We start from the raw sequence: 112,670 nt of genomic DNA, 5'->3' as shown, positions 1-112,670 counted from the left end.
ACTCGCTCTCCGCCGCGTACGAGACCCTCCCCGCGCTGACCGGCCGGCTCGCCCGCGAGTACCCGCACCTCACGGTGGACACCCGGGAGATCTTCGCGGGCGATGTGTGCCACGCCCTGCGCGACCACCGCTGCGATCTCGCCCTCGCCCCCGCGACGGACTGGCCCGAGGGCATCAGCCGGCGCACCGTCCGCCGGGAGCCGCTGATGGCTGCGGTCTGGGACCGGCATCCCCTGGCCGGCGCCGGGGCCGTGGACCTCGCCCGGCTCAGCGGGGAGACCTTCCAGCTCTGGCCGCGCGACATGGCGCCCGGCTACTACGACGCCGTCGTCGGAGCCTGCCGCGCAGCCGGCTTCGACCCTGCCCTGGACGGTTCCGCCTCCGGCACCACCGCCTGGGCGGGCATCGCCGCCGGCCGGGGCGTCAACCTCGTCGTCGCCTCGCTCGCCCGCCAACTCCCCCGCGACATCGCCCTCGTACCGCTCACCGCCCCCGGCGCCACCCTCGCCATCGACGCCGTCTGGCGTACCGACCACCCGCACCCGGCCACCGACCGGGTGCTGGACGCCTGCGCGGGGCTCTACGGGGCGGACGCATGACCCTTTGTCCGGTTTCCTCCTTGTCTTCCTGATCACAGCCGCGCAGTGTCGATCCCGACATCCGGTGATCACGCCTCAGGTGATCAGCGACTCCCCTCAGCCCCTCACCCCGCCAAGGCCCCACCATGACCCCATCCCCCGCGGCCGTCCGCGCCGAACTGGAACGCTTCATACAGACCCACGAGTTCAGCTGCCTGGGAGCCCGCGCCGCGCTCAGACGGCAGACCATCACCCATCACCACTACCGAAGACTCGGCGACGAGGAGTCCGCGCGCGACAACTACCGCGATGTGCTGGTGTACGCCCTCGCCCTGCCGTCCCAGCTCTCCGCCCAGAGCTTCCGCACGTTCGTCGCGACGTTCGACGACGCGGGGCGGCTCGACGAGAGCGCCCACGAAGAACTGCTGTGGCGGCACCTCCAGTTCATGCACGACACCGACGCGGAAACCTACGGGCTCGACCAGAGCTCCACCTCCGATCCGACCCGGCCCAACTTCGGCTTTCATGTGGGCGGGCACGCGTTCTTCCTGGTCGGTATGCATCCCGGGGCGTCCCGGGCGAGCCGGCGCTTCTCCGTTCCGGCGATCGCGTTCAACTCCCTGACGCAGTTCATGCTGCTCGGTGAGAAGTTCTACTCGATGCAGGACGCGATCCGCCGGCGCGAGGTCGCCAACAACGGTTCCGTCAACCCGAGTTTCACCGAGTACGAGTACGAGCAGCCCGCCCGGCACTTCGCGGGGCGGTTCACGGAGCAGGACTGGACATGCCCGTTCACGGCGCGGCACGAACCCCCCGCCGAGGATCCCGCCGAGGAACTCATGCAGCCCAAGCCGTGACACCGCGCACGGGAAAGGGCCCGGCGAACGTGCTTCGCCGGGCCCTGCTCCGTTCCGTTCCGCCCTCCGCGGCGCGGCAGACGTCAGTTCACCGCGTCGCGGCTCAGTGCGTCGGCCCCGTCGTGGTTCAGCTCGATGTCGCACGCCGTGTGTCCGGCGGCGTCCACCCGCAGCGGGGTGGCGACCGGCGGATAGCCGCTGGCGATCAGCGTGTAGTCGCCGGTGTCCAGGTCGGTGAAGACGTACTCGCCGTCCTGGCCGCTGGTGGCGGTGCCCACGACGTTGCCCGCGGGGTCCAGCAGCGTCACCCGGGCGTCGTCCACCGGGCCGCCGAGCAGGGTGCGGACGGTGCCGCGGACCTGGGCGCCGAGCGTCAGCCGGATCTCGTACCAGTTGCGGGTGCCGGGGGTGACCTCCACCTGGAGGGCGGCGGGGCGGTGGCGCTCCGCGCTGACCGCGAGCGTGTAGCTGCCCGGGGTCAGTTCGTCGAAGGCGAAACCGCCGTCCTGGCCGACGACGCCGGACGCCACGACCTCACCGCGGACGTCGGTGGCCACGACCAGTGCGCCGGGCACCGGGTCGTCGTTCTTCTCCTCGCGGACCTCACCGGACAGCCCGGCCGCACCGCTCAGCGTCAGGTCGAAGGACACCGGTTCGGCGCCCACCACGACCGTCAGCGCCTGCGGCTTGCGGGCGCCCGCGGAGCCGATCAGGACGTACGTCCCGGCACCGGTGGTCGGCAGCGCGTAGCCGCCGTCGGCGTCGGTCGCGGTACGGCCGAGCTGCCGCCCGCCGACGCTGATCAGGGTGACCGCGGCCTGCGGCACGGGCCGGCCGTCGCCGTCCCGTACGGTGCCGCGGATCAGCGGACCGGACGCCTCCGGTGCGGGATCCGGAGCGAGGGCGGCGGTGGCGGCCGGGACCACCTCCTCGGCCGGCTCGGCGGCCGGCGCCGACTCCGCGACCGGCGGGGCCTCGCCGTTGGCCTCGGCCTCCGCCTGGGCCCGCGCCTGGAGGCCGGAGATCTGCCGCAGCGGCACCTCCTTGATGAACCACATCAGCAGGAAGGCGACCGCGACGACGACCGCGCCCATCAGGAAGACGGTGTGCATCGAGTCGGCGAAGCCGCGCTTGAACGGCTCGGCCAGCCGCGGGTCGAGGTGCTGGATGAACGAGGAGTCGCTCAGCACACCCGAGGAGCCGCCGTTGCCGGGGTGCTTCAGCATGTCGAGCACCGGCTTGTTGGCCGGGTCGTGCAGCACCGCGGGGTCCTTGAGCGCGTCCTGGAAGCGCTGGGTGGACGCGGCGGTCCTGAACGCCGAGCCGATCTTGTCGCCGACGGTGCTGAACAGCACCGACAGGAAGATGGCGGTACCCGCGGTGGCGCCCATCTGCCGGAAGAACGTGGCCGAGGCGGTCGCCACGCCCATGTCCTTCGGCGGCACCGCGTTCTGCACGGCCAGCACCAGGGTCTGCATACAGCCGCCCAGGCCGAGGCCGAAGACGAACATGTAGGCCATGGTCTCCCACAGCGGGGTGTCCCACTGGACCCGGTAGTGGAAGAGCAGCATCGCCGCGGCCATCAGCGCGGTGCCGATGATCGGGAAGACCTTGTAGCGGCCGGTCTTGGCGGTGATCTGGCCGGAGGCGATGGAGGCGATCATCATGCCCGCCATCAGCGGCAGCATCTCCAGACCCGACTTGGTGGGGCTGGCGCCCTTCACGATCTGGAGGTACTGCGGGATCATCAGCATCCCGCCGAACATGCCCATACCGATCAGCACGGACAGGAAGCTGGTCTTGCTGAAGGTGCCGTTGCGGAACAGCCGCATCGGGATCAGCGCGTCGTCGCCGATCCACCGCTCGACGAGGATCCAGGCGATGATGCCGACGGCGCCGATGACGTAGCAGGAGACCGACCGGGTCGAGGTCCAGCCCCACTCCCGTCCCTGCTCGGCGACGAGCAGCAGCGGGACCACACCGATGGTGATGGTCAGCGCGCCCCACCAGTCGATGCGGTGGTTGCGGCGGGTGTGCGGGAGGTTGAGGACCTTGGCGACGACGAACAGCGCGATGATGCCGATCGGCACGTTGACCAGGAAGACCCAGCGCCAGCCGGTGATGCCGAGCAGGTGGGCCTGGCCGGCGAGCGCGCCGCCGATCAGCGGACCGGCGACGCTGGAGGTGGCGAACGTGCCGAGCATGTAGCCCTGGTAGCGGGCGCGCTCCCGGGGCGGGACGATGTCACCGATGATCGCCAGCGCCAGCGACATCAGACCGCCGGCACCGAGGCCCTGGATGGCGCGGAACGCGGCCAGTTCGGTCATCGAGGTGGAGAAGGTGCAGAGCACCGAGCCGATGACGAAGACGCTGATCGCCGTCAGGTAGTACGGCTTGCGACCGTGGAGGTCGGACAGCTTGCCGTACAGCGGCGTGGCGATCGTCGAGGTGATCAGGTAGGCGGTGGTCGCCCATGCCTGCTGGCTCAGGCCGTGCAGATCGTCCGCGATGGTCCGGATGGACGTGCTGACGATCGTCTGGTCGAGCGCGGCGAGGAACATCCCCAGCATCAGACCGCTGAGGATGGTGAGGATCTGGCGGTGGCTTAGCGCCCCCGCCCCCGGTATCGCCTTGGCTTGCGCCCCCGGCGGAGAGGTGGCTGTGCTCATGTACGTATCTCTCCCTGCTCCACGTCGGCGCCCTGGTCTTCCGCGGGGTCCGGCCGTGTGTGTTGTCGTTCTGCCATGTCCTCGTTGAGCCGGCCCATCAGCCGGATCAGGTCGGCCCGGTCCTGCGGCGACCAGGGTTCGAGGATCGCGGCCAGTTCCGCGTCGCGCTGACGCCGGTACTGCTCGAACCGGGCCCGCCCCGCTTCGGTGGCGGTCAGCAGCGAGCCGCGGCGGTCCTCGGGGTCGGGGCGGCGGGCGACCAGCCCGCGCTCGACCAGCGAGCGCACCTGGCGGCTGACCGTCGACAGGTCCAGGAACGCGTCGGCGGCCAGGTCGGTCGCCCGCTGGTCCCCGCCGCACGCGAGCCTGGCGAGCAGCACCCGGTCGGCTGCCCCGGCGTCGTTCTTGGCGCGCTGTTTCCAGGCCGCGATCAGCCGGGTGAAGCGAACGATCTCGGTTCCCAGCCCGGCGGCGGCCTCGTCCAGCCGCGACTCGGCGGTGATCTCCGTGATCCCCGCGCTCTCGCAGGCATGGACCGTGCCGTTACTCATCGTCGTGATCCCTCGCGGTGATGTCGCATGCGTGGAGGCATGGATGCGAGACCCAGTCGGTCACTGGATACATTGCTTGTACCTAGCAAGCATAGCGGCTGGAAAGGGCTGCTGGCGACCACCGGTGCCGAACGGGCATCCGGCCGCGATACGCGGCGCGCGGCGGCACCGGTCACGCCTGGGTGCGATAACAGACCAAGGTGGTACACATGCCAGGAAAAGCACCACCCAGTCGAGGAGAGGACAACGGCATGTCATCCAAGCGACGCCGCAAGAAGAAGTCACGTCGCAAGCACGCGGCCAACCACGGCAAGCGGCCGCAGTCCTGAGCCGAGGGTCCGTGTGCCCCGGGCGGTGGCCGGCAACACGCTGCGCGTGACCACGGCCACAGGTGTGGCCTCGCCGGAGACGCCGGACCAGCGGCTGTCCGGGTTCGTGGTGGCGGCCCTACTGCTCGCCACCGCCTGGGCAGTTGCTGGGTGCTGCAACGCACCCCGCCACCGCCGTAGGCCAGGGTCGCCCTCGAGAACCACCGGGGAGTGCAACCGCTCGACGCCGAGCCGGTCCGGCAGCAGCGCGGCCGGCCGGTCATCGGCGTCCCAGGGGTGGTGCTTCCCGCGGCGGCGAAGGCCGCTCCCCACAGCGCCTCGCGGCTCGGCCAGGCCATCAGGCACGCCTCGTACTCGGCTCACTCGGCGGGCATCCGCGGACGCACCGACCGGGCTCCTTCCTCCCGCGGTCCGCCGGCGGGGCGCCGGGTCAGTGCGCGATGGCGTCGATCAGCTCGCGCGCGCCCTGGCGCAGCAGCGCGACCGCCACGGACGTGCCCAGCGTCTCGGGTGTGAGCGGTCCGGCCCACTCATGGGCGTTGAGGACGGTCTTGCCGTCGGGGGTGAAGACGCAGGCCCGCAAGGAGAGTTCACCGCGCCGGTCGGTCCTGGCGTACCCGGCGATGGGGCTGTTGCAGTGGCCCTGGAGGACATGCAGCAGCATCCGTTCCGCCATGGTCTCCCGGTACGTCTGCGGGTCGCCGAGCCCGCTGACCGCGTCGATCGTGTCGGTGTCGCCCTCGCGGCACTGGAGCGCCAGTACGCCTGCCCCGATGGGCGGGCACATGGTGTCCACCGGCAGGATCTCGGTGATCACGTCGGTGCGGCCGATGCGCTCCAGCCCGGAGACCGCCAGCAGCAGCGCTTCCGCCTCACCGGCGGCCAGCTTCTCCATCCGGCGGTTGGCGTTGCCGCGCATGGGCACGCACTCCAAGTGCGGGTGGGAGGCGGCGAGCTGGGCGATCCGGCGTACGGACGAGGTGCCGACACGGGTGTGGTCGGGGAGTTCGTCCAGGGTGAGCCCGCCGGGGTGGATCAGCGCGTCCCGGACGTCGTCCCGCTTGAGGAAGGCGGCGAAGGTGGTCCCGGCCGGGAGCGGCCGGTCTCCCGGGATGTCCTTGACGCAGTGCACCGCGAGGTCCGCCTGACCGGCGAGCAGCGCCGCGTCGACCTCCTTGGTGAACGCCCCCTTGCCCTCCACCTGGGAGAGCGCCCCCATCCACCGGTCGTCTTGACGGGGATGACCTCGGTGGCGGTGTCGGGGTGCAGCGCGCGCAGTTCGGCGCGGACGCGCTCCACCTGGGCCAGCGCCATCGGCGAATCACGGGACACGATGCGGATCAGTTCAGGGGCGGACATGGCGCCGATGATAGACCGTCAGTTGCGGACAGTTACCGACAGCGCGTCGGGGGCGGCGGGCGCCCGCCGCCTCCCCCACCGCCCGCCGCCGCGCCCGGGGTACCGTCCCAGCCATGTCCCGATCAACAGCATCCCCCACGCCGGCCACCCCCTCGCCGTCGCCCGTCACGGCGGACGACCTCGACCTCGCCGTACGGCTCGCCGTTGCTGTGCTGCGTACGGCGCCCACAACGGCCTGGGAGGGGGCGCCGGCCGGTTCGCTGGAGTGGGACTGCTGGGAGACCGTCGAGCACCTGAGTGACGACCTCTTCGCCTACGCCGTCCAACTGGGGCCCAGGACACCGCCGTTGACCGGAAACGTACCCTACGTGTGGGAGCGCCGCCGGCCCGGCGGCCCGGCCAACGCGGTGCACGCCGATCGCGCCGCGGGCCCGGCCGGACTGCTGCAGACCCTGGAGGCGAGCGGGGCACTGCTGGTCGCGATGGTCCGCACCACGCCCCCGCAGGTGCGCGCGTACCACCCCTTCGGTGTGTCGGACCCCGAAGGCTTCGCCGCGATGGGGGCGGTGGAGACCCTGGTGCACACCCACGACCTCGCCGAAGGGCTGGGGCTCGACTGGTCGCCGCCCGCCGAGGTGTGTGCGCGGGTCCTCGCCCGCCTGTTCCCGGACTCCCCGGCGGAGACGGAGCCGTGGCCCGCCCTCCTGTGGTCCACCGGGCGCACCGCACTCCCCGGGCTCCCGCGGCGGACGTCCTGGCGCTGGGACGGAACCGTACCGTCCGCACGCTGATCCGGGCGTGACGGGTGCCGCGCCGGGCGGACGGGGGTGCGCGGCGCCGGTCGGCACCGCGGGCGGACGAGTGCGGCTCGGTGCCGCACCCAGGGACGGCGCAGCCGGATCCGGCCGTCCCGGGACCGCCGTCCCGCCTCGGCCCGGCGCGGCTGTGGGCGATCGGTCTCCGTGCCTGCTCCGTCAGCGTCACCCTCCGGCCGGAGAGACGACCGATCGCTGCCGCGTGTCGCGTGCGTAACCGCCGCACAGCGCGCGACCCGAGGCCCTGTATCGCCCGGCCGCGGCGGGAGGCCGGGCCGGCGCGGGCGGCAACCGGCCCGGGCTTCCCCGTACGACTGTCCGGCGCGCTATCTCACCGGCGCTTCCCCTCACGCCCGCTTCGACGAGACGAGGTGGGCGAACGCCACCACGTTGGCGACGTAGTCCTTGGCCTTGCGGTCGTACGAGCCGCCGCAGGTGATCAGCCGCAGCTGTGCGTCCTGGGTGTCCGCGTAGACCCGGTCGTTGGGGAAGTTCGCCTTGCTGAAGGTCTCCACGGAGTCGATCTCGAACGTCGCGACGATGCCGTCCTCTCGCGTGATCTCGACCGTGCTGCCCGGCTTGAGGGTTTCCAGTTGCAGAAACACTGCCGGTCCGGTCTTGGTGTCGACATGGCCCGCGACGATCGCCGAGCCGCGCTCACCCGGGGCCGCGCCGCCCTTGTACCAGCCGACGAGGTTCTGGTTGCCCGCCGGCGGCGGATTGAGCTGCCCGGTGGAGCTGAGCGTCAGCTCGGTGAACGGGGCGTCCACGGCGATCTCCGGGATCGTCAGTCGCTTCGGCGCCGAACGGGACAGCACGAGTTCCGGCCGCGGGGAGCCGGTCCGCTGCGCCGCGGGGCCGGCGACCTCGGGGCGGGACGGCGGCTTGGCGTCCGCCGAGGTGTCCACCGAGTTGTAAACGAGGATCGCACCCAGCAGAAACGCTCCCGCGGACCAGAGCAGACCGCGGCCGATGGGGCGGGGCGGAGGGGCGTCCGGGGTGGGGTCGGGGTTCGGATTCGGCTGGGATGTCTGCGGGGCGGTCATAAGGGTGCCTTTCGTGAGCGGGCGGCGCGAGGTGCGGAAGGGGACACGCGGCGTGGTGGCACGGCCCGGGACGCCGGGGCGACGGGACGTGCCGGAGGACGACGCCGGATGCCGGGGAGGCGGCGCAGGTCACCGCGGTGGCCCGCGGTGCCGAGGACGGCGCGGGGCCCGGGGGGCCGCAACGCAATCGCCGCGGCCACCGTCCCACGAGGACGGTGGCCGCGACTGCACATCGACCTCCGGAGGGGAGCAGCCTTGTCAGGCCGCGGCGCCCGATGAATTGCGGCGACGCAGCATGTAGGCACCGGCACCCAGACCACCGAGCATCAGGACGGAACCGGCAGCCAGGCCGCCACCGGACAGCGCCATTCCACCGCCACCGGTGTGCACGCCACCGCTCGGCCGACGGCCCCAGTGGTCGCCTTCCCGGCCGTGGTCACGGTCACCGCCCCGGCCGTGGTCACGGTCGCCCCACCGGCCGTGGTCGTGGTCGCCCCACCGGCCGTGGTCACGGTCACCGCGGTCACGGTCACCGCGGTCGCGGTCGCCCCGGTCGCGGTCGCCCCGGTCGCGGTCACCGCGGTCGCGGTCGCGGTCGCGGTCACGGTCCCGGTCGCGGCCACGCCCGTGGTCGTCGCCGAAGTCGGCGTTCTGGTCCCAATCCCCGGCTACAGGCATCGCCAGGGCGCCGCCACCGGTGTGCACGCCGCCGTGCGGCGCACGGTGGTGCCGGCCATGGCCGCCGTCACGGCCGTTGTCCCGGCCACGGCCGTTGTCCCGGCCGTTGCCCCGGCCACGGCCGTTGTCACGACCGTTGTCCCGGCCACGGCCGTTGTCACGACCGTTGTCCCGGCCACGGCCGTTGTCACGGCCCTTGTCGCGGCCGTGGCCGTTGTCGCGGCCGCCTCTCCCGTGGTCGTTGTCGTGGCTGGCGAAGGTTCCGCCGGCCGATCCAATGTTCTCAGCCAGTGCCATGGCGTTCGCGGCGGGCGCGGTGATCGCGAGCACCGCCGTCACGGCGGCTGAGGCAAACAAGGTGCGGGCAGTGCGCATGGGGACAAATCCTTTCGGCGCGACTGCGAAGGCTGACACTTCGTCGGCACATCGGAATCGCAGTAGCGACGTGATCACCGTCAGTCGGATTCCGGCTCGGCACCACCGGAGAACGCCGCATTCGAGGGACAACATCGGCTCTTCGAGTGGCGAAGGACCACGTATTCACCCGTTGGACGGCGCGTGTCGGCGGCGTGTCGTCATCAAGGTGGGCTAGAGGGGTCTCCGGGGGGGCGCAGCCAGGTCGGTCCAGGGTGCACGGGAGGGCAAATGGATCACGCTCCGTGGCGGACGGTGTCGGGGACCGTCGACGGCCCCGCTGCCCGCACGAAGGGCGGAGCACCGAACGGCCCCGGAGAGGCCGCCGGCGCCCGTCGCCAGGCGGGCGCAGCTGACACCACACAAGTGACTGTACTGACAGTGCGTCAGCTCTGCATCACCGGCATAGAGTCACCGCGGCGGTGACGGCGAAGCAGACGGAGCGGGAGGTGCGGTCGGGCGGATGACGGTCCTCGCGCGCGACACCACACCGGTGATCCTGATCGATATCGGCGGAGTGCTCTCCCCCGATCACCTGCCTGCCGCGGCCGCCCGCTGGAGCGGCCGGCTGGGGATCTCCCAACAGGACTTCCTGGGGGCGCTGTTCGGCGGGAACGACGAGTGGATCCTGATCGGCCGCACGAGCCAGGAAGACTGGTGGCGCACCATCCGGGGACGGCTGCGGATCAGTGGGGAGCTGCTCTCGGAGATCCGGCGGGACCTGGCGGCCGGACAACGCTGGGACGCCGAGCTGGTGGCGGGTCTGCGCGATCTCCGCGGTGCGGCACGGACCGTCATCGTGAGCAATGCCTGGCCGGAGATGCGCGGCGGACTGCCGGGCAGCGGGGTACTGGACGCCGTGCACGACGTGGTGCTGTCCTGCGACGCCGGCTGCGCCAAGCCCGATCCGCGGATCTACGCGATCGCCCTGGAGCGGGCCGCCGCGGCCACCCCCGCGCAGGCCCTCTTCATCGACGACACCGAGGGGCATGTTCGTGCGGCCAGGTCACTGGGCCTGGCCGGTCATGTCCATAGGGACACGGCGAGCACCCTCGCGCGCATCACCGCATTCGTCCGGGCGGCGCCCCGGGGATAGGCACGGGAACCACCGGAGGCAGGGGAATCGGACTGGCGCCGCAGGCCCGGCCCCGACCCGGACGCCGTCACCGCCGTCACCGCCGTCACCGCCGTCAGCCGCCGCTCCCCCGCAGCGCCTCCTCGACGATGGCCTCCAGGCGGGCGTGGTGCGCGCCGCGCCAGTAGACCCGTCCGCACGCGGTGCACTGTGCGAAGACGTCGTACGTGCGCTGCGTGCCGTGCTGAAGCTGCTCCTGGACCGCGTCCTTGTCGGCGGCGGCCAGCCGGCCGTTGCACGCCGTACAGCGGGTCCAGGGAGCGAGGACGGGGGCGAACCGGCCCAGTACGTCCCGGAGTTGGTCGTCCGGCCGGTCGCTGTAGACATACGCCCCGGCCCAGATCTCCCGGCGTTGCAGCAGCCCCCGGTCCCGGGAGAGCAGTACCCGGCGCTCCTTGGCGGAGAGCGCGGCCAGCGCGGCATCGCCAGGGTCCTCGTTCGTGTACGCGGCGTCGACACCGAGCAGTCGCAGCCGCCGCGCGAGGGTCCCGAGGTGGACATCGAGCAGGAACCGCAGGGGCGCGCCCGGAATGTGCTGCGGACGCTCGACGGCCTGGACCTCGACGCTCTCGCCCGCGCTCGGGATGTGGGAGACGGGAGCCTCCGCGCCGTCCACCACCAGCCGCCCGACCTCGGTGAGCGGGACGCCGAGCGACTCGACGACATGCCCGAGCGTCGACGCCCCGTCCGTCACCAGGGGCGTACGGCCGGCGCTGCGCTCCGCCCCGACGAAAATATGCAGCTCAGGGGCGAAGGTGAGATCGATTTCGGGTCCGTTCACCGGCTTCCTCCGAGGATGCCCCGGCCTTCAGGCTGGGGAGGAATCGGACTCCTGCGGAGCGGGGCAGGGATGGCCGGATCGCCGCCAGGGCGATCCGGTGTCCGCCACCCGGTAGGGCGAGCCGGCCCACAAGGATCAAGATTCCTCAACTGTCAGTCCTTCTGGGTAGGTTACTGGTCATGACGACGCCAGCGATGGCGGAGGGCTGCGGGCATGCCCGACACACCTTTCGTGTGCGCCTGTCGGCTACGGCCCGGCGGGCACGGGACACCGAGTGAGACCGCTGCCGGTGGATCTGGAATGAGTGTGTCGCCAAGTCCCAGCACCGAGTCTGCACTACACGCGGCCTGGCTTCCGCCTTGAGGATGGCCGTCTGCATCTGGCCGGGAGCGTCGTGGTGACGGTGGTGTGGTCGCGCCCCCTTCCTGCGCCCCCGTCGAGCGTGCGCGTGTACCAGGACACACTCGGACACTGGTACGCCTCCTTCGTCGCGGCCGCACAGGCCGAACCGCTCGCCCCGACCGGCCGCGTCCTCGGCGTGGACTGGGGGGTGAAGGAGGTCGCCAGCGGATTCCCGACGGCCGGAGCGGAGGAATCTGACGGCACGGCGTGTCGCACCGCCGCCGGCGCAGCCGGCCGTCCGGCACGGCGCACGGCCACCGCAGGCGCTCGCCCCGCTCGGTTCCCGAGCCCCGGGCGCTGCTGCCACCTCTGCCACACACGCCCACGCACTCCTTCAACCGCTCCGGCGTCAACAGAGCACCGCCATCAGAGGACTTCACCCGCCCAGGGTCCTCCGCTGGGACGATGATCATGCCCCGTCGCCTGCCTACAGTGAGGAGAGCAGCAGGACCAATGCTGCGTATCACCCATGACACATCGAGAGAGGCGCAACGGCCATGCCGGAGAATCCGCGGGCATCACAGGCATCCCCCGACGCAGACGACTCCCAGACTTCCCGGATACCTCAGGCATCCCCGATGTCCGAGCCGGTGTCGGCTTCTGCCGGGGCATCCGACATCGTCGATCTGGGCGCCTACGGCCAGGACTTCATCGCCGACCCGTACCCCTACTACGCCAAGTTGCGGTCCCAGGGGCCCGTCCACCGCGTACACACCCCTTTCGGCCAGGACGCCTGGTTGGTCGTCGGTCACGAAGCGGCGCGCGCGGCGCTCAGCGACCCGGGCATCAGCAAGGACTGGCGCAGCAAGCTGTCGCAGGCCGGCACCGGAGGCGAGAACGCCCTGTTCACCAACATGCTGGATGCCGATCCGCCGCAGCACACCCGCCTTCGCAAGCTGGTGGCGAAGGAGTTCACGACCCGCCGGGTCGAGGCGCTGCGCCCGCGCGTCCAGCACATCACCGACGAACTCCTCGACGCGATGCTCAGCGCTCCGGACGGCCGTGCCGACCTCGTCGAGGCGCTCGCCTTCCCGCTGCCCATGACCGTCATCTGCGAACTCCTGGGCGTCCCCTCCGCGGACCGCGCCCTGTTCCGGTTGATCGCGCCGACCAGTCCGGAGGAGGCGCAGCAGGCGACCATCGAACTGTCCGAGTATCTCGTCGGCCTCATCGAGACCCAGCGCAAGGAGCCGGCCGACGGTCTGCTCAGCGCCCTGATCCGCACCAGCGACGAGGACGGCGACCAGCTCTCCCGTGAAGAGCTGATCGGCACGGTGTTCCTGCTGATGGCCGCCGGGCACGAGACGGCCCTCAGCCTGATCTCCAACGGTGTCCGCGCCCTGCTCCAGCATCCCGCCCAACTGGCCGCCCTGCGCGCCGACTTCTCGCTCATCGACAACGCGGTGGAGGAGATGCTGCGCTACGACGGTCCCGTGCAGACCGCCACCTGGCGCTTCACCACGGCTCCGGTCGAGATCGGCGGCACGCTGATCCCCGCCGGCGAATCGGTGCTGGTCTCCCTCGCCTCCGCTTCCCGCGACACCGAACGCTTCGTCGCGCCCGACGACTTCGACATCACCCGCGATCCGCGCGGGCACGCCGCCTTCGGCCATGGCATCCACTTCTGCCTGGGCGCGCCGCTGGCCCGTCTGGAGGGCCGGATCGCGATCCGCTCCCTCCTGGAACGCTGCCCCGATCTCGCACTGGACACCGACCTGGACGCCCTTACCTGGCGCACCGGCCTGATCATCCGGGGCACGGACCATCTGCCGGTTCGCTGGGGCATCTGAGGCACGGAGGGAGGAGGGCGGGGAAGGAGGAGAGAAGGAGAGGGAAGGAAGGACCGGAAGGCAGCATCGGCCGCTCGCTCCTCCCTCTCCCGCCTTCCCGCCTTCCCGCCTTCCCGCCTTCCCGCCTTCCCGCCTCAGCAACTCAAGTGGTCGCCGGGCACGGTCCCCAGGATCTGAACGAAGCGCTGATAGTTGTCGATCCGGTTCTGCACCTGGCCCGGATTTCCGCCGTTGCACTCCAGCGAACCGTTGATGGACCTGATGGTCTCCCCGAATCCGGCGCCACCGACCATGGCCTGGTGCGGCGTCATGGTCCCCGGCCCGGTCTGCGTGTTCCAGTACCAGAGCGCGGTCTTCCAGGCGACCGCCGGGTCCTGCTCGACCAGATAGGGGTTGTTCAGCAGGTCGATGCCGAGTGCGTCCCCCGCCGCCTTGTAGTTGAAGTTCCAGCTCAGCTGGAGGGGGCCCCGCCCGTAGTAGGCGGCCTGCCCGGCCGGACAGCCGTACGGCCGGGTGGCGTCGCAGTAGTGCGGATAGTTGCCGGTGTCCTGTTCCACGACGTACACGAGCCCGCCGGTCTCATGGCCGACATTCGCCAAGAAGGCCGCGGCCTCCTGCCGTTTGACGGTGTCACTCCCGGTGTTCGCGAACTCCGGGTACGCGCTCAGGGCCGCAACCAGCCCGCTGTACGTGTAGAAGGGATTCCGGTTCGGGAACATCTGGTTGAACTGCGCTTCGCTGACGACGAATCCGTCGGCCGCCTCATCGGCCCGGCCCTGGGACACGCTCGACGCGGCCGATGCCGGCGCGCCACAGGAGCCGTTCACCGTCGAGGGCATGGCGCCCCTGGACGGACCTGCGCAGCCGACCACCGCCCCGGCCGACTTGATGGTCGTCGTGGCCACCGCCGGCGCTGCCGGTACGGCGAGGGCGATGCCCATGGCCATGGTGGCGGCACCCAGCAACACTGCTCCGCGCGATCGCATCGAGGCGTTTCCTCTCGTCAGCCAACTGCCGTGGGGGGTCAGCACGTTGGGCAGCGGTGACACACCGCCAACGGTCTGGACCAAGCGAGGCTACGGGCGCTTTGCCGAGCATGTCCATACCAATGCAGGACAACGCGACACCCCCCGGCACCGACCGCACCCCCCATGCGAAAGTGGCCCGATGAAGACCATCGGGTTGATCGGCGGCATGAGCTGGGAGTCCACCGCCGAGTACTACCGGCTGCTGAACGAGCTGACGCGCGACCGGCTGGGCGGGCTGCACTCGTCCAAGTGCGTGCTCTATTCCGTGGACTTCGCGGAGATCGAGCGCCTGCAGACCGAGGGGCGCTGGGACGAGGCCGGCGCGATTCTGGCCGAGGCCGCCAAGGCACTGGAAGCCGCGGGGGCGGACCTGCTACTGATGTGCACCAACACCATGCACAAGATCGCCGACCAGGTGTCCGCCGCGGTCGGCCGCCCGCTCCTGCATCTCGCCGACACCACGGCGGACGCCGTCCACGCGAAGGGGCTACGCCGCGTCGGACTGCTCGGGACCGCCTTCACCATGGAACAGGACTTCTACCGCGGCCGCCTGGCGAGCCGCGGCCTCGACGTCCTGGTCCCGGATGCGGCCGGACGCCGGACCGTGCACCGCGTGATCTACGAGGAGCTGTGCCTCGGCATCGTCAACGAGGCGTCCCGCGACTCCTACGCCTCGGTCATCGACGACCTCGTGACCGCCGGCGCCGAAGGCATCATCCTCGGCTGCACCGAAATCGAACTGCTCATCAGGCCGGAGGACAGTCCGGTCCCCATCTTCCCGACGACGCGGCTGCACGCCGAGGCCGCCGTGACCCTGGCGCTCACCCCGCCCCACTGACGCCCCGTACACCCCTATAACGCCTCGAAGTTACGCAACTCGCCACCGTCAACTCCCCCCATTTCACCCACATTTATCTTTACTCCAGGTTTGAAGTTGTCGCGGGTACTCTGACGTGGTGTCTCGTAACGAGTTAGAACGCCTGGCCAAGATCCGGATGCAGATCACCGGAGAGTCCCTCGAACGCGCCCTGGCCGTCCTCCGTGGAGACACCACCGAACCCGCCCCCGACACCGATCCCGGCCCCGGTCCCACCTCGGAAGCGGAACCCGAGCTCCCACCTGCCCCCGCCCCGGCGGACGCGGGCAACGCGACCGCCGCACCCGACACATCCCCCGACCGGCCCGAACCCCCCGACCCCCCGGACGGCACCCATCCCCGGCGCCCCCACCTCCGGGGCCTGTGACGTCGGACGCCCCCGCACCGCCCAACCCGATCCGGCCTACCGGACCCGCAGCACACGACCCGAGGAGCAGCACTGCTCTCCCCCTACCAAGAGCAGCTGCGCCGGCGGTTCCTCTCCGCCCCAGTCACGGCCGCCCCGGCCCCCTGGCGGCCCGTCGGGAACGGGCTGATTCCGGTCGGCGGTCTGCTCGGCATCGGTTTCGCCGTGGCCCCCGGCAGCGGCCGGGAACTGGTCATGGTGGTCTCCACCGCCGGCCACGGCCTCTTCGACGCCCTCACCGGCGACAAGATCGCCCGGGACCGCGACCCCGACCCCGAGACGAGCACCCCGGACGAGGCCCCCGATCTCTCGTGCCCCGGATTCGGACCGCTCGCCGGCATCCGCGTCCCGATCGCCGGCCTCTTCGGAGGCGGCTTGCACACCACAACCGCCGGTGGCTGGCAACTGGAAGTGGTCGCCCCGGAATGGCCCCACGACCGCGTCCTGCTCTCATCGGACGGCGGCATGCCCCACAACGGGCCGCACGGCGAACGCTGGTGGCATGTCTTCGACGCCAACTACTCTGAGCTGCGTGCCGCCGGATTCTCCCCCTCCGGCCGCACCCTCGCCGTCGCCACCAGCAGCGACCTCACCCTCTGGACCCGAGCCCCGCTCAGCGCCGGCCCCACAGGCACCACCCACACCGACGGAAGGACCGACGGCGCGAGGGCCGCCACCCGCAGCCCCGACGCCGACACCCCCTGCTCATGACACGCGCCGGCCTCGCCACCCCGCTCAGTGCCGCCTGCGCAGGGGGCAGCACGTTCGCCACACAACGAGGCATCGGCACCACGCACAGCAACCCCCGCCCCGCCCCACCCGGGGCCGGCCGATCACGGGCTCAGCGGTCGCGCCAGCAGCGGCGTACGGGGAACCTGATGCCCCCCGCTGGCCAGCATGCGAACCTCACCCCGGTCGCTGATCTCCGCCCGTACGATCCCCGACTCATCCTCGTAGACCGGATACCCGCCCGCTCCCGCCTGGTCGGTACGCCGGACGATCACCACATCGTCTTCGACGGCGGGGGCCTGAAATACCAGCTCATAGCGTTCCGGGTAATCCATCGGGGCCTCCCGATACTGCTCTGCGGGTACTCCCCGGGGCGCCGCGCCTCCTGCCGCCGCTGCCGCGCGCCACTGCGCCCCGGCCCTTCCATCGTCGCTCAGGCCCGCGTGCCGCGCCTGAGGAGAACCGGTCGCCGAGCCAGGACGGGCAGCGCAGCAGCCCCTGCGCACCGTCCCGACCGGCAGGCATGCCCAGCCCCCGCCTGGCTGTCGCGGCCGGGCTCTCCGCCGTCGCTCAGCCCCCCATCCTTGACCGCTCAACCAGACGCGCCACGGGTCAGGGTGCCCGGCGCCCGGATCCACGACCGGTTGCCTGGCGAACCCGAACGACCGGAGCGCCGAAAATCCCTTGGCCCCCTCACCCGCGATACGCGAACGTCGACCGCGACAACCTTCGACGACTCCCCGGGGAGCCCCACATGACCGATGCAGCGCACACACTCCCCGAGACAGGCGAAGCGCCTGACCCTCTGGTCCGACTGATCGCCGAGCGCGCCTGCGAACGCCTGATCATCGAGTTCGTCCACCGCCTCGACCTCGGAGAACCGAGTTCGGTGGCCGATCTGTTCACCGCCGACGGCCTCTGGGAATGGCCGTACGGCGACCGCCGCATCACGGGGCGCGAAGCACTGCGCGAGTACTTCGGCTCCCGCCCGGCGGACCGTCTGTCCCGCCGCCTGATGAGCAACATCCTGGTCACCGTCACGTCCCCCACGATGGCGACCGCGACCTCCTACCTCACGACCTACCGCGTCGACGGCCATGTCGAAGGCATGGTCCCGTCGCGGCTCCCCACCAACGTGGGCCACTACGAGGACACCTTCCGCAAGGTCGACGGCACCTGGCTCCTCGCCACCCGCAGGACGTTCCTGGCCTTCGGCTCCGGCACCGAACGCCTGACGCCGCCACCTGCCCGCTGACAGCCCGCGAACGCCCCGCACCCCACCCGGCCGCCCGCCACGCAGTGACGCGCAGAGAGCCCCACTTCCCCTCCCCCACAACGCACTTCACGCCATCGCCGTCCCCCCGCTATCGCCGCCCTCTCCCCCTGCGTCATCCGAAGTACCGGTGAAGCCCCGCTCCCGTGCGCTGTCACGGGAGCGGGGCGGGTCCGAGAAGCGCCAGCAGCTCGGATAGATACGGGGACCACCGTACGGGGGACCACTGACAACGAGCCTGCGCCATACGACGGTCCGGACCCCGAGCCCGAGGCGTACGACAATCCGCCGGGGCAGGGCGGTCGCGCAGACCCCGGCCAGGGCGGCGACGGCTCCCGGCGCGGGCGCAACGGGCCGCGCACCCTCAGCCCCGATCGGATTTCCGGCGACGCCACCCGTTCGAGGTAATGTCGCGGGCGATCAGCACCGCGCCTCCGGGAATCCGGTCAACCGCCGCTTGCACCACGGGCGTTCGGCAGGCACATCCTCCGACGACCGGTCCGACGTCGTAAGAGCGGGGCGAGGAATCGGGAGAGGGAATGCGAACGAGAGCGGGAGAGGAAGAAGGAGGGGCCATGGCAGGGAACCGTCGCTTCTCACTGGCGACCGTGGCCGTGGACTGTGCCGACGCCCACACACTGGCGGACTTCTATCGGCGGCTCCTGGGCTGGGAGGTGACACTCAGCGAAACGGACTGGGTGCTGCTCACGTCTCCGGGGGGAGGCACCGGGCTCTCGTTCCAGTCCGAAGCCGGGTATCGGCCGCCGGTGTGGCCCGAGCAGGGCGGCGAACAGCAGAAGATGCTGCATCTCGACATCCGGGTCGACGACCTCGACGAGGGCGAGGCGTTCGCGGTCGCCGCGGGAGCGAAACGGGCGGAATTCCAGCCACAGGACGATGTCCGGGTGCTCCTCGACCCGGCAGGTCATCCCTTCTGCCTGTTCCTCCGCTGACGGCTCCCGCACTGATCAGCAGCACACGGGCGGACGGGGGGCCGTGGTCGGCGCGTCGTCTGGTGCAACCGGGTCCAGGTGGGCGGCGGCCGGATCACGAGGGGGGCCGTTGACGCCTGGGGAGCGGCCGGACAGAGTGGTGACCGCGGAGCGTGTGGGACTGGACACACGCGGGCAACAGGGGGAGCGCGAGTCGCTGACGGTCGTTGCTGGTCAGCGAGTTGAGGTGGGGTCGGGGCGATCTTCGGAGAGGGCTGGGTGGGGATATGGCTGACGCGCGGGGAGATGCGTTGTCGGTGGCTGCCCCTAGCATGTCTCACATGTCCCCAACTCCTCCCGCTCCTACGGGTGTGCCCGTTCCTGCCTCCGAAGCCAACGACTCGATCCGGCGTTTTGTGCGCGCCCGGCGTGACCTGGCGTGGACGGCGCAGGACATGGCGGAGTATGCGGTGCTGTTGGAGATCTGGACGGTAGCGGTGCGCGCTGAGGTCTCGGAGGTCGTCGAGGCGGCCTGAGGGCGCTCGTTCCGACCACCGGATCGCCGGCATGGTGCGGCCTGGCCTGCGAGGTCGGCAGCGGCTCGCCGTCGCCGGGGGCGTCCGCCGGGCTCCGGCGAAACTCGGTTGCCGATCCCCGCGAGCGCGCCGAGAATCGGTGGCATGGGGGATGTGCTGACCGCAGATCAGATCGAACAGTTCGTCACGAACGGCTTTGTCCGGCTACCGGAGGCCTTCCCGCGCTCACTCGCGAACGAGTGCCGGGCGTTCCTGTGGCGCGAGACCGGGCTCGACCCGGACGACCCGGCGTCCTGGACCGAGCCCGTGGTCAGGCTCGAAGGCTACGCGAACGAGCCGTTCCAGCGGGCGGCCACCACCGAGCGCCTGCACGGCGCCTTCGACCAACTCGTCGGCCCGGGCCGCTGGGTACCACGTGTCGGGCTCGGCACGTTCCCCATCCGCTTCCCGCACCCGGCCGACCCTGGCGACGCCGGATGGCACATGGACGGCAGCTACACCCCCGAAGGGGAGTCGGGGTACTGGCTCAACCTCACCTCCCGCGGCCGTGCCCTGCTGATGCTGTTCCTCTTCTCCGACGTCGACGACGAGACCGCCCCGACCAGAATCAAGGTCGGCTCCCATCTCGACGTCCCGTCGTTCCTGCAGCCCGCGGGTGAGTCAGGTATGGATCTCTTCTCCCTCTGCACGGCGATGGACGAGGCGGGCCAACTCGACGCGCCGCATCGGCCGCTGGCGCTCGCCACCGGACAGGCCGGTGACGTCTACCTCTGCCACCCGTTCCTGATCCACGCCGCCCAGCCCCACCGCGGCACGGCGCCGCGGTTCCTGGCCCAGCCCCCACTGATACCGACCGGCCCGCTCGACCTGGACCGCAGCGACGGCACCCACTCCCCTGTGGAGCGCGCGGTCCGCCTGGGCCTGGGCCTGACCTAGCCACCTCAACGGCCTCCCGCACACCCCCACCGCACACTCGGGACCATGGCACTCTCCTCGCCACAGGTCACGAGACCGCACCCGCAGCACCGCCCCACCCCGCCCCACGACCCACCGACCGCCACGTCCGATTCCCGCCAGTCAGCGCGCCCGAAAGCCCGCACACTCGAAGAAAGCCCAGGTGACGCACGACCAAGGACACGACATGACCGCCCACCACAGCACTACCACGGCCACCACGGCCACCACGGCCACCACGGCCAAGCCCACCGCCGCCGCTGCTGCTCCCGCCACCACCCGCTACACCACCCTGGACAGCCCCCTCGGTGAGCTGCTGCTCGTCGGCGTGGACTCCCCCACCGCCCCCGGCGGCATCGCCCTGACCTCGCTCTCCATGCCCGGACAGCGCGGCGCCGCCGCCGTACGACCACAGTGGCACCACACTCCCCGGCCTTTCGCCGAGGCCATCCGGCAGCTCCGCGCCTACTTCGCCGGCGGGCTCACCCGCTTCGACCTGGAGTACCGCACCAACGGCACCGCCTTCCAGGAACGCATCTGGCAGGCGCTGGAGGACATCCCGTACGGGACCACGACCACATACGGTCGGCTCGCCGGCACCGTCGGCGTACGGCAAGCGGACGTTCGCGCGCTGGCCACCGCGATCGGGGCGAACCCCTTGCTCCTGCTGCGCCCCTGCCATCGCGTGATCGGCGCCGACGGCACCATGCGCGGCTACGCGGCAGGTGTCGAGCGGAAGGCCGCCCTGCTCACACACGAAGGCGCCCTCCCGCCCACCCTCATCTGACGCCATGCCCACCCCCATGAACGCCCCCTCGCCGGCCAGCTCCCACCGCTCCCACCACCCCACCGCCCCCTCCCCCCTCCTCCCACCCCACGAAGCGGCCACGTACGGCCCCTTCCCCTCCCCACCCCCGCACACCGATGCCGAACTGGACGCACTACTCGGCCTGTTGACAGCTACCCCACACACCTCCACCGCCACCCCTCACCGCAGCACGCCCCCCACCCCGGCCACCGTCACCGTCGGACACAGCCGGGACGCGGCATCACATTCCGCTGCGGCAGCATTCGCCAAGGCATGGCGTAAGACGGGCCGCACCGTCCTCGCCGTGGTCGACTGGCCGGAACATGCCGCGTCCTGGCTGCGCCCCGCCCATCGCTTCACCGCCGGACAGCCGGACGCCTGGGTGGTTGCCGCGGCGCCACTGGGCTGGGCCCAGATGAGCCGCCGACTCCACCACAGCACCGACTGGGAACCGGCCCGGACCTTCGGCTTCGCGTCTCTCGGCCACTCCCGACTCGCCGCCCTGGCCGGCCCCCCAACGCGGGAGGGCATGCGTGGCGCCACGGCAGGCGGCGGCACCTGGGCCATCGCCCGCGGCTGGGTGACCACCACGACGCGACACGAAACGCCCCCAGTACATGAAGCACCCCCCGGTATATGAAGCACCCCCGGTACACAAAGCAATCCCCGATACACGAAGCCCCCCACCCCGCCCCACCACCCATCACTCCATCCCATGGCACCCTGAAAGAACAGAATGGCCCCGCCACGGCACCTGCCCCAGGCCCAGGCCCTGATCCAGGTCCAGACGCGTCCCCACCCCCCATCCGCCCCGAGGCAGGTCAGCAGCACATGAGCACCCCACTCCCCGGCTTCGAGGACTTCGGGCAGCTCAAGGGGCCTGACGCACCGCCGTCACATCCGCGCACGCGACCCGAGGGGCGACCGAACGACCAACCAGCAAGCGCCGAGCACCTCACCCCCGCCCAAGAATTCCCCCGTCGAGAACTCGCCCCCGGTGCCGTCCACCTCCCCGGCTGGCTGTCCCTCGCCGAGCAGCGCGAGCTGGTCACGGCCTGCCGCAGCTGGGCGCGCGGCCCGGCCCCCATCCGGCACACAAGACTCCCGCGCGGCGGCGTGATGTCCGTCCAGACGGTGTGCATCGGCTGGCACTGGCAGCCGTACGCATACACCCGCACCGCGGACGACGTGAACGGCGCCCGGGTCGCCGAATTCCCGGACTGGATGGTCGTGTTGGGCCGCCGCGCCCTCGTCGACGCCTATCAGGATGCCGCTGCCGGCGACGCGTACGCCCCCGACACCGCGCTGATCAACTTCTACGACGCCCAGGCGAAGCTCGGCATGCACCAGGACAAAGAGGAACGCTCCAGCGCGCCGGTCGTCTCGCTCAGTATCGGCGACACCTGCGTCTTCCGCTTCGGCAACACCGAGACGCGCACGCAGCCGTACACCGACATCGAACTGACATCAGGCGACCTGTTCGTCTTCGGTGGACCGTCCCGCTTCGCATACCACGGCGTTCCCAAGGTCTATCCGGGCACCGGCGACCCGGCGACCGGCCTGAACTCGGGTCGCCTCAACATCACCATGCGCGTCACCGGCCTCAGCTGATCGCCACCGGCACCGGTCACCGTCCACCGGCCTCAAGCGGCAGACTGGACGCATGTGCCGCAGCATCAAGACCCTCCGCCCACCCACCACGCCCGCCGTGACCGACGAGGACATCCGCGCCGCCGCCTTGCAGTACGTCCGCAAGGTCTCCGGATTCCGCGCCCCGGCGGCCCACAACCGCGAGGTATTCGACCACGCCGTGGACGCCATCGCCGCAGCGACGCACGACCTCCTCAACGGCCTCCAGGTCCGCGGCACGACCCCCACTAGCCAAGACTGACCCGGCCCGGCCCCACCACACGGTCCACCCGCCCGGACGTCCAGCAGTCCAGCAGGGTGTTGCACCACGAACCCACCACACACCTAGCTCCCACCACTACTGAAGTTGAATGCGTGATGTCGGTGTCGACAAGGTCAGTCGTTCATGTCCAGGCCGGCCTGGATGAGGCAGGCCGTGAGGGTAGTTGGAAAACGGGTGCGCCCGATATGTGCGGGCGCCTCTACCGGCTGAGGCCGGACAGTCCGCGGGGTCTTGCGCAGCCGACCCATCGGGCGGGTGTGTGCCTCAGCACCGTGCACCCAGGCACACACCCGTCCCGGACTTGTCTACGTCAGCGCTGGTCGGGGAGCCAGTTGCCGTGGAAGCCGACGGGGACACGGCGTGGCAGGTGGATGGTGGCGGTGGGTGGCGCGGTCAGGTCGTCGGCGTCGAGTATGACCAGGTCGCTTCGGTCGGTGGCGGCGTCGTAGACGTAGGTCATCAGCCAGCCCGAGCTTCCGGGAGCACTGTTCGCGGGGACGAAAGTGGCTTCGCCCGGGGTGCGCCCTGCCGCGAAGGAGTGGCTGACTGTCGTGCCGGAGTGCAGGTCGTAGCGGTGGATCGCGCCCTGGCAGTCGGAACCTTCGGGAGATCTGAGGGTAGTGGCGTAACCGTAGCGGGCGGGGAGGCCCGCGAGGCGGTCGTCGATGCGGGGGAATTCTGCTCGGCGATCGTCGAGCTGCTCCTCGCGCACGGTTCCGGTGGCCAGGTCGATCGTCCATCGCCAGAGGGATCCATGGCCGTTGACGTCCACGTTCTCGCCCACATGGTCGTAGCGGATGGCGTACAAGGTCAGGCGCTGTCCGTCGGCGTCCTCGTGGGCGTTGAGCGTGTGGAAGACGTAGCAAGGAGCGATGTCGAACCAGCGCACCGGGCCGTAGGGGTCCTCTCGGTTCAGGACACCCAGGCGCGCGCCGTAGTCGGGGGTCCAGGTGTAGGGCAGGCCACGGTCGCCGGCCACCGCCTTGGGCAGGTCGAAGACCATCGGCAGGTCCATGAAGACGACGTGGCGGGAGGTGAGGTGGAAATCGTGCATCAGCGTTGGTGCGCCGACGTCCACGGGCCGGCTGACCGTCAGCTCTCCCTGTGCGTCGGCACGGTGGTAGGTCAGTGGGGTCTCGTCCGGTCCCGCACCGTAGCCGAAGAAGTGCAGCTCACCGGTGGTGGCACAGGTCTTGGGATGGGCGGTCATCGGGGTGTGGAGCCGGCCGTGGAAGTCGTAGGCGCCGATGGTGGCCAGCTCGTTGCCCCTGCGCATGTCCAGCTGGTAGGGGAAGGAGGATTCGATCAGGGCGAGGGTACGTCCGGCATGGCGGACGACGTGGGTGTTGGCGACGCCTGCGAGGAGGTCGCGCTTGCCCTGTGCGTCACGGAGTTCGGCGCCGCGCGTCAAGATGGCGGTCTGAACCCAGCGGTTGCGGTAGGAGGCGGCCCGGCCGGCCTCCAGGCGCACGCCGTGGACCATTCCGTCGCCCAGCCACCAGTGTGCGGAGGTGGCCTGGTGGGGATTGGGTCCGTTGCGCAGGTACCAGCCGGTCAGCTCGGGCGGGATCGCGCCGGTGACCTGCAGTTCAGTGACGGTCAGTTCGTCCTGGACGGGGGCGAAGGCGCCCAGCAGATGGGGAACGGTGGTCATGGTTGACTCCAAGCTGTGTGTGGACGGGACTGTGTGAGGTGCCGGGGACGGTCGGGGCGTTGAGAGTGGGGGAAGTCCGGCGGGACGACGAGTGCGCGTCGGTGCCGCCGGCCGTTGGTCAGTGCGCCGCCGCGGGCTGGGCAGTGGCCGCCGGGCCCGCCGGGAGGGGAATGCGGTGCAGCCCTCGTCGGTCGTAGAAGCGGGCGACGGCGAAGCCGAACAGGGCGGCCGCCACCAGGGCGATGCCCATCGCGGACCACGCGCGGGCGAGACCGGCGTCGGCTCGGGCGTCGTAGTAGAGGATCGAGCGCATGCCGCCGGCGATCTGCCGCAGCGGCTCGAACTCCGCAAGCGTGCGGAAGAAGCCGGGGAGTGCCTGCAGCGGCACGGTCGCGCCGGAGGTGGGGACGGCCATGGCGATGAAGATGAGGGTTAGCAGCAGCATGCCCGGTGTGCCGAACGCGGCGAGGAGTGAGAGGCCACCGATGCCGACGACGGCGATCGTCGCGACCGAGTAGAGCCACAGCAGGCCGAGGTGGGAGGCGTCCATGCCGAGCACGCCGACGGTGGTGGTCTCGACCAGCGAACCCATGAGGACGGAGAGCCCTGCCATGAGCACGATGCCCGTCGCGAGCGTGCGGGTGCGGCTGGTGTGCTGGACGGGCATGCGCTGGCGGAACGGTCCGATGTCGTTGTGCAGGTAGCCGAGGGCGGTGTCGACCTGGGAGTTGATGACGTTGGCGCCGAGCATCCCGCAGACGACCAGGACGAGGGAGTAGTAGAAGGCGGAGAGTCCCAGGCCGCTGTGCGTGCCCAGCGGGTGGCCGTCGGCGACCTGAACGGTGACCGGGTCGGCGAGCAGGAGTTCGGCGGCGGGCGGCAGTGTGGCGCCCTGCTTTCCTGCCTGGCCGAGGAGTTGGGCGCCGATCCGGGTGGACGCGGCGTGGGCGGCCTGCTGGGCAGCCTGGCTGGCCATGGATGAACCGATGCTGCCGGCGGACTGGTTGGTGAGCACGCTGAGGACCGGGCGTGCGGGGCTCTGCGAGGTGCCGGGGACGGTCAGGGCGGTGAGGGTGGAGGTGAAGTCCGGCGGGACGACGAGTGCCCCGAACACCTTGCCCTGGCCGATGAGTTGATCGGCTTCCTGGCGGGTCATCGGCTGCCAGGCGATGGCGTGGTTACCGGTGGAGTGCTCGATCCCGGTAGCAATCTGGTCCCCGAGGTTGAGGTGCGTGCCGCTGGCGTCCGCGCCCTGGTCGCTGTTGACCAGGGCGATGGGCAGGTCGCGCAGATGCCCCCTCGGGTTGAGGTTGCCGCCGACGTAGAGCAGCGCGAAGGCGGTGGCGACGATGGCCAGGATGAGGCCGGAGCCTGTCCACAGGCGTGGGCTGCGGAGCACGGACGACGGGGGGCGAGCGGGCATGGTGCGTTCCTTGGTGGGATGGGATGGCTGGGGCTCAGTGATTGGCGGGCGCTGGTGCGAGTCCGTCGGCGACGAGTCCGGCGTGGACCGCCTCGCCGAGGGCGTGGACGGCGGACTGCGGGCGGACCATGACCGTGAACTCCTTGATCCGGCCGTCGTCGGCGAAGTGCAGCAGGTCGATGCCGTGGATCTGCCTGCCGCCCGCTGTGGCGCGGAAGAGCAGGACGGCCGAGGGTGCGTCGGCGGGGGTGTTGGCGCTGGTCTGCGCGGTGCCGGTGTAGTCGCCGACGTAGCGGAAGTCCTGGAAGGTCCGCAGCAGGACCCCGAACAGGCCCAGCACCATCGGCTTGCCCTCGAAGGGCGTGAACTTCACGGGGCTGTAGAAGCGGACGTCGTCGGTGAACAGGTCGTCCAGCGCGGCGAGGTCACGGGCGTCGACGGCGGCGCGGAAGCGGTCGGCGGTGGCCATGATGCACCCTCCTGACTCATGGAGACTAGTCATGAATCTGACTAGTCATTTTCAGGAGTATCATAGGGAGGTGTGTCCGGCAAACAGGGGTGAGTGAAGGAGTTCGACCGATGGCGCTACGGCACGCCGTTCTGGCCGCCCTGCTCGACGGCGAGACCAACGGCTACGAGCTGGCCAAGACCTTCGGCCTCGGCGTGGCGAACTTCTGGTACGCCCAGCCGCAGCAGCTGTACGCCGAGCTGACCCGGCTGGAGAAGGACGGGCTGATCACCGGGCGGGAGATCGTCCAGGACAACCGCCCCAACAAGCGAGTCTTCCGCGTCACGGACGCCGGCCTCGCCGAACTCGACGACTTCGCCGAAGCCTCCGCCAAGCCGTCCTTCGTCCGCGACGACCTGCTGGTCAAGGTCCAGGCCGCCGACCACGTCGACCCGGTGGTGCTGATCGCCCAGCTCGACGAACGGGCCACCTTCGCCCAGGCCAAGATCGACCTGTTCGAGCAGATGCTGCAAACCATGCGCGGCGAGCGCACGGAGGAGGAGTTCCTGCGCGACGGCGACCGCATCGGCCCGTACCTGACCTGCCTGCGCGGCCTCGCCTTCGAACGGGGCAACCGCGACTGGTGCCGCAACACGATCACGACCCTGCGCCATCGGCAGGCTGCCCGTGCCCAGCGGTGACAGCCCTCCGCTTCGTGTACTGCTGAGCTTGATCCGGTGGTGCCAGTCAGCCGTCCATGATCAGGCCGGTGGCGGCGAGGCAGCCGTCAACCAGGTCCGGACGGCACTGGATCTGTTTGAGCCGGTGCTTCACGGCCCAGGTGATCTGGTCGAGGCATGCTGCGGCGAGGTCGCCGATGTCGCGCTTGACCAGGAACCAGACGCCCTCCTGCGGGTTCAGGTCCGGGGCGTAGGTGGGCAGCTGGAACACGGTGAGCCAGCCAGAGTTCGCCTCGACGAACTCCCGCAGCGACTTGGTCAGGTGCCAGGCGCACGTTGTCCCATACCAGCACGATCGGACCACCGAGCCGGATGCGGGCGCGCACCAACAGGTCGCGAAAGTCACGCCAGCCGAAGCCCTTCGGCTGGCCCTTGCGGCCGTTGTACTCACGGACGGAGTAGATCAGCCGGGACCGCCCGCCCGGTTTTTTCGCAGGTCATGCCTGCCATCGACACCCGGCCCGAACCTCGTCCGCGCACACGGACAACCGGGGTCTGGCCGATCCCGCCCCAGGTTCCGGCACGCGGCGGCGTCATCGACTGCCCAGCTTCGTCCTCGAAGACGATCCAGCCGTTGCACGCCGCCGCGGCGCTCTTACCCGCGACCACACATCCCTCTTCCACAGTTCCGCGCTCGCGCCAGGCCCGGCGCCACCGCACCACCGACCGCTCGCTCACCCGCAGCGCGACAGCGATCTCCCGGTTTTCTTCCCGCTCTCAAAGCGTTCCACCGTCAGCAGCCACACCCGCTCCCGTGCGGCCCTCTCGGCCTCGGTCAACCCGCCGCCCTGCGCGTACCTCACAGTCCAGGGCTACCGGAACCGGCCCACCGCTGTCCGGCGAACGAATCCGACATCACCCAATCAAGTTCAGTAGCGCCGACAGAATTTCAAGCACGGGCCGCAAAGTTCAACGGCCACCGCCGGCACCCACTCCCCATTCACCACTCCCCCTTCACCACTCCACCCACGCCTGCACCGGCAGATGATCGCTCGCAAACTGCCCCTGCACGGAGAACGTGTTGATCGCGGCCCGCCGCGTACGCACCGTCGGCGAGGTGAGAATCCAATCGACTCGGTCGCCGCCGGGCACCAGCGGCCGGTAGCCGTGAAAAGTGCCGTACTGTGCGCTCCGTTCATCGGCCGTATCCCAGCTGTCCAGGAGCGAGCCACCGCCGAGCATCGCCTCGTATACGGGATTCTTGTGCGCCGCAACGTTGAAATCCCCGGTCACGATGCGGGGCAGCGAGGGGTCCAGCACCCCCAGCCGTTCTTTGATCAGAGCAGCCGACCGCTCCCGCGAATACTGCACCGCATGATCAAGGTGCGTATTGAGCGCATAGAATTCCCCGCCGCCGCTGCCACCTCTCCGAAGATCCCGGAAGCGCACCCAGGTCGCCATCCGAATAACCTTGTTTCCCCACGTCGTCGACCCGATCAGATAGGGCGTGTCCGACAGCCAGAAATGGTCGTACTCCACCGGCGCGAGTCGCCGTACGTCGTAGAAGATCGCCGCGAACTCATCCCGGCTCCCGCCACCCCGGCCCGTACCCACCCATTCGTAATGCGGCCCGAGATCCTCCGCGATATCACGCAGCTGCCCGTACAGCCCCTCCTGCGTCCCCAGGAGTTGCGGAGCCTCCCGGCGCAAGAGGCTCCGCATCACGGGTCGGCGCTCGGCCCAGGAATGTGGACGGGAATCCGACGCGTACCGCAGATTGAAGGTCATCACCCGCAGCCCGCGTCCGCGACCGACGGCGTACGCGGCCTCACTTCCGTACGCCGCCACAGGCCCCGCGACTGCCGTGCCGGCCACGGCACGCATCGCGAAACGCCGACTCAAGGGCCGCGCGAAAGCCCCTTCACCAGCCCCTTCTCCCTCTCCCCCCTCACCGGGTGCGCCGGAACCGGTCGAGGAGGCCGTACAGGAACCCGAATCGGTGAAGCAAGGACAGCGGCCGTCAGGACACGGCTCCGCGCCGAATTCCGTCACCAAAGGAGCGAGACCGTTCACAGCGACTCCTGTCATCCCGACAACCATCACCACGCAGCGTCTCGAACCCGGAAGGAATCATCAACTACCGGAAAGCTCCTCGCACATGAACTACCGCGAAACCCTCACTCGGATCAATCCACTCCGATGACCTCCACGCCACGGACACACTCCCCCTCTTCCTCCCAACCACTCCAGCTCCCCCTTCCCCTTGCCCCTTCCTCGTCCCCCTCCCCCGTCGGCCTATCGGCCAGCCGCCGGTCCCTGCCATTCCGCATGCCGAATCCGAGCGATCTCCCGTACGTCACCCAGCGTCCCCCACTCGTCCTTCCCAAGCCGCGACAAAGGCTGCAGCTTGGTGACCTCGGGATGTCCGTCGACCAGCACATCCTGCGACACCGCGGCATGCACCACCCGTCCGAACACCACGGTCCCGTCACCGATCCGGACCGTACTGTGCAGCTCGCACTCCAATGCCACCGGCGAAGCGGCAACCCGCGGCGGCTTGACCCGAAGACTGGGCTCGGATTCGATTCCCGCCGCCTCGAACTCGCTCACGCCATGCGGAAAATCCGTACCCGTGTCATTGACCTGCGCAAAAAGCCCCTGCGGCGTGAAGTTCACCACGAACTCACCGGTGGCCTCGACATTCCGCAGGGTGTCCTTACGCCCCACAGAACTGAACTGAACAACGGGCGGCGAAACACTGGCGATGCTGAAGAAGGAGTGCGGGGCAAGATTCGCAGAAACGCCATACGGGTCGATGGTTGACACCCAGGCGATGGGCCGCGGGACCACCACCGCGGTCAACAGCTTGTAGAACTCGTTACGGGACAGCTCAGCAGGGTCAAAGTCGATGCGCATGGCGATCAGTATCCACCCGCGGAGCGGCGGATTCTACGGAGGATCCACGGCACCGCCAAACTGCGAAGTTCGACAGAAAGTGCCCGGTATCGGAACACCGAGCACCAGGAGCCGACACCGTGCCACCAACCACCGCCCTCACCACCGTCTGGGAGGACTTCGAGTCCCCGCCCACGCCCGCGGCGGGCAAGTCACCCTCAACCTCTACGACCACCTTGCCTCCTACGCACCCAAGCGCCCCGGCGCCTACCTCCGCATCTCCTCCGACCGCTTCCGCCTGGAAGCCGGCGTCGACCGCCAGATGGAAGACGCCCAGGACACCCGCTCACGGCTGCACTGGGGCCCGTTCGCCAAGATCTACAAGGAGAACGACACCTCAGCCTGTCAAGCCCCGGGTTTCGTGGAGAGGGAGTTAGCTGGTTTTCTGGAGTGACGCAGGGGGTTCGGCCGCGTAGTAGGCGGCCTCGTGTTCGGCAGGAGTGTCGTGGCCGGGCTCGCCATGCAGGCGTCTCTGGTTGAACCAGTCGACGTACTCGGCGACGGCGATCTCGACGTCGTTGATGGACGCCCAGGGGCCCTTGTGGCGGATCAACTCGGCCTTGAACAGGCTGTTGAACGCCTCGGCGAGGGCGTTGTCATACGAGTCGCCCTTGGAGCCGACCGAGGCCACGGCCGCCTCCTGTTCGAGGCGTTCGGTGTAGCGAATAGCACGGTATTGAACGCCGCGGTCCGAGTGATCCGTGAGACCGGCCAGGTCGACGCCGGTGTGCCGGCGACGCCAGATCGCCATCTCCAGCGCGTCCAGCGCGAGGTCGGTGTAGAGACTGGTGGCGACCTGCCAGCCGACGACCATGCGCGAGAACACGTCGATGACGAAGGCCGCGTAGACCCAGCCGGAGAAGGTCCTGATATAGGTGATGTCAGCAACCCACAGCTGGTTCGGGGCAGTTGCGGTGAACTGGCGCTCGACCAGGTCGGCGGGACGGCTGGTCTCGGGCGCGGGCCGGGTGGTGCGCGGACTCTTGGCCCGGATCACCCCGCGAAGTCCGGCCTGACGCATGAGCCGTTCGACCGTGCAGCGGGCCACCGTGAAGTACTCGCGGACCAGGGTGGCATGGACCTTGCGGGCCCCGTAGACACCGTAGTTGTCAGCGTGGATCCGGCGTATCTCCTCGGTGAGGTGCTCGTCGCGCAGGCTGCGGGCCGAGCGCGGACGGCTGTGGGCGGCGTAGTAGGTGCTCGACGCGATCGGCGCGTCCGTCTCGGACAGGACGTCGCAGATCTGCTGGACGCCGAACGTCTCCTTGTACTGGTCGATGCAGGTGACCTTCATCGCAGTGGACGGTCCAGCTCCGCGGCGAAGAAAGCCGAGGCGGACTTCAATATCGCGTTCGCCCGCCGCAGTTCCTTCACCTCCCGCTCCAACTCCGCGATCCGCGCGGCCTCCCCACTGGTCGTCCCCGGCACGACACCATCGTCGATCTCGGCCCGCTTTACCCACCCCCGCAAAGCCTCGGGATGCACGTCCAGCTGATCGGCGATCCGCTTGATCGCACCGGCCCGGCCGACCGGGTCCTTACGGGCCTCGACCGCCAGACGCGTCGCACGCTCGCGCAGTTCGTCGGGGTACTTACGGGGAGCAGCCATGATCGGCATCCTTCCGGGTCTTGATGATCTCCATCAAACCCGGGGCGATTCGCTCGGGGTGAGGGAGGGATGCGGGGTCTAACGCGCCGCATTCGATGGCTATTTCACCCCCTGCCTTGTGCCGGACCTAGGGATCGGCTGGCTCCAGATCGGCCGACCTTACCGCCCCGGAGTGGGGTGAGCACTGGGAGTTCAGGGGGCGATGGTGTGTTCGGTGAATTGACCGCAGGGGTGGAAACCCAGGCGGCGGTAGACGGGCTTGCCCTCGGTGGACGCCTGCAGTACGGCGATGTGGTGGTGTCGTTCGCGAGCCAAGTGGAGTGCGGCGAGGGTGATGGCGGTGCCGTAGCCGCGTCGGCGATGGTAGCCAGGGTGCAGATGTTGATGACAGTGACCGGCACGGTCGCCTCGTAACGATCGGAGAGTTCGTCGTATTCGGCGGCTATGGCCGCGGGCGCTTGAGGTGGTTGATCCCGCACCTGGGCAGGTAGGGACGGTTGCGCCGGGAGGCGCAAGCCTTGTCGGCCTGTACGCGGCGCGGGCGCTTGCGAGGCCGCCCGACTCCCGGTCGGCACACCTGATCGCTTCCAACACCGGTTGAACTGCGGAGAGTCACACCGCTGGCCGGCAGTGCCCCACGATAGGCAGACGCTTGTGCCGCTGCACGACGCCGAGATGAATCTCGGCCGCCAGCCCACCCCGGCGGGGGCGGGTAGGCCCGGCAGACTGTGGAGGCGACGTTCACCGAGATCCACTTTCGCAACAGCTCCCAGCCACGCGGGACCTGCAAATTGAGCGTATACATCGAATGTATATTCGCGACATGTCCCTTGATCTTGACTCCACAGCGCTCGCCTTCGCCGAGCGAAGAGCCACCCCGGCCCCCGCCGGAGCGCACCGGTGGACGACCTGGCTGGTTTCCGGGGCGCCCGCTCTGCTGGCACTCGCACTCGGCTTGTGGGGGTTACCCCGCCAGGGCGCCATATGGCGGGACGAGGCCGCGACATGGGAGGTGGCCCAGCGGTCTATACCCGAGATCTGGCACATGACCGGGCAGGTGGATATCGTCCACGGCCTCTACTACCTGCTGATACACACCGTGTTCGAGGTCTTCGGAGCGAACCTGGCGGGGCTGCGGCTGCCCTCGGTGCTGGGTGCGCTCATCGCTGCGGCGACCACCGCGGCAATCGGCCGCAGGCTCGCCGGCCCCATGGGCGGCCTCTCGGCAGGTCTGGTGCTGGCCTTGCTGCCGGTGATGCAGCGGTACGCGCAGGAGGGGCGCTCCTTCGCGCTGGTGGCTGCCGGAGTGGCGGTGGCAACCTGGCTGCTGGTCGGGGCGGTGTTCCCGGCGGGCCCTGCCGGGAACACCGCCCCGCGCGACGGGCGTGGGCGCAAAACCGCATGGGCGTGGCGCTGGGGTGCCTATACGGCGGTCATGCTCGCTACCGCACTGCTCAACTGGTTTTCGCTCTTCGCGTTGGCGGCTCACGGCGCGACCGTCCTGATCTGCAGGCGCGGCAGCCAACGTGCCTTGCTGACAGGGTGGTTGGTGACAGCCGCCGTGATCGTGGCGGGAACGCTGCCACTCGCACTCGCCAGCCGTCTGCAGGCGAAGCAGGTGGCATGGATACCGTCGGTCTCGGCCGCCAGCTTGCTGGGGGTGACCGCGATGCTGGTCGTCGCCCTGGTATGCGCCCGAGTGCCGCGCGGCGTGCGTACCGTTCCGTCGCCGGTCTCGGTGGGGCTGTCACTGCTCGCCGTCCCGCAACTCGGGCTGCTGCTGGCCTCCTGGCTCGTCAAGCCGCTCTATGTCGACCGCTACGTACTCTTCGCATACATCGGGCTGTCGCTGCTCGTCGGTCCCGCCGTCGCCCGGGCGGTGCAGGCGGCGCTGTCGTACGGCCGGGCCCGCGGCCGTCGCTGGGGACGGGTGCGTGGCGAGACGCTGCTCGCCGGGGTCGTGGCGGTCGTGTTCCTGGCGCTGCTGCCCTTGGAGTTGGGCCTTCGGGCACCGAAGAGCAGGACGGACGATGTGCGGGTTGCCGCCGACAAGGTCGCGGCGCTGGCCGGCACAGGTGATGGCGTCGTGTTCATACCCGACCAGCGGCGTGACGCCGCACTCGTCACACCGTCCTCGTTCAGCGGGCTCGACGATCTCGCGCTGGCCAAGGGCCCGGTCGCTTCCGGAACCCTGTATGGCGTAGAGGCCGCACCCGAACGCATACGGGCCGCCATGCTGACCCACAAGCGCATCGTCGTGGTCAGCGACAGCAGTTCCTCCCCGGAGGCGTCAACGCCTCGCGACCTGGCCAAACTCACCACACTCGCCCAGCACTTCACCCTCATCACCTCCGGCGAGGCCGGGGGACGCCGGGTGACGGTGTACGAGAGGACGCGGTGAGGGCTGGGTTGAGAAGCCGTATCTCAACCGTTCATGGAACGCGCAGGTCGAACAGGTTTCCCGCCGGGGTGATCTTCCCGTTGCGCGTGCATGAGGGCAGGGCCCCTCGGTAGCTCGGGGATGCGAATCTGACCGAGCAATGCCGGGAGGCCCTGGTGTCGTTGTTGTACGCGTCCGAGCCCGTCCAGTTCAACTCGGCTGCCCCATCGTGTGATTGCCTCGCGCATGTGTACGGCAACGCGGCCGACCATACCGATCGGGTACGCCGGTATCCGTCGGACATGACGGACGCGGAGTGGGCGGCCGTCCGGCCGTTGCTTCGGGTTCCGGCCTGGCTCCAGGGGCGGGGCGGACAGCCCGAGGGCTACTGCCATCGCCAGATGCTGGACCAATGCCACGAAGTTACCGACTTCGGCGTTTCGGGGTCTGGATCTGTGTCGGGACCGGTGACGCGCCGCGTCCGGGCTGGTACGCCGGAGGCATGCGGTATCCGGACGGGGGCGGGCTGACCTCCGAGCAGCGCAGGCGCCGCGAAGAGGTACGGATGCGAGCCGTTGACCTCTTCGAGGAAGGCGTGGAAGTCCCGTTCATCGCTTGGGAGTTACGGGTGAGCGAGAAGTCGGTCTACCAGTGGCGCCGTACCTGGAGGGCGGACGGACGCGAGGCGCTGCGTTCCAGAGGTCCCGCCGGCCACGGCTGCCGGCTCGGTCCCCACCTGCAGGCCAGGCTCGCGGCATGGCTCGACGAGGGGCCGGCCGCGCACGGCTGGATGGACGACCAGGTGTGGACCGCTGCAAGGGTACGCACGCGCCCAAGGGCCGCACCTGGGGGCGACGCGGCATCACCCCGAGAGTCAAGGTCTCCGCCCGCAGCCGGGGACGGCTCTCGGTGGCCGGGCTGCTGTGCTACCGGCCGGGCCTGCCCGCCCGTCTGTGCTACCGGCTGCGTCGGCATACCGGCCGCAAGGGCGAGCGTCGCTCGCTGGGCGAGACGGACTACATTCGCCTGCTGGACGGCGCCCACCAACTACTGAAGGCCCCGCTAATCGTGGTGTGGGACCGGCTGAGCACGCACATCTCCAAGACGATGCAGGCACTCGTTGCCGAACGGGACTGGCTGACAGTGGTCCTGCTGCCCGGGTATGCGCCCGACCTCAACCCGGTGGAGGGCCTGTGGGCGCACATCAAGCGGAGCCTGGCCAACCTAGCTGCCCGCACCCTGAGCGAGTTGGAGACTCTGCTCCGCAGTCGGCTCAAGGCGCTGCAGTACCGACATGGCGTCCTCGGCGGATTCCTCGCCGGGACGGGGCTCACTCTCGATGGACGAGGAGGACCCTAATAGGCCGAAGTCAGCAAACGCCGGCATCGAATGAGGTGACTGGATGACGGCTATGCGGTGTCGTAGCTGTGGAAGATCAATGAGCAGCGTTCACACGACTCAGTCCGGGCGCGCTCTGCCCTCGGTGCCGTTGCCGGCGACTGTCAGACCCGGACCGCCCACACGGCGCACGGTTGCTCCGAGCTCGGCGACCTATGTGGTCACAGCACCGGCGGATCGTCCGGAGCGCCGCCGCGATCCGGGAGCCGTCCAGGTCGACGGCTGACGACGGCAGTCGGCAGGGTCGGTAGGTCGGACCGGCACATTGGGTCGTCGTGACCGATGCCCGGGGCGGTGACCGGGGCCTAGGTTCGGACTGTCCTCGTCGGTCGCCGCCCGCGCCCCGACGGCCAACCAGCGACAACCGAAAGGCGGCCCATGCGCCGGCTCACCTACTACATCGGCTGCAGCCTCGACGGCTTCATCGCCGGACCGGACGGGGAGACCGACTCCTCCGGCTTCGAAGGCGACCTGAAGGACGCGATCCTCACCGAGTACCCCGAGACGATTCCCGGCCACGCCCGTGAGGCACTGGGTCTGGCCGACGTGCCCAACAAGGTCTTCGACACGATCCTGATGGGACGCGCCACCTACGATCCCGCCCTGCGGATCGGCGTCACCAGCCCCTATCCGCACCTGCGGCAGTACGTCTTCTCCTCCACCCTGCCCCGGACCGACCCCGAGGTGGAGGTGGTGTCGGGGGACCCGGTGGAGCTCGTCCGCGACCTCAAGCGGCAGCCGGGCGCGGGCATCTGGCTGTGCGGCGGGGCGAGCCTGGCCGGGCAACTGCTGGGCGAGATCGACGAACTGGTGGTGAAGCGCTACCCGGTGGTGTTCGGCAGCGGCATCCCGCTGTTCCGCGCCCCCTTCGCCCCCGCCGACTGGCTGCTCCGCGACTCCCGGGTCTTCCTCACCGGCGCCACCTTGACCAGCTACGTCCGACGCTAGGAGCATCGATGCTGTTTCGACCCACGACCGCGGCCGAGGTCGACCGCGTCGCCGCGGTGACGGTCCCCGCACCCGTCGGCTGGATCGACGCCGACCGTTACCGGGATGAGCTCGGACAGGGAATGTACCGACCGGAGTGGACCTGGGTCGCCGAGGACGGCGACGGCCGGCTGCTGGCCCGCGCCCTGTGGTGGGGCCGGGCGGACAGCGCCCACCCGGTTGCTCTGGACTGCCTGCACGTCGACCCCGGGGCGGGCGACCGGGCCCGGGTGGCGGCCCGGCTGCTCACCGCCGGGCTGCAGGCGTTCGCCGCCGCGGGCGCGCCGAAGCCGCCGCTGTACATCCTGAGGCTGCCGGTCGGTTGGCACGACGACCCGGCGGCTGCGGACGCGGTGGCCTGGCGCCGGACCGCCGCGCGGGCCACCGGCCTCAGCCACGAGGTGGAGCGACTGCAGCTGCAGTGGACCAGCGGCGATCCGCTGCCGGGAGGCGAGGGCCGGCTCACCTTCGCCCCGGCCTCCGACGAGGAGTTCCTCGGGATGTTCCGGCGGATCGCGATCGGCAGCCTGGACGACGAGACCCGCCGGAAGGTCGCCGCGATGGGCGTCGAGGCGGCCGCCCGAGAGGAGTTGGAGTTCTACCTCGGCTGCCCGGGCGAGCGGGACTGGTGGCGGCTGGCGTACGGCCCCGACGGGGGGCTCGCCGGACTGGCGATCCCCTCCGCGACGCCTTACGCCCGTAACGTCGGATTCCTCGGCGTGCTGCCCGAGTTCCGCGGCCGCGGCTATGTGGACGACCTGCTCGCCGAGGTCACCCGGAGCCATGCGGAGGCGGGCGCCGAGCTGATCACCGCCACCACCGACACCGGGAACGCACCGATGGCGGCGGCCTTCGCCCGGGCCGGCTACCGGACCACGGAGATCCGGATGATCTGGTCGGCGCCGGTGGCCGATCAGGAGCGAGCGCCGTAGCCGCAGCGGTCGCCGCCCCGGGGTGCGTCACCGGTCCGTCCCGCCCGGTCCGCGTACAGTGACGATCAACGAGGCCCGACGGTGGCCGGGTTGGCGGATCCGGGGGCACGGATGCAGGGACGCGACGAGGAGCTGCGGCGGATCGAGCTGATGCTCGCCGACGCCCTGCACGGCCAGAGCGGCGCCCTGCTGCTGCACGGCGAGGCCGGCATCGGCAAGACCGCGCTCCTCGAACACGCCGCCGCCCGCGCGCAGGGCCTGCGGGTGCTGCGCGTCGAGGGCATCGAGTCCGAGATGGAGCTGGGCTTCAGCGGACTGCACCAACTCGTCCTGCCGATCCTTCAGGTACTCGACCGGCTGCCCGCCCCGCAGGCCCGGGCGCTGCGCTCGGTCTTCGGTCTCGTCGACGCGCCGGTGCGGGACCGGCTGACGGTCGCCCTCGCCACGCTGTCCGTCCTCGCCGAGGCCGCCGCCGACACGCCCCTGCTGTGCCTCGTCGACGACCTGCAGTGGCTGGACCAGCCGTCCGTGGACGTGCTGGCGTTCGCCGCGCGCAGGCTGAGCGCCGAGGGCGTCGCGATGCTCTTCGCCGCCCGCGGCGACTCGCCGGGCAGCACGGCGCGGGCGCTGCCCACGTTGCACGTCACCGGCATCGACCGGACCACGGCCGCGGCGTTGCTGCCCGGGCTCGCGCCGCACGTCGCCGAGCAGATCATCGACCAGGCGCAAGGCAATCCGCTGGCGCTGCGGGAGCTGTCCGCAGCGCTCACCCCGGCGCAGCGGTCCGGTCAACTGGGGCCGCTGGTGCTGCCGGAGGCACCGTCGGCGCTGCCGAGTCGGCTGCAGGAGGCGCTCACTGAGCGGGTCCGCCGGCTGCCCGAAGCCACCCGTCGGATCCTCACGGTGACCGCCGCCGACGACACCGGGGACCTGACCGTGGTGCTGGCGGCGGCGGCCCGGTGCGGGGGGTCGGTCGACGATCTGACGCCCGCCGAGCAGGCCGGACTGCTGGCCGTCTCCGGCGCGGGGCTGCGTTTTGGACATCCGCTGGTCCGGTTCGCCGCCTACCGGCACGTCCCGCTCGCGGAGCGCATCGCGGCGCACCGGGCATTGGCGGAGACACTGGACGGCGCCGGGCACGCGCACCGCCGGGCCTGGCACCTTGCCGCGGCGGCCACCGGACCGGATGAGCAGGTGGCAGCGGAGCTGGAGCGGGTCGCCGAGTGGGCGGGCAGCCGGCAGGCGATGGCGTCGGCCTCCGCCGCCTACGAGCGGGCCGCACAGCTCACCGCGGACCCGGCGCTGCGGGCGAGGCTTCTGATCGGCGCGGCGCAGCGGGCCAGCGAGGCCGGACAGGACGAGCGCTGCGGCGCCCTCGCCGACCAGGTGCCGCAGCCGCTGCAGGACCCCGGCATGGCGGCGGACTTCGCCCGGGTGCGGGCCGTGGTCGAGCTCGGCTTCGGCAGCCCGGCGCGGGCCGCCCGGATCCTCGCCGAGGGCGCGGACGCGACCGCCGCGGAGCGCCCCGACAAGCTCCCCGTGCTGCTGACGGACGCGCTGCACGCGGCGTTCGCCGCGGGGAACGCGGCGCTGATCGCCCAGATCGCGGCCCGCGCGCCCGGTCTGCCGGTCCTCGCGGTGCCGGTGCACGTCTTCGCCGACGCGGCGGCCACCCGGCGCAATGACGGGGATGCGGCCGCGGACGGCGTCCCTGCTGCCCCTGCTGCCCCCGCTCTCCGCGGCGCGCGGCAGCCGCTCGCCGAGCTGGTGACCGCCTGCGACCGCGCCGAAGTCAGCCTGATGGACCGGCTGATGACCGGGCACTACTGCCACCTGCTCGCCGACCACGCGACCGCGCACCGGGTCGCCTCCGCCGCCGTGGCGCACTGCCGCGACCGCGGCGTCGGCGGCTGGCTGCCCACCACGCTGCACCTGCTCGCCCAGGTAGAGCTCGCGCTCGGCCGGCGCGATGACGCCCACTCGCACGCCGCCGAGGCGCTCCGACTCGCCGACTACTACGACCTCGACCACCGGGTTGCCCACCTGCGCGCCCTGCTCGCCGTGCTGGCCGCTGCCCGCGGAGAGGAGGACCGCACCCGTGAACTCGCCCACCGGGCCCTGGAATACACCCGCCCGCGGGGCGTCGGCCGGGGCACCGCCGACGCACTGTGGGCGCTGGGCCTGCTCGACCTCGGCTCCGGGCAGGGCCAGCGGGCACTGGACCGGCTGGAGGCGGCGCAGGATGCGGCCGGTCACCCGCTGATGGCTCGCCACCTGCTGCCCGACCTGGTCGAGGCTGCCGTGCGGGCCGGCCGCCCGGAGCGGGCGAAGGCACCCGCGAAGGCCCTCGCGGCCTGCGCGGACGCCCTCCGGCAGCCCGCGGTCGGCGCGCAGTCCCGCCGCTGCCGGGCCCTGATCGGACCGGATTCCCGGGCCGAGGAGCACTACCTCGCCGCTCTCGACCTGCACCCGATCGACGACAGCTTCGAACGGGCCCGCACCGAGCTGCTCTACGGCGAGTGGCTGCGCCGCCAGCGCCGCAAGCTCGACGCGCGCGACCGGCTGCGCGCCGCACTGGAGCGCTTCGACCGAGTGGGCGCGCAGCCGTGGGTGCGGCGGGCCCGGACCGAGCTGCGGGCAGCTGGCGGACACCACGACCCGACGCTCGCCCCGAACTCGCCGATCGCGCGGCTGAGTCCACAGGAGCGCGAGGTGGCGTGGCTCGCCGCGACCGGCGCGACCAACCGGGAGATCGCCACCCAGCTGCTCCTGAGCCCGCGCACGGTGGGGCACCACCTCTACCGGGCGTTCCCCAAGCTCGGCATCAGCTCCCGCACCCAACTCGCCGACGTGCTCGGTGGGTAGCCGGTGCGGGCAGAAGCACCGGTCCCGACTCAGAACCAGACCCCGAAACGCCGAAGTCAGTAACGGCTCGTTGGCGGTGTCAAGGCGTCGGGGAGTGTGATCTCGTAGGTGGTCGGTGCCGTGCGGGTGAGCCGGCCGTTGCGGGCCCAGTAGCAGAGTTGTGCGGTGAGGCTGCTGAGGGGGCGCCCCGTGGTGGCGAGGCCGAGGTGCTGTGCGATGTCGCGGGTGTGCATGGCATGGTTGGAGTTCGCGGCCATGATCCGGCAGACCTGGCTCCAGCGGCCGGAGAGGACCCGGCTCGGGTCCTGCGCGCCGGGCAGGGCCGGTGGGTGCACGGTGATCTCGATGACGGTGATCGGGGCGCAGTCGCGTGGACGCCCGTCGCGGTTCCATATGTTGTAGCGGGAGGTTCCGCACTTGACGATGCGGGCGGGCAGCCGCATCCGGCGCCCGGGAAGCAGCGCGCGCAGGACGCGGGCGCCGATGTGTCCCACCAGGTCGGAGCAGCTACTCGGCTCTGAGGCTGTGGTCGCTCCGACGAGGCTGACGACCGTGTCAAGGGCGCCCTCCAGAGCGACGGTGAAGCCAGCCCGGTCGGGATCGCAGCCGGGCATTGTCTCCACCGCGGTCACCATCATCGAGCGCAGGGCCTGGTAGAGGGTGAGCAGTCACCACATCTCCTGGTTGAGACCCATCGGGTCCTTCGAGCGTAGAACTCGGCCTTTGAGCAGGGTGTGACGTAGCGCCAGGTAGGTGATCTCGATCTCCCAGCGTTCGTGGTAGAGGCGCACCAGGTGGTCCGCGGGATCGGTGCGGTGGTCGCTGAGCGTGGTCAGCAGGCGGTAGGTCCCGCCGAAGTCGGCGCCGTCGGCGGTGCGGGAGTGGACCTCGGCCTCGATCACCCGCAGCGGGAGGCCCCCGATCCGGGTCAGGTAGGAGCCGTCGGGCAGCAGCGCCAGCACCTGCGGGCGTCGGACGCCGGTGGCGCGAATCAGAAATTGCGCCCCCTGAGCCGCGATGTCTGCGAGCAGTTCGTTGCTGTCGAAGGCGCGGTCCGCCAGAAGGAGCGTGTCCGAGGTCAGGTGGCCGACCAGGTCCCGGGCGTAATCAGTCTCGCCCTTGGAGGCGGGGCCGAAGATAGCTGCGATCAGGCCGCGGGTGCCTGTTTCGCACAGGGTCATGAGCATCAGCCGGGGGGGATGCAGAAGGCCAGGTTGTGCCCGCCGTTGGTTTTTTTGACCAGAGTAATCGTCAAGACCTGTGGATCAGTTGATCGCTTCAGCTTGCGTTGGCGGCGCGGCCTGAAGGTGCTGGACGGCCTCGGCTGCGGTGTAGGAGGAGGCGAAGGTGAACGCGCGGGGGGACGGTCCGTGGGCCCGCAGGTCCGCCAGCCGCTCCAGGGCCTCGTCGACGGTCGGGAGGTGGCCGACCGGGACCCACCAGAGCACCAGGTGCGCCTCGACGGGCCGTTCAAACCATTCGCGGCGCCGCTGCATGGCCTCCAGGTGCCCGCTGCGGTAGGTGAAGTCCCACAGGGCTTCCTGCGTCTCCCACACCGACAGGGTGACGATGACGTCGTCGCCCGCCGGGCGCAGGCCGGTGGCGTCGGCCGCCCCCTCCTCCACGAGCCGCCACACGAAGCCGGGCGCGGCGTCGGCGGAGGCGTTGACCGGGTCGAGCATCTCGACGAACGGCGCCGTGCGCGGATCGTCAAGGGGGTGTCGGAGCTTGGCGACGTTGAGGTGGGCGAGGTGGGCGGCATGCACGGATGCGGTCATGACCTCATCCCAGCACGGCCCCCATTTCTATGTCAATCAATGTTGTTTTTAGAATTCTCGACCACCACGCAGCACTCCCCCGGCCGGGGGTCCATGCGGGCGCGGACGGGGCCGTCCGTGCCGAACATCCCCTCCAGCAGCGCGAGATTCATGCCGCAGACCAGTGGCGGGAAGCGTTCAGCGACGGCATGGAAGGGGCAGTTGCGCATACGAACGACACTTGCGGCCGCCCCCGACACCCCTTTGGCGTCTTCGGCGCCTTCCAGGTGTGGTTCGTAGCCGCGAGCGGCCAGCATCTCCATGGCCTCTTCAAGACCACCGCAGGGCGCCGCCGAGCCACGCAGGACCTCACCCCGGCGGCGCGCCGCCGCACACAGCCCGGCATCCAGCCCGGCCTGCTCGGCCGCCTCGGCGAGCAGCTCGGCGGCAGTGCGGTAGTCGCGGGCGGGCAGCGACACCGACAGCTCCGCCTGCGCCCGCGTGTACACCTTGGCAGGACGGCCCGCCCCCGGCCCCGAGCGGCCCGACAGACGGCGGCTGCCGATCTCCAGCAGCCCGACCTCGGCCAGCCTGTCCAGATGGTGCGCAGCCAGCGTGCGCGCAACCCCGGCCGCCTCGGCGGCCTCGTTGCGCCCGACCTCGCGTCCCTGCGCCGCCACGTACTCGTACAGGCGACGCCGCACCGGATCCTGCAACGCCGCGATCGCGTCGATGTCCTCCACCCGGCCATTCTAGGAACAACACAGGTTGGAGATAGAACGGCGGACCCGACCCCGGCCAGCGTGCCCGACTCACGTGGCCTATCTGGGATGCAGGTGGCGTGCCCGTTTGATCCGGGACCTGGGGGTGCGGGCGTTCTCGCTCCATCCCGGCGTCATCGCCACTGCACTGGCACGTCACATCCCCCGCATGGACGGCCTGTACTGCGAGGACTGCGACATCGCCGAACCCGCACCGAGCGACGCCGTACTGACCAGTGGCGTGCGGGACTACGCGACCGGCCGGGAACAAGCCGCACGCCTGTGGAGGCTCTCGGCCGAACTCACCGGCGTCGACGCGTTCTCGGCAACCAGCTGAACGGCCGGGGCTTCAAGAGGTCCGAACAAAGGCGTTGGACGTGTCTGTAGGTGATGAGACATGTAGCGAGCCCGAGGAAGGCTTCATGGATGTCGTCCCGTCGCTCCCACCGGATACGCAGGCGACGGAAGCCGTGCAGCCAGGCGATCGTTCGTTCGACGACATATCGGAAGATGCCCAGGCCGGAGCCGTGTGGCTCGCCTCGCCGCACGATCACGGGACGGATGCCGCGCTGCCACAGCAGACGCCGGTACTTGTCGTGGTCGTAGCCACGGTCGGCGAGCAGTGCGTCGGTCCGTCGCCGGGGCCGGCCGACAACCCCCGCGACGGCGGGGATCTTGTCGAGCAGAGGCAGAAGCTGGGTGACATCGTTACGGTTGCCGCCGGTCAGCGACACCGCGAGCGGGATGCCCCGGGCGTCGGTGACGACGTGGTGCTTACTGCCCGGCCGTGCGCGACCGACCGGACTGGGACCGCTTTGGGGCCCCTGCGAGCCGCCCGCACATGGGAAGAGTCGATCACCGCCCGGGACCAGTCCAGCTTCTTCGCCGACCGCAGCTTCTTCAGCAGCAGCAGATGCAGTTGGTCCCGCACCCCGGCCGCGTTCCAGGCAGCCAGCCGCCGCCAGCAGGTCATGACCGAACCGAAGTCCAGCTCCTGCGGCAGGTACTCCCACTGGATACCGGTGTGCAGCACGAACAGGATCCCGCACAATGCCCGCCGGTCTGGCACCCTCGGCCGTCCCTCAACCAGCTTCGGCCCCGGCTTGGGCAGCAACGGCTCGACCAACGCCCACAGTTCATCCGACACCACCCACGGCCGCGACTGACGCTTCCCCACGACCAGACCAACGAGCGGATAAGCCAGCAGTCGCATGATCAACCACTTCTGTTAGGACTTCTACCTAGAGCCGACGCAGTCCGCTGAGCACCCGCTCCATCAGCACGCAATCCGGGGTGGGGGTGCCGTTGGTGGTGGCGGTCTGGTGCACGGTGATCAGTCCGCACTCCGCCATGTCACCGAGCAGTACTTTGGCCACCCCGAGGGGGATCGTGAGCAGCGCGGCCACCTCGGCCACCGACACCGGCTGTCCGCACAGCCCGATCACCGCGCGGTACTCGGTCTGCGCGATGGCGGTGGAGCGGTAACCCAGCTCGGTGGCCGTCACCAGGGTCTCGATCTCGAAGTGGTGGTTCGACCTGGTCCGGCCGCCCGTCCAGGTGTAGGCGCGGACGATCGAGGCCGCGTACTGGTCGGTGTCCTGGTGCTGGTACTCGGGCGTCCAGGCGCTGAGCGGGTCGGCGGGCGGGGCGGCCTCCGGGGAGCCCGGCGACGGATGCGTCGGCAGGCGGTCCGTCTCCTGGGTAGGTGCGGCCTCGGGTCGGTCGCCGGGCTCGGAGCGTTTCCGCCTGCGTCGCGCGTTGTCCCAGCTGAACGCGTTGAGCACGTCGGCGAACGTCTGGTCGTCCTCCGGCCCCTGATCCTCCCCAGGGGTTCCGAAGGGGCCTCCACCAGTGCTCATGGTCGCCCTATCCAGGCTGCTGAGCGGCGGCCTGGTTCAGTTCGTACAACTCGGCGCGTAGTTCCGGGGTCAGGATCTCGCCCACCTGGTCGACGAGTACGGTCATCTCGTAGGCAATCTGGCCGATCTCGCAGTCCGGCGCCGCCAGCACCGCGAGGCACGAGCCGTCTTTGATCAACATGAGGAGCATGATCCCGTTTTTCATCTGGACGACGGTCCGACGTACGTCACCGGTCTCGAAACAGCTGGCAGCGCCCTGGATCAGGCTGACGGCGCCTGCGGCGATCGCGGCGAGCTGCTGGGCATGGGCGTCCGGCATCCGGTTCGACGCGGTCAGCATCAACCCGTCGACCGAGACCACCACGGCGTGTGCCACGTTGGGCACGCGCTCGGTGAAGTTGGTGACCAGCCATCCGAACTGGCTCACCTGCCGGAGCTGGGGTGCGGTCATGGGATCGTTCTCCTGCCGGACTCGTCGGGGTGCTGGTGTCACGTCTCATCGGGGCGAGCCTGACGGATTCCTGCCTGGTAGCTGTTGAGGAATCCGCGGGTCTGGCCGGCGTCCTGACTTACGCGCACGTCATCGCTCACAGGTACGTCGCCGACGCCACCGGCGCGCGGTGCGGCCAGCCCCGGTGCCAGGTTCGCGCGCGGCACCCGCTTGGGCAGTCCGACCCGCGTGTGGTCGGCTGCCTCCGCGGCGCCCGTCGGCTCGGCCGCGGGCGATCGGCGCGGCGCGGCGGGTTTGGAGGGGCCTGCGGTGGGCTGTGGTTGCGGGGGGTCCAGGGGCTGTGCCGCGGGCGGGCGGGCCGACCCGGCCGCGAACCAGGAGAATCCGTCGGTGTCTTGTGACGCTGCCGGGCCGCCCGCGTTCGCGGCGGGCTGTGCGGGTGCGCGTGCGATGTCCTGAGGGCCGGCCCCGGGCCGCTCCGGCGTGGCCGGCCGGAACCAGGAGGTGGCGGCGTCGCGTGGGTCTGCGGTTCCGGACGGCGTCGGAGGCACCGGCCGGTGCATGGCGTCCTGGAGGGTGTGGCAGTTCACCGGTGTCCCGTTCGCGGGGCCGCTGTCGGTGACGTCGGGCGCGTCCTGGGTGACGTCCGCCACGTCCTCGGTGACGGGTGGTGTGGGCGGGCATGGCGCGGACAGGGTCGCGAACGAACCGGTGTCGGCCAGGCGGTCCGGCTCGGCGGCGTCGGGATTGGACCCGGAGGTCGGGGCGGAGTCGTCGACGCGGGCTGTGGCGGTCACCCGGCCATCGCCCCGGCGCGGCAACGGGGGTGCGGTGACCGTATCGGTCGCCCGGAGTGCCGCCACCCGCGAGGCGGACTTGGTGTCCGGCGTGCTCAGCGGGGTTCCCGCTTGGCCCACGGTGCTTGAGGCCTCATCCTTCATCAGTCCGGCCGGTACGAGCACCAAGGCCCGTAGACCGCTGCCCTTCTGGTCCATCGTCAGCTTCACGCCGATGCCGTGCCGAGTCGCCAGCCGGCCGACCACGAACAGGCCCATCTGCCGCGAGGTGGGCACGTCCGCAGAAGAGCCCACTGCCACCCGCCGGTTGGCCTCGGCCAGTTCGGCGTCGTTCATCCCGATGCCCTGGTCCAGGATGTCGATCAGCGCCGAACCGTCGCGCCGCCGGCTGCTGCCGATGACCACCTGGGTGTCCGGCGGGGAGAAGCTGGTGGCGTTGTCCATCAGCTCGGCGACCAGCCGCGCCAGGTCACCGGCCGCGTACCCGATCACCTCCAGGGGCGCCGGTAGTTGCACCACGACGCGCTGATAGTGCTCGATCTCGGAAACCGCGGCCCGCAGCACGTTGCCCAGCGGTACGAGCTGATCGAAGCGGCGGGCCAGCTCGCTGCCGGAGAGCACCATCAGGTTCTCGTTGTTGCGGCGCATCCGGGTCGCGAGGTGGTCGAGCTTGAACAGGTTGGCCAGCTGATCGGGGTCCTCCTCATGCCGTTCCAGCTGCTCCATCAGCCGCAACTGACGCTCCACCAGGCTCTGGCTGCGCCGGGAAAGGTTGACCAGGGTGTTCCGGAGATCGCTGCGCAGCGTGGCCTGCTCCACCGCCAGCCGCACGGCCTGGCCGTGTACCGCCTCGAATGCCCGCGCGAGCTCCCCGAACTCCTCGGTCGTGTGCACCGGCACCGACTCGACCACCGCGTTCGGTGTACGGCCCTCGCGGATGTTCGCGACCGCGGCCGGCAGCCGGTGCTCGGCCACATCCAAGGCGGTCGAGCGGAGTAGGACCAGCGACCGCAGCAGGTAGCGGCCGATCAGCACACCGATACCCACCGCGAGCAGCAGCACCGCCAGCAGGATCACGGACGCCGCCCCCGCCCGGTCGCTGGTTTGGTCCTGCAACCTGGCGGAGACCGTACGCAGGTCGTGGGCGAGCTGGAGCTGCGCCTTGTTCATCAGCTCGCCGGTTCGCTCGGAGCTGACCTTCCAGTCCTTGACCGGGATCTGCCACGAAGTGCCCCGCCCCGGGCCGTCGGACGCCTCCGGCTCGGACAGTGCGGCTTTCACCAGTTGGGCGCGCCGCTTGACGTCCGCACCGGTCACGGTTTCCTCGTAGGACTTCTCCTCCGCGGGGGTGGCCAAGGCCCGGAAGTCGGCGAGCTTGTCCCGCATCCTGGTGTCGGAGTCCTGTAGCGCCCGGCTGAGCTCCCGGTCCTCCATGCTGCCGCGCCTGGCCGCCTCCAGGAGGAGGACGTGCTGGAGGCTGATCTGCTCCTGGGCCACCTCCAGGTCGTACGACGCGGTGGCCGGCCGGGAGAGCTGGGGGTCGCCGAACTGGTTGACCAGGGCCTGGTCCAGATCCAGTGCACTCTTGATGACCGCGTTGTACTGCTCCGTGGCGCTCCAGACTGCGACCCTTCCCGAGTTCACCTGGCCGCGCAGCGCAGGCAACCGTCGCAGGAACGTGCCTGCCTCGTCGTACCGGGTCTTGGAGACCTGGTCGAGGTGGCAGTACTTGCCGGCCGTGCGCCTGACGGTCGCTCCGGCGTGATCGACGTCCAGGGCCTGCCGCCGGAGCGCGGCCCGGTCGAGGGGCGTGCGGTCGCCCAGGTTCTCGGCGGACAGGGTCCGCTCCTCCCGCAGCCCTCCGATCAACGTCGTCAGATCACCTCGCAGTTCGACCAGCTGCTGGATGTCCGCGTATTCCTCCGCGCTTGCGACCTCGTGCTGGATCTGCACCACTGACGAGGCGACGCCGAGCAGTGCCGGCACCGTCAGGACGGCGGCCAGCTTGACGGGCAGCCGCCAGTTCCGCCACTGCACGACAGCGGACCACCTCGGCACCCGGCGCACCCGCGGATACGCATGCCTTGCCGGGGTCACGAGAGGCGTCCCCCGCCCCTGAACTGGTGGCCTCGCCCCGACCGTTCACGAGGTGGTTCCAGGATGCGGACGTGTCCTGGAAGGGAAGCTTCGTCCCTTCCCTTCGTCTCGACGAGGTCCGCAGGACCGAGCCCACCACGCACTTTTTTGCATCCCCACTTCAGTTCTCGAACAACTGACGTTCCATCAGGGCTGATCCGTACCTGTACCGCCGCTACGCGCCTTCGTTCGATCCTGGTTCAGTCATCACCTTCACCGCGTCCCTATGCGTTCTCGGCCGGGACGGGGTCGGGTTGACTGCGGACCGCCGTCTCGGGTTCGTGGAACTTCGGATTCACCGCGCGCACCAGCTCGTTGGCCACGAATCCGACGCCGAGCAGCGCGATCATGATGGAGAACGAGAAGGCGTACATGCTCGGCCCGGTGTGCCCGGCCTGCTGTCTCATGTCCGCGATGGCGTCCACGATGGCCGGCCCCGCGACTCCGGCGACGGACCAGGCGGTCAGCAGCCGGCCGTGGATCGCGCCGACCTGGTAGCCGCCGAACAGGTCCTTCAAGTAGGCGGGGACGGTGGCGAATCCACCGCCGTAGAAGGACAGGATCACCATGGCGGCGCCGATGAACAGCGTCACGCTGCTGTTCTTGCCGAGCAGCAGCGTCAGGTACAGCAGAGCGCCGATGCCCAGGTACAGCCGATAGACGTTCTTGCGGCCGATCACGTCGGAGACCGACGACCACAGGATCCGGCCGGTCATGTTGGCCAGGGACAACAGCGCGACGAAGCCGGCGGCGGCTGTCGCGCTGACCGGGCTTGGCGTGTCCCGGAAGAAGTCCTGGATCATCGGCGCGGCCTTCTGAAGGATTCCGATCCCGGCCGTAACGTTCATGCACAGCACGACCCACAGCAACCAGAACTGCGGCGTGCGCACCGCATTCCTCGCGGATACGTTCGCGGTCGTCACGAGCCGCTTCCCGGCGTCCTCGGCGGGCCGCCAGCCGGCCGGCCGCCAACCCGAGGGCGGCACGCGCACGAGCAGCACGCCAAGCGTCATGAGGGCGGCGTAGGTCACGCCGTGCACGAGGAAGGTCTTCGCGATCCCACCCGTGTCGCTGCCGAAGGCGGAGAGCATCTGCGTCGACCAGGGAGAGGCGATCAGTGCGCCACCGCCGAAGCCCATGATCGCGGTGCCGGTGGCCATGCCCGGCCGGTCGGGGAACCACTTCATCAGGGTGGACACCGGCGAGATGTAGCCGATGCCCAGGCCTATCCCGCCGACGAAGCCATAGCCGAAGACCACCAGCCAGTAGGAGCGGGTGGCGACGCCGAGTGCGGCGATCAGGAACCCGGTGGAGAAGGCCACCAACGAGACGAACATGGCCCATCGCGGACCCCTGCTCTCGACGAGGGTGCCGCCGAAGGCCGCGGAGAGCCCCAGTACGAGAATGCCGACCTGGAACGGTAATGCGCTGGCCGCCCCCGAGATATGCAGCGCGCTCTCCAGGGGTAATTTGAAAACGCTCCAGGCATACACCTGACCTATCGACAGGTGGATCGCCAGCGCAGCCGGGGGCACCAGCCAACGACTCCATCCTGGTCGCGCGATGATGCGGGAATGCTCAAGGAGTCGCACCGGTGGTCTACCTCCCGGGCCTGGGCAGAAGTAATTGAAAGGCGAATTGCCTGGATGCATGTCCAGCGGTCAAGCGGTGGCGAGTGTAGGGCAACTGATCGCCCCTGCCAATGGTTTGACCTGTCTGCTGTCGAGTGTGGCGACGTTTACTGGAGGGGAACGCTCCGCGCGTAGAGCGGTACTTTCGGGCGATGTCGGACCACCGGCGACGATTGCCGGAGAACTGCTGACGATGGTTCGTCAGAAAGCAGCGTGATTCGCCCAGGCAATGGGTAAACGGGTCGAACGGCCCGGGCCCCGGAGAGAGGTCGGCTCCCCCTGGTGCGCCACAAGCGGAACGGCTGCTACTGTCCGGTAGCGGGCCAACTCGTCGCCGATCCAACGCCTTTGACTGCGCAGAGTGGACCGCTACACTCCCTGTCTCAACGGCGGTAGGCGGACCGGTCAACGCGCCGAAACCTGGAGAGAATCATGACGAGAGACATGCGGCCTCCCGCTCCACCCCCATCGGCGCCGACCACCGGCCACGGATTATCGGCCCCTTTCACTAAAGCCGGCGACCAGCCCTTGTGCGACCCGGCAGGCGAGCCCGACTTTGCGGCGATCCAGGCCAGCCCGGAGTTCACCCGGCTTCGCCGACGGCTGCGGCTGTTCGTCTTTCCGATGAGCGCGCTTTTCTTTTGCTGGTACCTCACCTTCGCCCTGCTGTCCGCCTATGGTCATGAATTCATGCGGCGCAAAGCGGTCGGCGAGATCAATGTGGGGACCCTCTTCGGCCTGCTGCAATTCCTGTCCACGATCATGATCGTCGTGACCTATGCGCGCTTCGCCAAGAGGCGGCTCGACCCCCAGGTCGACCGGATTCGCGAGCAGGTGCGGGCCGACGCGGAGGGTGGCAGAAAGTGATGGTGTCGATCGCGGTCGGCACGACCGGCAGTCCGACGCTCAACGTGACCGTATTCGTCGCCTTCGTCTGCATCACCTTGTACGTGGTCTACCGGGCCAGCGGCAGCAGCCCCACCGCCTCCGACTACTACGCGGCAGGCAGCGGTTTCAGCGGGATGCAGAACGGCATCGCGCTGTCCGGCGACTTCCTCTCCGCGGCCTCCTTTCTCGGGATTTCGGGAGCAATCGCCGTCCACGGCTACGACGGGTTCCTCTACTCCGTCGGATGGTTGGTCGCCTGGCTGGTTGCTCTGCTGCTCATCGGCGAACGGCTGCGTAATACCGGCCGGTTCACCGTGGGCGATGTGATGGCCTTCCGGATGAAACAGCGCCCGGTACGGGCGGCGGCGGCCAACGCCACCTTGGTCATCACGTTCTTCTACATGCTGGCCCAGATGGCCGGCGCCGGCGGTCTGATCGCCCTGCTGCTCAATGTGCACAGCAAGGGCGGGCAGGCCCTGGTCATCACGGCCGTCGGCATTGTCATGGTCTTCTACGTCCTGGTCGGCGGCATGAAGGGCACGACCTGGGTGCAGATCATCAAGGCCACCCTGCTGCTGCTCTGCGTGGCCTTCATCAGCGTCTTCATCCTCGGCAAGTTCGGCTTCAGCTTGTCCGGACTGCTGGAGCATGCGGCGCAGAAAAGCCCCTTGGGCGAGCGCTTGCTGGAACCAGGCGGCTGGTACGGCCAGAACGCGATGGGCAAGCTCGACTTCGTCTCGCTGGCCCTGTCGCTGGTCCTCGGCATCTCCAGCCTTCCGCACGTGCTGATGCGCTTCTACACCGTGCCGGACGCCAAGGAGGCACGCAGGTCGGTGGTGTGGTGCTCCTGGTCGATGTTCGCGTTCTACCTGGGGATCCTCATCGTCGGATACGCCGCCACCGCACTGGTGGGCTCGGACAAGATCTTGGCCGCCCCGGGCGGGGAGAACTCCGCGGCACCGCTGCTCGCCTTCCGGATCGGCGGCGCGGTGCTGCTCGGCGTGGTTTCCGCGGTGGCCTTCGCCACCATCCTGGCGGTGGTCGCCGGTCTGACGCTCGCCGCTTCCGCGTCGTTCGCGCACGACGTCTACGCCAACGTACTCCGGCACGGCAAGGCGGACCCGCGGTCCGAAGTACGGGTCGCCCGCCTGACGGCGATAGTGATCGGTTTCCTGGCCATCATCGGCGGCATCGTGGCCAACGGGCAGAACGTCGCCTTCCTGGTATCGCTGGCCCTGGCGCTCGCCGCGTCCGCGAACCTGTCCACCATGCTCTACTCCCTTTACTGGAAGCGGTTCAACACCACGGGGACGCTGTGGAGCATCTATGGCGGGCTGGTGTCCGGACTGCTGCTGATCGCCTTCTCACCTGCGATGTCGGGCACACCCACGTCCATCGTCAAGGGTGTCGACTTCCACTGGTTCCCGCTCACCAACCCGGGCATCGTGTCGATTCCGCTCTCCTTCCTCTGCGGATTCCTGGGCACGGTACTCAGCAAGCAACCGGCGGATCCCGACAAGCAGGCGGAGATGGAGGTACGAGCACTGACCGGCATCGGCGCCAAGCGCTAAGGGCTTGCAGATCATTAACACGTTGTCTTGATCATGCTGCTGGGGTCGCCACTCAGGGCTCGCACCCGAGCCTGGAGGGCTGTGAGGGCGGAGGGTGGGGTGGCTGCCGGCGAGATAACGATGCTGTGCGCCTTGAGCAGTGTCCTGATCTTCAGCAGGGTGCGGTGCATGGCGGTGCGACTGCTGCCGAACAGCACGGCGAGGGGTTCCGCGGCCAGGGCGACCCGCAGGTGAAGGAGGGTCGCCAGGACCTGGTCGGGGAAGGTGAGTCGGGGCCGGCGTCCGCGCTTGACGTCGCCATCGACGGCCAAAGTGTCTGTGAGATCGCTCAGTTGCTGCCGGGACATGCCGGTCAGGGAGGGATCGGACAGTAGAGCATGGTCCCACTCCGGGGCCGGCTTCTGCGGAGCCCGGGGTGGGGGTGTGCAGCGCCAGGGAGCGCGCCCAAAGTGGCGGAACGGCTTGTTCAGAAGACCTCCGCATGTGCGCCACACCACAGTATGGTGAACTCCGGAATCGCCGCCGGTGGTCTGCAGTGATACGCCTCATCGCTGCGATGGTCCGGTGGGGCTGCACGGGGGCCGGGGGTGAGGGCCCTGGTCAGGGGGTGTCGTGTGGGGAGTGCAATCCAACACCGATGGTACGGCCGTGGTCTCGGCGGAGAACGGACCAGGTGGCCCGGACTGCCTCAAGCCTTGAGACACCGTCCCTCGAAGACGACTGGGCGCGTCGCCACCTGACAGAGCCACAGCTCGACCGGGCAGACCACTTCCTCCACCCGATGGCGAACACGTCAGCGGCTTCGCCGCCCCGTCGGGATCTGCGCTGCTTCCCGGCGCCTTCGAGAAGAGTCGTGCGCAGGAGACGTGCACACCGTGCACGGACGCGCCGTCGTTCCGGTTAGTCACGTCACACCAAAATTCTCCCACCGACAGCGCAGCCCGTGGTCCAACCAACTGGACGGGTGTCCCGCATCCCCCACGTCGGCCAGCCAGCCGCCCGGCGCGGCGACGTAGGAAGGAACACTCATGGACAGTCGAGCCCGAGTCTCTCCAGCGGCACGGAAGATCGCCACACTCGTCGCCGCCGCATCCGCAGGAATGGACCATGCAGCCGTGGCCGCGGAGGCAGCCCGACGTCACCCGCACATGCAGGAAGCACGGCTCGCGACGCTCCTGGCTGAAGCCGTCGAAGGCGGCCTCCTCACACGCAGCGGGGACCGCTATACCTCCACCGCGGCCGTCGGCGCCGACGCGGCGACATCCGACCCTTCTGAAGACTCCACCGCTCCCCCGACGGCCGCAACTTCCGCACCACACTTCGAGGTTCCCGCCCACGCCCGCGGCGGGCAAGTCACCCTCTGATTGCGGGTCCAACCCCGGTCCCGATCGTCCCTCGGACGTGTGTCCGGCAGGGCGATGGCGCTTCACCCGCGCGCAGGATCGGCAGGACGGCCGCGGCCGGGACTCAGGCGTGCGTCGAGGGACCAGGCGCCCGCACCGACGATGAGCAGGAAGAGGCTGCCGCACAGCTGGGCGAAGTCCAGACGGGCCTCGTGGGCGAAGTCCCACCAGCCGGACTCGCCGTGGAACAGCCCGGAGCCGCCCCACAGGATCCCCAGCTTGGTGATCAGCAGCGCGCCGAGCATGTCCACCACCATCGGCACCGCCGCAAGCCGGGTGAGCAACCCGGCGAGGATCAGCAGCCCGCAGAGGATCTCGAAGACCCCGTCCAGGGCGGCGAGGAAGTCCGGGGCGGGGATGTTGGCCTTGTCGAAGCGGCCCGTGCCCAGCGCATGCTCGCGCAGGAACTTCAAGATGCCCTCGACGAGAAAGACCGCCCCCACATACAGGCGGATGAGCACCACCGATCGTGGCGCGGTGGTCCCGATCAGCTTCGCCACCCAGGTACTGAGCTGGCTCATGCTCGTGGGCCCCTTCACCTCGGTGACATATCGGACACCGATATCATCCCGCGCCCCATCCGCCGACGTACGGCGTTGCGCCCACCCGGCGTAACCCACCAGGGCTATGGCGAACGACGCGAGGCGAGGACCGCCCGCACCCCATGTGCAGCGACGCCGACGGCCAGAACCACCGCGCCCAAGATCACCGAGGACGCCGGCAGGGCAAAGGCCAGGACCAGACAACCGACCAGCCCGGCGATCGGAATGACGCGAGCCGGACGCCCCTCCTCTGGTGTGAGGGTCCAGGCGGAGGCATTGGCCACGGAGTAGTAGACCAGCACTCCGAAGGAGGAGAACCCGATCGCCCCGCGCACATCCACCGTCGCCGCCAGCACCGCCACCACCGCGCCGACCGCCAGCTCAGCGCGGTGCGGCACCTTGAACTTCGGGTGGACGGCGGCCAATACGTGCGGCAGATGCCGGTCCCGTGCCATCGCCAACGTGGTGCGCGAGACACCCAGGATCAGCGCGAGCAGGGAGCCCAGCGCCGCCACGGCGGCGCCGACCCGCACCACCGGCGCCAACCAGCCGACGCCCGCGGCCCGCACGGCGTCCGACAGCGGAGCGGCGGCCTCGGCCAGCTGCCGCGGGCCGAGCACGGTGAGCACGGCGATGGCGACGATGGCGTAGACGGCCAGGGCGATGCCAAGCGCGATCGGGACGGCACGGGGAATGGTCCTCGCCGGGTCCCGGACTTCCTCTCCGAGGGTGGCGATGCGCGCATACCCGGCGAAGGCGAAGAAGAGCAGGCCCGCAGCCTGGAGCACCCCTCCGAAGGACGCGTCGCCGCCGACGTCCAAGCGCCAGGTGTCCGGGGAGCCGGAGGTCAGCGCGGCGATCACCACGGCAGTCAGTACGGCCAGCACAACGGCCACGATCACCCGGGTGAGCCAGGCGGACTTCTGCACGCCTGCGTAGTTCACCGCCGTCAGCACCACCACCGCCGCCACCGCGACCGCATGAGCCTGCCCCGGCCATACGTACGAGCCGACCGTCAAGGCCATCGCCCCGCAGGAAGCGGTCTTGCCGACCACAAAGGCCCACCCGGCCAGGTATCCCCAGAAGTCACCCAGCCGCTCGCGGCCGTAGACGTAAGCACCGCCCGAGGCCGGGTAACAGGCAGCGAGCCGGGCGGAGGAGGTGGCATTGCAGTAGGCGACCACGGCGGCCAAGGCCAGGCCCAGCAGCAACCCGGAACCGGCTGAGCGGGCGGCCGGCGAAAGGGCGGCGAAGATACCCGCACCGATCATCGAACCCAGACCGATCGCCACCGCATCGGAGAGCCCGAGCCGCCGCTGCAGCTCGTCCCGTTTCCCTGCGGGGAGCAATGGCTTGCTCATGCCCAGCTCCCTCAGCAACCGTCCTGCGGCTCTCGATATCGGAAGACGATATCGGAGGCCGCCGCCCCGGGGCAGACATCGCAGCCACAGGGGAGCCGGCACCGCTCATCCTGTCCGCCGGCCGCCCGGCACCAGCCAGCCGCGGTGGATGCCCTACCCGGCTCAGGTCGACGACATCCGTCTCCTGCGAGACGCGGAATCGCCCCAAACCGCTTGGCCCGTGCGGGCACTACACGTTTCCCGTCAGCCACCACGATCGCTACGGCGTCGTGGCAGCGGCTTCGCACGACAACCGCGTCGCCGACCACATCCTGCGGCGGGTGGGCTTCGAACGACTGGCCGGCAACAACCTCCAAGCCCCCGCCGAGCCGCACCACGACTCAACCCGCCGAGGAACAAGCCGTCCGATCCCCGCGCGCCGCGCAGTACGACGTCACGTCCGCCGCGACATACCACCTCAATCGCCACACCCCACCCGCCCCCGAACACAACTTCCTCGGTCGGATGGCGAACCGCTCCGCCGCAGTGGGGCCGGCGCCGGGAGGCGCCCTTCGCTTCCGCCCGCGCCCTCGATACCGATATCCGGGCTGCCCGCGGCAATGGGCCTCGGGACCGAGGTTGTCGATGATGCCGCACCGTGCTCAGGCCACCGACAGCTCCCGGCCCGTGCAGCCGCCGCACCTCAGCAGCGACCAGCCGCCACTGTCGCCTGACGCCCGCCCTCCGCCATCCGGCAGCCGGTCCGCGCCCGCTAACGCCCCTGCCTCGAAGGGGCCTTCGCAATGAGCCTCCCCCACACGGGGAGCGGCGTCACAGCCTCCTCAGCGTGCGGCGCCGGTCGCTTCCGCGACGGACGCGGCATCCTGGCCGTCCCGGCATCCCAACGCCGGCTCACGAGTTGCCAAGCACAAGACACGCAGCAATGCCGGCTTACGCATTTTCTTCTCCGATGCGGTCTTTCTCGCCGTCTCCGGGAACCCTGAGCCGGAGGCGGGGAGAGACCCGCATGCGAAGAGCGAGGCATGTCACACACGGTCGTACAAGGTGGCTCCCGATCCCGCGACGGGCGCGCCGTACGCCAGGGCGGGGTGCACCCTCACAGCCTGCTCCGGCCGCACGACTTCGCTGGCGGGCTGGTCGAGGGCCTGGCTCGCCGCCCCCTTCATGCGGCCGCCGAGTCGCTGCGGTGCGTCAAGCCCGCCGATCGCCCCGTACGACGGCGGGGACTCCCCTGCGCTCACCGCGCGTACGGTGCTGTCGGTCAGCTCGGCTTGGCGTACCGCCCATCGCGGGGGCGCCCTCGCGGATGCCGAACCGTCGACGCCGACGGCGATCCGGCCCTTCTCCCTCGTTTGTCCGCTCCTGACCGCCTCTGCGTTCTTGCCCCAGCGTCCGGTTCGTGGTGACCACGACGCATAGGGCCATCGGCCTACGGCAGCGGAGCCGGTCGGCCCCCGCGGAGCCGTTCGGCCTCTGTACCGGACGTGGCAGCCGCCCGACGATAGGCGTTGGGTGCCGTATCCGGGATCCGCGCAGCCTCGAAAGGACTCGATCCCGGTTGACCCCGATGAGGCGGTGAGGCGGATGGATGCACCACTGGTCGTCGGCACCGACGGTTCGGACGACGCGCTGCGCGCGGTGGACTGGGCCGCCGACGAGGCAGCCCTCCGCGGCTGCCCACTCCACCTTCTGCATGCGTCGTTGTGGGTGCAGTACGAGGATTCCGCGCCGTCCGTCGGACGGTATCCGGAGGCGCGGCGACATGCCGCGGCCAGGAGCGTGGCGGCCTCCGCCGAGGAGCGGGCCCGGTTGCGGCAGCCGGAGGTAGCCGTGTCCGCCGTGGTCCGGGACGAGGACCCGGTCTACGCGCTGGTCGACGAGAGCGACCGCGCCGCCATGGTCGTGGTCGGCAGCCGGGGGCACGGCCTCTCCGGGGTCCTGCTGGGGTCGGTGAGTGTGACCGTCGCGGCCCGTGCCCACTGCCCGGTGGTCGTAGTGCGAGATGGCGCTGGTGAAGTCCCCACGAGAGGAAGGTGGGTACTGCTCGGACTCGGAGCGCCGGAGCGGACACCGGAGGCGGCGGATTTCGCGTTCATGGAAGCGGCACTGCGCGGCTGCGGGGTCACCGTGCTGCACGCCCGTATGCGCCACGACGGGGAACACGCCGCACCGCGCGTCGGTCTCTCCGCCGATCACCGGGCTCAGGGTGGTCAGCGAGCCGAACAGTGGCTGGACGACGTCCTGGCACGGTCCGTCGCGGGACACCCAGGCGTGCCGGTACGCCGCATCATCGTCGAAGGTCGGGCGCATCCGGCGCTTCTCCGGGCCGCGGCGAACGCGGAACTGCTGGTGCTCGGCGCCCGCCGACGTCGGGACCCGCTCGGCCCCCAACTCGGGCCCGTCAACCATGCGATGCTCCGCCAGGCGCCGTGCACCATCGCGATCGTCCCCGTACAGCCGAGCGGCGGGTGAGAGCGCGGGCCGTCCTGCTACCCGCATATCGCGGTGTGGTGCACCCACAGACCAAGCGGATGACTCGGGCACTGCGCGACTGGCGTGCGTCGGCTGTCGCCCGCCGTGCCCTGTGCCGGGAGGGACCGGACGGCCCTCTCCTCGTGTCCCCGTCCGGACCTTGGCGCGATGGTCCGCGTCGCCGAAGATGGCATGTACGCGGAATGGTCCTCCGCTGCTGGGGCGGGCGTCTCCTGGGACGGCCCACCCCAGTTCCACGGACCGATCGAAGCGGCCGAGAGAACCCGCTGGCCCTGAGGAGACGGGCGCGGTCCTGCTTGGCAGCAGAGCCGGAGTTCCGGGGCAGCCTGGTGAGGGACCGTCCGGCACTGGCGCGGTACCGGGCGCCGTGGTGACGTGGATGGCATACGAGCCGGGTACCGGTCCACGAGCTCGGCACCCGGGGCACCGTCAAGATCCCCGGAGAACCGGAGGGCTGCCGTGCGGTACGTCGGAGGCCGGGGACGAGACCAGGCAGCACGGACCGCAGAGGATCGGCGTCCGCTCGCAACGGTGTTGCTGATCGCGACGACGGCCGCACTGGTCTGCGGCAGCGTCGCGTGGTCGGCCGGCCGGCCGGACGTTGCCGATGCGTGCTGGGCGGCCGGAACGGTGCTGGCCGTCGTCCCCTCCGTGGTCTGGGTCGTTCGCGCGCTGCGGCAGGGGCGGGCGGGCGTCGATCTGATCGCGGTGCTGGCACTGGCCGGAACTCTGGCAGTGGGCGAATACTTGGCCGGTGCGCTGGTCGCCGTGATGCTGGCGACCGGACGGACGCTGGAGGCCACGGCTACCCGTCGGGCCTCCCGCGATCTGCGTGCCCTGCTGGAGCACGCCCCGCGCTCGGCACGGCGCCGACGCGGCCGGGAGATCGCCACCGTGGCCCTGGACGAGGTCGCCGTCGGCGATGTGATCGTGGTCGGCACGGGTGAGGTGGTTCCGGTCGACGGAACAGTCGTGACCGGCGCCGCGACCCTGGACGAGTCGGTGCTCACCGGTGAGTCGGCGCAGGTGGAGCGGCGGACCGGCGACGGTGTACGCAGTGGCGTGGTCAACGCCGGCGGGGTCTTCGAGGTGACGGCCATCGCGACCGCGCGGGACAGCACCTACGCGGAGATCGTGCGGCTGGCCGGGCAGGCGGGTGCGGAGAAGGCGCCTGCGGTGCGTCTCGCGGAACGGTACGCCGCCTGGTTTCTGCCGCTCTCGCTGAGCTTGGCGGGCGTGGCCTGGGGGGTGGGCGGTGAGGCCGTCCGGGCGGTGGCCGTGCTGGTCGTGGCAACGCCCTGCCCGCTGCTGCTGGCGGTGCCGGTGGCCGTCGTCTCCGGCATGTCGCGAGCGGCCCGGCGGGGTGTGATCGTGCGGGACGGCCGGGCACTGGAATCGCTGGGCCGGGCTCGCACCCTGGTGATCGACAAGACCGGCACGCTCACCGCGGGACGGCCCCGGGTCCTGGAAGTGGCCACGGCGTTCGGCGGCCCCTCCCCTACCGACGTCCTGCGGCTGGCCGCCTCGGTCGACCAGGTCTCGGTGCACATCCTGGCCGAGGCGATCACCCGGGAGGCACGCGACCGCGGCCTGGTCCTGTCCCCGCCCACCGATGTCACCGAGGAGCCGGGGCGCGGTGTCACCGGCACGGTCGACGGCTGCCGGATCGCCGTCGGGAAGACCGATCTGGCATCGGCGGAGCTTCCCCGCTGGGCCCGGACCGTGGACAACCGCGCTCTCCTCGACGGGGCCACGGTCGCCTGGGTCACGGTCGACGGCACGCTCACCGGTGCCGTCCTGCTGCACGACCCGCTGCGCCGGGACGCGCCACGCACCGTCCGGCGGCTGCGGGCGGCCGGGCTGGCCAGGCTGCTGCTGCTCACCGGGGACCGGCCCGAACCGGCCCGCCAGGTGGGGACGGTCCTGGGGCTGGACGACGTCCGTGCCGGGCAACTGCCCGCCGACAAGGTCCGGGCCGTGAGGGAGGAGTGTGGGCGCGCCGTCACCGTGATGGTCGGCGACGGTGTCAACGACGCTCCGGCCCTGGCCGCCGCGGACGTCGGTGTCGCCATGGGGGCACGCGGCGCGACCTCGGCATCAGAGGCCGCCGACATCGTGCTCACCACCGACCGGGTCGCCCGGCTCGCCGACGCGATGGACATCGCCGTGCGCACCCGTCGGATCGCGGTGCAGAGCGCGGCCGGCGGCATGGTGATGTCGCTGGCGGCGATGGTCGCGGCGCTGCTGGGACTGCTGCCACCGGCCGCCGGTGCGCTCCTCCAGGAGGCCATCGACGTGGCCGTCATCCTCAACGCGCTCCGCGTCGTGCTGCCGGCCCGCGGCACCGGCGGCCCGCCCCTCGAACCCGCGGCCGAGCGCCTCATCCATCGCTTCGCCGCCGAACACGAGTCCCTGCGCGGCACCTTGGACGCGATCCGTGAGGCGGCCGGCCTGCTCTCCACCGACCCCGGTCCGCGTGCCCTGGCGGCCGTCCACCAGGTCGACCGGCTGCTCACCGAGCGGCTGCTCCCGCACGAGTACGCCGAGGAGCACCAGCTCTACCCCGCGCTCAACGCGCAGTTCGGCGGCCCGGACGCCACGGAGACCATGAGCCGCGCTCACACCGAGATCGCACGCCTCGCCCAGCGCATCGCCACGCATCTCGCGCTCGCCGACGCGACGGGTGACCTGCTGCCGGAGCAACTCGACGATCTCCGGGCGTCGTTGTACGGGCTTCACACCGTGCTGCGTCTCCATTTCAGCCAGGAGGAGGAGAGCTACTTCTCGCTCTCCTCCTGACGCCCGCGGGGCCCTACAGCCGACTGGCCGAATCCCCCAACCACCGGCCCTCACGACGTGATCGTCAGGACCTCCTCCACCGGCCGGCGCGGGGTGTGCGGCCCCTGGGGGCCGTATCCCAGGCGGAGGATCATCTGGACGTAGCCGGTGCCGGAGACCGGCTCGCGCAGCAGCCAGCGCAGGTCGGGCCACTCCAGCGGCTGCGTGGCAAAGGAACTCACGAGCCCCTGGCAGGTGGCGAGGAGCAGGACCCGTTCCAGTGCCTGGCCGGCGCGGAGCCAGTCGGCGGGGCCGTCGCGGGTGGTGCTGAGGGAGGCCAGTTGCGGCCGTTTCTCGAAGTCCGCGTAGGCACGGCCGGGAACCGCGCGCCGGCCGGCGAAGTCCCGTACGGGGGCCGCACCACCACGTTTGGCAGGACCGAAGGCGTATTCGGGGATGCCCTCCACAGGCGATTCAGCGGAGGCGTCGTGGGTCCATCGACGCTGTTCGACTTCCCGGCCGTCGTCCATGCGGTCGTACCCCTCGGCGTGCAGGACGAGGTCGAGCACCGCCTCGCGGTGCGGGGTGGTCAGGAACGCCAGCTGGGCCCCTTCCTGGGACGCGGCCTCGACGAGGGCAGTGCGGAGGCTTTCCGGGATCCGCCGTTCGGTGAAGGGGTACCGGCTGGTGTGCCGGTCGGGGATGGCGGAACAGAGGTCGGAGAGGGCTGTGTCCAGGGGCTCGTGCGGTACGTCGAAGCGCACGGCCGCAAGGAGCCCAGGAGTCTGGGGAGCCGGCAGCAAAGTGGTTGCCGTGCGGTGGCCGGCATGCGCGGCGGCGACGCGCAGGTTCAGCAGGGCCGCGCCGCAGCCCAGGTGCAGCCCCCGGGTGCTGGGGTCGGCCTGCGGCATCGCGCGATCCAGGTCGGCGGTGAGAAGCATGGTGCGCGACGCCCGGGAGTAGTCGAAGTGCCACGGCTGGGCGTTGTGCATCGAAGGCGCGGCGGTGGCGTCGGCCACCAGCGACGCTACGGCAGTGTCGTCGAGGGTGGGGTGGGTGAGCACCGGGGACCTCCCGGGCGGATCGGGACCGCGGCCGGACACGCCACGGACGGGGAACCGGCAGTTGCCCTTCCAGCGTCGCGGTGCGCCGTCGGTGGCATCAGGGGCCATAGAGCCCTGGACGGGGACCGGTCGGCTTTCCAGGGACGGCCGGCTGGGGGGGTGGGGCCGACCGGCTCATGCCGGAACGTGCACCGCCCCGGCCACGCTTGAGGTGTGGCCGCACCACCGGCCGCCGCGGCGGAAGGAGCCGGAGATGGAGCACCGCACGATAGGTGAGCTGATGACCCGCAAGGTCGTGAGCGTGCGCCTCGACACTCCGTTCAAGGAGATCGCGCAGACCCTCGCCGACAACGCGGTGAGTGCCGTACCGGTGCTCGACAGCCTCGGCAGGCCGGCCGGCGTCGTCTCGGAGGCCGATCTGCTGCGCAAGGCCGCCGACCGGTCCGATCTGTCCGGCAGGACCCCGCTGCCGCACCTGGAGGCCTGGGAGCGGGCGCGGGCGGAGGGCCGCACCGCCGGTGAGCTGATGTCGGCCCCGGCGGTGTGCGCCCATCCCGACTGGACGGTGGTGGAGGCGGCGCGACTGATGGAGGTACAGCAGGTCAAGCGGCTGCCCGTGGTCGACGAGACGGACATCCTGCTGGGCATCGTCAGCCGCGGCGACCTGCTGCGCGTCTTCCTGCGCAAGGACGACGCGATCCGCGAGGAGATCACCCGCGAGGTCATCGGACGCACTGCACGCCTGGGTGCCGCGGGCATGACCGCCGAGGTCAATCGGGGACAGGTCGCCCTGCACGGCACGGTCACCGACCTGCTGCTCGTTCCCGTGCTGGTGCGGATGTGCGCGAGCCTTGACGGCGTGGTGTCGGTATCCGAGGACCTGAAGCCGGAGCCGGCCGGCGGCGGCCCGTCTGGCGGGACAGACGAAGGACGAGCAGCAGAAAGCCGGTCGTCCTCATGAAGAACGTCATCACCGTCGGTGTGGACGGTACGCCCCAGGCCCTGGCGGCCGCGCGGTGGGCGGCGCACGAGGCGCAGTTGCGGCAGTCCCGCCTGCGGCTCCTGACCGCCTGGCAACCCCTCACGGCGAGGCCGCGGGGCGCACCCTGGGCGCCGGAAGTGCCGCATTGGCCGGACCCGATCATCGAGGAGGCCAGGTCCGCGGTCGAGTCGGCGCAGCCCGGGCTCCCCGTGGACGTGGCTCTGGTGCGCGAAGAGCCGCTGGAAGCCCTGGTCGAAGCCGCCGGGCAAGCGGATCTGCTGGTCCTGGGGTCGCGGGGGCTGGGACCGGCGGCGCGCTTCGCGCTGGGGGAGACCGGACTCGACCTGGTGCCACGGGTCGCGGTTCCGGTCGTCCTGGTGCGGGCCCGCCAGGACGGCCCGGCGACCGAGGGCGGCAACAGCGTCGCGGTCGGTGTCAGCCTGCACGCCCCCAGCGAGGGGCTGCTGGCCTTCGCCTTCGAGACCGCGGCCCGACGAGCCGTCCCGCTCCGCGCCGTGCACGGCAGGAACCTGCCGCCGTTCGCCTACGACCGGGGCGGTGCCGTGGAACGGGCCGCCGCGGAAGAAGCTGCCCGGATCGCACGCGAGGAACTGTTCGAGGCGCTGCGCCCGTGGCAGGAGAAGTTCCGGGACGTGCGGGTCGAGGAGCAGGTGGTGATGGAGAGTCCGGCGCCGGCCCTCCTGCACGGCGCCGCGGCTGCGCAGCTGCTGATCGTCGGCCGCCGGCACATCGGCCACGCGGTCCCCCGCATCGGCCACGTCGTCCATGCGGCCGTCCACCACGCCCCCTGCCCCGTCGCGATCGTGCCGCACGAGTAACAACCCTGTCCGCACGGACGGGGCCGCACCCGCTGGAAGAAAGGATGTGTGCGCGATGACGACCGAACAGGCACCCGGATCCGGCGCCGCGCCGGGTCGGCCCGGCAGCGATCTGGGCCGGCGCGCCGCACTGCGCCGGCAGCAACTGGGGCTGACCCGCGAGGAGGTCGCGACCCGGGCCGCCGCCTCACCGGGGTATGTGCAGTACGTCGAGGAGCACACCGCCGAACCGGACATCGGGTTCCTGCTGCGCCTCGCCCACGCCCTCGACACCACCGTCGCAGACCTCACAGGCGGAACCGCCGACCTCCCGGAGGGCCTCGGCAAGGCCGCGGCGCACCCCGAGGTGCTGGTGCTCGGCCCCGCCGAATGCCGCGAACTGCTCTCCACGCACGGCATCGGCAGAGTGGCCGTCACCATCGGCGACACCCCCGCCGTCTTCCCCGTCAACTACACCGTCGTCGACGACGTGATCGCCTACCGCACCCACGCGGACTCCGGCCCGGCCACAGCAGCCGGCCACGAGGCCGCGCTGGAGGTGGACCACATCGACGACGCCTTCAGCCAGGGATGGAGCGTCCTGGCCGTCGGGCCCGCCGAAGTCGTCACCGGCTTCTACGAGTCCCGCAGGTTCGAAGAGCAGGCGTACTCGGCCCCCTGGGTAGGCGGCGGCCGGTACCAGTGGATCGCCATCCGGCCGACCCGCCTCAGCGGGCGCCGCATCCGCGTTCCCGGGGCGCCGACACCCCCGACCGGGAGCACCGAAGCGGACGCGTGAACCGGCCGGGCGCGCCGTGCGGAGACCGCCCCGGCGCGAGCCGCGGCACGTCGACAGGCCCGCGGAAGCTACCCGATGGGCGGTTCCGCCAGGACGCACCACGAGACCGCGCCGAGCAGTTCGGACAGCCGCCGGGAGACGTCCATCAGCAGGTCGTCCAATGCCACCACACCCACGAGCCGCCCCCTGTCCAGGACAGGGAGCCGGCGGACGGCCGAGCGGCACATGGTGCGGTACGCGGCATCCACGTCGTCGCCCGGAAGGACGGCATGGACCGGCACCGTCATCACGTCGCGGACCGGCGCGGTCGCGCTCCGCTCCTCGCCCAGACCGCGCACGGCCAGGTCCCGGTCGGTGACCATGCCGAGGACCACCTCGCCGGACACCACGACCACGCACCCGACGGTGCGCTGCTGCATCAACCGCGCGGTGTCCCGCAAGGTGGCATCGGGAGCAACCGTGACCACCGGCACACGCATCACGTCGCGGACCCGCATCACGTGCCTCCTCACAGGGTCCAACCCACTGTCGCGCGCCAGCGCCGGCGGGGCTGTGGGCCGGTCGTCCCCGCCCGCCGCCGAAGGGCCCCACGGGCAGCGATCCGCAGACGGCCACCACGAGCCGAAACGGCCGACGGCGCAACGGCCTTTCGGACCGCCGGACCGGGCCGTCCGGTTCTGTCCCCGGGCGCACCGGTCTGCTGTGCTGGAAGTCGGTTCCGCTGCGCGCACGCGGGCGTCCCGTCGGCGCGACGACACCGGCGCGGTGACGGCAGCGGCGTGGAAGGAACGGCCCCCCATGTCCGAGACCACAACCACCGATCTGTACGAAGTGACGATGGCGCTCTCCTATCTGCGCGAGCGGATGACGGAGCCGGCCACCTTCAGCTGCTTCGTCCGCCAACTACCCCCCGACCGGGGCTTCTTGGTATGCGCCGGCGCCGAGTCCGCCCTGAGCTATCTGTCCCGGTACCGCGTCGGTCTCGACGACGCCAAGGCGTTCGCGGAGGCGCTGGGACGTCCGCTCCACGATCTGATGCCGCTGGTCGGTACGCGGTTCACCGGTACGGTGCGCGCGGTGCCCGAGGGTCGCGTCGTGCTGGCCGGAGAGCCGCTGATGGAGGTCACCGCACCGCTGCCGCAGGCACAGCTCGTCGAGACGTGCGTGCTCAACCACCTCAGCCACCAGACCATGGTGGCCTCCAAGTGCATCCGGTGTGTCATCGCCGCCCAAGGGCATGCGGTCGTGGACTTCTCGCTGCGCCGCACCCACGGGACGGCCGCCGGCCTCCAGGCGGCCCGGCTGGCCGCCCTGACCGGTTACGCGGGCACCAGCAATGTCGCCACGGCCCGTGCCCTGAACTTCCCCGCGGTCGGCACCATGGCGCACTCGTACGTCGAAGCCTTCGAGAACGAGGAGGCGGCCTTCACCGCCTTCGCCCGGTGCCATCCCGGCCCGGTCACGCTCCTGGTGGACACCTACGACACCGAGTCCGGTGTGGCCGTTGCGGCCCGCGTCCTGCGCGCCCTGGGCCGCGCCGACGGCTCTGCCATCCGCCTGGACAGCGGTGACCTCAAGGAGCTGTCCTTCCGTGCGCGGGCCGTCCTCGACGCCGCCGGGCTGACGCAGGTACGCATCATCGCCAGCGGCGGCCTGGACGAATTCGCCGTGCACGACCTCTTGTCGGCAGGGGCACCCATCGATGTCTTCGCCGTCGGGACCCGGGTGGGAGTCAGTGCCGACGCCCCGTACCTGGACTCCGCCTACAAGCTCGTCGAGTACGACGGACGTCCGATGATGAAGCTGTCGTCGGCCAAGGTGACGGCTCCCGGCCGCAAGCAGGTCTTCCGGCGCCGCGGCTGCGCCGACGTGATCGGCCTGGCCGACGAGACGCCCCCGGTCGGCAGTGTGCCGCTGCTGGAGACGATGATGCGCGGCGGGGCGCGGTGTACGTATCTGCCTCCGCTGGAGGAGGTCCGGCGTCAGCTCACCGCGGAGGTGGCACAGCTCCCGGCTGCGGCCCGGGAAATCCGGTCGCCGGTACCGGTACGCGCCACCGTCTCGAAGCCGCTCGCTGCGCTGACCGTGCGCGTCCGGCAGCGGATCGAACGTGCGGTGTTCGGCACAACCCCTGTAGGGCGTTCGGACCACGTGTCCGGTTGAGGCCGTACGCAGTTGCCGTGGGAATCGTTTACAGCGGTGTGGGCGGGGTGCTCGCGCTCGTGGCGCCGAGGTCGACCAGACGGCGCCGGGTGGCCAGGAGCCGGCGGGCGACGACGTCGAGGACCCGGCGGGTCACCACCAGCCCCAGGACCGGGTCCGCCTCGCACAGCGCGCGTACCCGGGTCGCGTTGAATTCGTGGGCCCGCACGAGGGTGAACGCCTCCGCCCCCATCCGCCAGCGGTACGGCGGCACCAGCCACGACCAGCCCAGCAGGTCGCCCGGGCCGAGGACGTCGACGACCGCCGGCCGTCGGGTCGGCATCCGGAGGTCGAGATTGACCGAGCCGGTGCGGATGATCCAGAACCGGTCCGCGGCGCCACCTTCCTCGAAGATGCGGGTGCCTTCCGCAAAGGACACCTCGTGGGCGAACGCCAGCAGCCGTTCCCTTCCGTTGGGCGGGAGATGTTGCAGCAACGGGGTGGTGGTCATGGCGGCTCTCCTGGTTGCCGACCGTGCCGCGTCAGGAGCGCCGCGGCCCAAGTCATCCGGTTGCGGCGTCCGTTCGCCCTGTCTGCGGGTCATGAACGGGCCGGCCCGCGCAGGCGAGCCGGCATCCGACGGCAAGGAGAACCGCCCACTTCTCGCGGGCCCTGATTGCGCGGTGCGCGGTCTCGCTCCGCTCCTCCGCGTCTGCCGTCCTCCCTGTCACTTTCAGTGAACCGCACGGAGGCGCCGCGCACGAGTTCCGTCCGGTCCCATCCCATGGGCCGGACGGCCTTTTCTCGGGGCAACTCGCCCCATAACGCAGACAGGGCGCCTGTGGCACGTTCGGCACAGGACATCGTGGTGCGCGCGCAGAGGCGGTGACGGCAGTGAAGGCACATGTCGGCGATCAGCTCGTGGTCGAGAGCCCGACCACGGGCGCCACCCGCCGGGACGGGGAAATCGTCGGACTCCACCACGAGGACGGCACCCCGCCCTATGACGTCCGCTGGTCGGACAGCGACCAGATCACGATCTTCTTCCCCGGTCCCGACACCCACGTCCGGCACCTCGAAGGCCCTTCGGAGGCCGCCTCGGAGCACGGCTTCACCGAGCGGGGAACGGGCGGTGGCACCTGATGCCCGTCCTCGCGCAGCGACTCCGCGGAGGTGTGACATGGGCGGCTCGGTCCTCGTAGGACTGGACGGAACCGGGAACAGTGTGCCCGCGGTGCGCTGGGGCGCCGAGGAGGCGGCGGTACGGAACCTCCCCCTCCACCTCCTGCACTCCTGGGTCTCCCAGCCCTGGCCGGCCTCCCCCACCTGGGGCGAAGCCGAGAAGCACCGGTACGGAGCCGCGGTGCTCAGCCGGGCCGAATCCCTGGTCCGCCAGGTGCATCCGGGAATCGCGGTGACGGCCGAGCAGGTCTCCGAGGATGCGGCGGACGCCTTGGCCGAACGCAGCGAGGCGGCGACACTCCTGGTGCTCGGATCGCGCGGGCACGACACGATCTCCGGATTCCTCCTGGGCTCGGTGAGCCTGCGGGTGCTCGGGCGCGCGCAGTGCCCCGTGGTCACGGTCCGCGAGGAGGAACAGTCCATCGGCCCCGGCCCCGAAATCGTCGTCGGCGTACAGGAGTTGGGCGCCGAAGGCGACGCCGTGCTGGACTACGCGTTCACCACCGCCGCGGCCCATCACACGGCCCTGCGAGCCGTACGGGCCCGGCCGCCCGACACCCCCCGCGGCGCCCCCGCCACCTCGCCGGACGCGACGGCCCCCACGGCGAGCGGCGACGAGGAATTGCTCTCCGCGAGCCTGGCCCTGTGGCGGGAGAAGTTCCCCGACGTGCGGGTGATCGAGGAAGTCACCGACGGCAGGGCCCTGCCCGTGCTGCTGGGAGCCTGCTCACGGGCCGGACTGCTGGTCGTCGGACGCCGGCCGCAACGCGCTCCCATGCCCCTCGGCCCGGCCGTACTCGCCCTGCTGCACCACTCCCGCTGCCCGGTGGCAGTCGTGCCACGCCTGTGACCCGAGGCGCCCTGCCGAGCGCCATTCACCGCACCATGGAGAAACTGAAGGTACGGCCGCATCGGCGTCACGGCCGACGGAGGGAGGAACGGCGATGGCCGGGTTGCGCGATCTTCTGATGCGTTTCCGTCCGGTCAGCACCCCGGGCCCGGCGATCGCAGGTGTGCCCGCCGACCGCACCGCCGAGCTGGCCGCGGAGCTGACGCCGACGCTGTCCCAGCTGGACCGCACGGCCGTCGAGGCCGAGGCCATCGGCCTCGCCGGGCGTAGCGAGGCCGACCGTATCCGCCGAGACGCCGCCCGGGACGCGGACGCCATCACCGCGCGTGCGGACGACCTGTTCGAACGTGTGCGTTCCCGGGCCGCCGAGCGGCGGCAGGAACTCGGCCGCCGCGAGGCCGACGCGGTCCGTGCGGAGGGAGCGCGCGCCGAGGCGGCTCTGAGGAGCCGGGCCGCGGCGCGGATCCCGTTCGTGGCGGACCGGCTGACCGATGAGGTACGCCGCCAACTCGGCCTGCCCGGCCTGCGGGCCGGGCGCCCTTCGGGTTCCGAGGAGCGGGGCGGCGGCCCGTGAGTGCCGCATGGGTGGCCGGGGTGACACGGGCACGCGGCCTGCTCACCCGGTGCCCGGGTGAGCCCGGTGCCCGTCGGATCGCGGACGCCGGATCACTGGACGCGGCGCTGCGCCACTTGGCCACCACGCCCTATCGAGGACGCCTGACCACGGACATGTCGTTGCCGGCAGCGCAGCGGGCGGTCACGGGCACCCTGCTCTGGCATCTGCGGGTGCTCGCCGGCTGGCTGCCAAGGCGCGGGGTGGACTGTCTGCGTCTGCTGGCGGCCGGCTTCGAGATCGTTAACATCGAGGCCCGCTACCGGCTGCTCAGCAGCGGCGTGGCGGAGCCGTCCCCGTATGAGCTGGGGGCTCTCGCCACCGCCTGGAACAGGGTCGCCCGCGCCGCACGGCCGAAGGAGCTGCGGACCGCGCTCAGCACGTCACCGTGGCGCGACCCCGGCGGGACGGCGGCCGAGCTGGCGGTGGGGCTGCGGCTGACCTCGGCCGCCAGGACCGCGGTACGGGTGCCCTGCGCTGCGCGCTGGTCGGCGGGCCGGGCCGCCCTGCTCGTCGCACGGGAGCGGTTCGTGCACGGTCGGGCGCTGCCTGCCTCGGCCATTGGTCCGGCCGCTCAGCTCCTCGGCTCCGCCCACCGTGCCCCCGACTTCCGGGAGTACCTGCGCCGGCTTCCGGCGCCGGCCCGGTGGGCGCTGCGCGGCATCGACGAACCGGCCGCTCTCTGGCAGGCGGAGGGGCGGTGGTGGCGGGATATTGAGCAGGACGGGCTGACGATGGCGCGCCGTACCCGGTACGGCATGGATCCCGTCGTTGGCGCGGTCGCGGTTCTGTCGGCCGATGCGTGGCGCACCCGCGGCGCGCTGGAACTGGCCGCGAACGGCGCATCCTTCCAGGAGGGCTTCGATGTCCTGGTCTGAGTCCTTCTCCCCGGTGGCCATGCAGCGCGTGGCGATCGTCGTTCCGCAGGTTGCAGAGCGGGACGCGCTGGTGTGCCTCGCCGATGCCGGCTGCGTGGATCTCGACCGGACCGGCGGTCCCGGACACCGTGTGGGTACATCGCGCCAGGGCCCCCGTGCGGGCACGGTTCCACCGGCGCTGGCCGCCACCGCTCCCGACCTTCGTGCACTGGAGGAAGCCGGGCGCACGGACCTGATGGCCGGGGAGGAGCAGTTGGCGGTGCGGCTCGACGACGCGGTCCGCCGCGGGAGCGTGGCTGCGCTCGCGGGCTGGTGTCCGCGCGAGGAGGTGGCACCGCTGAGCACTCGGCTGGCCCGGCTCGGTGGCGCGCTCGTGCCAACCGCGGCACCGCGGGGTGTCGATCCGCCGACCGCGCTGCGCCGCACCGGCCCGGTCCACAGCGCATGTACGTCCCTGGTGACGACGTACGGCACCCCTCCCTACGCTGACCTCGACCCCTCCTGGGCAGCCGCGGCCCTGTACGCCGTGATGTTCGGGATGATGTTCGGCGACGTGGGGCACGGTGCGCTGCTGCTGCTCGGCGCACTCTTCCTGGCCGTGCGGCGTCCCCGCCGGCTGGCGGCGTGGCAGGGCGCCTGGCCGCTGTTGGCTGCCACCGGGGCACTGAGCATCGTGGCGGGACTGGCCTACGGGGAGTTCTTCGGGCCGACCGGGGTGCTGCCCGTGCTCTGGCTGGAACCGCTGCACAGGCCGGGGCAGCTGCTGCTGTCGGCGGTGGCGGTGGGCGCCGTCCTGCTCTTTCTGGCCTACGTGGCCGGTGCCGTGAACCGGTGGCGCGAACGAGGCTTCTCCGGGGCCCTGTACTCGCTGTCCGGTATCGCCGGCGGCGCCATCTTCGTGGGGCTGATGGGAGTGGCGGCGGGGGCCGCAGGGCACCTGGCGTGGTTGGCGGCAGCGGGAGCCGCGGTGGCGGCGGCCGGGGCCGTCCTCGCCGCAGCCGGCCTCTACGCCGGCACCGCCCGCGGCGTCTCCGGCCTGGTGCAAACCGGTGTACAGCTCTTCGACGGCGTCGTCCGCATCCTGTCGAACCTCATCTCCTTCGCGCGGCTGGCGGCCTTCGGCCTCACCCACGCGGCACTCGGCCAGGTCGTCTGGGCGGGCACCACGGGACTCGCCGGGCACGGACCGGCAGGGGTGGCGGGTGCGGTCGCCCTGTTCGTCGTGGGCAATGCGCTCGTCTTCGCGCTGGAGGCGCTGGTGGCGGGTGTGCAGGCGCTGCGTCTGGAGTACTTCGAGCTCTTCTCCCGGGTCTTCGAGGGCCAGGGCCGCCCGTTCCGCCCCTGGCACCTTCCTGTCTGTCGTTCGGAGGTGGCGTCGTGTTCGCTTGGCTCGTCACGCTGCCCGTCATCGTCGTGATCTGGTGGGCGGTGCGCGTGCTCTCCCGCCGGTGCGGCGGCAGGACCGTACTGCGGTGTGCCGTCGGGGCGAATCTGGTGCTGCTGGCCGGTGCGCTGGCGCTGCTGGTGGTTGCGCTGAGCGGAGGTGCGGCGCAGGCCGCGGCGACGGCTCCGGCCGGTTCGTCGGGCGCAAGTTCCGCGGCGCTGATCGGCGCCGCCATCGCCGTCGCCGGGGCCTCGATCGGCGCGGCGATCGCCGTGGCGTACACCGGTGCCGCGGCCTTGGCCGCACTGAGCGAGCGTCCGGAGCTGTTCGGCCGGGCGATGGTGATCGTCGGCCTGGCCGAGGGCATCGCCATCTACGGTCTGGTGGTCGCCGTGCTGCTGATCGGCAGGGCATGAGGCCATGGGCACGGTCATCGCCATCGGGGAGCGGGCGCGGACCGCGGGGTTCGCGCTGGCCGGTATGGAGGTCCGGTCCGCCGAGGCGCCCGACCGGGTCCGCGCACTGTGGCGGGAGCTGCCCTCGGATGTGGCCCTGGTGATCCTTACTCCTGCCGCCGCCGCGGCGCTGGGCCCTGACGCACTGGACGTGCCCGAGCCGCTGGCAGTGGTGATGCCGCCATGACCTCCGCCCCGGCTGCCGCTGCCGACCCGCTCGCCCCTGTCCGGGCGGCGCTGGTGCGCGCCGCCGACGAGGAGGCCGAGCGGCTGGTGGCCGCGGCGCGACGCGATGCCGAGGCGACCGTCGCCGCCGCCCGGTCCCGGTCGGCGGCCCTGCTCCGCGAGGCGCGCCACCGGGGGCAGCGGGAGGGAGCCCGCGCCGCTGCCGCCGCCGTGGCCCAGGCTCACCGCTCGGCCCGGGCCGGCCTGCTGAAGGCCCGGGCGGAAGCGTACGACGAGCTGTGCCGGACGGTGTTCGCCCAGGTGCGGCGTTGCCGGCGGGAAGCGGCGTATCCCACCGTGCGCGACCGGCTGGCCGGGCAGGCCCGCCGTGTCCTGGGCCCGGAGGCCACCGTCACCGAGCACCCGCACGGCGGCGTGATCGGGACGGCCGACGGCCGGAGCGCGGATCTGAGCCTGGATGCCGTGGCCGGACGTGTCCTGGAGCGCTGCGGCGCCGGAATCGAGACCCTGTGGCAGACCTGACGGCGGCGCCCGGCCTCCGCAAGTCTGCGACCGCCCGCATCCTGCGGGTGGCCGGGCCGCTCGTCGAGCTGGAGAACACGGGCCGGGTCGCCATGAACGACCTGGTGCTGCTCGGCGCGGCACAGCTGCCGGCGGAGGTGGTCGCGATCACCACGTCCCGGGTCACGGTCCAGGCGTACGAGTACACGGGCGGTCTGGCACCGGGGCACACCGGCCGCCCGCTGGGCGTCCCGGTCTCCGCGCGGCTCTCCCCGAGCCTGCTGGGTGGCGTGTTCGACGGGCTGCTCCGCCCGCTGTCCGCCGCCGGGGACCGGCTCACACCGGGCGTCGCCCCGGATCCGGCCCCGGGAGGCGGGCGGTTCACTCCGGCCGTCGTCACTGGTCAGAAGGTGCCCGAGGGAGCCGTCATCGGGGAGGTCGGCGGCACCGGCGGTCCGCGGCCCCGGATCCTCGTACCGCCCGGCTGCGGGGGCGAGGCCACGTACGTGGCCGCCGAAGCGGAGCATCCAGAAGAGGCGGTGCTCGCCGTGGTCGGCGGCACCGAGATCCGGTCGGTGACCAGCTGGCCGGTGCGTCGGCCCCGCCCGGTCCGCGAGCGGGTCCCGGCCGTTGCTCCGCTGACCACGGGACAGCGGGTGATCGACCTGCTCTTCCCCGTTGCGCGGGGCAGCACCGTCGCGGTCCCCGGGGGCTTCGGCACGGGCAAGACCGTACTGCTCCAGCAGATCGCCAAGTGGTGCGACGCCGATGTCATCGTCTACGTCGGCTGCGGCGAGCGCGGCAACGAAATGGCCGATGTCATCGCCGAGTTCTCCGAACTCTCCGACCCGCGCACGGGCGGGCGCCTCGCCGACCGCACCGTGATCGTCGCCAATACGTCCAACATGCCGATGATGGCCCGCGAGGCCAGCATCCACACCGGTGTCACCGTCGCCGAGTACTTCCGCGACATGGGGTACGACGTGGTGGTCATCGCCGACTCCACCTCCCGCTGGGCGGAGGCCCTGCGGGAGTTCGGCTCGCGGACCGGCGAACTGCCCGCGGAGGAGGGCTACCCGGCCGGTCTGGCGTCCGCACTCGCGGCCTTCTACGAACGGGCCGGGGCGGTGACGACGCTGGGAGCTGGTCCCGGCTCGGTGACCGTCATCGGGGCCGTCTCCCCGCCGGGCGGCGACCTGGCCGAGCCGGTCACCGCGCACACCGAACGCTGTGTGCGCTGTCGGTGGACCCTGGACCGGGAGTTGGCCTACGCCCGCCACTACCCCGCGCTGTCGTGGTCGCACTCGTTCTCCCGGGACGCCTCCGCCCTCGCCCCGAGCCGGGCCGGACGGGAGACCGCGGAGCACCGGGCCGCGGTCGCGGGGCTGTTGGCGGAGGCCGACCGCCTGGCGGACCTGGTGGATCTGGTGGGTATCGGCGCACTGCCCGCGCCCGAGCGGGTCAGTGTCCTGGCCGGACGCCTGGTCCGGGAGGGCCTGCTGCAGCAGAGCGCCCTCTCCCCCAACGACGCGCACTGCACCCCGGCCAAGACGGCCGCGCTCGCCGACGCGGTGCTCGCCGTCGTCGAGCGGTGCCGGTCCCTGGTGGCATCCGGTACGCCGCCGGAAGAGGTCGAACAGGCCGATTTCACCGCCCTGTTGCGGGCTCGTGAGGAGGCCGGGCCGGACGACACCGCCACCGTCCGGGCCGCTCGTGATGCCGTGCTCCACGCCCTGGGAGAGCACCGGTGAGCGCCGGCCCGGTGCCGGTCGGGTACACCTCGATCCGGGAGCTGCGCGGACCGCTCGTCGTGGTGGCGGGGGTCGGCGGGGTCGGCTGGGACGAGTTCGGGACGATCACGCTTGCTTCCGGCGAGCGGCGGCACGGTGTCGTCCTGGAGGTGCGGGACGATCTCGCGGTCGTCCAGGTGCTGGAGGGCACCGGCGGGCTGGATCCGACCGGGCTGCGGGTGACGTTCAGCGGCTCCCCGCTGACGGTGCCCGTCGGGGAGGGCTGGCTGGGCCGGACGTGCGACGGCAAGGGGGCTCCGCGCGACGGCGGGCCGCCCGTCTTCGGCCCGGTCTCCGCACCGGTGGAGGGAGTGGCGATCAACCCCGTGCGCCGGCAGCCGCCCGGCGAGCCGGTGCTCACCGGCATCGCCGCGGTGGACGCGCTCACCACGCTGGTGCGCGGGCAGAAGCTGCCCGTCTTCTCCACCGCCGGGCTGCCGCACCTCGAACTCGCGGTGCAGATCGCCGCCCAGGCCACCACGGCGGGCGAACGGTTCAGCGTGGTCTTCGCGGGCATGGGCCTGACCCATGCGGACGCGTTCTTCGTCCGGGAGGCGCTGGAAGAGCGCGCCGCCGCCGGTGAACTGTGCCTGCTGCTCAACACCGCCGACGATCCGGTCATCGAGCGCATCCTCACCCCACGGCTGGCGCTCACCGTCGCCGAACACCTCGCCTTCGGCGGCGGCCGGCACGTACTGGTGATCATGACGGACATGACGTCCTACGCCGAGGCGCTGCGCGAGGTCTCCGCGGCCCGCGGTGAGGTGCCGGCCCGCCGGGCCTACCCGGGCTACCTCTACAGCGACCTGGCCTCGTTGTACGAGCGGTGCGGGCGCATCATCGGCCGACCCGGTTCGGTCACCGTGCTGCCCGTCCTGACCATGCCGGCCGGGGACATCACCCACCCGGTGCCCGATCTCACCGGGTACATCACCGAAGGGCAGATCGTGCTCTCCCCGCAGATCCACGCCGCGGGGGTCTACCCGCCCGTGGACGCCCTGGCCTCACTCTCCCGCCTGATGCGCAAGGGCGCGGGCCCCGGCCGGACCCGCCCCGACCACCTGGACGTGGCAGCCCAGCTGATCGCCGCACTCGCCCGCGCCCGGCAGGCCGGCGAACTCGCCGAACTCGCCGGGGAATCGGCCCTGAGCCCGGCCGACCGGCGCTACCTCGCCATGTACCCCGTCTATCTCCACGACTTCCTGCACCAGGGACGCGACACGAAACTGGCACTGGACGAGTCACTGGAGCGTGCCTGGCAGGTCCTGCTGACACTGCCGCCCAGCGAACTGGGCATGCTCCCGGCGGCGTTGCTGAACGCACGGACCGGCGACGGCACTCCCGGAGCCGTGCCATGACGACAGCCGCTCCTCCCCCCGTCGGCCGGGCCGCCCGCCTGCGGCTGCGCCGCAGCCTTCAGATCGCCACCCGCGGCGCGGACCTGCTCGACCGGCAACTCCACCTCCTGCGCGCCGAACTGGCGGACCTGCGGCGCGCCGAGGCAGCGGCCCGTGACGAGTGGGAGGTACGGCTTCGGGAGGCCCGGACATGGCTGCTGCGCGGGCTGCTGCTCAGCGGGGAGAACGCCCTGCGGACCGCCTCACGCGTCTCGGCCGCGGACATCACCGTCAAGTGGGAGGACACTCTGGGCGTACGGCACCCGGGCCGGAGCACCGTGTCCCCGGGCACCGCAGCCACATCCGACGCCGCTCCCGGCAACACCGCACTGGTGCATGCCCGTACCGCCTACGGTGCGGCGGTCGCCGCGGCCGCGCGATACGGAGCCGCGGCGACCGCGTCCCGTCTCGTCGAGGTCCGGATGCGCACCACGCTGGTGCGGGTCAGGGCGCTGCGCCGGCACCGGATCCCCCGCCTCCAACAGAACCTGGCGGCCGTCGAGCTGGCTCTGGAGCAGTCGGAGCACGAGGACGCCGTCCGGCGGCGGTGGGCGGCGCGGCGCGGCGGAGCCGGCACCGGAGGCTGACCGTGACTGCTTCAATGTCGCCCGGCACGCGCACGCGAGCGCGGCGGGTGTCTCCCTCGTAGCCCGCGGTCATCGGCTCAACCTGGCCGATCGGGCGAAGAGCGCCGGCGGCGAAATGTCCGTCGAGGCGCGGCCGGACGGCGGCACCCGTCTGATCTGGTGGGCACCGCTTCCGGGATACCACCGAGCGCCCGCGCCCCCGAAGACAGAGTCGCGGGGGTGAGCCTGGATGCGTGGGGCCAGGCCGGTCTCTACGCCGAGCACGTCCGTCTCGCTCCTGGCGCCCTCCGGCCGGGCAGACGGCCTCTGTTCCACCGGTCGATCGTGGCACCAGGCGTGGTGCAGCGAAGCCGAACGGTCCCCGGCCCGCCGTTCCAGGCGCACACCGGGCCCCCGTGCGGGACCGTTCGGCCCTCTCCCGGCGTGCGCCCGGGGTGCCACGCTCGGAACAGCAGGTGAAGAGGGGTGTCGGATGCCTCTGGTGAAGTTTCGCCCCCCATGGCGACGTGGCCCGCTCCGTCGGGGCACGGACGTGGCCCAGTCCTGGATGGCCCTGGCCACCGGGTTGCTGATGGCCGTGGCGGTGCCGGCGGCCGGGGTAACGGCCGGCCAGGCGGTGGACGCGGCGTCCCAGCGGCAGCGCGCCGAGTGGCACCGTGTCACCGCCGTGGTGACCGAGGAGCCCTCGGCACGCATCGGCGCCGACAAAGGTGGCGGGACGGGTGCAGGGGTCTATGCGACGGTGCGATGGACGGCCCCGGACCGCAGGGTGCGGACCGGTGAGACGCTCCTGCCGCCCGGTGTACGCGTCGGGGCTCGGACCACGGTGTGGCTGGACCGGCGCGGCGCGCTGGTGCGGGACCCCGGCGACCCGGTGAACACCGTGGCCATGAGCATCGCGGCCGGCACCGTGGCGGCATCCACCACCGGTCTGCTGCTCTTCGCCGTGGACCGGGCCGGTGTCCGCCTGCTGGACCACCTGCGCCACGCCCAATGGGAGAAGGAGTGGGCGGAGCTGGACGCGCCAGGGCGGCACCACCGCCCGTGACGGTCCCGGGCCCGGCGGTCACGGCCGGAGGGCGCCCTGGTCCGTGGCCGATTGCGGCCCTGGGTATGCCTCCTCCCGCCGACGGGGCGCCATCTCCCAGCCGTCCGCACCACGCACGGCCGGATCCGTGCTCCGGACGCTGCGGCCGCGGCGTGCTGCGCATCCGGCCTTGAACGTCGTGGAACAGGCCGTCCTCGGCGAGCCCGCACAGCACTTGTCGGACGCCGCCAACCCGTGCAGCTCTCGTCGTCATCGGCAGGCGTGGCTGGACCGGGCGCCGACAGCGACCGCAACGCCGCCCCCACCTGCCGGCCTGACCAGGCTCGACCACTCGTGCGCCCGGTGCGCCGCCCTGGCCCGCGCCGGACGCCGTCCGCGCTGCCGGCCCGCGCGCTCGGTCAAGGGCTTCGCGCTCGCCGCCGCCATCATGATCAGTGCCCACAACCGCGCGCAGATGGGAATGGGCGCCTACGGTGCCCCGGGCTGACGCTCGGCGAGCCGCTTCTTCGCCTCCGAGTATGCGTCCGCATCGATCTCCCCCGAGGCGAAGCGACGGTCCAAGATCTCCTGTGGCGATTCCCGCCGCTGACCCTCACGTGTTCCCGTGCCGGTGCCTCCATTGGAACGTCCGTGAACCAGGTGGATGACCGCCCAGACAACCAGGCCGATCAACACGATCCATACAAGAGGCAAGAAGGCCATCCAGGCCCAGCCGCCGTCCCAGTACATCACTGCTCTCACCGCCTCCGTCGGCGGGTTCTCGCCTGCTTGCAGTGTCCGTCTGCAGGCGCGACGACGAGCCAGGGCCCTTCGGCCCAACGACGGGGCCACTGGTCACCTGTTCCTACCACCGGGCACGAGCAGCGGCAGATGACGGGCCTGTACCCCCGACAGCGATGGGGCCAACGAAGGACCAACCGCCCTAGGCGCCGTATCTCCCGCTCATTTTCGGACATGGCTGCCGGCCGAACGATCCGCATACACAACGCCACGGCCTCGCTGAGGGGCTGGAGTCGATCAGCGCCGGATCGGTGGCTGACTTGTCGCCCTACCACCGATATCGCCATGCCCCGGTGACCGTACCGGCAGCCCCTCGGGTACCCCGGACAGGCCAGCCGGCAAGGCGCGGTCCGGGCACCGGAGCTGTACTGGACCTATCACGACACCGTCGGTCGCCGAACGAGGGAGCGGTCCGTGTCGCCATCGGATGCTGCCGCCCGCCCAGCGAAGCCCGATCGGGTATTCGATCGGGAGGCCGAGTGGGCCGAGCTGGCTGACTTCGTGTGCGATCCGCGTCCCGGAGCCACGCTCGGCCTGGTATCGGGACAGCACCGGCAGGGCAAGACCTTCCTGCTGCAAGCCGTCGCCAAGGCTGCCGAAGGCTTCTATTTCGACGGGCAGGCGGCAGCAGAGGCCGAGACGCTGCACCGCTTGGCGGAGCGGTTCGGGGAGCACACCCGGGCGACGCAACCACCACGCTGGCAGCGCTGGGAGGATGCCGTGGACGCACTGCTGGCGCTGGGCGACCAGCGGCCGGCTCCCGTGGTCATCGACAACTTCCCGGACCTTGTGGGCCCGAGCCCGGCACTGCCCTCCGTCATTCACGGTGCATACCGCCGTCTGCACGAGGTGCAGCAGCACAACCGGGCCCGCCTCATCCTCGGCGGAGGGACCCCCTCCCTGATGCGGAGGCTCTTCTCCGGCCCGTCCTCATTGCACCGGCTCGCCTCGCTGGAACTCCTGGTGCAGCCCTTCGGCTTCCGCCAGGCGGCGCGGTTCTGGGGCATGCGATCCCCACGGCTGGCCGTACAGGTGCATGCCGTCGTGGGCGGAACTCCCGCCTATCGACGCGATCTTGTGTGTGACGACGCTCCTGCCGGCCCGCATGACTTCGACGCATGGGTGTGCAGAACCGTCCTCAACCCACGCGTCCCCCTGTTCTGGGAGGCGCGCAATCTGCTGGAGGAAGAGGCGAATCACGCGGACCGGGCGCTGTCCCACTCCGTGCTGGTGGCGATCGCCGCCGGCCGCTCCACACCCGGCGGGATCGCCGAACGCATCGGAGCCCAGCTGCCTGACGTGTCCCACGTCCTGGCCGTGCTGCGGAACAGTGGTCTGCTGCACGCAGAGCCCGACGCGTTCCGGCCCTCGCTGACGCGCTACCGCATCGCCGAGCCGCTACTGGCTTTCGAGCACGCCGTCGCATGGCCCCATCGCGCCCGGATAGAGCAGGAGGACGCCGCCAGTGTGTGGCAACGCGTCCGCCCCACTTTCGACTCCGCGGTCGCCACGCCGCACTTCGCCCAGCTGTGCCGGAGCTGGAGCACCGAATACGCCGCCCCCGACACCTTCGGAGGGGAACCCACAACGGCCGTCCGCGGCACAGTCCCCGACCCTTCCGGGCACAACCGTCTCGATGTCGACGTGGCGGTACGAGGGAACGTCGAGGGCCGACCCGGTGTCCTGCTCTCGGTCGGTCTCGCCCGCTGGAACGAGACCATGGACATCCACCACCTTGAATCGCTGCGCCACCTTCTGTCCGTCCTCGGAGCCTCCGGCGAGGACGTCAACGGGGCCACGCCTGCGTGTTACGGCGGGATCGGGTTCAGCCCGGAACTGCGGGCCGCGGAAGCCAGAGGAGAGGTCCTCCTGATCGACGTCGACAGGCTCTACCACGGCCAGTGACCGATCCCGACATGTCGATCAGCGGCCGCGCACCGGCGCCAGCCGTCAACTCGTACTCGCACGTGGCCCCATGGGGCATCCTGGGGGATCTCGCCGCCCCGACTCAGAGTCCGTGTGCGTCCGGCGCAGGACCCTGCGGATCGGCGGGAACGTCACGAGCGGCTGTCCGGTCGTGTGACCGAGGGAGCGGTTCGGGCACTTTGCGGGTGGCGTTGACCACGGCCGCCAGTGCGTTCAACTGGCTGGTGGCGAACCAGAACAGGTCGTCGAAGGAAACCACTCCGACAAGCCGCCCCTGTCCACCACAGGCAGGTGGCGGGCGTCGATCGTGCCCATGGCGTGCATCGCGGCCGGGACCGGTGTGTCCGCCTCCACCGTGACCGGGTCGGTCGACATCAGGGCCTCGACCCGCACCTGCGGCGACAGTCCGCGGGCCATTGCCCGTACCACCAGATCCCGGTCCGTGATCACGCCCACCACGTGATCGTCCTCGACCACGGGCAGAGCCCCCACGCCGGCATCAGCCATGTGCCGGGCCGCGTCTTCGAGGGGCGCGTCCAGGGGAATGCCGGCCGGTGGCATGCTCATGAGGTCTTTGATCTCCATCGGTACTCGCCGCCTTCCCGGCCGACCCGCCCTGCGCCTCCGCTGAACACCGACCGGGGCAGGAGTGGCCTGACTGTGGTCGTGCCCCGGGACTGAACCACATCAGCATCTTCCAGACTGGTCTCCGGCCAACGGTGAGTGGAAGGCCGAGGGTCCCTGCTGCCGGGCAGCCGGCCTCGGCGCCACGGTGTGAGCGGTGCAAGGCCCGTGCTGTCGCATTTCGCATTTCATGCTGCACGACACGGGAATAGCGTTGACCGTGAAAGAGAGGCGCCAGCAGCGGCCCAGAGCGTTCCGTATCGCGGAAACAGCCTGGCCGAAGGATGGCCTGCATCGAGGGAGCCATCAGTGATCACAGCCGTCCGCCTGCCAGGCCGACACCCCACGAGGTCGGCCAGACCAGGGCCGCCACGAGAACCGCCCAAGCCACCGGCCTCGCCACCAACTCCTGCCTGGCGGCCGTGGCTGCTTCCCATCGTCCTGGTGATCCTCTTCCTCATCCTCCTGATGCGCTCCCAGTCCTCGCTCGGAACGTCACTCTCGTACAGCCACTTCCTCGGCAAGGTGAACACTGGCCAGGTCAAGACGGTCGACATCAACGACAAGGGAACCGTTGCCGGAACCCTCAAAGATGGACGGAAGTTCACCACCCAGATCCCCACCGCACTGAACAACAGCAGCCTGGAGCAACAGTTGCGGTCCGAGAAGGTGGACATCACCGCCTCCACCAGCGGCGGCAGCTGGGTGGGGACACTGCTGGCATTCGTCCTGCCAGTGGTACTGCTCGGTGCGCTGTTCCTGTGGACCGGACGGCAGGCGGCACGCACGCTGTCCGGGGGACTGAGCGGTATCGGACGGTCCCGGGCGAAGATCATCGAGGCCGAGCGTCCGACCACCCGCTTCGCCGACGTCGCCGGATACGAGGGTGTCAAGCAGGAGATCAGCGAGGTCGTCGACTTCCTACGCCACCCGGAGCGGTACGCGGTGGCCGGAGCCAAGGGACCACGCGGAGTGCTCATGGTCGGGCCACCCGGCACCGGCAAGACACTGCTCGCACGCGCCGTCGCCGGCGAGGCCGAGGTCCCCTTCCTGCCGGTGACCGGATCAGCATTCGTGGAGATGTTCGTCGGGGTCGGCGCCTCTCGGGTACGCGACCTCTTCGCCGACGCACGCAAACGTGCCCCCTCGATCATCTTCATCGACGAGATCGACGCCGTCGGCAGCCGGCGCGGCGGGGTGCGCCTGGGCGGTAACGACGAACGCGAGCAGACCCTCAACCAGCTTCTGGCCGAGATGGACGGCTTCGACCAGAGCAGCGGCATCGTGGTGCTCGCCGCGACCAACCGACCCGAGGCGCTCGACCCGGCTCTGCTGCGGCCCGGCCGCTTCGACCGGCATGTGACCGTCCCGTTGCCCAACCAGGTCGAGCGCGCGGCAATCCTGACCGTCCACGCCCAGGGCAAGACTCTTGCGCCCGACGTCGACTGGAACGTGATCGCGCGAGCCACGCCCGGCTTCTCCGGAGCCGACCTCGCGAACCTCGTCAACGAGGCAGCCATCAACGCGGTCCGCGCGGGCGGTGCCATTATCTCCGCCCAGGATCTGGACACCGCCCGCGACCGGGTTCTGCTCGGCCGGCGGGAGAACTCCAACGCCCTGCTCCCCGAGGAACGCCACGCGGTCGCGGTCCATGAGTCCGGCCACGCCCTCGTCGCGGCTCTCTGCGAGCACGCGGACCCGGTCGCGAAGGTGACCATCCTGCCCTCCGGGCCGACCCTCGGCGCCACCGAGCAGCTCCCCGAAGCCGAACGCCATCTCTACAGTGAGGGCTACCTCAACGATCTGCTGACCGTCCGGCTCGGCGGCCGGGCCGCCGAACTCGTCGCCTTCGGTGAGGGCTCGACCGGCGCCGCCGACGACCTGGCCGGCGCCACCCAGATCGCCGGCCGCATGGTCCGCGATTTCGGCCTGTCCCCCGCCCTCGGCCCGGTCGGCTACGCCTCGGGGACCCCTCAGCGCCTCGGCGGAGAGCCTCCCGAAGCAGCCCTGCAGCGGCCGTACTCGGAGCAGACCCAGCGGATCGTCGACGAGGAGACCACCCGCCTGGTCCGGCAAGCCGAGAAACGCGCGGTGGCCCTGCTGCGCGAAAACCGCACGGCACTGGACGCCCTGGCGGAGCGGCTCATCACCCACGAAACCGTCGCCGGTTCCGTCGTCCTGGAAGTACTGCGACAGCACCAGCGAACCGCTGATGGCGATGCCGCCACGGCAGGCAACAACAGAACGCCGTCGTGACAGCGGTCGACTGCGTTCGGATGCGTTCCATGCCGCACGCTCGGAAGTCGCTCGGCGACTCGGGCCGGGTTGGGTGAGCGCGTGGGAGGTCCGTCCGGCGCTCAGCGGACCAGGACGTTCTCTCCTGACCGTGGCACGACCGCGAGCCAGCCCAGTTCCCGGGCGATACGGTCTCGCAGCGCCGTGGAGGCGTCCGGCTCGCCGTGCACCAGGTACGTGGGGTGGCGGGGCGGCGCGCAGCCAGTCCACGATCTGCGCCGCGTCCGCGTGGGCCGAGAAGCGCGGAACGTTCGCCACCTCGGCTCGTACGGGGATGTACTCACCGAACGTCTTGAGCGCGGTGGCCCCGTCCACCAGGTCGCGGGCGCGGGTGCCCACGGCCGCGAACCCCACGATCACCACGGCATTGCGCGGATCGGGCAGCCGCCGCAGGTGGTGCAGAACGCGTCCACCGGTCGCCATGCCCGCCGACGACACGATGACCGCCGGGCCGTGTGTGTGGTTGATGTCGATCGACTCCTGGACGGAGCGGGCGGCGGTGAACGGTTCGGGACTCAGCGCGGCCACCCCCACGAACGTGATGTCCGGCAGCAGCTCGGCGGCACGGGAGCCGATGGCGTCCCGGTACACGTCCAGGGCCTTCAGAGCCATGGGGCTGTCGACGTACACCGGGACCTTCTTGGGCAGCGTGCCCTGGATACGCAGGGCGGCCGGCTCGTTGAGGACGATTTCCGTGCGGTCCAGGGCGAAGGCCGGAATGACCACGGTTCCGCCGCGTGGCAGCGTGCGGGCCAGCACGTGGGAGAACCGTGCCCGACCGGCTTCGTCGTCGTGCCGGCGGTCGCCGTACGTCGACTCCACCAGCAACACGTCCGCGCCGGAGAACGGCTCCGCCGGGCGTAGCAGGGGATGTCCGGGGCGTCCGAGATCGCCGCTCACCGCGAGGGTGGGTCCGTCCTCCAGGGTCAGGTGCGCCCACGTCGAGCCCAGGATGTGGCCGGCGCGCCGGAGGGTCGGTGTGGTTCCGGTGGTCACGTCGACGGCGGCGTCCACGGGCACCGGATGCCCCTTGGCGGTCGTCCGCCCACACCGCACACCCCAGTCCGGTTGACGTCCCTTCCTGGGACGTGCCACGCCGGTGAACACAGTCGCCCAGGCACCGCCGCCGTCGGCCGGCTCGCCGACGCTCTCGGCAGCACCGGACAGTGCCCGGGGCGGACGTCGACCGCACACTCCAGTACTTCTTCGTCCAGGGCGTCGCCGACTGCGAGACCGTGCAGCCCCGGGCGGGTCCAAGCATGCACGGCCACCAAGGGGACACGGCGCAGGGACGCCTGCTCGAAGGCGTACGCCAGGGCGGCGTGTGAGTGAGCCGAGCCGTCCGTGCCCACCACAATGCGGTGGTGGCCGGTGCTGAGGTGGTTGACGACGACCACGGGGCACGCCGCGTGCCCGACGACCTGCAACGCCACCGAGCCCAGCAGCAGGCTCCCGAATCCGCCCATGCCCTTGGCGCCGACCACAAGCGCGGGTGCGTGCTCCGACTCGGACAGCAGCACGGCAGCCGGGGCACCGGAGGGCAGCGCGGATGTCACTTCCAGGCCCGGATGCGCCTCCTTGGCAATCGTGGTGGCCTCGGCTACCACACCCTTGTCGCGTTGGCCCAGTTCCCAGGCATGCCCTGCCGGGGTGGTGGCGTATTCATGTGCCGGGGGCAGAACGTGAACGATGTGCAGAGCACGGCCTCGTGATGCGGCCTCCTGGGCCGCCCAAATCAGGGCCCGCAAACTCCGCCCGGAACCATCGACCCCGACGACGACCGGTTCAGTCATGGCCACTCCCTTGCGTGAGACGCCGGCGTTGGACCAGCGTCGGGCCTGCCCCCGCACAGCCCGCTTCGCTGGAGGACGAGATGAGGATTTCGGCCGGCTACACCGAGCGTCGGTCGCTGCGCCCTTCCGCGGCGGGCAAGCGAACGCGTCTCCCGCTCCGGCCCGCTCATGCCACCGTGGCTCCCGCCATGGACACCGGCTCGTTTCCTGGAGGTCGTGCCGGCAGCGGTGCGGTGGTGCGCTGTGTTTCGTCCTCGACGAATCGGGCCAAGGCGCGGGCGCTCTCCAGGAACTACGCGGGGAAGACGATGGTGGAGTTCTTCTCCGCGGCGATCTCGGAGAGAATCTGCAGGTTCCGCAGCTGCAGGGCGACGGGGTGGGCGCTGATGACGACGGCGGCCTCGGCGAGACGGTCCGCGCTCAGTGCTTCTCCCTCGGCAGCAATGATCTTGGCGCGCTTCTCCCGCTCGGCCTCGGCATGGCGTGCCATGGCTCTTTGCATCGTGGGCGGCAGCTCGATGTCCTTGAGCTCCACCAGCAGGACGTAGATGCCCCAGCGCTGGGTCAGGCCGTCGAGGATGTCCTTGATCCGGGTGTTCAGCGTCTCGGTGTCGGTGAGGACCTGGTCGAGGAGGGACCGGCCCACGACGTTGCGCACGGTGGTCTGGGCGATCTGGCCGATGGCGGCCGACACGTCTTCGATTTCCACGATGGACTTCACGGGGTCGACACGACGGAAGTAGGCGACGGCCGCGACGCCGATGGAGACGTTGTCCCGGGTGATGACCTGCTGCGACGGGATCGGCATGGTCACCGTCCGCAGCGTGACCTGCCACATCCGGTCCGCCAAGGGGATCATGAAACGAATGCCCGGCTCGCGGACGTCGCGCAGTTTCCCGAAGCGGAACACCACTCCGCGCTGGTACTGGCGCACGATCGCGACACCGAGATTCGCCATGGCGCCCACCTCCGTGAGGCTCGTGCTCCACAGTGCCGGGCTTCGGTTCGTTGACGCTTGGGCCCTCCGGCCCTGGGCCCGGGGTCGATCTGACCGGATTCCGGCCCCGCCCGACCGGCTCGGGCGCGGGAGAAGGGGCTCGCGCCCTTCGACTTCGACTGGCTGCGCGAGCCCACGAAAGCGGAATACTGGAACACAGGGCGAAGCTCCGAATGAGCGGCGCCGTACGACGTTCCACGCCCGCGCGAGTCCCGTCGCTCTCGTACGGAGGGAGGAACCTCATGTTGCAGAGAACCAGGGAAACGCCGGCAGGCATCGACGTGGTGAAAGCGATCGGGACCGTGTCGAAGAGCGACTACGAGACCGTGGTCGAGCCACTCGTCGAAGACGCGCGCAGGGAGGGGCGCCGCCTTCGGGTCCTGTGCGAGATCGGGCCGGAGTTCCGGTCGTTCACGCCGGCCGCCGGCTGGGAAGACCTCAAGATCGCCCCCAGTGCGATGCGGCTGTGCGAGGGCTGCGCCGTGGTCAGCGATGCGCGCTGGATCCGTGGGACGACCCGATTGACGCGCTTCGTGATGCCCTGCCCCGTGCACGTCTTCAGCACCCGGGAACGCGACGAGGCCCTGCAGTGGCTGGTCTCGCTTCCCGAGAGCCCCGGCATCGCCCACCGGCTCCTGACCGACTCCCGTGTGCTGGTCGTCGAAGTCCAACACCCGCTGCGTACCCAGGACTTCGATGCGTTGGCCGCGACCGCGGACAACTGGCTGCGGACCCACGACGCGTTGGCCGGCGTCGTCATCCATACGCGCGAGTTTCCCGGCTGGGAGAACATCGGCAGCCTGATCCGCCATGCACGGTTCATCCGCGATCACCGCCGGAAGGTCGAAAGGATCGCGCTGGCGGCGGACGGCAAGGTCGCCGCGTTGGTGCCCCAGTTGGCGAACCACTTCGTCCACGCCGACGTGCGACGCTTCGCATACGACGAACTCGACGACGCCCTCGCGTGGGCCACCGGCCCCGAGACCCAACGGCCGGGCGAGGCACGCTGACCACTGACCGCCAGGGGTCGTCGGAGCGCGCATGGCGGGACGACCACAGGCCATCGCGACTGGACCGGTCCCGGGTTCTTCAGTCGTGGGGAACGATGACGACGGGGCACGACGCGTGGTGTGCCGCGGCGTGCGCGACATTGCCCAGCCGTGGTGCCAGGGTGGGCCGTTGCCTGCGTCGTCCGAGCACCAGCAGATCGGCGGCCGTGGCCGCTTGTGCGACGGCCCGGGCGGGACTCTGCAGCAGTACGCTGTCGACCACCCGCACACCGGGGAACTTTTCGCACCACGAGCGGAGTGCCTCGTCCAGGCGTCGCCGGGCTTCCTCCGTGATCTCTTCGATGACGTCGGGATTCATGGCCCACGGCGCATACGTCTCCACCGGCAGGCTTCTTCCGTGAACGGCGTGCAGGGGCACATCGCGCACGGCAGCGGACTCGAAGGCGAACTCCAACAAGTCGTCGCACCGCCCATGCAGGCTGACCCCTACCACCACCACTCCGCCGGCACGGCGAGCGGAATCCGGGACCGGGCGCATGCCGGCGCGCACCAGGGCCACCGGCCGTTCCGCCCGGGCCACGATCTCCATAGCGGTGTCGCCCAGGAAGAAGCCTGCGGCGGCGGAAAGTCCGCGTGATCCGAGCACCAGCAGCTGGGACTGCGCCGACGCGCTGAGCAGGGCGGTCTCGGCGTCCGATGCGACCAGGTCGTCGACGACGGGGAGATCCGGGTAGTGCTCGCGGATTTCCGCGTGGGCGTCGTGCACGATCAGCTTCGCCCAGTAGTTCTGATCCGCTTCGGGAGGCATCTCCACGGCCTCCGGCGCGAGCATGGGCCAGGCGTGCAGCAGGCGCAGCGTGAGCCGGCGACGGGCGGCTTCCTCGGCGGCCCAGCGTGCTGCCGCCAGGCTCTCGACCGAACCGTCGAGGCCCACAGTGACGACGCGGTGCATACGGTTGCCTCCCTCGTGCCGCGAGTCGGAGCGGGAAACGAGCACGTTCCCTCCCTTCCAGCGTGCTGTCGCCGTTCGGCCGGCGACAGGGCCCCTTGGCCCAAAGGAGCGGGGAGCAACGGCGAACGGGCAGTGGACAAGCTGGCGAAAGGCGAGTGCCAAGACGCAGCCGGTCGCCGTGTAGAGGATCACCGCTTGAGGTGCCGGCCGACGTGGACAAGGCCAGGCGTGCGGCGTACGGCCCCGCGGGGACGGCCCGACCTGCCCTAAAGGCGAGGACCATCGGCCCAACGCCGCGCCAGCACGGTGCGCACACGATGAGGGCATGCAGTGGGAGGACGGCCTTCGGCAATTGGACCAGCAGGAGTGCCTGCGCTTTCTGACGCTGGTGCCCATCGGGCGCATCGTGTACACGCACGAGGCGCTGCCCGCCGTCCTGCCGGTCAACTTCTCTCTGGATCAAGATCACGCAGTGGTACTCCGGACGTCGGCCATGTCACGTATGGCACACGCCGTCGACGGTGCCGTCGTGGCTTTCGAAGCGGACTGGTTCGACGAGGCCGCGCAGTCGGGCTGGAGCGTCATCGTGATCGGGCGAGCCACGCTGGTCGCTGACCGGAGGGAGCAGGAACGGCTGCGTGCGGTCGGGCTCCGCTCGTGGGTGGCCGTGGCGGAGGACGCCTTCATCCGGATCGCCCCCGAGCTGGTGACCGGTCGGCTCTTGAAAGGGCACCCACACAGCGGCAACGAACGGGGCACGGCGTCGCTGGCCGACGTCCCGTGACGGGTACGACATCCGTCAGAGCCGGTGGGCACAGCGCCCTGAGGGCACATCCCACTGGCGGTCTGGCCGGCCCCTGCCCCAGGCCCTTCGGCCCCATGCGCGCAGCGGCGGGTTCCGTGATCCTGGAGATGGCGCGAGGCGCCGGAGGGAACCGCGATGACGTGGGAGACAATTCGTAAGGACGCCACGCCGGAGGTGGCGCCGAATCTCGCCGACTACGCACGGGAACGCTCGGAGTTCACCTGGTCCCGGGCGCGGACGAGCCTGGACGGTCTGCCCTGCGGTCGCGGGCTGAACATGGCGTACGAGGCCGTCGATCGCCATGCGGGACCGGTACGTGGCGGCAAGGTCGCGCTGCGGTGCATCGCGCGTGATGACACCGTCAGCACCGTCACGTACGCCGAGTTGGCCCGCCGCACGGCGCGTTTCGCCAACGTCCTGCGGTCCCTCGGAGTCTGCCGCGGTGACAGGGTGTTCACCTTGCTCGGCAGGTGTCCAGAGCTGTACACATCCGTGCTCGGCACCCTGAAGAACACCAGTGTGCTCTGTCCGCTCTTCTCCGCGTTCGGGCCCGACCCGGTCGAACAGCGCCTACGGCTCGGTGACGCCCGGGTGCTGGTCACCACGGCCGCCCTGTACCGGCACAAGGTCGCGGACCGCAGGCCGGAGCTCCCCGGGCTCGCGTACGTTCTCATCGTCGGGCCTGGTGCCGAGGAGCTGCCCGGTACGGTCTCGTTCGACGCGCTCATGGCCGCTGCACCCGAGCAGTTCGCCATCCCGCCGACCTCGCCCGAGGACATGGCGCTGCTGCACTTCACGAGCGGAACCACCGGCACCCCGAAGGGCGCGATCCACGTCCACGATGCCGTCGTCGCCCACCACGCCACGGCCGCCTACGCGCTGGACCTGCACCCCGAGGACGTGTACTGGTGCACCGCCGACCCGGGCTGGGTCACCGGCATGTCGTACGGCATCATCGCTCCGCTCGCCCACGGCGTGACGGTGGTGGTCGACGAGGGGGACTACGACGCCCTGCGCTGGTACCGCATCCTCGGCGAGCAGCGGGTCAGCGTCTGGTACACCGCGCCCACGGCACTGCGCATGCTCATGCGCACCGCTCCGCGGCAGCAATCCCGCGACCCGCACGTCGTACACGACCTGCCGGACCTGCGCTTCGTCGCATCCGTCGGCGAGCCCCTCAACCCCGAAGCCGTGGTCTGGGGCCAGTCAGCACTGGGCCTGCCCGTCCACGACAACTGGTGGCAGACCGAGACCGGTTGCATCATGATCGCCAACTTCGCCGCCTCCGAGATCCGGCCCGGCTCGATGGGCCGACCACTGCCGGGCGTCCAGGCCACGGTGCTGGAGCGTGGCGAGGACGGCCGCGCGCTCATCACCGATGGCAGGGTGAAGGAGGTCCAAACCCCGAACGTGGCGGGCGAGTTGGCACTGCGTCCCAGCTGGCCCTCCATGTTCCGCGGATATCTGCACGACAAGGAGCGCTACGAGGCGGCGTTCGCCGGCGGCTGGTACCTCACCGGAGACCTGACCAGGCGGGACGAGGACGGCTGGTACTGGTTCGTCGGCCGGGCCGACGACGTCATCAAGTCGGCGGGACACCTGATCGGCCCCTTCGAGGTGGAGAGCGCACTGATGGAACATCCGGCCGTCGCCGAGGTCGGGGTGATCGGGCGGCCGGACCCCATGGCCGGGAACATCGTCAAGGCATTCGTCTCGTTGCGGCCCGGCACCGAGCCGACGGCCGCACTCAAGCGTGAGCTGCTGGCCTTCGGCCGCCGGCGGCTGGGCTCCGCCGTCGCTCCCCGGGAGATCGCCTTCGACCAGAACCTGCCCAAGACCCGAAGCGGCAAGGTGATGCGCCGACTGCTGCGCGCCCGCGAACTCGGGCTGCCCACTGGCGACCTGTCCACGCTGGAGGGATCCGTATGACCCCCGTCCGCGGCACCCGCAAGCGCAAGGCCACGATCGGTGCGACCGAGGCGGCCCGGGCCGAACACCGCGGCGAACTGCTGCACGCCATGCTGCGTATCCGGCGCTTCGAGGAGCGCTGCGTCGAGCTGTACAGCGCCGCCAAGATCCGCGGCTTCGTCCACCTCTACATCGGTGAAGAGGCCGTCGCCGTCGGCGTCAACGAAGCCCTGACCGCCGAGGACGCGGTGGTCTCCACCTACCGCGAGCACGGCCACGCGCTGGCCCGCGGTCTCCCGGCCGAGGCCGTCATGGCCGAGATGTACGGCAAGGCCACCGGGTGCAGCGGGGGCCGCGGCGGGTCCATGCACCTCTTCGACACCGGCCGCCGCTTCTACGGCGGCAACGCGATCGTCGCCGGCGGACTCCCGCTGGCCGCGGGGCTCGCGCTGGCCGACCGCATGCGCGGGCATTTCCGTGTCACCTGCTGCTTCTTCGGCGACGGCGCCTACGCCGAGGGCGAGTTCCACGAGACGGCGAACCTGGCCGCCCTGTGGGGTCTGCCGCTGCTGTTCGTGTGCGAGAACAACCTGTACGCCATGGGCACGGCCCTGCAACGGCACGAGGCGCAGACCGACCTGGCCCTGCGTGCCGCCTCCTACGGCATGGCGGCGTGGGCGGTGGACGGCATGGACGTCGAAGCCGTCGAGCGGGCCGCCCGCCGGGCCACCGAAAGCATCCGGGGCGGCGGCGGACCGCGCTTCCTCGAAATACGCACCTACCGCTTCCGCGCCCACTCCATGTACGACCCGGACCGCTACCGCGACAAGGCGGAGATCGAGCAGTGGAAGACGCGCGACCCGATTGCCCGGCTCACGGACCGCATGCGTGAGGACGCCGAGCCGGTCGAGGCGAAGCTCGCCGAGATCGAACGCCGGATCACCGAAGAGATCGACGCCGCCGTCGACGCGGCCGAGCGGGCGCCGGAGGAGCCGGTCGGCAACCTGTTGCGGTATGTCACCAGTGCTCCCTCGGAGGTGAGGTGACCATGGTCACCGACCGGCCGGACGAGCGGAAGACGACATACCGCGAGGCGATGCGTGAGGCCCTGCGCGAGGCACTGCGCGCCGACGACCGGGTCTTCCTCATGGGCGAGGACGTGGGCCGGTACGGCGGCTGCTTCGGCGTGAGCCTCGGCCTGCTGGAGGAGTTCGGGCCCGAGCGGATCCGTGATACTCCGCTGTCGGAGTCCGCGTTCGTGGGGGCGGGCATCGGCGCGGCGCTGAACGGGATGCGGCCGATCGTCGAGATCATGACCGTCAACTTCAGCCTGCTCGCCCTCGACCAGATCCTCAACAACGCCGCGACCCTGTTGCACATGTCGGGCGGTCAGCTGCCCGTCCCGCTCGTGATCCGCATGACGACGGGCGCCGGCCGGCAGCTCGCGGCCCAGCACTCGCACAGCCTCGAAGGGTGGTACGCGCACATCCCGGGGATCCGGGTGCTCGCCCCGGCGACAATCGAGGACGCACGCCACATGCTCGCCCCGGCACTGAATGACCCCGACCCCGTGCTGATCTTCGAACACGGCAGCCTCTACAACGCCACCGGTGAACTGGCCCCGCGCACCACCCCCGTGGACCTGGACCACGCCGCGATACGCAGACCGGGCACCGCCGTCTCCCTGATCACCTACGGCGGTTCCCTCCCGAAAGCGCTCACCGCGGCGGACGCACTGGCAGCCGACGGCATCGACGCCGAAGTCGTCGACCTGCGCACCCTGCGGCCCCTCGACGACGCGGCCATCGCCGCTTCCGTGGCGCGGACGCACCGCGCGGTGGTCATCGACGAGGCATGGCGCAGCGGCAGCCTCGCCGCGGAGGTGTCCGCGAGGATCGCCGAGGACTCGCTCTACGAACTGGACGCGCCGGTCGAGCGGGTGTGCAGCGCGGAAGTCCCCATCCCGTACGCACGGCTGCTTGAACAGGCCGCCCTCCCACAGACCGCCGACATCGTCGCGGCCGCGCATCGGGCGGTGGACTGACGATGGCCGAGTTCACGATGCCGTCACTGGGCGCCGACATGGACGAGGGGACGTTGCAGGAGTGGTTGGTGCAGGCCGGTGACCCCGTTAGCAAAGGCGATCCGGTCGCGGTCGTCGAGACCGCGAAGTCCACGATCGAGGTGGAGTGCTTCGAGACGGGCAGGATCGGGCAGCTGCTCGTGCCCCCGGGTACGACGGTGCCGGTGGGCACGCCGCTCGCACAGATCGAGCCGAGGGCGGAGGCCGGCACACCCACGAAACCGGAAGCGCCCGCGAAACCCACGCGATCCCCCCGCCTGCCGACGCCAGAGGGGGCAGGACCGACGGCACGGAAATCCCCACGGCGGAAATCAACGCCCCAACCGGCGCCAGCGGCGACGGCCGCTCTCACCGACCGCCACCGCGCCGACCACCCCCACGGCCACGGTGACGAAGGCCCCCTCGTCCGGCACCTCGCCGAGCGGGCGGGCATTGACCTGGACACCGTCCACGGGACGGGTCGTGGCAGGCGTGTCACCCGTGCCGATGTCCAGCGCACCGCTGCGGCAGCGCGGTCGCCCGCCCGGGTCACTCCCTACGCGCGGAGACTGGCCCGCGAACTGGGCATCGATCTCCACGGACTGACAGGCGCCGGCGCGGACGGCACCGTCCGCGCCTCGGACGTCCGCGCGGCGGCTCCCGGCCCGACGGTACCCGCCGAGCCCGAGTCCGACGGCAGCGCACCTGCCCGTCCCTCCGCGGTCCGGAGGGAGACAGGGATGCGCGAGGCCATCGCGGGTCTGATGGCCCGTGCCAACCGGGAGATCCCCCACTACTACCTGTCCACGAGCATCGACATGACCACCGCGATGCACTGGACGCACGAGCACAACCACCACTGCCCCGTAGGCGAACGCCTTCTCCCCGCAGCCCTGTTGCTCAAAGCCGCGGCCCGGGCGGCCCGAGAGGTACCCGAGTTGAACGGCTATTGGATCGACGGCCACTTCACCGCCGGTGACGAGGTGCGCCTGGGCGTGGCGGTGTCCCTGCGCGGCGGCGGGCTCATCGCCCCTGTTCTGCGGAACGCCGACGCTCTCGAACTCCCGGAGCTGATGGCTGAACTGAAGGACCTGGTCGACCGCGCCCGAAACGGCCGGCTACGCGGCTCCGAAGTGTCGGACCCCACCATCACGGTCACCAACCTCGGTGACCAAGGGGTGGAGGTGGTCCTGGGGGTGATCTACCCACCGCAAGTGGCCTTGGTGGGCTTCGGCCGGGTCGTCGAACGACCGTGGGCGGTCAACGGCCTGCTCGGCGTACGGCCGGTGGCCACGGCCACCCTCGCGGCCGACCACCGGGCAACCGACGGTGCCGTCGGGGCCCGCTATCTCACCACCGTCGACCGCCTCTTGCAGAACCCGGAGGAGCTATGAAACACGACGAAGCACTGGACATCGTGAAGGAGTCGTTGGCCGATGTCGTACCGGATGCCGACATCACCACCCTGGGCCCCAACGACACGTTCCGGGATGCGTTGGGAATCGACTCGCTCGACTTCCTGCGCTTCGTCGAGCTCCTCACAGAGCGCACCGGCATTCGGATCGATGACGAGGACACCGCGCACCTCACCACGCTTGGGGACAGCACCAGGTTTCTCGTGGCCCACGCGCAGTGACGGCCGCGACCATCAAGGAAGGCGGAAACATGGCAAGGCGCCTGTCCCACCAGCCCCGCGCGGGGACAGGACGGTCACCAGTCGGAAGCGGGGGCGCCTGGCCCGGCTCTTCCGTGTATTCCCGCGCTCACGTCCGGCTGTCGTGCCGTACCCCGTCGACGGCGCGATTCCGGAAGTGGACGACGAAACAATGCAGCCAGGGAGATGGCAATGGCCTCAGCAGCAGTTCACCAGGTTCGCCGGCCGATCGTGGTCGGCGTGGACCCGGACCCTTCCCTGCGGATGGCTCTGGCCTGGGCAGCGGACGAGGCGGCCCGCCGCCGGACACCGCTGTGCCTGGTCCACGCCGAGGGAGTACCCACCGGTGGCTACCGGAAGACTGAAGTACACCCGTCATGGGAGGAGTGGAACCGGGCACTGCACGAAGCCGGCGAGCGCGTGCTCCAGGGCGCGGTGGCGTTCGTCGAGGACCGGCAACCGCAGGTGCCGCTCTCGGCTCTGCTGGCCGAGGGCACACCGGCATGGGTCCTGCGGGAACAGGCCCGTGAGGCCGCCGAGGTGGTACTGGGTTCCCGTCACCTGGGCCGGGTGGAGGAAGTCTTCACTTCGGCGTCCATCGCGCTACCCGTCATGGCTCATGCCTCCTGCCCGGTTGTCGTGGTACCCGAACCGGAACACATCACCCAGGACCCGTCGTACGTCGTCGTCGGGGTCGACGGCAGCGCGCACTCCGCAGCTGCCGTGGACGTCGCCTTCCAGCACGCCGCCCTGCATGGCGCCGTCCTGAGAGCCGTGTACGTACAGAGCCCGGAGCGGTTCCGTGGGCGGGACGCGCACACCGTGGAAAGCGAATGCCGCAGCCTCCTGTCCGAGACCGTGGCAGGCCGCACCGCGACCTACCCCGAAGTGGAACTGCACCACGAGGTCGTCCTCGGCCACCCGGTGGAAGAACTCGCCAAGGCGTCGGCCCACGCCCTGTGCCTGGTGGTGGGAACCCGCGGGCACGGCGGCTTCACCGGCTTGCTGCTCGGCTCGGTGAGCCAGGGCGTGCTGCGCTACGCACAATGTCCCGTCATCGCCGTACCGCAGCCACGGAAAGACGGCTACTGACGCCGAACGACGACAACCGGGCACGGTGCGTGCTGGGTGCAGTGCTGACCGACGGAACCCAGAAGAGCGCCGGCGAAGCCTCCGTGACCGCGGCTGCCGACCACCAGCAGATCGGCGCCCCTTGCCTGGTCGAGCAGCACCGCGGCAGGCGTGCCGTACGCCAGGACGCTGTGGATCCGGGCCTGTTGCTCCGGCGCCACGGCCTCCTTGACGGCATGGTCGAGGGCTTGGCTCGCCGCGGCTTTCATATCGCTGGCCAGTTCCTGCGGTGCGTCGATCCAGCCGATCGATCCGTACAGCGGCGGATACTCCCATGCCGTCACCGCGTCGACGGTGCTGTCGGTCAGCTCTGCTTGGCGCACTGCCCAGCGCAGGGCCTCCTCCGAGGATTCCGAGCCGTCGACGCCCACGACGATGCGGCCCCGCTCCCTCGACTCTCCGCTCATGGGACCTCCGCCTCCTGGCTTTCCGGCGGCAGCGACCCGCCCTGCCGCCTCGCCCTCAGCGTCTCGTGCGCGGGTGGCACGGCGCATGGGCCGGCCGTCGATGGCACCAGGGCCGCATGGCCCTGCACGGCCGTTCGATCTCCGTGCGAGGTGCCGCGAGCGGACGAGGACGGGACGGTGGGTGCCACGGTCGAGCACCGCAGCGCATCACGGCCCACTGGCCCGTGCACTTGGTGAGGCGGTGAACTGTATGAGTACGCCACTGGTCGTTGGCATCGACGGCCCAGGCGGCGCGCGGAGGGCTGGGCCGCCGAGGAAGCTGCCCTCACGATCCGGGACGAGGACCCGGTCTACGAGGGCTCGCCCACTGGGCCGACCTGCTCCCAGCTGCCACCGAGATCGCCCCCGGGGAAACTCTTGCAGTCGAAGGCGGCAGCAGCCGGTTCTGCCAGGGGCGCGTGTGTCGGCCCGGCGTGCGGGAACGGCCTTGGTTCCGTGGTCTGGAACGCTGCGGAGCTGGCGGCCGGCTGGATCGGGACCTCGTGATGTGCCCGGGGTTTGCCGCAGGGTGGTGGCTAGCCTCGGCCTGCACGCGAGATCCCCTTCGCCGCTTGAGAGGCTGATCGTGCCGGACCCGGGTGTGCTCGCCTTCCCGCAGAACCGCACGTGCCCGTACGAGCCGCCTGGTAGCTACTTCCCCTCGCCGCCCAGGGACCGTTGTCCCGGGTGCGGCTCTGCGACGGGCGTGAAGTCTGGCCCGTGACCGGCTACGAAGCCGCCCGGCGACCGCTGAGCGATCCACGAATCTCCACTGACCGCCAGCATCCCGACTTCCCTTCACCTGGCCCGCGTTTCGAGGCCCTGCGCCACCTCCCCCCTCTGCTGGGACTTCTTCGAATCCCGTCTCCATCTGCTGTTCGTCGGCGCCCCGGACCAGGCCCTGGCAGCGCGCAGCGAGCTGATGGAACACCTCGATGTCCTGCTCACGCACAAGAAGACCTACCAGGGGAAGGGGCTGCTCGACGACCTCATTCAGTAGGCCAGCGGTACAGGCGGTCTGGGCCGCTTCACGCTCGTTTCCGGTCGAGGAGTTCGCCCCCCTAACAGGGGTGTCTGCGGGGGCAGTTCGAGGGGATCTGGATGCCGTGGACCGGCTATAAGCGTCTACACGTCTGTAGTAGATTGCGGCCCGCCAGCTACTTCAGAAGCAGGGAGAGGCCATGGGCCCTACGATGATCAACGGGATACCCGCGCATGCGCTCTTCGTTCACGTCGTGGTCATCCTCGTGCCACTTACCGCGCTTGCACTGGTGTCATGCGCCGCGTGGCCCCGCCTGACCCAGCGGTTCGGACTCGCCCTTCCGGCGCTGGCCGTGGTGACGCTGGTCAGCGTGCCGGTCACCACCCACGCGGGAGAGTGGCTCAAACACCACGTCCCCCGCGACCCTCTGGTACGCCAGCATGCCGAGCTGGGGGATGGCCTCTTGCCATGGACGGTGGGCCTGTTCGCGCTGGCGGTGGCTCTGTGGTGGATGCAGCGCCGCACCGGGGCCGCTCCCCTGGCCGGCACCGGCTCCCCGGCCGCAGTGGCCGAGGGAGAACAGCCAGGTACACGCGCACGGGGTGCCCTGAAGGCGGCTGCGGTAGTGGTGTCGCTGGTGCTGGGGGCCGGTGCGGTCGTGCAGACCTATCGCATCGGGGATTCGGGAGCGCGGGCCGCCTGGCACAACAACTTCTCCACCACGAGCACACCCGAAACCGGAGGCCGGTGAGCGGCAGGCGCGTGCCAATGCCTGCCGCTCCAAGTCCTGTCCGATCGGTCAGAGTGAAGGCAGCTGCCTCGTTGATCAGGGCTTCACATAGGCCCTGGAAGAAGTCCACGGCCCCGGACCGTTCAACGGGCCGGACCGTGCCGGCGTCGATCAGTCCATGTCGCGTCAAGTCGGCCAGCAGCGTGGCCGCGTACACGACCACCTTGGGCGCGGATTCCCGGTTGGCCTTCCCGAAGGACAGGCCAAAGCGACGCGGGCCGACGAACCCCACGGCCGCTACGGCCACCGGGAACGGGTCGTCACCTCCGTCCTTTCAGGCACCGAATGGTGCCTGTCGGCGGGTGAACTCTCCGACGTCGTTGGTCTCGAACCGCCGGAGTACGCAACGGACTTGCTCCGTAGTGAACCGCCAAGGCGGGCCTGCGCGACGTTGTTCCGGAGGCTGCTTCGTAGGCGATGGGGCGAGTTGGCTGTCGAGTTCTTGTCGTTCGTCCGAAGCGGTCGCCGCCATGAAGCCGCCCGCCGGTTCGTCGCGGTACGGGTGCTGCGGGTGAAGGCGCAGCTACAGGCCGCCTGTTGGATTGGATTCAGGAACAGCGGGCCGAGGGTGCGCACGTTCACGGCCACAGGCCGGCAACGCGGCCTCACGCGCGAGGGTCGACCGGTGCGAGCGTCCCGTGTCCGCCCTCGATCGCCTGAGGCGTGGTCAGGCACCCCGCCGTGCAGCAGGATCGAGGTGATGAAGTCCGGGGCCTGACGGGAGCCCATGTGGCCTTCGAGTGTCAGCTCCCATGCGGTTTCGGCCAGGCCGCAGAACGTCGAGGTCAGCCAGGCGGCCGGCATGTCCTTGCGTAGCAGTCCCGAGTCCTGGCCGGGCGACATTTCTCGCAGAGCGTGGACCTGGGCCTGCCCAGTCTCGCCCTTCTCGCCTCCCTGTCCGCCTGCGACGGCAACGGGGACGACGGGGACGAGAACGGCACGCCGGGCCCGTCCGGGCGCAAGAAGGAGATGTCGTCGGCGCCGGGATCAGCGGTCTGGGCGCCGCCCGCTACCTGGCCGACAAGGGCCACGACGTGTCGGTGCTCGAAGCGCGGGACCGGATCGGCGGGCGCATCTGGACCAGTCAACAGTGGTCCGGTGTGCCGCTCGATCTCGGCGCGTCCTGGATCCACGGCATCGACGAGAACCCGATCACCGATCTGGCCAAGAAGGCCGGCGCGAAGACAGTGGTGACCGACCTCGACAGCGCTACCGACTACCTAGCCGACGGCCGGGAGATCGAGGGCGCGCAGGCCCAGGCGCTCCAACGCTGGCAGGAGGCCACCGCCAAGGCGCTGTCCTCATTCCAGAAGGAGGACGACGAGGATGCCTCAATCCGTAGCGTCGTCCAGAACGCGCTGGGCTGGTCCGACCTTTCGAACAGTGTGACGGTCACTACCCACAAAGGCGCCTTCCAAGCCGACCACGTGGTGGTGACGCTGCCGCTGGGTGTGCTGCAAAGCGGAGCGGTCACGTTCGGCCCCGGTCTGCCCCAGCCCAAGACCACCGCTGTCAGCAAGCTCGGCATGGGCGTGCTCAACAAGTGCTACCTTCGCTTCCCCAAGGTGTTCTGGGCGGACACCGGCTGGCTGGAGTACGTGCCGGACGTCGACGAGTACGGACGGTGGGCACAGTGGGTCAACGTCGCCCGCCTCACCGGCCAGCCGGCGCTGCTCGGCTTCAATGCCGCCGACTTCGGCCGCACCATCGGGAGTTGGAGCGCCACCGAGATCGTCGACAGTGCCATGAGCACCCTGAAGACCATCTACGGCAGCGGCATCCCCGCGCCGACGGGCTACCAGATCACCCGCTGTGCCTCCGACCCGTACGCACATGGCTCGTACTCGTTCACCAAGCTCGGCGCCACGTCCGACATGCGTGACCAGCTCGCGGCCAGTGTGGACGGCCGTGTGCACTTCGCCGGCGAGGCGACGGACCGCAAGGACCACGCCACCGTCCACGGCGCCTACCGGTCGGGCCTCCTCGCAGCCAAGAAGATCGCCGGCTGGACCAGCCGACCCCACGACACAACCGGAGTTCGTCCACCAGGTCCCCACCGGGCGGCCGACAACGCCCGCGGGACGGCAGCCCCCGCCGGCGCCTCCCCCGAACACACCGACGGGGCATGCCGAGACCAGCACCGCGCCCGCACGCACCCCTGGCTGCGCAGAGCGGACGGTGCCAGCCCCAGGCTTCGGAAAGGCTTGCGGACACCGCTGATCGCGACGACGACGGCGCTGGTCTTCGGTGGGATTGCCTGGCGGACCCCCGGGGCTGACTCCCAGCGCCCGGCAACCGCTGCGTGGTAGCCCCGGCCCGCTCCTCAGTCCGTACGGGCCGCCTGGGGCACCACCGCCAGCGGCCCCGGCGCGAAGTGTGCCAGCGTGCGGCTGGTGGAGCCCAGCACCATCCCGCGGAAACCGCCCAGCCCACGGGAGCCCACCACCAGGCAGCGTGCCGCGGCAGCCTCCTCGGCCAGCTGCACCGCGGGCTGGCCCATCACCACCTTTTCCCGCACCACGACCTGCGGGTACTTCTCGCGCCACCCGGCAAGTGCCTCCGACACGTCGATGAAGGACTCCTGGACGGCGTCCGGCCAGTCGCCACGGCGCGGCCGTCGCACCTGCACCGCGAGCAGGTCCGCCTCGCTCAACGCGGCTTCCTCGAAGGCGAAGGCCACCGCCGGAGCCGATGCCGGAGAACCGTCCACCCCGACCATCACCGGCCCGAGGGGGTCGTAGCACGAGGTGTCACCGACGACCAGCGCCACCGGGCACGGAGGGTGCCCGACGAGGGACCGGCCGACCGTGGTGAAGGTGACCGCCTCCCCTGGACCGGACACTTGGTGGGTGCCGACCACCAGCAGGGCGGCGTCCTCCGCGGCCTCCCGCAGCACAGCCGCCGGGTGGCCGTCCTCCAGACGCGTCGTGATCCGCAGACCGGGAACCTGCTCGGCCGCGGCGTCCTTGCAGTGCTGCAACAGGTCCCGTCCCGAGGCCCGGAAATGCGAGGCCCAAGCCTGATCCGGTGCATCATGCCGATCCTTCGGCGCGGCTCCGGCGGGCCATTCCTGGGCGTGCACCAGGCACAGCTCCCGGCCACGCCGAGCCGCCGCGTCCGCCGCCCATGCCACCGCAGTCGCGGCCGTCGGCGAGTGGGAGACTCCGACCATCACGGGGTTGCGCGCGTCGTAGCTGCTCATGCTTCATCTCCTTCCGGAGACGGGCCGCCGGAGGGGGCCCGACCGGAACCCTGTGCTTCCAAGCCTGGCGCGCGGGTACCGGCTCCGCCAGGGCCGGGTGGGCCCCCACGAGGTCTGGAGGCCCCCCTTCGCCCCAGCCTGGGATCTTCCGGCGGTCACTCCCGCTCGACTGTCAGGTCGAGGAAGTGGGTGGAGCAGGAGATGCACGGATCGTGGTTGCGGATGACCCGTTCGCACAGCGCGGTCAGCTCGGCGTCGGTGGGGTGACCGCCGGAGTCCAGGCGGTGCTGCACGGCGCGGCGCAGTTCGTGTTCGATCGCGGCCTGGTTCTGGGCGGTCGGCGGGACCAGGGCGGCATCGGTGACGGTCCCGCCGGCGTCGAGGGTGTAGCGGTGGTAGAGGAGGCCGCGGGGTGCCTCGGTCGCGCCGTGGCCGGTGGCCGCCCGCGGAGGGACGTCGATGTACGGGCGGGGCGGCGGCTCGTAGGCGTCGATGAGGCGCAGCGCCTCGCCGACGGCGTAGAGCACCTCGACGGCGCGGACGATGATGCTGCGGAAGGGGTTGCGGCACACCGTCCCCTCGCGGGGGTCGCCGAGCCCGGCCTCGCGGGCGGTGCGGAGCACGTCGGGCGGCAGCCACCGGCCGCTGATGGCGTAGCGGGCGAGCGTGCCGGTCAGGTGGCGGCCCCCGTCGAGCCGTGAGTGCAGGGCGGTGGAGTGCGGGACCTGGGTCTCGATCACGTGCTCGGGAAAGTCGCGGACCGGGAAGGTGCGCAGGGACAGCGCGCGGTCACTGTCCGGCGGCAGGCCCGCGCTGCCCGGGGCCGGCATCGCGGTGGGGGTGCCGGCCCCGATCGCGTAGGTGCCGGGTTCGGCCAGTGCGAGGAAGTCGTGGTCGCAGCCAGCGTCGGGGAAGTCGAAGCCGGCCACCCAGCGCACGGTGGCCTCCGCGGCGTCGCGGGCCCGCCGCAACCGTTCCGCCAGTGGCCGTAGTTCCCCTTTGGCCGGTACGCGGTGGAAGCCGCCGAGGCGGACGTTGACGGGGTGGATGGCGCGCCCGCCGAGCAGTTCCATGACGGCGTTGCCGGTCTGCTTGAGGGCCAACCCGCGTTCGACGTGGGCGGGATGGGTGCGGGCGAGGTCGATGACGCTGTCGTGGCCGAGGAAGTCGGGAGCGTGCAGCAGGTAGATGTGGAGGGTCTGGCTCTCGATCCACTCGCCGCAGTAGAGCAGCCGGCGCAGGGCGGCGAGCTGTCCCTCCACGGTGACGCCGCAGGCGTCCTCGATGGCGCGGCAGGCGCTCATCTGGTAGGCGACCGGGCAGATTCCGCAGACCCGGGAGGTGATGTCGGGCGGCTCCATGTGGGAGCGACCGCGCAGGAACGCCTCGAAGAACCGGGGTGGTTCGTAGATCTTCAGGTGCGCCTCGGTGACCCGGCCGCCGTCGAGGCGCAGGTGCAGCGCGCCCTCGCCCTCCACACGGGCGAGCGAGTCCACGCGCAGCACCTTGGTCTCCCGGTGCGTCACTGCCGGGCCTCCTTCCGCGACTCCGCGTCGAATTCCGGTGCGGCGGTGTTGAAGGTGCGCAGCACCCGCACCACATCGAGGGTGTCCATGCCGTCGCGGCGGAGCAGTGGGATGAACGAGGGGAAGTTGACGGAGTCCGACGGGCCGAAGCAGCCGTAGCAGCCCCGGTCGTACGCGGGGCAGAGCGCACCGCATCCGGCGTGGGTGACCGGTCCCAGGCAGGGGGTGCCGTGGGCGACGGTGACGCAGACCGTGCCGCGGCGCTTGCATTCGAAGCACACGCTGTGGGCGGGGACGTCGGGGGTGCGTCCGGCGAGGTGGGCGGTGATGACCTCGACGAGCTGGCCGCGGTCGATGGGGCAGCCGCGCAGTTCGAAGTCGACGGGGACGTGGGCGCTGATGGGGGTGGAGGTCGCGAGGGTTTCGATGTAGTCGGGCCGGGCGTAGACCGCGGCCCGGAACTCGGCGACATCGGCGTAGTTGCGCAGCGCCTGGACGCCGCCGGCGGTGGCGCAGGCGCCGATGGTGACGAGGCGGCGGGAGGCGGCGCGGATGCGGCGGATCCGTTCGGCGTCCTGCGGTGTGGTGACCGATCCCTCGACCAGGGACAGGTCGTAGGGGCCCGGTCCGGGGGCGCTGGACGCCTCCAGGAAATGGGTGATCCGGACCTGTTCGGCGATGCCGAGGAGTTCGTCCTCGCAGTCGAGCAGCGTGAGCTGGCAGCCGTCGCACGAGGCGAACTTCCACACCGCCAGCTCCGGGCGTCGAACGGGCACGGCCGGATCGGGGTTGGCCGGATCGGGGGTGACCGTCATCTCACAACTCCCTTACCGAGAGCAGGGGTTCGGCGATATCCCAGGGGACGACCGGGCCGTCGCGGCACAGCAACAGCGGACCGAGCTGGCAGTGCCCGCAGTGGCCGGTGCCGCAGTGCATGGTGCGTTCCAAGGAGATCCGGACCCGGTGCGGGGCGAGTCCGCGGTGGACGAGGTCACGGGCGGTGGCCCGCATCATCACCTCCGGTCCGCAGACGAAGGCCGCCGTGTTCGCGGGGTCGAACTCCGACCGGTCCAGCAGGCCCGTGACGACTCCTACGTCCCCCTGCCAGCTGTCATCGGGCCGATCGACGGTCACCTCGACCCGCGCACCGGCGGCCCGCCAGTCATCGAGGTCCCGGGTGCAGAGCAGGTCACCGGGGGTACGGGCGCCAATGAGGACGGTCAGCCGCCCGTACTGCCGGCGTGCGGCGAGCACGGCGCGGACCAGCGGGCGCAGGGGTGCCAGGCCCAGTCCCCCGGCGACGACCAACACGTCGCGTCCTTGGGCGGCGAACAGCTCCCATCCGATGCCGAACGGCCCGCGGACCCCGACCGTCGCGCCGGGCGGCAGGCCCTGCAGGGCACGCGAGACCGCGCCGACCGCGCGGACGGTGTGGGTCAGCCGGTGGCCGTCCACACCACTCGCCGAGAGCGGGATGTCACCGATGCCGAAGGCGTACACCATGGCGAACTGGCCCGGGACGAACGGCGGCAGCGGCGCGGCCACCGGATCGAGGACGATCTCCGCGGTGTCGGAGGTCTCGTCGGTGCGCCCGGCCACCCGGTACACGACCGGCACCGCGTCGGGGCGGGCCGCGGTCACGGCGCCACTTCCCCGGCCCCGGCCTGCCGCACGTCGCCGGGCGGGCCGTACAGGTCCAGCAGGCGGGTACGGCAGGCACGCAGCCGCCGGCCGATCGCCACCGCGGCGACGCACCGGGTGACCGCCAGCCCGAAGGCCGGGTCCGCGTCGATCGCGTCCCGGACCTCCCGGGCATCGAACTCGTACGCCGATACCGGGGCGCGGGTCTGCGCGCCGAGATGCCAGTGGTAGGGCGCGAACAGCCAGGACCAGCCGAGGAGTTCACCTTCACCGAGGGTTTCGACGACAGCCGTGCCGCGGCCCGGCTCGTACACGTCGAGGGCCACGGTCCCGGAGCGGATGACCCAGAACCGGTCGGCCACACCGCCTTCGTCGAAGATCCGCAATCCCGCCGGGAAGGAGACCTCGCGGGCGAAGGCGAGCAGCCGGTCACGGTGTACGGGCGGCAGTGCACCGAAAAAGCCGGGTCGGTCAGTGGTCACGAAGTGTCCTCCCTTGGCCCGCCGCCCGCCGCGCGCTCCGCGTTCAGCGCGTGGGCTTCCTCGGTGATGTCGATGCCGACCGGGCACCAGACGATGCACCGCCCGCAGCCCACGCATCCCGAGCTGCCGAACTGGTCGAACCACGTGCCGAGTTTGTGGGTGGCCCACTGCCGGTAGCGGCTGCGGCCGGAGGCGCGGACCGGCCCGCCCGGGAGATGGGTGAACTCCAGGTCGAAACAGGATTCCCAGCGCCGCCACCGCTCGGCGTGGTCGCCCGTCAGGTCGGTCACGTCCTCAGCCGAGGTACAGAAGCAGGTCGGACAGGCCATGGTGCAGTTGCCGCAGCTCAGGCAACGTGCGGCGACGTCGTTCCAGCGGTCGGCGTCCAGGGTCTCGCGCATCAGCACCTGAAGGTCCACCTCGGGCATGGTGCGGCCCATCCGGTCGGCCGCCGCAGCGACCTTCTCCCGTGCCACGGTGGCGAGCGACGCGTCGGCCGGCAGCTGCGGCAGTTCGGCCAGTACCGATGCGCCCTCGTCGCTACCGGCCCGCGCCCAGAAGCGGTGGCCGCTGTCGTCGACGACCTCGGTCAGCGCCAAGTCGTAGCCGCCGTCGGCGGCTGGGCCGGCGCCCATCGAGGTACAGAAGCAGGTGGCACCTGGTTCGGTGCACTCCACGGCGACCAGGAAGGCCCGTTCGCGACGGGCTCGGTACCGGCTGTCCGTGTGCGGCCCGCCGGCCAGTACCCGGTCCTGCACGGCGATCGCCCGCAGGTCGCAGGGCCGGACGCCGAGGAAGGCGTACGACGGCGGCGGGGTGTCGTCGTCGGTCACGACCCAGGCGCCGTCGGATCCGCGGTCGGCGCTCCACTGCCGCTCGCGCTGCGGGTGCAGGTAGGTCTTCCACGACTGAGGTCCGGCGCTGTGCGCGAACGCCGCTCCGTCCTCGCGGGGCCGCACACGGTAGTGCCCGGCCTCCAACTCCACGCCCCAGCCGTAGGGCAGTTCGTCGCCGTCGGTGAGTTCGGCCAGCACGATCGCTCCGTCGCGCGCGGTAGGGCCGATGACGGTACGGCCTCGCGCGGCGAGGATCCGGATCAGTGCTGCCATCCCGTCGGTCCCGATCACCGCGGTGGGTGCCTCGCCCGTCATCGGCCGCCTTCCGGTGCAGATCACTCCAACGCGGTCAGTATGTGGCCGGTCACCATCTCTGCAGGGGCCGACAGATCGGAGGTGTGCTCCATACAGCGCTGCCTGTACCTCGGACGGCCCCCGGGGGCGCCTTCGGACGGCTCCGCGGCGGCCGGGGCGGGGAAGGACGGACGGCATGGATCGTTCCTCCGGCTCCCCCACACGGATCGCCGTGATCGGCATCGGCAACGACCACCGTCGCGATGACGGCGTGGGGTGGGCGGTGGTGGCCGAACTCGCGCGGCGCCGGCTCCCCCGCGGCGTCGCTCTGTTCCGCACCGATGGGGAACCCGCCCGGCTCATCAGTGCCTGGGAGGGTGCGGACCGGGCGATCGTCGTGGACGCGGCCCGTTCCCGTCCGTCCCGGCCAGGCCACGTCCACCGGTTCCGCATTCACGACGCGCTCTCCCGCAGCCCCTGGAGCGAGACCAGTTCGCATGGTTTCACCCTGGGCGATGCCGTGGAGCTGGCTCGTGTACTAGGTCGGCTGCCGGGGGAACTGCTTGTCTACGCGGTGGAAGCCGCGGACACCGGGCCGGGCACCACCCTGTCGCCGTCGGTCGCCGCCGCCGTTCCCCCGCTGGTCGCACGGATCGAGCACGACCTCGTGCACTGCGGTGGAGCGGCGGATGGCGAAGGCTGAGGTCAGCGTCCGTCCCGCCGTCGCGAGGCGAGAGGACGAAGGGCCGGCCGGCTCATGGGAGAAGGCGCTTCAGCCCTGTCGCGCTCCCGTGGCGCGGGCCGATCCTGGAGGTCGCCACAGGAGGTATGTCATGGCCAGGACCGTCGAGTGGAAGGTACGGCTGCACCTCTTCGAGGAGGGGAGCACCACGAAGGCCCATGTGGTTCTCGACACCGGGGCCACCATGCTCACCGGGCACGGCACCGCCCGGTGCAATCCGCAGGACCCGAACGTCCCCGAGATCGGTGACGAACTGGCCGCCAGCCGCGCGATGAGCGACCTGGCCGGACAACTGGCGCGCACCGCGTCCGACGACCTGGAGGGCGTACGGGAGTCGCTGCGGCGCTCGACGAAGGTGACCACGTGACGCAGGGCCGGTGGTGATCGCTCTGGGATCGCGCCTCGGCCCTGGCCTTCTTTTCCTGTTCCGTCGCCTTGCGACTCAGCTGGGCCGGGTCCGGGTGACGGGGATCTTGGTGGTCTCGCCCTTCGCCGCCTCCAGCGGTACCCGGACGGTGAGGATGCCGTCGGAGTAGTCGGCGGTCGCCCTGTCGCCGCGGGCCCCGGCGGGCAGCCGCACCGCGCGTGCGAACGAGCCGTAGTGGAACTCCGAGCTCTCCTTGGTCTCCGTGCGCTCCTCGCGCTCGGCGCGGATGGTCAGGAAGTCACCCGTGACGTCGATCTCCAGGTTCTTCTCCGGGTCGATGCCCGGCAGCTCCGCCTTGACCTGGTACGCGTCCTCTGCCAGGTGTTCTTCGATGCGGATCTCGTGTGTGCCGAAGTGCCACGGCCCTCCGAGGATCCCGCCTTCCAGCCGGTCGAACACGTCCTGCATCGAGAGGGTGCGTGCCGGGTGCCGTTGCAGTACGTTGCCCATCGTTGCTCCTCAGTCAAGATGGCCCCAGGGCGGTGGAACCCTGCCCCTTGCCGTCGAGCCTGCTCCCCGGCTCCTTGTCGGCCAATGAGCCGATGGGCGCTGGGCCCCGGGCCGAACGGCCCGCGGTACGGCGAAGGAACGACGGTAGTGGCGGTGGCGCATCGCCCTCCGGATCCCGCTCCGGCCCCCGCCAGGGCCCCGCCCGCCGGTGGTTGAGCCGGTCGACCACCGCGGTCACGCCGTCGATCTGCCGCATCATCCGGACCAGGGCAGCCACCTGGCCACTGCTTTCCAGGGACCCTTCCGACAATCACCACACCGTCCCGGACGGAGACGCAGACGCCAGCCGTGTTCAGCCACATCGTCCGCACCACGATCTCGTCGATGGCCTCGTCACGGATCTCCTCGTCGGAGCGGGCAAAGACCCTGAGAACATCGCGCCGGGTGAGCATGCCGACGAGGCGGGCCTCCTCCTCCACGACCGGGAGTCGCTCGATGCGGTACGAGGACATCAGACGGGCGGCTCTGACGACCGAGTCGCCGACGCGGATGGTGTGGGCGGGGCTGGACATCAGATCTGCGCGGAGCGGTCTGGAGAGCCGTCGCCCGTCCGGCGCGCACGTTCCAGGTCCGTGGCCGAGGCGACCCCGAGCACCTTGTCGTCGCGGTGGACCACCGGCACGCCGCTGATGCCGAACTCAGCCGTCAACCGCGCCAGTTCAGCGGCCTACGTCCCGCCGTGCGCGCAGACGACGTCGCCGGTCATGACCACCCCGACCCGTCGCCGCTTCATCTCGGTTCCCTCCTGCGCGCGTCCCGCCGTCCGCCGCCGGCCTCACGGGAGCCGGCGCAGATAGGGGTCGGTCGCCCGGCGCGGCAACAGTCGCACCCGGGCGTCCACGACGGTGCTGCCGTCGGGCCGCGCGATGACCGGGGGGTTTCCGGTACCGGCGCCTGCTGGAAGCATGGCGAGCAGTTCCTGAGCGAGCCCCGTGGGAAGTTCCGGTACGGCCAGCCCCGCGTCGGCGCAGGCGTCGGCAGCCAGGACGCCGGCCCCACCGGCGTTGGAGATCACGGCGACCCGCTCGCCCGCGGGCAGCGGCTGGGAGTGCAGCAGCGCCGCGGTGTCCAGGAGTTCCCCGAGGGTGTGGGCGGCGGTGATACCGGCCTGGGTGAACAGCGCCCTACGGGTCATGGTGGGCGTGGGCGCGGCGGCGGTGTACGAGGCGGCGGCCCGGCGGCCGGCCGCCGACCGTCCGGCGTCGACGGTGAGCACCGGCATGCGCCGGGTGACGCGCCGGGCCGTACGGGAGAAGGCCCGGGGGTTCCCGAACGACTCCAGATGCAGCAGGGCCAGTTCGGTGCGCTCGTCGCACTCCCACCACTGGAGGAGGTCGTTGCCGCTGACATCGCGCTTGTCACCGAGCGAGACGAAGCTGGAGACGCCGATGCCGAGGCGGGAGAGCCCGTCGAGGAGCGCGATGCCGACACCCCCGGACTGCACGGCGACACCGGCGGTGCCGGACAGCGGCCGGCCGACGGCGAAGGTCGCGTCGAGCCGGACGCCCGGTTCCGTGTTGGCGATGCCCAGGCAGTTGGGTCCGACCATCCGCATGCCCCAGCGGCGGCAGGCCGCCGTCAACTCCGCGGTCCGGTCCGCGTCCAGGCCGGCGGTCACCACCACCAGCGCCTTCACCCCGGCCCGGCCGCACTGCGCCGCGACGCCGGGGACGTCCGCCGCCGGTACGGCGATGACGGCGAGGTCGGGCGGCGCCGGCAGGTCGCCGACGGACGAGAACGCGGGGACGTGCAGGACCGCGTGGGCATGCGGGTTGACCGCGTGGAGGAGCCCGCGGAAGTGGCCGCCGCGCAGGTTGCGCAGGACCGCCCGCCCCACCGACCCGGGTCGGGTCCCGGCTCCGACGACCGCGACCGAGCGGGGCCGCAGCAACGGGCGCAGGCTCGCGGTGTCGGCGGTGCGCCCCCGCAGATCCACGGCGGACAGATACCTCTCGTCGGGTTCGAGGCGGATGACACCGTGCACTGTGGTGCCCTCGTACCGCCGGGTGACGCGCAGCCCGAGATCGGCCAGGACGCGGTGGATGGGGTGGTTGTCCGCGAGCAGGTCGGCGGTGAAGGCGGTGACGCCGTTCTCGCGGGCGGTGTGCACGAGGTGCTCCAGCAGCAGGGTGCCCACGCCGCGGCGGTGGCAGTCGTCGGCGACCGCCAGGGCGATATCGGCGGTGGTCGGAGCGTCGCCGGTCTCGTACTCGGCGACACCGACCAGCCGGTCGCCCTGGAAGGCGGCCAAAGTGCGGTGTCCGGGGGTGTCGGGCACGCAGAGCCGGTCGGCCGCCCGTTCACCGGAGCGGCGGCTCACCACGAAGAACCGGCGGCGCAGGCTGTCCGCCGACATCTCGCCGTAGAAGCGCAGCACCTGCGCGCGGTCCTCCGGGCACGCGGGACGCAGCCGGACCGTACTCCCGTCGGCGAGCAGCGCGCACCGCGCGGACCACGGACGCCGTTTCCGTCATCGCACCTCGTCCTTCCCCGGGCCTGGCCGCGCCTCCGCGACGGTCGTTCCCGTGCGTCCCGCCGCCTGCCATGCATTCCGCGCACCGACGCCTTCCCTCAGCCGGCCACCGTGCGCTTCTCCGTCGTCGGAGCCGTGCGGACGTCGAACGTCACGTCCACCACGCCCTCGACCGCCCGCACCAGGCGGGACAGGACTGGCAGCAGCGCAGTGTCGCGGATCGGTCCGCGCAACGTCACCACGCCCTCCTCGACGCTCACTTCGACCTTCTGCGCAGTCCCGGTGAACAGCCGGTCGACGATCTCCGTCCGTACTTCCGCCGCCAGGTCCTCGTCGGAGCGCAGGAAGACCTTCAGCAGGTCCGCGCGGCTGACGACGCCCTGCAGCATGCCGTGGCTGTCGACGACGGGCAGCCGCTTGACCGACTTGCGCGCCATCGTGCGTGCCGCCTGGGCGATGGTCTCGTCCGCGCGCACCGTCAGCGCCGGGGTGCTCATCAACTCGCCCGCCGTGAGACCGCCGGCCTTGCGCAGGTCCGCCAGACGTTGCCGCTGCTCCATCCGGTCCGGTGCCGCGTCCCGGAACTCCTCCTTGGGCAGCAGGTCGGCCTCGGAGACCACGCCGATCACTCGCCCCTCCCCCGCGAGCACCGGCAGGGCGCTCACCTGCCACTGCTCCATGGTCTCGACGATCTCCTTGAAGCGGGCCTCCTGACCGACGGCGACCACCGTCCGGGTCATCACGTCGCTGACCGTGTGCGGGGTGTGCGCCATGACGCCGCCTCCTCCTGCGACCGCTCTACCGGGCTGCGACACACCTTCAGCGTGCGGTTGGCCGTCCGCCTCCGGCAGGGGCCGTACGGCCCTACCTCCGCCGACCGACCGGCGCACGCGTCGCAGCTCCGGCCCCGCGCGGGGGCCGACCAGACCTCCCTCGGGCCCAGCGGCCCCTCCCGCGAGGCGAGCACACCGCGCAGTCTGGGAGCGACGACGCGCTCATCCATCGTCTGGGAGGTGGGGCATGTCGCGCCCCGTTGCCGTCGGTGTGGACGGCTCGCCCGCGAGCCTGGCCGCCGCGGACTGGGGCGCCCGCGAGGCGGTGCTCAGGGACCTGCCGTTGCGGCTGCTCCACGCCTGGGAGCGGCAACCCCACTCCCACGCCCCACCCGCCGGGCCGGAGGCCGCCCGCCGCTGGTCGCAGGGGGGTCCCCAGGAGCTGACCGATCGACTGCGGCAGCTCCACCCGGACCTCGACATCACGGCGGACTTCGTCGTCGGCCCACCACGGGATGTGCTGTGCCAGGCCGCGAAGGACGCCGAGATGCTGGTGATCGGCACAGTCGGTGCAGGGAGACTCACCGGCTTCCTGCTCGGCTCGGTGAGTATGGCCACCGTCGCCCACGCGGAAGCGCCCGTCGTCCTCGTCCGGGCCGGGCGCTCAGTGGAACAACCACCTCCCGGTGCAGAACCAGGACCGCCCCTTCCGGTAGTCCTCGGCCTGGATCTCAGCCGCCCCTGCAACGAGGTGATCGGTTTCGCCTTCGAGACCGCGGCCGTGCGCGCCGCGCCCTTGGTGGTGGTGCACGGCTGGAACCCACCGCCGTATCACCTCTACGGCCTCGGTGCGGCGCTGAGGTTCGGCTCCGACCTCTCGGCCGGCGAGCGGGACTCCGTGCGCCAGGCGCTGCGACCGTGGCAGGAAAGATACCCGGGCGTGGAGTTGGCGGCGCAGGCTGTCATCGGCGAGCCGGCCCACCACCTGCTCGATGCCGCCACCCACGCGGCACTCGTCGTCATCGGGCGTCACCGCCGCACGGCACGGCCGGCTCCGTCTCACATCGGGCACATCGCCCACGCCGTCCTGCACCACTGCCTCGCCCCGGTCGCCGTCGTCCCGCACGGCTGAGCACTCGCGCAGGCACCACGCGCCTCTCGGCGAGCCGTCACAGCGACGAGCCCTCCGTTGACGGACCGACCCGTACCGGCGCGACACCCGTTACGTCGTACTCCACGTCCACCACCCCCTCGATACCGCGCACCAGACGCGCCACCACAGGCACCAGCGACCGGTCCCGCATCCGCCCGCTCAGCGTGACCACGCCGTCCCCAACCTCGACGTGCAGACCCTTCGTCGGCGCGGCGAAGAACGTCACGAGCACCCGCCGCACCTCCTCCGCAAGGTCCTCATCGGACCGCAGGAACACCTTCAGCAGGTCGGCACGGCTGACAATGCCCACCAGCAGGCCGTTGCCGTCCACGACCGGCAGACGTTTGACCGAGGCCGTGGCCATCGTCCGCGCCGCCTGGGCCAGGGCCGCATCGCCGTGCACCGTCACCGCGGGGCTGGTCATCAGCTCGCCCGCCGTCAGGGCTTCCGCCCGGCGTACGTCGTCGGACAGCCGCAGACGTTCAAGCCGGTCCGCGTCCGCCTCCCGGAACCCTTCTTTGGGCAGCAGATCGGCCTCGGACACCACGCCGACCACCCGCCGCTCCGCCGAGAGCACCGGCAGGGCGCTCACCCGCCACCGCTGCATGGTCTCGACGATCGTCTTGAAGCCGGCTTCACGGTCCACGGCTGCCACAGGCTGCGTCATGACATCGCTGACCCCGTGCGGAGTGTTCGGCATGGTGGCGCCTCCTCGGGACCAGCTCCGCGGCACACGGTTGCCGTGCGGGTGCTCCCGGTCCGACATCACTCCTCAGCCTGCGACGCACCAACTCGTCCGCACAGGGCCGTCCGGCCCTTTCCCCTGCCCTACGCCGCAGCTCCGGCGGACCCGCTTTGGCCACACTGCCCGCCCGCACCGGCCCAGCGCTCCGACCGTCGGTACATGGCGGACGGCCAGGAAGGCAGGAGCCGCGGAACGCGGAAGCTGTCGAAGGCACGGTACGAACACCAGCTGTACCGCCTGCAGACGGAGCGGGTGAAGCTCCAGGAGTGGGTCCGCGCCAAGGGCGCCCGGCTCGTCGTCGTCTTCGAAGGGCGGGACGCAGCCGGGAAGGGCAGCACCATCAAGCGAGTGACCGCATACCTCAACCCCCGGGTGCCCCACATCGTCGCGCTGCCCCCACCCACCGAGCGCGAACGCC

102 protein-coding genes and 12 pseudogenes (2 of these 114 running past the window's edge) are annotated in these 112,670 nt (G+C 70.9%); 63 read left to right on the top strand and 51 right to left on the bottom strand.

Annotation, left to right across the window (positions count from 1 at the left end; all coding sequences use genetic code 11):
* Positions 1–599, top strand: the 3' portion of a protein-coding gene (locus GR130_RS18420; protein WP_159505741.1) for a LysR family transcriptional regulator. It extends 295 nt beyond the left edge of the window; the window shows 599 of its 894 coding nt (coding positions 296–894); its start codon lies off the left edge, out of view; it ends in the stop codon at positions 597–599.
* Between the two features lie 125 nt (positions 600–724).
* Positions 725–1,435: a guanitoxin biosynthesis heme-dependent pre-guanitoxin N-hydroxylase GntA gene (gene gntA / locus GR130_RS18415; protein ID WP_159505740.1), complete on the top strand. Its 711-nt coding sequence runs from the start codon at positions 725–727 to the stop codon at positions 1,433–1,435.
* Positions 1,436–1,518: 83 nt separating this feature from the next.
* On the opposite strand, the gene GR130_RS18410 is transcribed toward gntA, so the two are convergent.
* Positions 1,519–4,104 carry an MFS transporter gene (locus GR130_RS18410; RefSeq protein WP_159505739.1) on the bottom strand — a complete coding sequence of 862 codons (2,586 nt, stop codon included), beginning with the start codon at positions 4,102–4,104 and terminating at the stop codon, positions 1,519–1,521.
* Positions 4,101–4,655: a MarR family winged helix-turn-helix transcriptional regulator gene (locus tag GR130_RS18405; RefSeq protein WP_159505738.1), complete on the bottom strand. Its 555-nt coding sequence runs from the start codon at positions 4,653–4,655 to the stop codon at positions 4,101–4,103. Before GR130_RS18405 ends, GR130_RS18410 begins: the two co-directional genes overlap by 4 nt.
* A gap of 251 nt (positions 4,656–4,906) precedes the next feature.
* Between GR130_RS18405 and GR130_RS41880 the strand changes: the two genes are divergently transcribed.
* On the top strand, positions 4,907–4,984 hold the full coding sequence (locus GR130_RS41880) for a 50S ribosomal protein bL37 (protein WP_373287922.1): 78 nt from the start codon (positions 4,907–4,909) through the stop codon (positions 4,982–4,984).
* 430 nt (positions 4,985–5,414) lie between these two features.
* On the opposite strand, the pseudogene hemC reads toward GR130_RS41880, so the two are convergent.
* Positions 5,415–6,343 (bottom strand): annotated as a pseudogene (hemC, locus tag GR130_RS18400) (hydroxymethylbilane synthase).
* 113 nt (positions 6,344–6,456) lie between these two features.
* Here hemC and GR130_RS18395 point away from each other — a divergent pair.
* Positions 6,457–7,134, top strand: coding sequence for a maleylpyruvate isomerase N-terminal domain-containing protein (locus GR130_RS18395; RefSeq protein WP_159505737.1), 678 nt, complete (start codon positions 6,457–6,459; stop codon positions 7,132–7,134).
* 371 nt (positions 7,135–7,505) lie between these two features.
* Here the strand turns inward: GR130_RS18395 and GR130_RS18390 are convergent, their stop codons facing one another.
* A complete protein-coding gene (locus GR130_RS18390) occupies positions 7,506–8,204 on the bottom strand; it encodes a class F sortase (RefSeq protein WP_159505736.1) in 699 nt (232 codons plus the stop codon).
* A gap of 258 nt (positions 8,205–8,462) precedes the next feature.
* Complete coding sequence (locus GR130_RS18385) at positions 8,463–9,257, bottom strand: hypothetical protein (RefSeq protein WP_159505735.1); 795 nt, start codon at positions 9,255–9,257, stop codon at positions 8,463–8,465.
* A gap of 502 nt (positions 9,258–9,759) precedes the next feature.
* On the opposite strand from GR130_RS18385, the gene GR130_RS18380 reads away from it, so the two are divergent.
* Complete coding sequence (locus GR130_RS18380; protein WP_159505734.1) at positions 9,760–10,392, top strand: HAD-IA family hydrolase; 633 nt, start codon at positions 9,760–9,762, stop codon at positions 10,390–10,392.
* Positions 10,393–10,486: 94 nt separating this feature from the next.
* Here GR130_RS18380 and GR130_RS18375 read toward each other — a convergent pair whose 3' ends face one another.
* Positions 10,487–11,212: a Mut7-C RNAse domain-containing protein gene (locus tag GR130_RS18375; protein ID WP_159505733.1), complete on the bottom strand. Its 726-nt coding sequence runs from the start codon at positions 11,210–11,212 to the stop codon at positions 10,487–10,489.
* Positions 11,213–11,391: 179 nt separating this feature from the next.
* On the opposite strand from GR130_RS18375, the pseudogene GR130_RS40615 reads away from it, so the two are divergent.
* Both GR130_RS40615 and GR130_RS18370 read left to right on the top strand, forming a co-directional pair.
* A pseudogene (locus tag GR130_RS40615) lies at positions 11,392–11,778 on the top strand (hypothetical protein); the annotation flags it as partial.
* A gap of 414 nt (positions 11,779–12,192) precedes the next feature.
* Positions 12,193–13,404 (top strand): cytochrome P450 family protein, encoded by a 1,212-nt coding sequence (locus GR130_RS18370; RefSeq protein WP_159505732.1) that lies wholly within the window; start codon positions 12,193–12,195, stop codon positions 13,402–13,404.
* 134 nt (positions 13,405–13,538) lie between these two features.
* On the opposite strand, the gene GR130_RS18365 is transcribed toward GR130_RS18370, so the two are convergent.
* Positions 13,539–14,390 carry a chitinase gene (locus GR130_RS18365; RefSeq protein ID WP_159505731.1) on the bottom strand — a complete coding sequence of 284 codons (852 nt, stop codon included), beginning with the start codon at positions 14,388–14,390 and terminating at the stop codon, positions 13,539–13,541.
* A 181-nt stretch (positions 14,391–14,571) separates the two neighbouring features.
* On the opposite strand from GR130_RS18365, the gene GR130_RS18360 reads away from it, so the two are divergent.
* The 3 genes from GR130_RS18360 to GR130_RS18350 all read left to right on the top strand — a co-directional run bounded on the left by GR130_RS18360 (position 14,572) and on the right by GR130_RS18350 (position 16,426).
* Entirely contained in the window at positions 14,572–15,270 is a 699-nt protein-coding gene (locus GR130_RS18360) for an aspartate/glutamate racemase family protein (protein ID WP_159505730.1), read from the top strand.
* A 118-nt stretch (positions 15,271–15,388) separates the two neighbouring features.
* The gene (locus GR130_RS18355) at positions 15,389–15,676 is read left to right on the top strand and encodes a hypothetical protein (RefSeq protein ID WP_159505729.1); all 288 of its coding nucleotides are present in this window, start codon (positions 15,389–15,391) and stop codon (positions 15,674–15,676) included.
* A 72-nt stretch (positions 15,677–15,748) separates the two neighbouring features.
* Positions 15,749–16,426: a hypothetical protein gene (locus tag GR130_RS18350; protein ID WP_443043766.1), complete on the top strand. Its 678-nt coding sequence runs from the start codon at positions 15,749–15,751 to the stop codon at positions 16,424–16,426.
* Positions 16,427–16,548: 122 nt separating this feature from the next.
* Here the strand turns inward: GR130_RS18350 and GR130_RS18345 are convergent, their stop codons facing one another.
* Complete coding sequence (locus tag GR130_RS18345) at positions 16,549–16,779, bottom strand: DUF6296 family protein (protein WP_159505728.1); 231 nt, start codon at positions 16,777–16,779, stop codon at positions 16,549–16,551.
* Positions 16,780–17,198: 419 nt separating this feature from the next.
* Between GR130_RS18345 and GR130_RS18340 the strand changes: the two genes are divergently transcribed.
* The 8 genes from GR130_RS18340 to GR130_RS18305 all read left to right on the top strand — a co-directional run bounded on the left by GR130_RS18340 (position 17,199) and on the right by GR130_RS18305 (position 22,838).
* Positions 17,199–17,699 (top strand): nuclear transport factor 2 family protein, encoded by a 501-nt coding sequence (locus GR130_RS18340; protein WP_159505727.1) that lies wholly within the window; start codon positions 17,199–17,201, stop codon positions 17,697–17,699.
* A 593-nt stretch (positions 17,700–18,292) separates the two neighbouring features.
* A complete protein-coding gene (locus GR130_RS18335; RefSeq protein WP_159505726.1) occupies positions 18,293–18,670 on the top strand; it encodes a VOC family protein in 378 nt (125 codons plus the stop codon).
* Positions 18,671–18,990: 320 nt separating this feature from the next.
* Positions 18,991–19,185, top strand: coding sequence for a hypothetical protein (locus tag GR130_RS18330; protein WP_159505725.1), 195 nt, complete (start codon positions 18,991–18,993; stop codon positions 19,183–19,185).
* A gap of 144 nt (positions 19,186–19,329) precedes the next feature.
* Positions 19,330–20,121: a phytanoyl-CoA dioxygenase family protein gene (locus GR130_RS18325; protein ID WP_159505724.1), complete on the top strand. Its 792-nt coding sequence runs from the start codon at positions 19,330–19,332 to the stop codon at positions 20,119–20,121.
* A 181-nt stretch (positions 20,122–20,302) separates the two neighbouring features.
* A complete protein-coding gene (locus GR130_RS18320; protein ID WP_236573162.1) occupies positions 20,303–20,926 on the top strand; it encodes a methylated-DNA--[protein]-cysteine S-methyltransferase in 624 nt (207 codons plus the stop codon).
* A gap of 4 nt (positions 20,927–20,930) precedes the next feature.
* Positions 20,931–21,587, top strand: a complete 657-nt coding sequence (locus GR130_RS18315) for a hypothetical protein (protein WP_236573160.1) — start codon at positions 20,931–20,933, stop codon at positions 21,585–21,587.
* A 191-nt stretch (positions 21,588–21,778) separates the two neighbouring features.
* Positions 21,779–22,558, top strand: a complete 780-nt coding sequence (locus GR130_RS18310; protein WP_236573159.1) for an alpha-ketoglutarate-dependent dioxygenase AlkB family protein — start codon at positions 21,779–21,781, stop codon at positions 22,556–22,558.
* A gap of 52 nt (positions 22,559–22,610) precedes the next feature.
* On the top strand, positions 22,611–22,838 hold the full coding sequence (locus GR130_RS18305; protein WP_159505722.1) for a DUF2277 domain-containing protein: 228 nt from the start codon (positions 22,611–22,613) through the stop codon (positions 22,836–22,838).
* 331 nt (positions 22,839–23,169) lie between these two features.
* Here GR130_RS18305 and GR130_RS18300 read toward each other — a convergent pair whose 3' ends face one another.
* The 3 genes from GR130_RS18300 to GR130_RS18290 form a co-directional block, all read right to left on the bottom strand.
* Positions 23,170–24,513 carry a carotenoid oxygenase family protein gene (locus tag GR130_RS18300; RefSeq protein WP_159505721.1) on the bottom strand — a complete coding sequence of 448 codons (1,344 nt, stop codon included), beginning with the start codon at positions 24,511–24,513 and terminating at the stop codon, positions 23,170–23,172.
* 118 nt (positions 24,514–24,631) lie between these two features.
* The gene (locus GR130_RS18295; RefSeq protein WP_159505720.1) at positions 24,632–25,936 is read right to left on the bottom strand and encodes a DUF3533 domain-containing protein; all 1,305 of its coding nucleotides are present in this window, start codon (positions 25,934–25,936) and stop codon (positions 24,632–24,634) included.
* A gap of 34 nt (positions 25,937–25,970) precedes the next feature.
* Positions 25,971–26,405, bottom strand: a complete 435-nt coding sequence (locus tag GR130_RS18290) for a nuclear transport factor 2 family protein (RefSeq protein WP_159505719.1) — start codon at positions 26,403–26,405, stop codon at positions 25,971–25,973.
* Between the two features lie 110 nt (positions 26,406–26,515).
* Here GR130_RS18290 and GR130_RS18285 point away from each other — a divergent pair, with 110 nt between their 5' ends.
* Positions 26,516–27,085: a PadR family transcriptional regulator gene (locus tag GR130_RS18285; RefSeq protein WP_159505718.1), complete on the top strand. Its 570-nt coding sequence runs from the start codon at positions 26,516–26,518 to the stop codon at positions 27,083–27,085.
* Between the two features lie 46 nt (positions 27,086–27,131).
* On the opposite strand, the pseudogene GR130_RS41875 reads toward GR130_RS18285, so the two are convergent.
* From GR130_RS41875 to GR130_RS18270, 3 genes and pseudogenes are all read right to left on the bottom strand, one after another.
* Positions 27,132–27,927: pseudogene (locus tag GR130_RS41875) on the bottom strand (transposase).
* Positions 27,928–28,078: 151 nt separating this feature from the next.
* Positions 28,079–28,948: an endonuclease/exonuclease/phosphatase family protein gene (locus GR130_RS18275; protein ID WP_159505717.1), complete on the bottom strand. Its 870-nt coding sequence runs from the start codon at positions 28,946–28,948 to the stop codon at positions 28,079–28,081.
* Positions 28,949–29,359: 411 nt separating this feature from the next.
* Positions 29,360–29,980, bottom strand: coding sequence for a flavin reductase family protein (locus GR130_RS18270; RefSeq protein WP_159505716.1), 621 nt, complete (start codon positions 29,978–29,980; stop codon positions 29,360–29,362).
* 79 nt (positions 29,981–30,059) lie between these two features.
* Between GR130_RS18270 and GR130_RS18265 the strand changes: the two genes are divergently transcribed.
* Positions 30,060–30,413 carry a hypothetical protein gene (locus GR130_RS18265; protein WP_159505715.1) on the top strand — a complete coding sequence of 118 codons (354 nt, stop codon included), beginning with the start codon at positions 30,060–30,062 and terminating at the stop codon, positions 30,411–30,413.
* Here the strand turns inward: GR130_RS18265 and GR130_RS18260 are convergent.
* Positions 30,393–31,627 (bottom strand): IS3 family transposase gene (locus GR130_RS18260; RefSeq protein ID WP_159505714.1). Its coding sequence is split into 2 segments (ribosomal slippage): positions 30,393–31,348 and positions 31,348–31,627, totalling 1,236 coding nucleotides; the frame shifts between segments, so codons are not numbered across the junction. The genes GR130_RS18265 and GR130_RS18260 overlap by 21 nt on opposite strands.
* A 192-nt stretch (positions 31,628–31,819) precedes the next feature.
* Positions 31,820–32,016, bottom strand: a pseudogene (locus GR130_RS40610) (GNAT family N-acetyltransferase); the annotation flags it as partial.
* Between the two features lie 656 nt (positions 32,017–32,672).
* Here GR130_RS40610 and GR130_RS18250 point away from each other — a divergent pair.
* From GR130_RS18250 to GR130_RS18225, 5 genes and pseudogenes are all read left to right on the top strand, one after another.
* Positions 32,673–34,028, top strand: coding sequence for a glycosyltransferase family 39 protein (locus tag GR130_RS18250; protein ID WP_201305273.1), 1,356 nt, complete (start codon positions 32,673–32,675; stop codon positions 34,026–34,028).
* Positions 34,029–34,509: 481 nt separating this feature from the next.
* Positions 34,510–35,366 (top strand): annotated as a pseudogene (locus GR130_RS41870) (transposase).
* 417 nt (positions 35,367–35,783) lie between these two features.
* Positions 35,784–36,353: a dihydrofolate reductase family protein gene (locus GR130_RS18235; protein ID WP_159505711.1), complete on the top strand. Its 570-nt coding sequence runs from the start codon at positions 35,784–35,786 to the stop codon at positions 36,351–36,353.
* 8 nt (positions 36,354–36,361) lie between these two features.
* Positions 36,362–37,324, top strand: a complete 963-nt coding sequence (locus GR130_RS18230; protein WP_159505710.1) for a GNAT family N-acetyltransferase — start codon at positions 36,362–36,364, stop codon at positions 37,322–37,324.
* Positions 37,325–37,435: 111 nt separating this feature from the next.
* Positions 37,436–40,189 carry an ATP-binding protein gene (locus tag GR130_RS18225; RefSeq protein ID WP_159505709.1) on the top strand — a complete coding sequence of 918 codons (2,754 nt, stop codon included), beginning with the start codon at positions 37,436–37,438 and terminating at the stop codon, positions 40,187–40,189.
* 56 nt (positions 40,190–40,245) lie between these two features.
* Here the strand turns inward: GR130_RS18225 and GR130_RS40595 are convergent, their stop codons facing one another.
* From GR130_RS40595 to GR130_RS18210, 4 genes are all read right to left on the bottom strand, one after another.
* Positions 40,246–40,812 (bottom strand): hypothetical protein, encoded by a 567-nt coding sequence (locus tag GR130_RS40595; RefSeq protein WP_236573157.1) that lies wholly within the window; start codon positions 40,810–40,812, stop codon positions 40,246–40,248.
* A gap of 45 nt (positions 40,813–40,857) precedes the next feature.
* Positions 40,858–41,370 (bottom strand): transposase, encoded by a 513-nt coding sequence (locus GR130_RS40590; protein ID WP_236573155.1) that lies wholly within the window; start codon positions 41,368–41,370, stop codon positions 40,858–40,860.
* A gap of 84 nt (positions 41,371–41,454) precedes the next feature.
* Positions 41,455–41,967 carry a DUF3291 domain-containing protein gene (locus GR130_RS18215; protein WP_159505708.1) on the bottom strand — a complete coding sequence of 171 codons (513 nt, stop codon included), beginning with the start codon at positions 41,965–41,967 and terminating at the stop codon, positions 41,455–41,457.
* 32 nt (positions 41,968–41,999) lie between these two features.
* Positions 42,000–42,689: a helix-turn-helix transcriptional regulator gene (locus GR130_RS18210; protein ID WP_159505707.1), complete on the bottom strand. Its 690-nt coding sequence runs from the start codon at positions 42,687–42,689 to the stop codon at positions 42,000–42,002.
* A gap of 103 nt (positions 42,690–42,792) precedes the next feature.
* On the opposite strand from GR130_RS18210, the pseudogene GR130_RS18205 reads away from it, so the two are divergent.
* Positions 42,793–43,044: pseudogene (locus tag GR130_RS18205) on the top strand (oxidoreductase); the annotation flags it as partial.
* Here GR130_RS18205 and GR130_RS18200 read toward each other — a convergent pair.
* The 5 genes and pseudogenes from GR130_RS18200 to GR130_RS18180 form a co-directional block, all read right to left on the bottom strand.
* A pseudogene (locus GR130_RS18200) lies at positions 43,010–43,920 on the bottom strand (IS5 family transposase). The pseudogenes GR130_RS18205 and GR130_RS18200 overlap by 35 nt on opposite strands.
* A 28-nt stretch (positions 43,921–43,948) precedes the next feature.
* Positions 43,949–44,566: a DUF742 domain-containing protein gene (locus tag GR130_RS18195; protein ID WP_201304920.1), complete on the bottom strand. Its 618-nt coding sequence runs from the start codon at positions 44,564–44,566 to the stop codon at positions 43,949–43,951.
* Between the two features lie 7 nt (positions 44,567–44,573).
* The gene (locus GR130_RS18190) at positions 44,574–45,017 is read right to left on the bottom strand and encodes a roadblock/LC7 domain-containing protein (RefSeq protein ID WP_030063293.1); all 444 of its coding nucleotides are present in this window, start codon (positions 45,015–45,017) and stop codon (positions 44,574–44,576) included.
* Between the two features lie 38 nt (positions 45,018–45,055).
* Positions 45,056–47,851, bottom strand: a complete 2,796-nt coding sequence (locus GR130_RS18185; RefSeq protein WP_159505706.1) for a nitrate- and nitrite sensing domain-containing protein — start codon at positions 47,849–47,851, stop codon at positions 45,056–45,058.
* Between the two features lie 323 nt (positions 47,852–48,174).
* On the bottom strand, positions 48,175–49,488 hold the full coding sequence (locus tag GR130_RS18180; protein ID WP_443043765.1) for an L-lactate MFS transporter: 1,314 nt from the start codon (positions 49,486–49,488) through the stop codon (positions 48,175–48,177).
* A gap of 525 nt (positions 49,489–50,013) precedes the next feature.
* Between GR130_RS18180 and GR130_RS18175 the strand changes: the two genes are divergently transcribed.
* On the top strand, positions 50,014–50,448 hold the full coding sequence (locus GR130_RS18175) for a DUF485 domain-containing protein (protein WP_159505704.1): 435 nt from the start codon (positions 50,014–50,016) through the stop codon (positions 50,446–50,448).
* Positions 50,448–52,040 carry a solute symporter family protein gene (locus GR130_RS18170; protein ID WP_159505703.1) on the top strand — a complete coding sequence of 531 codons (1,593 nt, stop codon included), beginning with the start codon at positions 50,448–50,450 and terminating at the stop codon, positions 52,038–52,040. The genes GR130_RS18175 and GR130_RS18170 overlap by 1 nt, the downstream gene beginning before the upstream one ends.
* 14 nt (positions 52,041–52,054) lie before the next feature.
* On the opposite strand, the pseudogene GR130_RS18165 reads toward GR130_RS18170, so the two are convergent.
* The 4 genes and pseudogenes from GR130_RS18165 to GR130_RS41865 form a co-directional block, all read right to left on the bottom strand.
* Positions 52,055–52,462 (bottom strand): annotated as a pseudogene (locus GR130_RS18165) (transposase family protein); the annotation flags it as partial.
* A 1,004-nt stretch (positions 52,463–53,466) separates the two neighbouring features.
* On the bottom strand, positions 53,467–53,964 hold the full coding sequence (locus GR130_RS18160) for a DoxX family protein (RefSeq protein ID WP_159505702.1): 498 nt from the start codon (positions 53,962–53,964) through the stop codon (positions 53,467–53,469).
* 104 nt (positions 53,965–54,068) lie between these two features.
* Positions 54,069–55,346, bottom strand: a complete 1,278-nt coding sequence (locus GR130_RS18155; protein ID WP_159505701.1) for an APC family permease — start codon at positions 55,344–55,346, stop codon at positions 54,069–54,071.
* A 1,025-nt stretch (positions 55,347–56,371) separates the two neighbouring features.
* Positions 56,372–56,587, bottom strand: coding sequence for a hypothetical protein (locus tag GR130_RS41865; RefSeq protein WP_159505700.1), 216 nt, complete (start codon positions 56,585–56,587; stop codon positions 56,372–56,374).
* 343 nt (positions 56,588–56,930) lie between these two features.
* Between GR130_RS41865 and GR130_RS18145 the strand changes: the two genes are divergently transcribed.
* Together GR130_RS18145 and GR130_RS18140 are read left to right on the top strand one after the other, a co-directional pair.
* Positions 56,931–57,818 carry a universal stress protein gene (locus tag GR130_RS18145; protein WP_159505699.1) on the top strand — a complete coding sequence of 296 codons (888 nt, stop codon included), beginning with the start codon at positions 56,931–56,933 and terminating at the stop codon, positions 57,816–57,818.
* Between the two features lie 552 nt (positions 57,819–58,370).
* Entirely contained in the window at positions 58,371–60,638 is a 2,268-nt protein-coding gene (locus tag GR130_RS18140; protein ID WP_236573142.1) for a heavy metal translocating P-type ATPase, read from the top strand.
* A gap of 50 nt (positions 60,639–60,688) precedes the next feature.
* Here the strand turns inward: GR130_RS18140 and GR130_RS18135 are convergent, their stop codons facing one another.
* A complete protein-coding gene (locus GR130_RS18135; RefSeq protein ID WP_159505697.1) occupies positions 60,689–61,681 on the bottom strand; it encodes an Acg family FMN-binding oxidoreductase in 993 nt (330 codons plus the stop codon).
* A 253-nt stretch (positions 61,682–61,934) separates the two neighbouring features.
* On the opposite strand from GR130_RS18135, the gene GR130_RS18130 reads away from it, so the two are divergent.
* From GR130_RS18130 to GR130_RS18120, 3 genes are read left to right on the top strand one after another with little or no spacing between them, the layout of a single operon-like run.
* The gene (locus tag GR130_RS18130) at positions 61,935–62,642 is read left to right on the top strand and encodes a CBS domain-containing protein (protein ID WP_159505696.1); all 708 of its coding nucleotides are present in this window, start codon (positions 61,935–61,937) and stop codon (positions 62,640–62,642) included.
* Complete coding sequence (locus tag GR130_RS18125; RefSeq protein WP_159505695.1) at positions 62,639–63,502, top strand: universal stress protein; 864 nt, start codon at positions 62,639–62,641, stop codon at positions 63,500–63,502. The genes GR130_RS18130 and GR130_RS18125 overlap by 4 nt, the downstream gene beginning before the upstream one ends.
* A 55-nt stretch (positions 63,503–63,557) precedes the next feature.
* The gene (locus GR130_RS18120) at positions 63,558–64,280 is read left to right on the top strand and encodes a helix-turn-helix domain-containing protein (protein WP_159505694.1); all 723 of its coding nucleotides are present in this window, start codon (positions 63,558–63,560) and stop codon (positions 64,278–64,280) included.
* Between the two features lie 68 nt (positions 64,281–64,348).
* On the opposite strand, the gene GR130_RS18115 is transcribed toward GR130_RS18120, so the two are convergent.
* Positions 64,349–64,777, bottom strand: coding sequence for a CBS domain-containing protein (locus GR130_RS18115; protein ID WP_159505693.1), 429 nt, complete (start codon positions 64,775–64,777; stop codon positions 64,349–64,351).
* A 301-nt stretch (positions 64,778–65,078) separates the two neighbouring features.
* Here GR130_RS18115 and GR130_RS18110 point away from each other — a divergent pair, with 301 nt between their 5' ends.
* Positions 65,079–66,443, top strand: coding sequence for a nicotinate phosphoribosyltransferase (locus GR130_RS18110; RefSeq protein ID WP_159505692.1), 1,365 nt, complete (start codon positions 65,079–65,081; stop codon positions 66,441–66,443).
* Positions 66,444–66,471: 28 nt separating this feature from the next.
* On the opposite strand, the gene GR130_RS18105 is transcribed toward GR130_RS18110, so the two are convergent.
* Positions 66,472–66,933, bottom strand: a complete 462-nt coding sequence (locus tag GR130_RS18105) for a cyclic nucleotide-binding domain-containing protein (RefSeq protein WP_159505691.1) — start codon at positions 66,931–66,933, stop codon at positions 66,472–66,474.
* A gap of 383 nt (positions 66,934–67,316) precedes the next feature.
* On the opposite strand from GR130_RS18105, the pseudogene GR130_RS18100 reads away from it, so the two are divergent.
* The 14 genes and pseudogenes from GR130_RS18100 to GR130_RS18035 form a co-directional block, all read left to right on the top strand.
* Positions 67,317–67,562, top strand: a pseudogene (locus tag GR130_RS18100) (DUF1918 domain-containing protein); the annotation flags it as partial.
* Positions 67,563–67,602: 40 nt separating this feature from the next.
* Positions 67,603–68,454 (top strand): universal stress protein, encoded by an 852-nt coding sequence (locus GR130_RS18095; RefSeq protein ID WP_159505689.1) that lies wholly within the window; start codon positions 67,603–67,605, stop codon positions 68,452–68,454.
* A 118-nt stretch (positions 68,455–68,572) separates the two neighbouring features.
* On the top strand, positions 68,573–69,028 hold the full coding sequence (locus tag GR130_RS18090; RefSeq protein WP_159505688.1) for a hypothetical protein: 456 nt from the start codon (positions 68,573–68,575) through the stop codon (positions 69,026–69,028).
* Positions 69,025–69,945 (top strand): hypothetical protein, encoded by a 921-nt coding sequence (locus GR130_RS18085; RefSeq protein ID WP_159505687.1) that lies wholly within the window; start codon positions 69,025–69,027, stop codon positions 69,943–69,945. Before GR130_RS18090 ends, GR130_RS18085 begins: the two co-directional genes overlap by 4 nt.
* Complete coding sequence (locus GR130_RS18080) at positions 69,932–71,362, top strand: V-type ATPase 116kDa subunit family protein (RefSeq protein ID WP_159505686.1); 1,431 nt, start codon at positions 69,932–69,934, stop codon at positions 71,360–71,362. The genes GR130_RS18085 and GR130_RS18080 overlap by 14 nt, the downstream gene beginning before the upstream one ends.
* Complete coding sequence (locus tag GR130_RS18075) at positions 71,323–71,745, top strand: ATP synthase subunit C (RefSeq protein ID WP_159505685.1); 423 nt, start codon at positions 71,323–71,325, stop codon at positions 71,743–71,745. Before GR130_RS18080 ends, GR130_RS18075 begins: the two co-directional genes overlap by 40 nt.
* 4 nt (positions 71,746–71,749) lie before the next feature.
* Positions 71,750–71,971: a V-type ATP synthase subunit F gene (locus GR130_RS18070; RefSeq protein WP_159505684.1), complete on the top strand. Its 222-nt coding sequence runs from the start codon at positions 71,750–71,752 to the stop codon at positions 71,969–71,971.
* Positions 71,968–72,492: a hypothetical protein gene (locus GR130_RS18065; protein ID WP_159505683.1), complete on the top strand. Its 525-nt coding sequence runs from the start codon at positions 71,968–71,970 to the stop codon at positions 72,490–72,492. The genes GR130_RS18070 and GR130_RS18065 overlap by 4 nt, the downstream gene beginning before the upstream one ends.
* The gene (locus GR130_RS18060; RefSeq protein WP_201304919.1) at positions 72,480–74,222 is read left to right on the top strand and encodes a V-type ATP synthase subunit A; all 1,743 of its coding nucleotides are present in this window, start codon (positions 72,480–72,482) and stop codon (positions 74,220–74,222) included. The genes GR130_RS18065 and GR130_RS18060 overlap by 13 nt, the downstream gene beginning before the upstream one ends.
* The gene (locus GR130_RS18055) at positions 74,219–75,619 is read left to right on the top strand and encodes a V-type ATP synthase subunit B (RefSeq protein WP_268977924.1); all 1,401 of its coding nucleotides are present in this window, start codon (positions 74,219–74,221) and stop codon (positions 75,617–75,619) included. The genes GR130_RS18060 and GR130_RS18055 overlap by 4 nt, the downstream gene beginning before the upstream one ends.
* On the top strand, positions 75,616–76,245 hold the full coding sequence (locus tag GR130_RS18050; RefSeq protein WP_159505682.1) for a V-type ATP synthase subunit D: 630 nt from the start codon (positions 75,616–75,618) through the stop codon (positions 76,243–76,245). The genes GR130_RS18055 and GR130_RS18050 overlap by 4 nt, the downstream gene beginning before the upstream one ends.
* Positions 76,246–76,717: 472 nt before the next feature.
* Positions 76,718–77,293 (top strand): Rv1733c family protein, encoded by a 576-nt coding sequence (locus GR130_RS18045; protein ID WP_443043621.1) that lies wholly within the window; start codon positions 76,718–76,720, stop codon positions 77,291–77,293.
* 169 nt (positions 77,294–77,462) lie between these two features.
* Positions 77,463–77,780 (top strand): hypothetical protein, encoded by a 318-nt coding sequence (locus GR130_RS18040; protein WP_159505680.1) that lies wholly within the window; start codon positions 77,463–77,465, stop codon positions 77,778–77,780.
* Positions 77,781–78,574: 794 nt separating this feature from the next.
* Entirely contained in the window at positions 78,575–79,978 is a 1,404-nt protein-coding gene (locus GR130_RS18035; RefSeq protein WP_328707558.1) for an AAA family ATPase, read from the top strand.
* A gap of 234 nt (positions 79,979–80,212) precedes the next feature.
* On the opposite strand, the gene GR130_RS18030 is transcribed toward GR130_RS18035, so the two are convergent.
* The gene (locus tag GR130_RS18030) at positions 80,213–80,566 is read right to left on the bottom strand and encodes a CBS domain-containing protein (protein ID WP_159505678.1); all 354 of its coding nucleotides are present in this window, start codon (positions 80,564–80,566) and stop codon (positions 80,213–80,215) included.
* Positions 80,567–81,067: 501 nt separating this feature from the next.
* Here GR130_RS18030 and ftsH point away from each other — a divergent pair.
* On the top strand, positions 81,068–82,879 hold the full coding sequence (ftsH, locus tag GR130_RS18025) for an ATP-dependent zinc metalloprotease FtsH (RefSeq protein WP_236573132.1): 1,812 nt from the start codon (positions 81,068–81,070) through the stop codon (positions 82,877–82,879).
* A gap of 101 nt (positions 82,880–82,980) precedes the next feature.
* Here ftsH and GR130_RS41860 read toward each other — a convergent pair.
* The 3 genes and pseudogenes from GR130_RS41860 to GR130_RS18010 form a co-directional block, all read right to left on the bottom strand.
* Positions 82,981–83,530 (bottom strand): annotated as a pseudogene (locus tag GR130_RS41860) (MBL fold metallo-hydrolase RNA specificity domain-containing protein).
* 380 nt (positions 83,531–83,910) lie between these two features.
* Positions 83,911–84,711, bottom strand: coding sequence for a universal stress protein (locus GR130_RS18015; protein ID WP_159505676.1), 801 nt, complete (start codon positions 84,709–84,711; stop codon positions 83,911–83,913).
* Between the two features lie 292 nt (positions 84,712–85,003).
* Positions 85,004–85,669, bottom strand: coding sequence for a slipin family protein (locus GR130_RS18010; protein WP_159505675.1), 666 nt, complete (start codon positions 85,667–85,669; stop codon positions 85,004–85,006).
* A gap of 281 nt (positions 85,670–85,950) precedes the next feature.
* On the opposite strand from GR130_RS18010, the gene GR130_RS18005 reads away from it, so the two are divergent.
* Positions 85,951–86,718 carry an STAS/SEC14 domain-containing protein gene (locus GR130_RS18005; RefSeq protein WP_159505674.1) on the top strand — a complete coding sequence of 256 codons (768 nt, stop codon included), beginning with the start codon at positions 85,951–85,953 and terminating at the stop codon, positions 86,716–86,718.
* Positions 86,719–86,797: 79 nt separating this feature from the next.
* On the opposite strand, the gene GR130_RS18000 is transcribed toward GR130_RS18005, so the two are convergent.
* Positions 86,798–87,670: a universal stress protein gene (locus tag GR130_RS18000; RefSeq protein ID WP_159505673.1), complete on the bottom strand. Its 873-nt coding sequence runs from the start codon at positions 87,668–87,670 to the stop codon at positions 86,798–86,800.
* Between the two features lie 325 nt (positions 87,671–87,995).
* On the opposite strand from GR130_RS18000, the gene GR130_RS17995 reads away from it, so the two are divergent.
* The 7 genes from GR130_RS17995 (at position 87,996) to GR130_RS17965 (ending at position 95,191) form a co-directional block, all read left to right on the top strand.
* Positions 87,996–88,454: a pyridoxamine 5'-phosphate oxidase family protein gene (locus GR130_RS17995; RefSeq protein ID WP_159505672.1), complete on the top strand. Its 459-nt coding sequence runs from the start codon at positions 87,996–87,998 to the stop codon at positions 88,452–88,454.
* Positions 88,455–88,610: 156 nt separating this feature from the next.
* Complete coding sequence (gene acsA, locus GR130_RS17990) at positions 88,611–90,404, top strand: acetate--CoA ligase (RefSeq protein WP_159505671.1); 1,794 nt, start codon at positions 88,611–88,613, stop codon at positions 90,402–90,404.
* A complete protein-coding gene (gene pdhA, locus GR130_RS17985) occupies positions 90,401–91,429 on the top strand; it encodes a pyruvate dehydrogenase (acetyl-transferring) E1 component subunit alpha (protein WP_443043619.1) in 1,029 nt (342 codons plus the stop codon). The genes acsA and pdhA overlap by 4 nt, the downstream gene beginning before the upstream one ends.
* A gap of 2 nt (positions 91,430–91,431) precedes the next feature.
* A complete protein-coding gene (locus GR130_RS17980; protein ID WP_159505670.1) occupies positions 91,432–92,427 on the top strand; it encodes an alpha-ketoacid dehydrogenase subunit beta in 996 nt (331 codons plus the stop codon).
* A 2-nt stretch (positions 92,428–92,429) separates the two neighbouring features.
* Positions 92,430–93,839, top strand: coding sequence for a 2-oxo acid dehydrogenase subunit E2 (locus tag GR130_RS17975; protein ID WP_159505669.1), 1,410 nt, complete (start codon positions 92,430–92,432; stop codon positions 93,837–93,839).
* A complete protein-coding gene (locus GR130_RS17970; RefSeq protein WP_159505668.1) occupies positions 93,836–94,081 on the top strand; it encodes an acyl carrier protein in 246 nt (81 codons plus the stop codon). Before GR130_RS17975 ends, GR130_RS17970 begins: the two co-directional genes overlap by 4 nt.
* Positions 94,082–94,291: 210 nt before the next feature.
* Entirely contained in the window at positions 94,292–95,191 is a 900-nt protein-coding gene (locus tag GR130_RS17965; RefSeq protein ID WP_159505667.1) for a universal stress protein, read from the top strand.
* Here the strand turns inward: GR130_RS17965 and GR130_RS17960 are convergent.
* A complete protein-coding gene (locus GR130_RS17960; protein ID WP_159505666.1) occupies positions 95,185–95,637 on the bottom strand; it encodes a universal stress protein in 453 nt (150 codons plus the stop codon). The genes GR130_RS17965 and GR130_RS17960 overlap by 7 nt on opposite strands.
* A gap of 1,232 nt (positions 95,638–96,869) precedes the next feature.
* On the opposite strand from GR130_RS17960, the gene GR130_RS17955 reads away from it, so the two are divergent.
* Both GR130_RS17955 and GR130_RS41365 read left to right on the top strand, forming a co-directional pair.
* Positions 96,870–97,409: a DUF2231 domain-containing protein gene (locus GR130_RS17955; protein ID WP_236573130.1), complete on the top strand. Its 540-nt coding sequence runs from the start codon at positions 96,870–96,872 to the stop codon at positions 97,407–97,409.
* 791 nt (positions 97,410–98,200) lie between these two features.
* Positions 98,201–99,757 (top strand): flavin monoamine oxidase family protein, encoded by a 1,557-nt coding sequence (locus tag GR130_RS41365; protein ID WP_268977923.1) that lies wholly within the window; start codon positions 98,201–98,203, stop codon positions 99,755–99,757.
* 14 nt (positions 99,758–99,771) lie between these two features.
* Here GR130_RS41365 and GR130_RS17945 read toward each other — a convergent pair whose 3' ends face one another.
* The 6 genes from GR130_RS17945 to GR130_RS17920 all read right to left on the bottom strand — a co-directional run bounded on the left by GR130_RS17945 (position 99,772) and on the right by GR130_RS17920 (position 105,450).
* A complete protein-coding gene (locus tag GR130_RS17945) occupies positions 99,772–100,650 on the bottom strand; it encodes a universal stress protein (RefSeq protein ID WP_159505663.1) in 879 nt (292 codons plus the stop codon).
* Positions 100,651–100,805: 155 nt separating this feature from the next.
* Positions 100,806–102,176: a Ni/Fe hydrogenase subunit alpha gene (locus tag GR130_RS17940; RefSeq protein ID WP_159505662.1), complete on the bottom strand. Its 1,371-nt coding sequence runs from the start codon at positions 102,174–102,176 to the stop codon at positions 100,806–100,808.
* Positions 102,173–102,991 (bottom strand): oxidoreductase, encoded by an 819-nt coding sequence (locus tag GR130_RS17935; protein WP_159505661.1) that lies wholly within the window; start codon positions 102,989–102,991, stop codon positions 102,173–102,175. The genes GR130_RS17940 and GR130_RS17935 overlap by 4 nt, the downstream gene beginning before the upstream one ends.
* 1 nt (position 102,992) lies before the next feature.
* Positions 102,993–103,817 carry an FAD/NAD(P)-binding protein gene (locus GR130_RS17930; RefSeq protein WP_236573128.1) on the bottom strand — a complete coding sequence of 275 codons (825 nt, stop codon included), beginning with the start codon at positions 103,815–103,817 and terminating at the stop codon, positions 102,993–102,995.
* Positions 103,814–104,299, bottom strand: a complete 486-nt coding sequence (locus tag GR130_RS17925; RefSeq protein ID WP_201305272.1) for a Crp/Fnr family transcriptional regulator — start codon at positions 104,297–104,299, stop codon at positions 103,814–103,816. The genes GR130_RS17930 and GR130_RS17925 overlap by 4 nt, the downstream gene beginning before the upstream one ends.
* On the bottom strand, positions 104,296–105,450 hold the full coding sequence (locus GR130_RS17920; protein ID WP_159505659.1) for a 4Fe-4S dicluster domain-containing protein: 1,155 nt from the start codon (positions 105,448–105,450) through the stop codon (positions 104,296–104,298). Before GR130_RS17920 ends, GR130_RS17925 begins: the two co-directional genes overlap by 4 nt.
* A 175-nt stretch (positions 105,451–105,625) precedes the next feature.
* On the opposite strand from GR130_RS17920, the gene GR130_RS17915 reads away from it, so the two are divergent.
* Positions 105,626–106,132 carry a hydrogenase maturation protease gene (locus GR130_RS17915; RefSeq protein WP_159505658.1) on the top strand — a complete coding sequence of 169 codons (507 nt, stop codon included), beginning with the start codon at positions 105,626–105,628 and terminating at the stop codon, positions 106,130–106,132.
* Positions 106,133–106,262: 130 nt separating this feature from the next.
* Positions 106,263–106,538: a DUF1876 domain-containing protein gene (locus tag GR130_RS17910; protein WP_159505657.1), complete on the top strand. Its 276-nt coding sequence runs from the start codon at positions 106,263–106,265 to the stop codon at positions 106,536–106,538.
* 75 nt (positions 106,539–106,613) lie between these two features.
* Here the strand turns inward: GR130_RS17910 and GR130_RS17905 are convergent, their stop codons facing one another.
* The 6 genes and pseudogenes from GR130_RS17905 to GR130_RS17880 form a co-directional block, all read right to left on the bottom strand.
* The gene (locus tag GR130_RS17905; RefSeq protein WP_159505656.1) at positions 106,614–107,048 is read right to left on the bottom strand and encodes an Hsp20/alpha crystallin family protein; all 435 of its coding nucleotides are present in this window, start codon (positions 107,046–107,048) and stop codon (positions 106,614–106,616) included.
* Positions 107,049–107,061: 13 nt separating this feature from the next.
* A complete protein-coding gene (locus GR130_RS17900) occupies positions 107,062–107,325 on the bottom strand; it encodes a hypothetical protein (protein WP_159505655.1) in 264 nt (87 codons plus the stop codon).
* 199 nt (positions 107,326–107,524) lie between these two features.
* Positions 107,525–107,620 (bottom strand): annotated as a pseudogene (locus tag GR130_RS40570) (CBS domain-containing protein); the annotation flags it as partial.
* Positions 107,620–107,757, bottom strand: coding sequence for a hypothetical protein (locus GR130_RS17890; protein WP_159505654.1), 138 nt, complete (start codon positions 107,755–107,757; stop codon positions 107,620–107,622). The pseudogene GR130_RS40570 and the gene GR130_RS17890, both read right to left, overlap by 1 nt.
* Before the next feature lie 126 nt (positions 107,758–107,883).
* On the bottom strand, positions 107,884–109,485 hold the full coding sequence (locus GR130_RS17885; protein WP_443043618.1) for a GNAT family N-acetyltransferase: 1,602 nt from the start codon (positions 109,483–109,485) through the stop codon (positions 107,884–107,886).
* A 194-nt stretch (positions 109,486–109,679) separates the two neighbouring features.
* On the bottom strand, positions 109,680–110,354 hold the full coding sequence (locus GR130_RS17880) for a CBS domain-containing protein (protein WP_159505653.1): 675 nt from the start codon (positions 110,352–110,354) through the stop codon (positions 109,680–109,682).
* 247 nt (positions 110,355–110,601) lie between these two features.
* On the opposite strand from GR130_RS17880, the gene GR130_RS17875 reads away from it, so the two are divergent.
* Positions 110,602–111,486, top strand: a complete 885-nt coding sequence (locus tag GR130_RS17875; protein WP_159505652.1) for a universal stress protein — start codon at positions 110,602–110,604, stop codon at positions 111,484–111,486.
* A gap of 37 nt (positions 111,487–111,523) precedes the next feature.
* On the opposite strand, the gene GR130_RS17870 is transcribed toward GR130_RS17875, so the two are convergent.
* On the bottom strand, positions 111,524–112,207 hold the full coding sequence (locus GR130_RS17870) for a CBS domain-containing protein (protein ID WP_159505651.1): 684 nt from the start codon (positions 112,205–112,207) through the stop codon (positions 111,524–111,526).
* 204 nt (positions 112,208–112,411) lie between these two features.
* On the opposite strand from GR130_RS17870, the pseudogene GR130_RS17865 reads away from it, so the two are divergent.
* A pseudogene (locus GR130_RS17865) lies at positions 112,412–112,670 on the top strand (polyphosphate kinase 2); its annotated part runs 125 nt beyond the window's last position; the annotation flags it as partial.

Origin of the sequence: Streptomyces sp. GS7, assembly GCF_009834125.1 — a bacterium.
Classification (GTDB): Bacteria; Actinomycetota; Actinomycetes; order Streptomycetales; family Streptomycetaceae; genus Streptomyces.
The sequence above is the reverse complement of the archived record's forward strand: the minus strand, read 5'-3'. Positions and strand labels throughout refer to the sequence as shown.

Excerpts from the sequence above, each read along its gene's own strand:
- GR130_RS18130 (WP_159505696.1), top strand. The coding sequence starts at position 61,935 with ATGGAGCACCGCACGATAGGTGAGCTGATGACCCGCAAGGTCGTGAGC.
- GR130_RS18230 (WP_159505710.1), top strand. The coding sequence starts at position 36,362 with ATGCTGTTTCGACCCACGACCGCGGCCGAGGTCGACCGCGTCGCCGCG.
- GR130_RS17970 (WP_159505668.1), top strand. The coding sequence starts at position 93,836 with ATGAAACACGACGAAGCACTGGACATCGTGAAGGAGTCGTTGGCCGAT.
- GR130_RS17965 (WP_159505667.1), top strand. The coding sequence starts at position 94,292 with ATGGCCTCAGCAGCAGTTCACCAGGTTCGCCGGCCGATCGTGGTCGGC.
- GR130_RS18270 (WP_159505716.1), bottom strand. The coding sequence starts at position 29,980 with ATGCGCATCGACTTTGACCCTGCTGAGCTGTCCCGTAACGAGTTCTAC.
- GR130_RS18215 (WP_159505708.1), bottom strand. The coding sequence starts at position 41,967 with ATGACCGCATCCGTGCATGCCGCCCACCTCGCCCACCTCAACGTCGCC.
- GR130_RS17905 (WP_159505656.1), bottom strand. The coding sequence starts at position 107,048 with ATGGGCAACGTACTGCAACGGCACCCGGCACGCACCCTCTCGATGCAG.
- GR130_RS17935 (WP_159505661.1), bottom strand. The coding sequence starts at position 102,991 with ATGACGGTCACCCCCGATCCGGCCAACCCCGATCCGGCCGTGCCCGTT.
- GR130_RS18010 (WP_159505675.1), bottom strand. The coding sequence starts at position 85,669 with ATGGCGAATCTCGGTGTCGCGATCGTGCGCCAGTACCAGCGCGGAGTG.
- GR130_RS18145 (WP_159505699.1), top strand. The coding sequence starts at position 56,931 with ATGGATGCACCACTGGTCGTCGGCACCGACGGTTCGGACGACGCGCTG.
- GR130_RS18225 (WP_159505709.1), top strand. The coding sequence starts at position 37,436 with ATGCAGGGACGCGACGAGGAGCTGCGGCGGATCGAGCTGATGCTCGCC.
- GR130_RS18105 (WP_159505691.1), bottom strand. The coding sequence starts at position 66,933 with ATGACCACCACCCCGTTGCTGCAACATCTCCCGCCCAACGGAAGGGAA.
- GR130_RS17910 (WP_159505657.1), top strand. The coding sequence starts at position 106,263 with ATGGCCAGGACCGTCGAGTGGAAGGTACGGCTGCACCTCTTCGAGGAG.
- GR130_RS18120 (WP_159505694.1), top strand. The coding sequence starts at position 63,558 with ATGACGACCGAACAGGCACCCGGATCCGGCGCCGCGCCGGGTCGGCCC.
- GR130_RS18030 (WP_159505678.1), bottom strand. The coding sequence starts at position 80,566 with ATGAGCATGCCACCGGCCGGCATTCCCCTGGACGCGCCCCTCGAAGAC.
- GR130_RS18275 (WP_159505717.1), bottom strand. The coding sequence starts at position 28,948 with ATGCGTGCCGTGGCCGGCACGGCAGTCGCGGGGCCTGTGGCGGCGTAC.
- GR130_RS18290 (WP_159505719.1), bottom strand. The coding sequence starts at position 26,405 with ATGGCCACCGCCGACCGCTTCCGCGCCGCCGTCGACGCCCGTGACCTC.
- GR130_RS17960 (WP_159505666.1), bottom strand. The coding sequence starts at position 95,637 with ATGAGCGGAGAGTCGAGGGAGCGGGGCCGCATCGTCGTGGGCGTCGAC.
- GR130_RS17875 (WP_159505652.1), top strand. The coding sequence starts at position 110,602 with ATGTCGCGCCCCGTTGCCGTCGGTGTGGACGGCTCGCCCGCGAGCCTG.
- GR130_RS18410 (WP_159505739.1), bottom strand. The coding sequence starts at position 4,104 with ATGAGCACAGCCACCTCTCCGCCGGGGGCGCAAGCCAAGGCGATACCG.
- GR130_RS18005 (WP_159505674.1), top strand. The coding sequence starts at position 85,951 with ATGTTGCAGAGAACCAGGGAAACGCCGGCAGGCATCGACGTGGTGAAA.
- GR130_RS18365 (WP_159505731.1), bottom strand. The coding sequence starts at position 14,390 with ATGCGATCGCGCGGAGCAGTGTTGCTGGGTGCCGCCACCATGGCCATG.
- GR130_RS18045 (WP_443043621.1), top strand. The coding sequence starts at position 76,718 with ATGCCTCTGGTGAAGTTTCGCCCCCCATGGCGACGTGGCCCGCTCCGT.
- GR130_RS18190 (WP_030063293.1), bottom strand. The coding sequence starts at position 45,017 with ATGACCGCACCCCAGCTCCGGCAGGTGAGCCAGTTCGGATGGCTGGTC.
- GR130_RS18380 (WP_159505734.1), top strand. The coding sequence starts at position 9,760 with ATGACGGTCCTCGCGCGCGACACCACACCGGTGATCCTGATCGATATC.
- GR130_RS18385 (WP_159505735.1), bottom strand. The coding sequence starts at position 9,257 with ATGCGCACTGCCCGCACCTTGTTTGCCTCAGCCGCCGTGACGGCGGTG.
- pdhA (WP_443043619.1), top strand. The coding sequence starts at position 90,401 with ATGACCCCCGTCCGCGGCACCCGCAAGCGCAAGGCCACGATCGGTGCG.
- GR130_RS18370 (WP_159505732.1), top strand. The coding sequence starts at position 12,193 with ATGTCCGAGCCGGTGTCGGCTTCTGCCGGGGCATCCGACATCGTCGAT.
- GR130_RS17945 (WP_159505663.1), bottom strand. The coding sequence starts at position 100,650 with ATGAGCAGCTACGACGCGCGCAACCCCGTGATGGTCGGAGTCTCCCAC.
- GR130_RS18390 (WP_159505736.1), bottom strand. The coding sequence starts at position 8,204 with ATGACCGCCCCGCAGACATCCCAGCCGAATCCGAACCCCGACCCCACC.
- GR130_RS18000 (WP_159505673.1), bottom strand. The coding sequence starts at position 87,670 with ATGCACCGCGTCGTCACTGTGGGCCTCGACGGTTCGGTCGAGAGCCTG.
- GR130_RS17955 (WP_236573130.1), top strand. The coding sequence starts at position 96,870 with ATGATCAACGGGATACCCGCGCATGCGCTCTTCGTTCACGTCGTGGTC.
- GR130_RS18095 (WP_159505689.1), top strand. The coding sequence starts at position 67,603 with ATGGGCGGCTCGGTCCTCGTAGGACTGGACGGAACCGGGAACAGTGTG.
- GR130_RS18015 (WP_159505676.1), bottom strand. The coding sequence starts at position 84,711 with ATGACTGAACCGGTCGTCGTCGGGGTCGATGGTTCCGGGCGGAGTTTG.
- GR130_RS18360 (WP_159505730.1), top strand. The coding sequence starts at position 14,572 with ATGAAGACCATCGGGTTGATCGGCGGCATGAGCTGGGAGTCCACCGCC.
- gntA (WP_159505740.1), top strand. The coding sequence starts at position 725 with ATGACCCCATCCCCCGCGGCCGTCCGCGCCGAACTGGAACGCTTCATA.
- GR130_RS18250 (WP_201305273.1), top strand. The coding sequence starts at position 32,673 with ATGACCGGGCAGGTGGATATCGTCCACGGCCTCTACTACCTGCTGATA.
- GR130_RS17870 (WP_159505651.1), bottom strand. The coding sequence starts at position 112,207 with ATGCCGAACACTCCGCACGGGGTCAGCGATGTCATGACGCAGCCTGTG.
- GR130_RS18080 (WP_159505686.1), top strand. The coding sequence starts at position 69,932 with ATGTCCTGGTCTGAGTCCTTCTCCCCGGTGGCCATGCAGCGCGTGGCG.
- GR130_RS17975 (WP_159505669.1), top strand. The coding sequence starts at position 92,430 with ATGGCCGAGTTCACGATGCCGTCACTGGGCGCCGACATGGACGAGGGG.
- GR130_RS18110 (WP_159505692.1), top strand. The coding sequence starts at position 65,079 with ATGTCCGAGACCACAACCACCGATCTGTACGAAGTGACGATGGCGCTC.
- GR130_RS18070 (WP_159505684.1), top strand. The coding sequence starts at position 71,750 with ATGGGCACGGTCATCGCCATCGGGGAGCGGGCGCGGACCGCGGGGTTC.
- GR130_RS40590 (WP_236573155.1), bottom strand. The coding sequence starts at position 41,370 with ATGACCCTGTGCGAAACAGGCACCCGCGGCCTGATCGCAGCTATCTTC.
- GR130_RS18160 (WP_159505702.1), bottom strand. The coding sequence starts at position 53,964 with ATGAGCCAGCTCAGTACCTGGGTGGCGAAGCTGATCGGGACCACCGCG.
- GR130_RS18300 (WP_159505721.1), bottom strand. The coding sequence starts at position 24,513 with ATGACCACCGTTCCCCATCTGCTGGGCGCCTTCGCCCCCGTCCAGGAC.
- GR130_RS18195 (WP_201304920.1), bottom strand. The coding sequence starts at position 44,566 with ATGAGCACTGGTGGAGGCCCCTTCGGAACCCCTGGGGAGGATCAGGGG.
- GR130_RS17915 (WP_159505658.1), top strand. The coding sequence starts at position 105,626 with ATGGATCGTTCCTCCGGCTCCCCCACACGGATCGCCGTGATCGGCATC.
- acsA (WP_159505671.1), top strand. The coding sequence starts at position 88,611 with ATGACGTGGGAGACAATTCGTAAGGACGCCACGCCGGAGGTGGCGCCG.
- GR130_RS18115 (WP_159505693.1), bottom strand. The coding sequence starts at position 64,777 with ATGCGGGTCCGCGACGTGATGCGTGTGCCGGTGGTCACGGTTGCTCCC.
- GR130_RS17920 (WP_159505659.1), bottom strand. The coding sequence starts at position 105,450 with ATGACGGGCGAGGCACCCACCGCGGTGATCGGGACCGACGGGATGGCA.
- GR130_RS18170 (WP_159505703.1), top strand. The coding sequence starts at position 50,448 with ATGGTGTCGATCGCGGTCGGCACGACCGGCAGTCCGACGCTCAACGTG.
- GR130_RS18395 (WP_159505737.1), top strand. The coding sequence starts at position 6,457 with ATGTCCCGATCAACAGCATCCCCCACGCCGGCCACCCCCTCGCCGTCG.
- GR130_RS18310 (WP_236573159.1), top strand. The coding sequence starts at position 21,779 with ATGAGCACCCCACTCCCCGGCTTCGAGGACTTCGGGCAGCTCAAGGGG.
- GR130_RS18285 (WP_159505718.1), top strand. The coding sequence starts at position 26,516 with ATGGCGCTACGGCACGCCGTTCTGGCCGCCCTGCTCGACGGCGAGACC.
- GR130_RS18050 (WP_159505682.1), top strand. The coding sequence starts at position 75,616 with ATGACGACAGCCGCTCCTCCCCCCGTCGGCCGGGCCGCCCGCCTGCGG.
- GR130_RS18335 (WP_159505726.1), top strand. The coding sequence starts at position 18,293 with ATGGCAGGGAACCGTCGCTTCTCACTGGCGACCGTGGCCGTGGACTGT.
- GR130_RS18065 (WP_159505683.1), top strand. The coding sequence starts at position 71,968 with ATGACCTCCGCCCCGGCTGCCGCTGCCGACCCGCTCGCCCCTGTCCGG.
- GR130_RS18295 (WP_159505720.1), bottom strand. The coding sequence starts at position 25,936 with ATGCCCGCTCGCCCCCCGTCGTCCGTGCTCCGCAGCCCACGCCTGTGG.
- GR130_RS18235 (WP_159505711.1), top strand. The coding sequence starts at position 35,784 with ATGCGCCGGCTCACCTACTACATCGGCTGCAGCCTCGACGGCTTCATC.
- GR130_RS18340 (WP_159505727.1), top strand. The coding sequence starts at position 17,199 with ATGACCGATGCAGCGCACACACTCCCCGAGACAGGCGAAGCGCCTGAC.
- GR130_RS41365 (WP_268977923.1), top strand. The coding sequence starts at position 98,201 with ATGCGGTTTCGGCCAGGCCGCAGAACGTCGAGGTCAGCCAGGCGGCCG.
- GR130_RS18330 (WP_159505725.1), top strand. The coding sequence starts at position 18,991 with ATGTCCCCAACTCCTCCCGCTCCTACGGGTGTGCCCGTTCCTGCCTCC.
- GR130_RS17980 (WP_159505670.1), top strand. The coding sequence starts at position 91,432 with ATGGTCACCGACCGGCCGGACGAGCGGAAGACGACATACCGCGAGGCG.
- GR130_RS17995 (WP_159505672.1), top strand. The coding sequence starts at position 87,996 with ATGCAGTGGGAGGACGGCCTTCGGCAATTGGACCAGCAGGAGTGCCTG.
- GR130_RS18090 (WP_159505688.1), top strand. The coding sequence starts at position 68,573 with ATGCGTTTCCGTCCGGTCAGCACCCCGGGCCCGGCGATCGCAGGTGTG.
- GR130_RS17880 (WP_159505653.1), bottom strand. The coding sequence starts at position 110,354 with ATGGCGCACACCCCGCACACGGTCAGCGACGTGATGACCCGGACGGTG.
- GR130_RS18325 (WP_159505724.1), top strand. The coding sequence starts at position 19,330 with ATGGGGGATGTGCTGACCGCAGATCAGATCGAACAGTTCGTCACGAAC.
- GR130_RS18345 (WP_159505728.1), bottom strand. The coding sequence starts at position 16,779 with ATGGATTACCCGGAACGCTATGAGCTGGTATTTCAGGCCCCCGCCGTC.
- GR130_RS18405 (WP_159505738.1), bottom strand. The coding sequence starts at position 4,655 with ATGAGTAACGGCACGGTCCATGCCTGCGAGAGCGCGGGGATCACGGAG.
- GR130_RS18125 (WP_159505695.1), top strand. The coding sequence starts at position 62,639 with ATGAAGAACGTCATCACCGTCGGTGTGGACGGTACGCCCCAGGCCCTG.
- GR130_RS18175 (WP_159505704.1), top strand. The coding sequence starts at position 50,014 with ATGACGAGAGACATGCGGCCTCCCGCTCCACCCCCATCGGCGCCGACC.
- GR130_RS18155 (WP_159505701.1), bottom strand. The coding sequence starts at position 55,346 with ATGAGCAAGCCATTGCTCCCCGCAGGGAAACGGGACGAGCTGCAGCGG.
- GR130_RS18305 (WP_159505722.1), top strand. The coding sequence starts at position 22,611 with ATGTGCCGCAGCATCAAGACCCTCCGCCCACCCACCACGCCCGCCGTG.
- GR130_RS18315 (WP_236573160.1), top strand. The coding sequence starts at position 20,931 with ATGCCCACCCCCATGAACGCCCCCTCGCCGGCCAGCTCCCACCGCTCC.
- GR130_RS41880 (WP_373287922.1), top strand. The coding sequence starts at position 4,907 with ATGTCATCCAAGCGACGCCGCAAGAAGAAGTCACGTCGCAAGCACGCG.